The sequence below is a fragment of the Desulfoluna spongiiphila genome (genome assembly GCF_900101345.1).
In the GTDB taxonomy this organism is placed as follows: Bacteria; Desulfobacterota; Desulfobacteria; order Desulfobacterales; family Desulfolunaceae; genus Desulfoluna; species Desulfoluna spongiiphila.
In genome coordinates this window covers 1-115343 of the sequence record NZ_FMUX01000006.1, presented here as the reverse complement: position 1 = coordinate 115343, position 115343 = coordinate 1, and the positions used below count along the sequence as shown (strand labels likewise).

The following is a 115343-nucleotide window of genomic DNA, read 5'->3' as shown; positions in this document are numbered from 1 at the left end:
AAGAGGTTAAGCAGCACCTGGCGCAGATGGCCCAGGTCCATGCAAACCGTAAGGCCCTCCACCACGAGCACCTCCACCCCGACGTGGTGCCCATGGCGAGAATCCTGCTCCAGAAGGGCCACGGTCTCTTCCACAACCGAGGACACAAGGATGGGTACCGGGCTTCCCGCTCCGGGCCTGGCAAAAAGAAGAAACTCCGTCACCAGGCCCGACAGCCGCGCGGTCTCGCGCACAGCAATCCCCATGAGCTTTTCATGGTGGGGCTCCCACCCGGTCTCTCCTTTGAGCATCTGGATGGAACCGGACAGGGAAGCCAGGGGGTTTTTGATCTCATGGGCCAAACCGGCCGCCATCTCGCCGATGACGGCCATCTTCTCCACCCGTTTGACCTGCTCTTCCATCACCGCCAGATCCGCCCTGGCCCGCACCTCCTGCTCTGCGATGTACCCACTCACAAGGCAGGTCACAAGGCAGGCAAGAAACAGCACCGACGTCCTGTAAAAGACAACCTGACCGGTGAGCTCTTCAGCAAAGGGGCTGAACTCAAACCCCGGAGGCGTGATAAACCCGTAGTACTGAAAGTCCACCAGGGCTCCGAAGGCAATGCAGGCGATGCCGGCGGTGAGGTATCCGCCCACCCTGCCCAGGATGATGGTGCCGCAAATAATGACAATGGGATAAAGAAAAAGGAAGGGGCTGTAGAGAAGCCCGGTGAGGTAGGCAATGGCGGAGACAACAAGAACATCCCCGAAAACCTGAACGCCCCCGAAGGCCTCCTCATGCTTGAACCAGCGAAAGGCCCCCAGATACAACAGGTTCACGAGAAAAACAAACCCCGCCACCACATAAAGGGAGGTGAGGGGTTCGACAAAAAACGAGAGGTGCTCCCCGGCGCGGTAGACCAGGGTCGCCCCGAGGGTGAGCATGGCAAACAGGGACCGACTGAGCATCAGCCAGCGAAGCTTCCGAACAAACTCGGCGCCGCCCGCGCGGACCGATTGCCCCTTGGGCTCCGGCGGCTTCCCTCCGACGCCGACGTTTCCCCCCACCGGCTGCCTGGACATCAGCCCACAACGCTGGCCAGTTTAAAGATGGGAAGGTACATGGCAATCACCAGCCCCCCGATGACCGTCCCCAGAAAAACCAGCATGAACGGCTCAATGAGAGAGGTGAGGTTTTCCACGGCCTGATCCACTTCATCGTCGTAGAAATCCGCGATCTTTTCCAGCATGGTATCAAGGGCCCCGGTGGACTCCCCCACCGCGATCATGGAGCACACCATGGAAGGAAAAATCCCGCTCTCGATGAGGGGATCGGCCATGGTGCGGCCTTCTGAGATCCCGGCACGCACCTCGTAGATGGACTCTTCAATGACCACGTTGCCCGCGGTCTTGGCCACGATATCCAGGGCGTCCAGAATGGCAACCCCTGAATTGAGCATAGTCCCCATGGTGCGGGTAAACTTGGAGACCGCCACCTTGCGAATCAGGATCCCGAACACGGGCACCTTTAAAAAGGTTCGGTCAAGAACCCGCCGCCCTTTCACCGTCTTGCCGAACTGCTTGTAGGCGATGACCGCAAGGATGATCCCGCCCAGGATATAGAGGATTTTCCCGCGGACAAATTCGCTCATGTTGATGACAACCTGGGTGGGCAGGGGCAGGGCTGCCCCAAAATCTGAAAACATCGCACTAAAGGAGGGGATAACAAATACCAGGATCACGCCCACCACGATGACGGCGATGACCATGGTGACGATGGGGTAGGTCATGGCGCCTTTTACCTGGCGCTTGAGCTTCATCATCTTTTCCATGTAGTTGGACAGGCGCCTCAGGATGATATCAAGGATACCCCCTGCTTCTCCGGCCGCCACCATGTTGACAAACAGGTCGTCAAAAAGCTTCGGGTGCTTCTTAAGGGCCGCTGCAAAGGTCTGCCCCCCTTCCACATCCCCTTTGACCTCCTTGATCACCTTTTTAAAGGTGGGGTTCTCCTGTTGATTCAACAGGATCTCAAGGCACTGAATAATGGGAAGCCCCGCATCAATCATGGTGGAAAACTGCCGTGCAAAGACAATAATATCGTTTTCCATCACGTTGGGCTGAAGGAAGGTGATGTTCTCCAGGAGATCTTTGGGCTTCTGCTTGACCTTGGTCGGCGCTATGCGCATGCGTGTGAGGTTTGAACGGACCGCCTCTTCACTGCGGGCTTCCATTTCCCCTTTACGGGTTTCGTTTTTTCTGTTCTTCCCTTCCCAGAGATAAACAGGCATCGTCAACCTCCTACAAAAACTGGAGAGCGGGTTGGCATCATCATGTCCGGATGGGGACACGTTTGAAACGTCGAAACGACCTTGCGGTTGAGCGGACAGGGCAGGGTGCATCGCAGACAAGACCCTGCCATGCACCCGCAATTCCTGAGACACAAATTCAGGAAACAAAAACGCGGTTATGAATTCATTAATTGTTTTTACCCATTTTATCAATCAATTTCTGATTTGTCGCTGTTTTACAAGGGTTTGTAAAACATTCCCCGGGCCTGGGATTCCTGCTGGATTCGGCCGGAGCCCATGAGCGCTTCCAGTGCGTCGTCCACCAGCCCCCGGGGGACCGCCAGACTTTCCGCCAGATCCTCGGCCGTGCAGGGGCGCCTCTGCACCATCCCCAAAATCCGTGACGCCACGTCCGCGTCGCTTACTCCGGTTTCAGGCCGGTTGGTATACGCCCCGATAACCTCACCGGAACCCAATGCAGCCGTGATGGCCTCCAAACGGGCTTTATCCGCGGGCTTGACCCAGGACTCGGCCCCGGGGCGATCCAGGGTGTTCACCTGGACGCGGTGCGGAGCGATACGTTTCACCACCTCGGCAATCCGTGCCACCTCAAGATCGTCGTCGTTGAGCCCGGGCACAATGAACACCTCGATCCACAACTCACCGGAAAATTCCTGCCGGAACTGCATGAGGCCCTGGGCCATGGCCTCGGGGTCAAGGGAGGGGTGGGGACGGTTGAGGGCCCTGAACACCCCGTTACCCGATGCGTCAAAGGAGGCAATGACAAGGTCCGTTCGGGCCGCGTCGCGCCTCACATCCTTCCGGTCAAAAAGAGTACCGTTGGTGAGCAGCACCACGCGAACCCCGGGACAGCGTGATTTGATATGGTCGGCAATCTCACCCAGGTCCTCATGGAGAGTCGGCTCGCCTGCCCCGGAAAACGTCACCGCATCCGGGGGCTCATGGGTATCGAGGTACCGATCGATTTCCGCCATCACCGCCTCTTTCGGCACCAGGGCGGAGCGCTTGACCGTCAACTGCGTGGTGGCCCCGCTTTCACAATACACGCAGTTAAGGGAACAGGTCTTCGAAGGCACGAGGTCCACCCCCAGGGAAAGGCCGAGACGTCGGGAGGGTACGGGGCCAAAAAGATAGGTATACGGTTCTTCTGTCATGGAACGTCCTCACTTCCAGAAATAGTCTAAAAAGGGCCTCCGGTGCCCGGCAGCAGCCTTGACCTGACGGGGGCACTTGGTTATATCATGCTCATGCGCGTCGCGCCCCGCGAAGCTAAACAAATTTTTCACGCGATTTCAAGGCCGCCGATCAAACAACAGGGGGTGGCAACGCACAACGGCCCAGTAAAGGGCAAGTGCATTCTTACACACCCGGGGACAAGACGCAAAAATGATCATCGGGCAGGACCTGGCCACCGTCCGCCCCGGAGGCCTTCCTGCCTCAGCCGACATGACAACGGTGTCTTTTCGGTTCATTTCCCGGCCACCACAGACGTTCAGAAGGGGAGCCCGTGCCCGAAACCAACCCACCCAGCCGCGACGGCCTGACCGTCATCACCACCCACATCAACGCCGATTTTGACGGCATCTCCTCGGTGCTGGCCGCCCACAAGCTCTACCCCGGTTCCGTGGTGGTCCTGCCCAACGCCGGGGAGAAAAAAAACCTGAAAAACTTTTTCATCAGCTCCCTGCTCTACCTCTTCAACATGAAGCGAAGCACCGACATCGCCGGCAAACGGGTCAGCCGGGTGGTCCTCGTGGACACCCGGGATCTTTCCCGGCTGGGTGAGGTGGCCGCCATCATCACCGAGCAGACCCCTGAGATCCACATCTACGATCACCACCCGGACCAGCCCGGGTCCATGAAGGGGACCCTTGAAGTGATCCGTCCCGCAGGGGCCACCGCAAGCATCCTGACCTCCCTCATGCAGGAACGGGGCACCGAGCTCTCCAGGGAAGAGGCCACCATCGTCTGCCTGGGGATCTACGAGGACACCGGCTCCTTCACCTACGCCTCCACCACCCCGGAGGATTTTCAGGCCGCGGCCTGGCTCGTCTCACTGGGCGCCAACCTCGACATCGTCTCCAGCCTCATCGCAAAGGAGCTGGACCCGGCCCAGGTGGCCCTCATCAACGAGATGCTGAACCGGTCTGAGCGCCGGATGGTAAACGGGGTGGAGGTCACCCTGGTCTCCCTGGCCCTGGAAGAGTACGTCCCGGACCTGGCCACCCTGGTCCAGAAAATGATGCGCATGGAGAGCCTGGGAGTCCTGTTCGTCCTGGCCGGTATGGGCAACCGCATTCACGTGGTGGCCCGAAGCTGCCTGCCCGAGGTGGACTGCGGGGCCATCCTGGCTGACCTCGGGGGGGGCGGTCACCCCTTTGCCGCCTCCGCGTCCATCCGCAACATGCCCCTGGCCCAGGTGGAAGAAAAACTCGGCGCCCTCCTCGCCGCCCGCGTCAAACCCATCCGCACGGCCCGTCACCTCATGAGCGCCCCGGTCATCACCACGGCCCCGCTTTTGCCCCTGTCCGAGGCGTCACGGCTGCTCACCCGATACAGCATCAACGCCCTGGTGGTCACCACCTTTGACGACGAAAACGAACAGCTCCTGGGCTACATCACCCGCCAGGTCATTGAACGGGCCCTTTCCCACAACCTGGGTGCCTGCCCCGTCCAGGACTTCATGTTCTCCTCCGTGGCCACGGCCAGCCCGGACACCGACTTCAACACCCTGGTGGACCGCATCATCGGCGACAAACAGCGGCTCCTGCCCATTGTGGAAAATGACCGCGTGGTGGGGGTGGTCACCCGCACCGACCTTCTCAACCTCCTGGTCTACAGCAAGGAGCACGCCCGGCCCGAAGGCAGCGAGGTCAGCGCCCAGCCCCATTACCCGAAACAAAAACCCGTGGTCTCCCTCATGCGGGAGCGCCTCACCAAAGAGATGCTGGATCTCCTCGAGAAGATCGGACGCGTGGCCCACGGCATGGGCTTCGGGGTCTTTGTGGTGGGCGGGTTTGTGCGAGACCTGCTCCTGCGCCGGGAAAACGACGACATCGACATTGTCATCGAAGGCGACGGCATCACCTTTGCCAAGGCCTTTGCCGAGATGATGGGGGCCCGCATCAACACCTACACCAAATTCGGCACATCGGTGATCATCTTCCCCAACGGGTTCAAGGTGGACGTGGCCACCGCCCGCATGGAGTATTACCCCTTCCCGGCTGCCCTGCCCGAGGTGGAGACCAGCTCCATCAAACTCGACCTGTACCGCCGGGATTTCACCATCAACACCCTGGCCATCCGGCTGGACCCCGACGGGTTCGGCACCCTCACTGATTTTTTCAACGGCCAGCGGGACATCAAGGAAAAGCGCATCCGGATCCTGCACAACTTAAGCTTTGTGGAGGACCCCACCCGGGTTTTCCGGGCCATCAAGTTTGAGCAGCGCTTCGGCTTTACCATCGGCAAGGTGACCCGGGAGATGATCAAAAACGCCATCCACCTGGACGTGTTCCGGGAGCTGGGGGGGCTAAGGGTCTTCAACGAATTCAGGCAGATCCTGGAAGAAGAGAACCCTGTCCCGGCCATCCTGCGCATTTTCGACCTGGGCCTCATGGAGATCATCCATCCGGGCATCACCAGGCACAACGAGCTCATCGATCAGCTGGACGAAGCCAAAAAAGTCCTGGCCTGGCACGACCTCATGTACACCGACGAGCCCATTGAGCGCTGGGTCATCTACTTTTTGACCCTTTTGGCCCCCTGCGACCGGGAGGTCTCCGAGGTGGTGGCAAGGCGCCTCATGCTCCCCCCGAAACACCGCAAACTCCTTACGGAGGAACGGTTCCACGCCCGGGGAGCCTACATATGGCTTACCCACGGCCTGCCGGCCGCAAACAGCGACCTGCACCGGCAGCTCTCCCCCTTGAGAACCGAGTTGCTCCTGTACGTCATGGCCATCTCAAAGGACGAGGCCATTAAAAAAGCCATCTCCCATTACATGAGCCAGCTTCGTCACATCACCCTGTCCATAAAGGGCCGTGACCTCAAAACCCTGGGCCTCAAGCCCGGCCCCAGGTACAGCCAGATCCTTGCCGACACCCTGGCAGCCAAACTCGACGGGAAGCTCAAGGACAGGGACGACGAACTGGCCTTTGCCGCCGGTTACCTCGAAGGGTAACCCAAGGCGATTCACGTTTGATCTTTCGCCTTTTTTCCGGCATAGAGAAGGGGGCACGCGGTGGGCCTGCCCCGCCCAGATAAAAGAGAGACCATGCGACCTCACCAGCAAGGCCGCTTTATTGACTGCATTGATATCAGGTTTTCCGCACCCCTTGCGGGACCGCCCTTAAGGATGAACGCGATGAAAGAGACCGTACTGACAGGGATACAAACCTCCGGAACACCCCACCTCGGCAACTACGTCGGGGCCATCCGACCCGCCATCGAGGCGAGCCGCAGAACCGATGCCCGCTCCTTCTATTTTCTGGCGGACTACCACTCCATCATCAGCTCCCACGACCCGGCCAGGCTCAGGCAGTCCAGCATGGAAGTGGCGGCCGCATGGCTTGCCATGGGGCTGGACACCGACAACGCCGTGTTTTATCGTCAGTCGGACATCCCGGAAATCCCCGAGCTCACCTGGGTCCTTACCTGCATGACGGCCAAAGGGCTCATGAACCGTGCCCACTCCTACAAGGCAAAGGTCCAGGTCAACGAAGAAAACCGCACCGGCGATCCGGACAAAGGGATCACCATGGGGCTCTTCAGCTACCCCATCCTCATGGCCGCCGATATCCTTATGTTCAAGGCCCACAAAATTCCCGTTGGAAAAGACCAGATCCAGCACATTGAGATGGCCCGGGACATCGCCGCCCGCTTCAACCACCACTACGGTGATCACTTTGTGCTGCCTGAAGCCATGATCGATGACTCCGTGGCCGTTCTCTCAGGCCTCGACGGACGCAAAATGAGCAAGAGCTACAACAACACCATTCCCCTTTTTCTGCCGGAGAAAAAACTCCGTAAGCTCATCATGAAAATCAAGACCAACTCCCTGGAACCCGGCGAGCCCAAGGCAACTGAAGGGTGCACCCTCTTTGAAATCTTCCGGGCCTTTGCCACCGAAGCCGAAGTCGCTGATGTGAAAAAGCGCTATGAAGCGGGCATTGCCTGGGGCGAAATGAAGCAGTTCCTCTTTGAATACCTCAACGAGATCCTCTCCCCCTTCCGGGACACCTACGACCGGCTCATCGCCAACCCCGGAGACATCGAAGCCGAACTCATCAAGGGCAGGGACCGGGCGCGGGAATTCAGCGTCCCCTTCCTCAAAGAGATCCGGGAAGCCGTGGGATTCACCCCCCTGGGATAACCCGTAAAGGGAAATGGTCACCATGAACCGACTCTTCGGCACCCGTTACGCCGTCAAACTCGATGTCTTTGAGGGCCCCATGGACCTTCTGGTCCACCTGGTCATCAAAAACGATATGGATATCTTGGATATCCCCATCGCCATCATCACAGAGCAGTACATGGCCTACCTGGAGATGCTCCAAAGCCTGGATATCGAATTTGCCGGCGATTTTCTCCTCATGGCGTCCACCCTCACCCACATCAAATCGCGCATGCTCCTTCCCCCGTCCGGGGGGGAGGAGGATGAAGACCCGCGCATGGAGATTGCCCGGCCCCTCCTTGAATACCTGCGTATGAAGCGCGCCTCCGAGTGGCTGGGAGACCGGGAAATGCTCGGTACCGCAACCTTTGTCCGCCAGGAGCGTGAACCCGCGCCGGAAGCACCAGCAGGGGAAGACCGCCCCATGGAGGCCGACCTCATGGACCTGGTCAACGCCTTCAGGGAGCTCATGGCAGGGCGCTACCGGGACCACGCCGTGGATTTCTCCACGGAAAAGCTCAGCGTCCGCCAGCGCATTGAAGAGGTTGCCCAGCGGCTCGCCAGAAAAGGGTCCATCCTTTTTACCGACCTTTTTCACCCCAAAGAGTCCAAGGCCGAGCTGGTGGTCACCTTCCTCGCCATCCTGGAGATGGCCAAGCAGGGTCGCCTGCGGATCATGCAGCACGTCCAGAGCGGAATCATCCGCATTTTTGCCCCCATGCCGGGCTCCCCGGCCCACGAGGAGACCGCCCTCCATGCCCCAGCCCACCCTTAAACAGATTGTCGAAGGGCTTCTCTTCTCGGCACCCCACCCCCTTTCCACGGAGAAACTGCGCCGCCTTGTGCCGGAAACCGAAAAAGAGGGGGTCACTGCAACGGTGCGGGAGCTCATGGACGAGTATGCCGCCCGCGACGGCGGCATCCACCTTGTCCGCGTGGCCGGAGGCTACCAGTTCCGCACCGCGGCTCACCTGGCTCCCTGGACCACAAAACTTCACCAGGCCCCGTCCCTGAAGCTCTCCCGGGCCGCCCTGGAGACCCTTGCCGTCATCGCCTATCGGCAGCCGGTAATCCGAAGCGAGGTGGAATACTTACGGGGTGTCGACTCCGGCGGGATTATCCGCAGCCTTCTGGACATGCGGCTGATCCGGGTGGCCGGACGCAAGGAGATCCCCGGGCGTCCCCTCATCTACGCCACCACCCGTCATTTTCTCGAGCTCTTCGGCCTCAACAGCGTGGACGACCTGCCCTCCCCTGAAGAACTCGGCGCCCTGGATGCCCCTGCTGCCAATGAACCCGGCCAGGACAAAGACCCTGTCTCCTGACCGCCCCCCCACACACTCCATTTATCAAAACTTACAATAACAGTTATTATTCAGTTTCAGTACAGGCTCCCTCCCGAGAGAACCCGTTTCCAAAGTTTTCATTGACAGAACTTCCTCCGTCAACATAATCTTTTAGTCCCGTCAGACGTCCATTCACCGGGATTGTTTCTGCTCAGCACGCCACAGTGTCGAGCAGAAAAGGTTCCCCATGGGGTTACGCCGCCCCTGACCACGTCGCGGAGCCCACATTGCACTGGGCAGAGACATCAGACACAAACAAACGTGGCACATACTCTCTTGACATTCGGGTTAAAAAACATATGAGACTATCCAGCAAAAGCAGATATGCCGTCAGAGTACTTCTTGAACTCGCCCGCCATAAGGAGGGCGACCCCATTCAGGTGGGCGTTATTTCAAGGCTTCAGGACATCCCCGTAAAATTCCTGGAGCAGATTATTCGTGATCTCAAAAAAGACGGGTACATCACCAGCTTTCGAGGCCCCAAGGGAGGCTACAAGCTCATGGCAGACCCCGCAGCCATCACCTTCGGTGAGATTGTCCGAAAGTTCGAAGGGGAGAGCGATCTCGTGGAGTGCGTCACAGACCCCGAAGGGTGCAAGCTCTCCGACGAGTGCAGGGTCCGCAACGTCTGGGCCGATGCCACGCGCAACCTCTACGAATCCCTTGATGCCATCACCATCGCAAGCCTTCTGGAGACATCCGGGGGCAACCTCAATGACGCATGTGATACCTCCCATTTCAAGCGTGAAGAGTTTTATTAAACACCTTCCTCGCTCCTTCCCGACCAGAACCGTCCATGGCAGACCATGGACAGAACAAAAAAAACCCGGCCAAAACCGGGTTTTTTTGTCATGTTCAAGTAAGTCAGGGCGTGGCCCTCGGAAAACTCACCCCGCCGAGGGCTCAGGGTGTGCATAAAAATTCTGAATCCGTTTCAACTCGTCGTACACATCAAAAAAGATACCCACCAGCTCCGGATCAAACTGCCCCCCCTTTCTCGTTGCGAATGTAAGCCAGCAAAGATGACAAAAGTAAAAAATGCCGGCACCGAAGCGCCGACATGTTTAAGCCATCTTAAAACACGACGTGTTCACATCTCATCGGCAGGTTCGGGCATCAGAACTTGTAGCCCTTGTTGTCCGGGTCAAAATCATCGCTGCTGAGCCCCACATTCAGCTGAAGATCCCTGTAGTGGTATACCTCGTAGAGGTTGTCGTTCCAGTCGTAATTTTCAATTTTCACGAGGAGCTCCGTGTCCGCGTCGTAATAGCTGACGGAACGGCGGCAGTAGTAGTCCGGAATCACCAGGGCTTGCCCCGCCTTGATATCTTTCGGTGTGTCCACGCCTTTGTTCACCGAAAGGATCACGTACATGTCCTGATGGTATTCCGCCGCAATATCCCAGAGAGTCTCTCCTTCTCTCACCGTGTGGGTCACCCCCTTCACGGTCTCCGGGAAAAAAGCCTCCATGACCACCACGTCGCGGCCGTCCAGCGTTTGGCTGCCCCGATCAAACACCCGAACATCCCCTTGTTTGAGCCCTTTTTCCAGGTCGCGGAGGACCACCTCCGTGGTAAAACCTATACCAGCATGAAAAATCGGGTGATGCTGGCCCTCCATGGCCATCTTACCTGCGGGGTCGACATTGACCGTGACCAGCCCCAAAAATCCACCCTTATGGGCCTTGAGGCGATCCTCATTTTCACCTTTGACATAAAGGGCCTCCTGGCCCTTGTTGACTTTCCCGATCCATCGCATGTACACCCGGCCCGGCTCGGCGTACTTGAACAGAATCTGCTCTTCCGGGGCCAGGGTCCCCTCGAACCGTTCCCGCTTGACCAGAACCGCCGTGTAATCCGAAAGGGAGCGACTCGTCTCAAGGGATCGCTTTGCCCGTTCCAGAGGGTCTTCCACCCTGACGTCGGCACACAGCCCCCCCTTAAAAAAGAAAAGGGCCGCCAGAAAAACTGCAGCCCCACCCCACCCTGAACCGATTCCTGTGTCTCTTTTCATCCCGTCCTCCCTGTGATGGCACGTAACACCATGGCAATATGATGCGCTCCGACGGAGCACCAGCAAATCGTATGTTCACATTACGTAACATTATTTACAGACAGATTGCAACAGGTCCTGCACCGCCATAAAACACCTGAAAAACGGATAAAGCCCGTAGATCTCAGACGTCAGCTATACGGCGCCCAGATGATCTTTCACCAGGGCATTCACAGCAGAGGCATTAAATACAGGGGCCATGTGGTCCCCTGGGACACTCACCACCCGCACCTGTTTCAGGTGATCCCGCAAAATAGCCGAGATGGCGGTGGTGAGCTCCGGACTGTGCCGTCCGGTGGCCAGACACACGGGACACGCAATCTGCCGGTAGTCCGAAAGGGTCAGGGAGGTGGAGACCGTGGTGCGATAATCCAGGAGCATCTTGCCCACCCCCGTTGAAAGGGCCTTCCGGGCACCGGCCGGGAGCAGGCGAAAACCGTCCGTCCCTGTGAGGTGGTCGAAAAATTCCCGGGCGGCCCCTGCATCATCGCCAGCCCCATGGAGCACCTCGATGCGCTCAATGAGGGCCTTGCCGTCGTCATGAAGGGGGTGATCCGCCTCCCCTAGCACATGGTTGCTCATGGGTTCAAACAGCACAAGGCTCTTCACGGCCTCGGGAAACAGGACGGCATAACACAGGGCCACGGCTCCGCCGTAGGAGTGCCCCACCAGGTGGCAGGGACCTTGTGCCTTCAAATGATCGTACATCAACCCATGGACCCTTTCGGCTTCTGCCTCCATGGAGTGGGTTTCCGGGTCCTCGGGAAAAGGTGCCTCCCCATACCCCGTCAGGTCCACGGCAACAGGACGGTGCGTCGGTGTCAACTCATCAAAAAGACGGCGCCACTGGCGACGGGTGTTCATGGACCCGTGGAGAAGCACCACAGGGGTTCCGTGCCCATCGACATCGTGAGGGACAATGTGAAGCATCCGGCCTCCCAAGCTCAGGGTAAAAGAGTGAAATCGGCAGAAAAGCAGCCTCCGGCAGCCCTGCCGGGGACTAAACGTTTAAAAAGTTTAATAAACAGGTTTAAAAAAGCAGATTCAAGGTAATCTAAATCGCATTCGCAGCCTGCTTTCGCAGGTGGCACACCTCGCCCCCGAAGTTATTCCGGTTAGAGTCAAGCGAATCCCCAATGCCCTTCATCGTGTTTCCAGAAGAATGAAATAGGCCTCTCCTGCAAAAACGGTTACAACATGTCACACATCACGCGAATGCCCCGAGAACGCATGCATGACGACAGCCTCCATGCATTCGCCATAGGGTTTCAAGGTGCCCCCACCTTGCCGCCGGAGGCATGCTTTTGACTTTTTCCCTGAGCCCTTTGTGGCTCTGTGGCTCACCCAGCATTAGCCACAAAGAATTGTTTTCATGGCCAATTCACCCAGTTATAAAATCTTTTCATCCGCCGCAAAGGCCTCTTCGGCGTCGGTTTCACAATCCCGTGTCCGCCCGTCCTTTCGCGCGGCTGCCTGCTCGTCGTACCACTCCCCTGCGATGATGAGGGACATCACCTCGTTGGTGCCCGTCCAGATGGAGGCGAGCCGCAGGTCCCGGACAATTTTTTCCACGGGATAAATGGTGGTGTACCCGATGCCCCCCATCACCTGCATGGACTTTTCCGCCACGGTCTGGCAGGCCTCGGTGACAAATTTTTTGGACTCGGAGACCATGCGACGGATGCGGGCCGGTTCCACGGCCTCGTCCACGGCCCGGCAGGTGGCGTAAATCATGCTTCGACTGGCATCCAGGAGCATGGCGGCTTCGGCCACCTGAAAGCTCACGCCCTGGTAGCGGTTGATGGTCTTTCCGAAGGCCCGTCGTTTGGTGGTGTAGGCCGTGGCCACCTCAAGGGCGGGACGCGCGGCCCCGATGGTCATGGCAGCGGTCCCCAGGCGCTCTGGGATCATCATGGTGTTGAACACGGCAAACGCGCCGTTGAGGTGCCCCACAATGTTCTCTTTGGGGACCCTGACCCGGTCAAACACGATGCGTGCGGCACCGCCCCCCCGGCAGCCCATGAGCCCGTAGAGATACTCCACCGTCACCCCGGGCCCGCGATCCACGATAAAACAGGTAAGGGACTTGTGGGGCTTTGCCTCTTCGTCGGTGCGAGCGTAGACCAGAAAATAATCAGCCCCTTCCCCCCCGACGATAAAACGCTTCTGGCCACTGATGAGAAAATGATCGCCCTTGTCCTCCGCCGTGGTGTTGGTACCGAAAAAATCGGAGCCGCCCCGGGGCTCGGTGAGGCACTCGGCAGCAAAAAGCTCCCCTTTGAGGAGAGGTTTTACGTATTTTTCCTTCTGGGCGTCGGTGCCGTGCAGGATGATGGCATCGCACACCAGCTCCGCCCCCACCCCGAAGGTGCAGGCCATGATGTACCCCAGCACCCCCACCTCTTCCATCACCATGGCCGTGGTCACCCAGTCCAACCCCCGACCGCCCCATGCCCTGGGATAGCGGCACCCCATGAGATTACGCCGTCCCGCCTCCTGGAGAAACTCTTTGGGAAACTGCACCTTGTCGTTGTCCATGTCGATGAGCAGCTGCCTGGGCACCGCCTTGACAAACTCCCGCACCTCGTCCCTTAACGCCAGCGCCTCCGGGCTCAACAGGTAATCGAACATTGCCCCTCCCTTTGGATTGATTTCTTCGTTACCAACCAACCTGAACAGCTGTAGGATTGAAGCCTCCGGCGTCCCTGCCGGGGGCTAATTGTTTAAAAAGTTTAACAAACAGGTTTTAAAGCGCTCACTTCATCTCTTCAGCTCCTGCAAGCGAAGCTCCAGGGCATCTTTCATGGCCCTGATATCCTTTTCCATAAGATCCAGCTCCCGCTTGCGATCCTTGACCTCCTCGATCTTGAGCTCCGCATAGGCCAGGCTCTTTTCAATCTGCCCCACTTCATTGACCTCAGTGGTGGCAAGGCCAATGATCTCCGCGATCTCTTCCAGGGAACACCCAAACCGTTTGCCCCTTAAAATAAGCTTCAGGCGGGCCCTGTCCTTGGCTGTGTAGACTCGCTGGTTCCCCGGCGTACGGGAAGGGGAGATCAGCCCTTTTTCTTCGTAGTACCGAATGGTTGACGGGCTGAGCTCCAGACTTGAAGCCAGCTCCGATATGGTATATTGCCTGCGTTCCGATGCCATGTTCACCTCTCTTTAAAGTTAACTTTAAGTTAGCGAGACACCCCGCCATTGTCAAGGGATGTTTACCGCAGTAAACAGCGACCCGCGCCATCCTCTCAACCCCACTGCCTGTCAGGGCCCCACGGTTACCAACAGGGTTGCCGTTCCTGCCCACCTCGCAACGGACCGATGGAAAAAATGGACTGCACTCTCTTCCCCCACAGGTTTCACATTTTTGAAAGAGTGTGCCATAATGCCGCACACCAGAACCATCAGAAGCTCTCTATCGCTTCCGATCCAACCCGCAGGGCTTGCCTGCGTTACAGGAGACTTTCATGAGCATCAACCGATTTATGGACGAGGTTATTTCACGGGGAGCGGAAGCGGTTTTGCCCCACAACCTGGATGAAGAGTGGCTTGAGTGCCTCTTTATTGCAGCAAAGAATTTTCTCGCCATCGCGGTACGGGAAGAGGAGTTTGAAGAGGAGCCCTTCGGAGATGAAAACTCCATGATGCTCCTTTCTGCAGTCACCGAGTTGACCCAGGCCCAGAAAAGCTATGTGCCGGGCGAAACCGATGAGCAGGTGGACGAGGGCCTCTTTTTTGAGCATCTCTCCTGCTACTCGCTGTCTATTCTCTTTGAAGCCATCCGCCAGCAAAGCGAATTCACTTTTGACCTTCCGAGCACGGACTCCATCTTTGACAGGGACCGCCTCTACGCCATTGAGCAGGAGACACCGGTGATCACCGAAATCCTGAACGAGTTGGTCCTTGGAGAAAAAACCGAAGAGTCCACCCCTCCCGAAGACGCCTGATCCACCCGAACCGGCCAATAAAAAAGGGGAGCAGGCACGCGGCCTGCTCCCCTTTCTTTCGTGTTGTGTATCGCCCCGGATCAGCTGCGTCCGCGCCGTCCCATGGCCTGGCACTCGGCCAGGTAATTCTGCACCCGAATAAAGGGCGCGTAACGGGCGTCCTCCTCCTTGATATGGTCGGGCAGCCACGAAGCGACATAGGCCGTTGCATCGTCGGACACCTTTGCAGGGTCTTCGGAAAAAAGGCGACGAAACCCCATGAGCTTTTTGATGAACCGCTTGTGCTCGCGTTTGTGCTGGTTCAATTCGGGGTACTGCTTGCCCACCAGGATCCGCTCCTCCTCATTGAAGTGCATCCGGGCAAATTCCATGATGTCGGCAAGGGCTTCGCCAATGTTCTCGAAATCCTCTTCTTTCTTCCGTTTCACGGCGGCAAGCTCCTGGAGCTTTGCCGCTATCTCCATAAGGCGCTGATTGCGCTCGTCAATCAATGGAATATCTATTTTGCAGGAATCATCCCAAGCCAGTCCTTCCATAGGGTACCTGTCTCCTTTGCACCGATCAGTTTATGTGTGTGATATGTGGATCGGACGATCTGCCCGCAGCGTCTCCGCCGGGTCAGGTGCGGTATCATTCGTACGATTGTGTTTATGACGATCTGGTTACTGTTTAGGATATATAGCATCGAAATTGCGGGGGGGACAACCCATTTTCACAGCCCCGTTTCGAAGGTGTGTCCGGTAAGCGTCGCCGCCCCTTGCGATCACCTCTTCCAGAAAAGAGATCTGTGCTGAAATCTGGTCGGTATAGACGTTCCGATCCATCCCCCGGTAGGCCCTGAAATGCGTCTGAAAATGATCCAGTACACTCTTGCCGCCCTCGTCCACCAGCTCCTCAAGGGCTTTGCGGCAAAAGGCAGGAGAGTTTGCCACCAGATTTTTTTCTCCGAAAAAAGCCTCTTTGTCGGCGTCCCTCAGCTCCTGGGCAAGGAGCAGGATCTTCTCCCCGTACCGACCGTCTGCCATCTGCCCTGCAAGATCCGCCGCCTTCAGGAGCCCTCCCAGGTACCGCCGGGTGTCCGAGCGAAATGCGATGGTGCGGACATCGGCGTCAAGCTCCGTGCAGGCCAAAAGGCTCCGTGCAAACCCACAGGCTCCGTCGTCCCATCCACGCCCGGCAAGATAGGTCCCGAGCATCTCCATGCCACGCGGAACATGCACCTTGGTGAGCTCCGCCCCTGTGGTTTCGGGGTCCCCGACCCTTCGGATCAACCCCGCGTCATGGAACAAAGCCGCCACCAGGCAAAGAAGCCCCTCCTCGGCCGTGACGTGTTGTCCGTCCAGCACCGCCCCGTGGAGAAGACGGGCCATGGCCAGGGTCACCGTGACCACGTGGGTAAGGTTGTGGTAGGGGGTGTCGCAGGGATGGTACCCCGACCACAGGCCGCGGTAAAGGTTCCTCACATCCCCCCAGGCTTCCTCCAGAAAGGTCCCGTCCCCTTTGGGCCACGTCAGTCTGTAAAGCGCACGCACCTCGTTGCGAGCAGCCCCATGGGATGGCATGGTGACCAGATCCACTGTCATGGTGTGAGTCTCCCGTTCCTCGGCTGGATGCCTTTCACCTTTTCGAGCAGGCGCCCGGCATTTTCAACCCCCTCACCTGCCTTGAGGTGGGCCGGGTTCAATTCAAGGCTCTTCTGCCACTCGGAAATGGCACCGGTGAGATTTTCCTGCAGAAAGAGGCGAACCCCCTTGCGGTAATGGGTCTCTGCCTTCACGTTCAGGGCCCGGGTCAACCGCAGCAACAGCTCCCCTTTCCCGGGAAAGTCCGCGTCCACGGTTCCCAGCATGTCACGTGAGGCCATGAAAGCCCCCGTGTCATACAGCAGGGTCGCTTCGGCAAGCTTTCGTGTGTTGCTGCGCAGCCTCTCCTCGTCCCGATGCTGCTGCTGAATGGAGAGGATCTCTTGGATCCGGGGCTTTTCATTTTTATAATAGGCATCCACCCGGCGATACATGACCAGAGATTCGCCATAACGCCCCTTCTGAAACAGGGCTTCGGCCAGGTTGTGGGCGGCGGTGTTCTTCAGGTACAAGGCCTCCTGGTCCCCCGGGGCATAGCTGAGGATCTCTTCGGACACGGCCAGAAGTGGTTCCCAGGCCCCTGCCCTGTAATCCTTGCGCGCCCTTGAAATGGAGCGGCCGTAGCTGAACTGGGCGGCCACCAGAGAGGCTTCCACCCCGGGGAGCCAGAGCAAGGTGCCCTCCGTCAGGTCCCGGCTGTAAAGGGTCTCCACCAGGGAATCCAGCCGTACGTTTTTATACACCCGGCCGGCAATGTCGGCGGCGGACTCACCGCCCTGAACGGTGCAGGGTATCACCAGGCGCCGGGCAAGGGTCCCCCGAAGTTGCCCTTTGGCCCCTTTGTGTCCCGGCTCCATGCGCAAGACCATTAAAAGGTGCCGAATCCCTTCGGCTTCATCGCCGGCTGCAAGGGCCGCATCCGCTGCCGCGAGCTCGGCACCGATCTGCTCCTGCCGAAGGGCCTGAAGGGCCGAAAGCTTCTCCCGGGAGATCGCTGCGGAGGCCTCCCAGTACCGAATTGCGCCCACAATATCCCCACGGGACTCCAGGGCAAGGGCCCGCGTCTGCAGGGCATCGGGAAAGGGCACCTCGGCCCGGGGCCCCATGGGAACCGTGCAGCCTGCCAGAACCAACAGGCAGGCCGCCACCCCTAACACACGTCTCTTGCTCACCATGAGAGCGCCGCCTCCCTGAAGGTGTCAAGGTACCGGTCCAAAGGGACCTCGGCCCCACGGCCCCCTGCATCCATGCGCACCACGCTTAAATTGTCACAGAAAAAAGGGTTGCCCTCCTCCCCGGATATAAAAATTCCCTTCATCCCCAGGGAGACCATCACCGAGGCCATGACACTGTTGCCCACCCCGTCCGGGTATGCGGCAAACCGCACGGGCCCCGGGACGTTGCCGGCCAGAAGCCCGTGGGACGTGGTAATCGTCTCCTTGACCCGGAGGGTATAGCCCACCAGGGTCTCTTTAGAAGCCGGGGCTGTAAGCCCCTGCCCTCCTGGCGGAAGCAACGCGGGCTCCATTGCGTCCCCGGAAAGGCGCGCCACCTCCTCCCATGTCAGGGCGCCTTCGGTACCCACCGTCGAAGGTTCTATGAAAAGAAGACCGGTGAGCCCCAGATCAGAACTCCGTTCCCAAAAGGCTCTGAATCCCTCGGCATGGTACACCTCAAAGGCAAGGAGAACGGCCCCGCTGGAGACCGATCGCTCCATGCGGATAAAGCCAAGGAATTCGTCCGGGGAAAGGAGGGAATGCCCCAGGGATTGAAGCTGGAGAAGATCGGCCCTGAGGCGGGCCTCCAAGGCTTCGAAATCGGCCCCGCCAACCCACCGATACGTCAGGACAGGCACCACCTGATATCCCCCCGCCCGGATTCCCAGCTCATAGGCAGGCGTCGCCGGAACAAGCAAAGGGGTGTTTGCAGGGGTAAGGGCGGGAGGGTTAAGGGCTTCGATGGCAGGCAGCCCTGCGGGGCCGCCCCCGAAGTCTGATGCCACCGTGTCGAGGCTCTGCCCTGCTGAGGGCTGCACCACCACATACTCCCCGGCGCTGTGATGCCATGGGCGCTCCACACAGGAGCTTCCCGCCACAAGGAACACCAGCAGAAAAAAACAAAACCGCATGTCGGATTTAATGCCCATAATCCCGAATCCCCGTCACCCGATACACCTCCACCAGGCCGGAACGGCCCTTGACCTTCTGCGGCACCAGGGACTCCACTTCCAGCATGTCCCTGTGCCTCTCCATGACGCTGCTTCCCACAACAATCTCACCGCCCTCGGCAAGGGCGTTGATGTAGGCGGCGACATTGACCGTGTCCCCGATGACCGTGTACTCCATCTTTGCCTGGGAGCCGATGCTGCCCGCCACCACCACCCCGCTCTTGATGCTGATCCCCACCCGGGAGAGAAGGGGGTTCCGGCCCGACTCCCCGGCCTGCCGAAACGCCTGCTGCATCTCAACAGCAGCCCGGACACACCGTTCCGAATGGTTCTCGTAATTTACCGGCACGCCGAAGACAGCCAGCACCGCATCGCCGATGAACTTGTCCACATACCCGCCATGCTTGAGAATGATGGAGGTGGCGATTTCAAAGTAGTTGTTGAGCTCCTCCACCAGGGTCTCCGGGGCCCGGGTCTCGGTGTAGGCGGTGAACCCCCGGATGTCGGCAAAAAGGACCGTGGCCTGGTTTTTGCGCCCCTTGAGCCAGGTGGTTTCCGGGTTTCTCATGATCAGCTCCAACACGTCGGACCCCACGTATTTGCCGAAGGATTCCCGCATCATGGTCTGCTTGAAGAGCTCTTTGCCCATGCGGTTAAAGGCCGTGGCCAGACGCCCGAGTTCATCGTTTCTCCGGCTGTCCACCCGGTGGCTGTAGTTGCCCTTGGCAAACTCCTGGGTGGCCACCACAAGGCTGGAGATGGGCTTGGAAAAACGACGGCCGAACAAAACCGCCACCACCAGACCGATAAGGCTGATGATCATCGTACTGATCACGAGAAAGGCCCGCTCATCCAGGAAAAGCTGGTCGATGAAATCGATGGAGAGCCCCACGTGCACCTCGCCGAGGCGCTTCTCCTTGAAAATGATGGGCACGCTCATGTTCAGGACCGGCCCGACACCACCGGCGTCATGGGTAAAATAGGTCACCTCGCCCCGGGACTCCACCTGGCCGGTGGGGGGATAGCGCACCATGGTGTTGCCAATTTGTGACGGGTCGGTATGGGCCTTGATCACCTCGTTGGTATCCACGATGAGGGCGTAGAGGTGGCCGTCCACCCCTTCGGCGTTTTGGATCAGGGCATTCAGGGACAGGATGTTGTCTTCAAGGAGGGGGATCTTGGCGTTGCTGCCGAAGTAGCCGAGGCTCACCATGCCCAGCTTCACCGCGTGGTTGTAGAGCTTCTCCTTCTGGCGTTCCAGGATCACATAACTCAAGAGCCCGACGGTTAGAAGCATCACCACGGTCATGGTCACCGAGAGCTGCAACCAGATGGGCACCCGTGGGGCCGGCACATCCTCGGTGAGGGAATCGCCGATGCGCCTGATCAGCCCGCGGATGTTGTCGGACAGGGAGGTGACATGGATGCGGTAATGCTCGTTGACCGCAGAGACGATCTCCTCCTCCGTGGCATAGGAGAGTTCCACAATCACCTTGCCCAGGGGGACGGCAACCCCTTGCTGAAACAACCGGTCTCTCTGTACATCCAGGGCGGTCTCCAGCTCCGTGCGCGTGATCACTTCCCGGGTGGTCAACACCTCTCCGATGATCATATCATCGCGATTGCGCCGGGAAAAAAAATGGCTGGTCAACTTGCCCCATGAGCGAAGGGTCTTCAACATAAGGGTGGGCTCCGTCGTCCATCTTAAATTGGATAAAAACGCAACTCGGCGTTCACGTTCATGAGGCCGTCACTGAATAATAAACCGAATAGTAATACGATACCTCTTTGCGGTGCAAGGGCTAAGGAACAGGGATCATGCGACCCCGCCACCCTTTTTCCCTTCGGCATGCCGGGCCTCCAGCATGGCCAGAAGGCGGCCGTGGATCCCTTCAAAGCCACCGTTTGACATCACCATCAGAAGATCCCCTTTCCGAGCGTTGGCCCGGCAAAAATCAACAATGCCTCCGGCATCGGGAAAAAGGTGCGCGTCCTTGCCTGAGGCCCCGAGGGCCTTTACCAGCGCATCGGAAGAGAATCGTTCCCCTTCGGGAACCTTCTCCGGTTGGGGCGGGGTGCGCACGCACACAAGATCCGCCGCATCAAAGGCCGTGGCATAGGCAGCCTGGAACACATCGCGCATGCTGGAGTTGGTGCGGGGCTCAAAGATGGCCACGAGCCGCCGGTCCGGGTAAAAGGAACGCACCGCAGCCAAGGTACTGGCCACGGCCGTGGGGTGATGGGCAAAATCGTCCACCACCAGAATGCCCCCTTCTTCCCCCCGAATCTCCTGACGGCGCCTGACCCCCTTGAAGGAGGCAAGGGCGTCTGCCACCACGTGCCGATCCAGGCCCAGACGGTGACAGGCCGCGATGACGGCCACGGCGTTTTCCACGTTGTGGCCCCCGGGCATGGGCAGGGCATACTCCCCGTAAAGTTCCCCTTTGTGAAAGAGGCGAAAGCAGGTGGCCGGTGCCGTGTCCTTCAGAATCTCCGGACGCCAGAGGGATTCCCCCTTGAACCCGTAGGTCAGGACCTCACAGGGGGCTTCAGCCGTCACCCGGGCCACGTTTGAGCCAGGCCCGGCCACCACGGCGGCCTCGGGCCTGTGGCGGCCCATGAACCTCTGGAACGAGCCCATGACATCGCCAAGGTCGTCATAGATATCGGCGTGGTCGAACTCCACGCTGGTGAGGATCGTCACCTCGGGATCGTAGTGCATAAACTTGGGGCCCTTGTCAAAAAACGCGGTGTCGTACTCGTCCCCTTCCACCACCAGGAACTCGCCTTGGCCCACCTTGCAGTTGCGGGAAAAATTCTGGAGCACGCCCCCGATCATGAAGCTGGGGTCCTTGCCCGCATGATTCAGCACCCAGGCCATCATGGACGAGGTCGTGGTCTTGCCGTGGGTCCCGGCCACCACCACCGTACGCTTCCCCCGACCGAAAAAACCGGCCACGGCCTCGGGAAACGAGCAGTAAGGCAGGCCCCGTTCACCCAAAGCCAGTGCCTCCGGGTTGTCCTTGCGGATGGCGTTGCCCACCACCACCAGGTCGGCATCCCCTAAGTGCTCGGCCTTGTACCCCTCGAGCAGGGTAATCCCGTTGTCGGCGAGCAGGTCGCTCATGGGCGGGTAGATGCCGTTATCGGAACCGCTCACCTCAAGGCCAATCTCCTTGAGCATCAGGGCCAGGGCCCCCATGCCCGTGCCGCACACGGCAATGAGGTGCACGCGCCGTACCCCTTGGGGGATTGTATTCAACGAGGACTTCAGGTGATGTGGGGGTGTCTTCTGCATCATATCTCCAGGTTCGCGAATGCCCAGGGCTTGGCCCGGTAATTTTTATTTTTTGAATTGTAACTATTCAGCTCTTAAAAAGCGGCCTCCGGCGGCAAGGTGTGCCACCTTGAAAGCAGGTAGCGGATGCGTTTTGCCCCTCGTTCCTCGGGTCAAATCACATCCGCCTTTCAAACAAACGTCGGCCTTGATTATCGTTTGACCATCGGCCTATTTATATCACCCCACGAACCCCCTTGTCCCCCTGGAGTGCGGCACGGGTAACGACGGGCTAAAAAGCCGCACCGGAGTGCGGCGCTCCGTTTCGGTCGATCTTTCTCGTTTTTTTGAGAGTTCCGACACAAACTTCATCCAAAAAGAACCATGAAGGCCTGTTTGTAAAACGTTTGCATGATGTCTGCCTCCATGCATTCGCCATAGGGTTTCAAGGTGCCCCCACCTTGCCGCCGGAGGCATGCTTTTGGTTTTTTCCTTGCCTAACCGGCCAGCTCGGCCAGCACCTTGGTGGCTGTGGCGATGGTGGTATCAATGTCCTCATCGGTATGGGCGGCCGAGACAAAGGCTGCTTCGAACTGGGAGGGCGCAAGGTAGATGCCCTCTTCGAGCATGCGGTTGTAGTAGGCACTGAAGAGTTCAAGGTCCGAGGTCTTGGCGTCCTCGAAGTTGGCCACGGGACCTGCGGTGAAATAAAGGCCGAACATGGAACCCGCGGTGTCGGCGGTGCAGGGGACGCCCGCTTTGTCGGCGGCTCCTTTAAGGCCGTTGACCAGGCGGGTGGTTTTTGCGGAGAGGGCCTCGTAGAAGCCGGGCTCCCGGATGGCCTTTAAGGTCTCGATGCCTGCGGCCATGGCCAGGGGGTTGCCGGACAGGGTCCCGGCCTGGTAGACGGGACCGCTGGGGGCGATGTGAGCCATGATGTCGGCCCGGCCGCCGTAGGCGCCCACGGGGAGGCCTCCGCCGATAATCTTGCCCATGGTGGTCAAATCAGGGGTGATGCCGTACAGGGACTGGGCGCCGCCCAGGGCCACGCGGAAACCGGTCATAACCTCGTCCACGATGAGCAGGGCCCCGTGCTTTTCGGTCTCTTCCCTTAAGACCTTGAGAAAATCGTTCTTGGGCTTGATAAAGCCCATGTTGCCCGCGATGGGCTCCACGATGATACAGGCCACCTTGTCGCCCATGGAGGTCATCACCTCACGCACCTTGTCGATGTCGTTATAGGGAATGGAGAGGGTATGCTTAATGGTGTCCTCGGGCACGCCGGGGCTGCCCGCGATGTTGTAGGTAGCCACGCCGGAACCGGCGGCCACGAGAAAAGAGTCGGCGTGGCCGTGGTAGCAGCCGTCGAACTTGATGACCACGTCCCGGCCGGTAAAGCCCCGGGCAAGGCGGATGGCGCTCATGGTGGCCTCGGTGCCGGAGTTCACCATGCGCACCACGTCCACGGATGCCACGGTGTCGATGACCAGCTCTGCCAGGTCGATCTCCAGCTCGGTGGGGGCGCCGAAGCTGGTCCCTTTTTCGATGGCGTCTCTCAGGACGGCGTTCACCCGCTCCGGTGCATGGCCCAGGATCATGGGGCCCCAGGAGCCCACGTAGTCGAGATACCCGTTGCCGTCGGCATCATACACCCGGGCGCCCTTGGCGCGTTCAATAAAAAGGGGATCCCGTCCCACGGACTTGCAGGCCCTTACGGGGCTGTTCACACCACCGGGAATCACGGTCTGTGCCCGGTCAAAAAGCGCTTTTGATGTTGTATCCATACGCGTTCAAAGCTCCTTGTGTTATGATGCGATGGCAAAAATCAGTGCCCTGACTTTTTCAATGGGCCATCATGGAAACCAACTATGGGGTTAGAGCCACAGGCAAGAGGACGCCCGGCTCGTGCTTAAAAATAGACTCTCTTGACTTACCATCAACGGATTAAAATGCAACAGCCATTTTCAAATCGTGGTGGGACCGGCAAGGATACACCAGGAACGTGACATCATGAGCCAGATCAAAGCCGCCAAAGCCTTCGCAAAAATGCTCACCTACACCCTGGGGGTGGACCCGTATGAGTTCGGCCTCGTCCCCGACGAAGAGGGGTACGTCAAAATCAAGGAGTTCCTCAAGGCCGTCACCGAAGAAGAGGGGTGGCGCCACATCCGGGAAGGCCACATCAAAGAGGTATGCCTCACCGTCACCCCCTGCCCCGTGGAGGTATCGGAGAAAAAAATCCGCGCCGTGGACCGAAGCCGCCTGGCCCTGCCCCGTTACGAGGCCGAAATCCCCGGAGAGCTTTACGCCGCCATCCGAAGCAGGGCCTGGCCCAGGGTCCACGCACGGGGCATCGCCCCCACGGACGAGTCCCTGATCCGCCTGGCAACGGACAAGGCCTTTGCCAAACGACTCGGCAAGCGCATCGACCCGTCCCCTGTCATCCTCACCGTCCATGTCCCCATGGCCGAAGACGACGGCATTGTCTTCCAGAAAGCCGCCAATCATCTCTACCTGGCCCACGAACTCCCGGCCAAAGCCCTCTCCGGCCCGGGCCTCCCCAAACCCGACGAACCAAAAAAACAGGCCGCCAAAAAGAAACCCAAGCCCCAGGCTCAGCCCGCCCCGGGAAGCGTCCTCCTCGACACCGACGACCTGCCCGCCAACCCCCACAAACGAAAGAACGGCAAAAAAGACAAAGAGAGCTGGAAAGAGAACAAGAAACGATTTCGGAGGGAAAAGGGCCGGCTCGGCGACGAGGGCTGACGCGTGCATCTATGACGCTAATAACGGAAAAAGCCATGCCTCCGGCGGCGAGGTGAGCCACCTCGAAAGCAGGTTGCCAATGCGCTTTCCCCCTCGTTCCTCGGGGAAAATCACATTCGCCTTTGGTTTTGATTGGCCTGAATCAGTTTTTTAAAAGCCTGTTTGTCAAACTTTTTAAAAGTTTAGCCCCCGGCAGGGCCGCCGGAGGCATCTTTCACCGACCTGGGAAGCGAAGGTCGGGAGCATTCGCGACCCTGGGGTGCAGGGGATTTACTCCCTGCTTTAAGGCGTATTCTCCGCCTGAAAGGCTTGAAGCATCTTGCCGGTGGAGGCAAAGGGGGTGGAGCGTTCAAAGCGTTCCAGTTTAAGGGCCCCGGCCTCGCAGGCAAAGGTGCAGACACCGCAGCCGATGCACGCCTTGGGATCGGCCACGGCTTTTCCGGTGTCCTCATCCAGGGAAAGAGCCCCGAAAAAGCAGCGTTCCAGGCACTGGCCGCACATGACGCAGTCGTCGGTTGCCCTGGGCACAAAGTTGGAGGGAGAGATGGATTCGGGGTTGTCCCAGCGGGTCCGCCCCCTCACCTGGGAGCAGCAGCACTCGCAGCAGAGGCAGATGGTGGAGCTCTCTTTTTCCACGTTCTCGGTGTTGGGAACCAGCCCTAAACGAATCATCTCATCCATATAAGAAAGGGCCTGCTCCCGGGTCACGCGCTTTCCAAGGCCGATGCTCTCAAAATGAAGGGCGGTAAAGCCGATCATGATGCAGCTGCCGATGGGAAATTTATCCCGGCACTCCCGGTCTCCGGCCTTTTCCGCCCGGGTCCGGCAGGGGCAGGGCACCAGCACGAAGTCCTCCGTGGACAGGCTCGCAACAAAGCTGTGGGCCTCCTCCGAGGTCATGACCTTTTCTCCGCAGCGAATGGCCTCTTCCACGGGGATGGTTCTGAACACGGGGCTTCCCGCTTCGCTGGTTTCGTAGTAGCGGCCGTAGCCCTTGTCGATGAAAAAATCGCGATAAAGGGTGATGGCCTTCAGATCGTCTTCCCTTAAGTCGCTGTAAAAATGGTGGAGGTTCAAGAGAACGGGGATGGGAGGAAGGCAGAACATGGTCCCCATGCCCACCAGGGCGTTCTTTTTATGAGCCGAGTCTATGCGACGCCCCACCTCCTCCACGGAAAGGCCGGTGGCTTCGGCCACCTGCTCAAAGGTGACAAAGGCGGGGAGCACGTCCAGGTGCCGGACCACCTCCGCCTCTTCCGGGGTGTACACAAGCTTGAGGTATTCAAGAAACGAAGGGGTGAACTCGCCCTCGACCCGGGGAACCCTCATGGGATTCCGATTCATCCTCTCTGCAATGGTGATGTATGCATCCTTGCCCATGGAACCGCCTCCTTAGCATGGTTTATTCTGGAATGCACCGGCCCTTTGCTTAAGGGCGTTGCGGCACGACGCCACCAACGGTCCCACATCATACGTGAAAAATCAATACTTCACATGTAAAGCAGTCACCACCCAGGCCCGACTTGTGATATAACGGCCCAAGCCCGGCCACATACCCCCCTGCAACCTTCACGAGACTGGAATTCGCCATGAACCGACACACCCCGCTCATCGTACTGATGCTCCTTTTATTCACCGGCTGCGCCAACGGGCTCTTTTACCACCCTGACAACCGGCTCTACCAGACCCCGGACACCCCTTACGAAGAGGTCTCCTTTAAAAGCCTTGACGGCACCCGCCTGACGGGCTGGTTCATTGCCTCACCTGTAGCTAAGCCCTTGGGCACGGTCATTCATTTCCACGGCAACGCGGCCAACATCTCCAACCATTACGGCTTTGTCGAGTGGCTCCCCGACGCAGGGTTCAACCTCTTCCTCTTTGATTACAGGGGATACGGAGACTCCGAGGGCAAACCCGGAAGGCAGGGTGTGTTTGAGGACTCCGTGGCCGCCCTGAGGTACGTGGCCTCCCGGCGGGATGTGGACCCGTCCCGTCTCATCGCCTTTGGCCAGAGCCTGGGCGGTGCCAATGCCGTGGCCGCTGCGGCCGCGACCCCGGATGTCCCTTTAAAAGGGGTAATCGTAGACAGCTCGTTTTTTTCCTACCGGTCCATCGTCCGCGATAAAATCGATCTCATCCCCGTCATCAGGTGGCTGAAATGGCCCCTCTCCTTTGTCATGGCCACCAACGGCCACAGCCCCGGGCCTGTCATTGAACGCCTATCCCCTACCCCGGTGCTCATCATCCACGGCACCCGGGACCGGGTGATTCCTTACGACCACGGGCGTCGCCTGTATGACGCCGCCGGCTACCCCAAAACCATGTGGACTGTCAAAGGCGGGGTCCACACAGATGCCCTCATGACATGGCGAGACATCTACAGGAAAAAGCTTGCCGAGACGTTGCGAAATCTCGCAGGAGGAAAGCCAGCCCTTGAATAAATCTTTTTTTTTACATATATTGTCGTCGTAGCTTTACTCCCCCCTTGCCGCAAACCATTATAAACGTATTTTACTTGCGGCACGTTCACCTACCATTTCATTTCAGGAGAGAACCATGAAAAAGTGCATTATCACGTTGGGTATTCTGTTTATGTTGGTCGGTACCACTTACGGCAAAACTGTATCTGAAGATTGCGGATGTGGCCTTGGCAGGGTAGCAATCGGAGAAAAAGAAGGACTGGGCTGGAACCTTCTGGGCACCTTTCTGAACGGGCTTTGCGGCAACCAGACCTTCGGCATGTCATCCGGCACCCTGGAGTGCGGCGAAACCACGAAATTCGCCATCAATGAGCGCATCAACACCTTTGTAGCGGGCAACATGGACAGCCTTGCCATGGACATCGCCTCGGGTGGGGGCGAGTCCCTTAGCGCCCTTGCCGAAATCGCCCAGGTCGACCCTGCCCTCAGGGAGCCCCTGGCCTCTGAGCTCCAGGCCAGTTTCGATGCCATCTACCCCGACGCCGACGTCAGCTACACCCATGTCGCCAACGCCCTTCGTGAGGTGTTTGCACGCATTTGATCGGTAAGATCACGACGCACAACACGCACCGAGACGAAAAAACCCCCGGCGTTCCCGCCGGGGGCCCTCCCCCATCAAACACATCACATATGGCATGACCCGTGGGCCATGGTCAGCCCGCCGGTGCGTCCAGGGCCCGGCGCACCTGGTCCGCAAGTTCCCCCATGCTCACCGGTTTTTTCACAATGCCAAGCACCCCCAGCCCTTTGGAGGTGCGCTCCTGGGCGGCATCTTTCAGGCCAGTGCAGAGAAGGACCGGCAACGGCCATCCCATGTCGCGCACCCTTGCCACAAGCTGAAGACCCGTCATCCGGGGCATGGTCATATCAGTGAGCATCAGCTGCACCGACTCCGGATCCGCGGAGATAATTTCAAGGGCTTCCCGGCCGCTTGACGCCACCGACACCCGGTATCCAAGTCGCTCAAGCATCATCTGCTCCACCATGCACACCTCCTCTTCATCATCCACCACAAGGATGTGCTCATGGCCCACGGGCACAGGGGCCGTAACCGATACGCTCTCTTCGATGCAGGCCGTCTCCATGCAGGGGAGATGCACGGTGAAGGTCGTCCCCACCCCGAGGGTGCTGTCCACGTCAATCTCACCCCCGTGGTTCTCCACGATCCCGTGCACAACGGCCAATCCCAGGCCGGTGCCTTTTTCTTTGGGCTTGGTGGTAAAATACGGATCGAAAATACAATCCATGACACTGGGGTCGATCCCGCCGCCGGTATCCCGGATGGTGAGGCTGACACCGCACGACCCGTCGGGGCCCGCCTTGTCTCCCGGTGCCAGCTTCACCCAGATGCAGCCGCTCCTGCCCTCCATGGCGTGGTAGGCATTGGTCACCAGGTTCATCACCACCTGATGAATCTGGGTGGCATCCCCCATCACCGGCAGGATCTCTCCGGTGATATCCACCCGCAGGTCGATGGTTGCGGGCAGGCTGGCCCGGACCAGTTCCAGCACCTCGGTGAGGACCTCGGGGATCATCACGGGCTCGAAGACCTGGTCCCCCTTACGACTGAAGGCAAGGATCTGGTTCACAAGTTTTTTCGCCCGCAGGGAGCTTGCATGGATCTTGTTCAGGTAACGGCCGTGGGGGCTTGAGGCAGCCGTCTCCTCCTGCATCATCTGCACATACCCCATGATGGGAAACAGAATATTATTGAAATCATGGGCGATGCCACCTGCCAGGGTGCCGATGGCCTCCATCTTCTGGGACCGGATCAGGCTGATCTCCATGGCCTTCTTTTCCTGTTCGTTCTCCAGGCGCTCCATCTCGTTGGCAATGCCCTTGGCAAGGATGGCCACCACCTCCTGGGTCCGCTTGGGGATGGAAAACCGGGACTTAGACAGGGCGCACATGACCCCGATAATCTTTCCGTTGTGATCCCTCAATGGAAACCCCAGGTACCCTTCCGCCCCCACCTGCCGGAGCATGGTGTTGGCCGGGAACCGGTCCCGCACCCCCTCGGGATAGATGCAGACCCCTTCGTTCATGGACTCGAAACAGGGGGTCCCCAGCAGGTGATAGGTCATGGACTCCTTCATGTATCCGTCCTGCACCATGGCCAGGGTATGGACCATGTTGCCCTCCCTGATCTCCCCGATGATGGCGGTGTCGCACCCCAGAAAGGCGCAGAGCTGGCGAACCGCCCCGTCGAAAAAGTCCTGTTCCACGCGTCCTGCCAGGGTCTCCACCAGGGCTTTCATGGCGGTGTCCTCTTGCTTGGCGTCGGTGATGTCCGTTGCCATGCCGGCAATCTTGGAATCCAGGTCACCGGCTTCTTCGATGCTGAAGCCCCGAAACCGGATCCACCTCAGCCGTCCCTTGACGTCCCGCATGCGAAACTCGATGGCCTCCATCCCCTCCTGGCCGGACTGCAGTCGGACCAGGTAGGCAAAAAAAGATTCCCGGTCGTCCTCATGGATGGCTTCCCGGATAAGGGAGGGATTCCGACGCACCTTGGATGGAGACAGCCCGAGGACCTGTTCCACGGCAGGGCTGATCTCCTGGATCTCCCGGGTCGCCATGGACCCCACGCAGAACACCTCCTCCATGTGCCGGGTCAACCGGCGAAAGCGCAGCTCGCTTTGGGCCACCTGTTCGTCGGCGCGTCGCCTGTGAAAGGCGATGACGGCAAGGACACATGCCAGGAAAGAGATCCCCCCGATCCCCCCCAGGGCGATGCGGGTATAAAATCCGTAGGGGCCGCCCCATGGGGCGACATCCTGATAGCGGTCCACCCCGCTGGGAATGAGGGAAAGGGACATGCCCCTTGCTTTCATGGCCTCGGGGTCCACGACAAAACGATGGGGACTGTCCGCCTCCACGGGGACCTCAAAGGGCGGCGTGCCCGACAGGATCTCAAGGGCCATCTCCGCGGCCCGATGGCCCTGATCAAAATGGCTGATCAGCTTGCCGCCGATAACGCCCTGCCCCATGCCGTGGTACCAGAGATGGTACAGGGGAGAGGCCAGGTTTTCCGTGATCAGGGACAGGGCACGGCCAAAATCGATGCGATGTCCGGTCCTGTCCACAAAGGCCGACAGCAGCAGCACCGCATCCCGGTTACCGAAGGTTTGAAGCACCTCTGCCAGCTCTTCGAAACTCAGGTTTTCAAGGGAAAGCACAGAAAACTGAATGGATTTAAAACCCCGGGCCGCGGCATGGAAATGGTCCAGCACGCCCTTAACACTCACGGTGTTGTCGGAGATGGCGACGATGCGACGCACGTCCGGTTGCAACCGGGTCATCAGGGTAAGGGTCTCGGAGAGGGAGACCGACTCCACCACCCCCGTCACCAGAGGGTTCTCGTTTTGCTCCAAGGCAAGGCGCCGGTTGTTCACCCCGAAAAAAACAATGGGAATGTGCTTAAACAGGCCTTCCTGGTGGGCCAGAACGTAATGCAGGGCGTTATCGTCACCGGCCAGGATCAGGTCGTAGGCAGGAAGGCGGGAGAGCTTATAGGTAAGAAGGTTGTGAAAATGCGCCTGGATTTCAGGGGGATCGAATCGCTTTGTGTCAATGCATTCGATATCAAGGTGAACAGATCGGGGATCCAAAACGGAACGGATGCCTTCCACCTGCCTGAAAAAGGTCGGGTACCCCGGATGGTACGAGCTGAGGAACAGCACATTTTTGCCCCCCTGAACCGGCTTGCCGGCCCAGGCGGAAGGCACCTGCAACACCATGCACAGGCATCCTGCCGCAAGAAACACAAACGCGGCCTTCACCCACCCATGCAAACAGAAACACCCCCTTGAGGGCCCTGGATATGTCCTCACGCTACTCCCCCCAGCCAGCGGTCATTTTCCGGCCCGTAATCCCCCGGCCTCGGCCGGGATGCCGCCGTACGCATCTAAACACCTGCACATGATATCGTCCCGCCGCTGCGGTTTCTTTATTTTTTCATACCGCCCCGCACCCCGTGGCCCCGGCCAGCTGACACGGCCCGGGGCGAACCCATAGGGGTACATCCCCGGTTTACAGCACAAAAAAGACTACTTGCGTCTCTTTTTCTTCTTCCGGTTCTTTTCAAAGGCTTCCTGCTCGGCAATGAGCTCTTCGGCAGACAGTTCGTTGGAAAAGTGAAGGGTCGCTGCGTAATCGGTCTTTCCAACGCGCAGCACCTCGATCTCTTTGCCGAGGAACCCCTGGATCTCTTCCAGGCGGTCTTTCTCCTCTTTGCTGCAAAAGGACAAGGCCACCCCTTTGTTCATGCCGCGGCCCGTACGGCCCACCCGATGGACGTAGTTTTCCGCCACCTCGGGCAGATCGTAGTTGATCACCACGGTGACGTCCGGGATATCAATGCCCCGGGCACTCACATCGGTGGCGATGAGCATCCGGCAGGCCCCCTCCTTGAACGCCTTCATGGCTTCAAGGCGCTGGCCCTGGTCCTTCTCCCCGTGGATGGAGAGAGCTTCGATGCCCACACGGGCCATGGCCTTGGCCACCCGCTCGGCTCGCACCCGGGTGCGCACAAAAACCACCATTTTGCTCTCGGGGTTGTCCCGGACATAACGCTCCAGAAAAAACCGTTTGTCATCCATCTCCACAAACATCACGGCATGGGAGACATTTTTTGAGACAGGGTCCTCGGGGGACAGCTGGATGCGGATGGCGGAACTTTTCACCTGGGAGAAGGCCAGCTTTTTGATTTTTTCATTGATGGTGGCCGAGAAGAAAAGGGTCTGGTGCTTTCGGGTGATCTTCTTTTTTACAAAGCGGATGTCGTCGATGAAGCCCAGGTCCAGCATGCGGTCGGCCTCGTCCAGCACCAGGGTGTCGATGCGGTCCAGGCCGATGTACCCCTGGCTGATCAGATCGAACATCCGTCCGGGCGTGGCCACCAGCACATCAATACCGCCCTGGAGCTTTTTAATCTGGGCATCCTGCTCCACCCCGCCGTACAGGGCGAAGGTCTTTACCTTGGTGTGGCGGGAAAGGCTTTCGAACACCTCTCCGATCTGGGCGGCAAGCTCCCGTGTGGGCACCATGACGATACAGCGGATGCCGTAGGAGCGCTTGCTGCTCTTCCCACGCTGGATCCTGTCGATGAGGGGAATGGCAAAGGCGGCCGTCTTTCCCGTGCCTGTCTGGGCGATGGCCAGCACATCTTCCCCCTTCTGGATGGAGGGGATCGCCTTGAACTGGATGTCCGTCGGCCGTTTGAACCCGAGCTGGGCCAGGTTCTTTTTGATGTCGGCGGATATATAATATTGATCGAATTTCATTCGGTTTCCTTCGCGTCATGGTGGTCATGGGCAGCAACGCCCCCACGGCCACGGAATTCTTGGTATCCCGGGCATGTCGGGGTTCGGGCGGACAATACGCCCCGTTAGCGATGCCTGCGGCATGTGGCACGTGGGGGTTTTCCTGGCTTTCCCTTTCAACTAAGGGCGCGTTTCGGTTTTTGCCAAGGCCTAACCCACTTGTTTTTTGCCGTTTCGGTTCATCCACTTACATGCGAATCATGAAAATAGCAACACCCGATCCTGCAGGGGTCAGCCCCTACCCCACGGCCCGGGAACATTGTTTTATCTCTCTTGATAGCGACTAGTATTTGTGTTAATGAGTACCGGGACAGTCTGAAGCCACGTTTCGAGAGGTCTTTACCCTTTTAAAGCCCACGTCGAAACACCACGAAACGCATCGGATATAAGGTAGACAAACACCGCCCGATGCTTGGAAGCCCCACACCCAATAAACCGGAAGAGACCAGTGAGATGAAAAAAGTAGGAATCATTCGTTGTCGACAGACAGAAGATATGTGCCCCGGCACCACGGATTTCAGGATCGCCTCCCAGGGAACCCTTGCCTTTGAAGAGACAGGCCCCGTAGAGATTATAGGGTTTGTCAGCTGCGGAGGCTGCCCCGGAAAGCGGGCCATCGCCCGGGCCAAGCTGATGGTGGACCGAGGCGCCGAGGCCATTGTCTTTACCTCGTGCATCTCAAAGGGCAACCCCATCGGGTACCCCTGCCCCCATTATGCCAACATGCGGGACGCCATCATCAAAAAGATCGGACCGGACGTCAAGATCATCGAGTACACCCATTAAGGGCCGGAAGCCATGCCCGTCACCCGACATGGCCCCGAAGGCCCCCGGCAAGATGCCGGGGGCTTTTTTTCTCAGCCTACACTTTAAAGCGCCCCACCAGGTCGGACACCTCCATGGCAAGCCCGGAAAGGGCCTCGGCACTGTTGCTCACCCGGGCGCTGCTGGACGACGTCTCCCCTGAGATCCGGTTTATCTGGGAGATCTCATCAGCGATACTGTGTGACACCAGGGAACTCTGGGCCACGTTTTCGTTGACCTCCTGAATCCCCGTGGAAGCCTGGGCAACGTTCCCGGCGATCTCCTGGGTGGTGACGGCCTGCTCCTTGACGGCTTCGGCGATGGTGGTGACGATGCCGTTGACGTTGTCGATGACCCGGGTGATCTGGCTGATCTCCCCTGCGGTCTCGGACGTGGAATTCTGGATCCCTTCGATGTGGCTGCGGATCTCCTGGGTCGCCCCGGCGGTTTGGCTGGCCAGGTCCTTGATCTCATTGGCCACCACCGCAAAACCGCGACCGGCCTCCCCGGCCCGGGCCGCTTCGATGGTGGCATTAAGGGACAACAGGTTGATCTTCGCTGAAATCTCCGTGATCACCTCGGTGACGTGACTGATCTCCTGGGCCGCGGTCCCCAGGGTGTCCATCTTACCGGCCGCGCTGTGGGCCTGGCTTACCGCTTCGCGGGTGATGCTGTGGGACTTATCGGAGTGATCCGAAATCTCGGAGATGGTCACCGTCATCTCCTCGGCCGCCGAGGCCACCATGTTCATGTTGGCAGAGGCCTGCTCGGTTGCCGCGGCGATGGACTGCATGGTGGCGCTCATCTCTTCCGATGAGGCCGAAGCCGTACCGGATTTGGTGGAGACCTCGTCGGCTCCTTCGCTCATCACGTGGGAGATCTGGGCAAGCTCGGTGGAGGAGCTGTTTAATTTTTCCGCGCTTTCAGACACCAGCCGGATGATCTCCTGCACCTTGTTGATAAAGGTGTTGAACCAGTGGGAGAGCTCGGCAAGTTCGTCGCGCCCCTTGACCTTGAGGCGTACCGTCAGGTCCCCTTCTCCGTCGGCAATATCCTTCATGCCCGCGGCAATATCGTTGATGGGTCGCGTGATGGAGCGGGCAATCAAAAACCCCACACAAACGATGGCGGCGATGCCGAACAACACCACGACACCGATGAGGGTCTTGAGCTGGCGAACGGAGGCAAAGGCCTCATGCCCGTCAATCTTGGAAATCATAATCCAGTCCAGGCCGTCGATGCCCAGCTTTCCGTAGGAGACCAGCTGCTGTTCCCCTTTGTATGTGTAGGTCCCTGCCCCACTCTCCTGGGCAGAGGCGTCGTCCAGACAGGCGAAAAAGGCTTGGTCACCGGCTTTGCCTGTCCGGGTGTCTGTTCGGAACACCGCCCCCTCCCTTGTGCGGGTGACGAGAAAGGATTCCCCGGTCTCCCCCATGCCCTCACGTCTTGTGGCGATGCTGTTGAGCTGGCCGTTGTCCAGCTTCAGGGCCACAAGCCCTGTGACCCGTGCCTCCTGGGTCATGTTGTCCACAACGGAAATGGGGGCAAGGATAAAGGCGATGGGTTGGTTGTCCGCCGGGGCATACGGCATAAAGTCCGTGGTGGCAACCCCTTCGAGCCCCTGGGAAAAAACCTGTCCGAGATGAGTCTCGGACAAGGGGCCCTCCAGCACGGACTTGCCGAGATCCGGAGCCTTCCGGGCCGAGTAGACAATGCGGCCGTTTGCCTGGATCAGCAACAGGTCATTGTACCCGTACTCCGTAACGGCAAGCTTCATGGACTCCCCGTAGCGGGTATCGTAGAAGTCGTAGCCCTCCATGTTGACGGTCCCGTCCTCGTCAAAGAGCATGGGGAACCGGTTGAGGGCTTCGGACAGGGCATAGTTCTTGGACAATACAGAGATATCGCCGAGGCAGCGGGTGTAGTACTCACGGACCTGGGCTTTTTTTATCTCCTGGACAATTTTCAATTTTTCAAAGGATTGCTCAGAAAGGGATTCACTTGACTTAAAAACGGAAACGGAACCGATCACGGCCAGGGGCACGATACCGACCATCAAAAAGGTAATGAGTATCTTGGTCCCAATCTTCAGTCTGTCCAAAATCATCCTGCATGTCCTTTCACTGCGTGGGCCCTTTCCCGGCGGTAGAACCGGATCGGGCCCTGTGAGTCCCCATGTTGCCCGGCGCATGCCCCCCGAAAGGAACGTCCGTAGCCATTCCTTTCGTCATACGCCCTGGGCCAGAAGGTTGAAATACCAGCCGAACACCACCGATAAAAACACGTTGGGCCCGGTAAAACGCAACCATGCCACCCCGCGGCACGTCCCCTTGGAACGCCACCTGACAGCAGGGGCATGGCGTGTTTTTCCGTCAGCCTTATAGTGATCAACAACAGTGACTACGTCTTTGTTGATTTTTACACACGCTATCAATGGTTCATTGCCATTGATGATACCCCATGAGCTCCTTATGTCAATGCTTACAAAGAAAGGCAAAAGAAAATTCAGCTGGTCACATTTAAGGAAAGAAATTGGGGAAAGGAGAATTCCTAATCACGGCAGGAAGCCCCCGGCGGGGTGCCGGGGGCTTTTTTTCATGGGGAAAAAATCAGAGGCGTTCCATGACGGCCTGGGTGAAATCCGTGGTGCCGTGGGTGCCGCCCAGGTCGCAGGTGGTGCGGTCCCCCTCTTCGATGACGGCGGTAACGGCCCGGCGAATGGCCTCGGCCTTGTCCTGCATGCCCAGGTACTCCAGCATCTGGATGGAGGCAAGGATCACGGAGGTGGGGTTGGCCAGATTCTTTCCGGCAATGTCCGGGGCACTGCCGTGAACGGCTTCGAAGAGGGCCGCGTTGTCGCCGATGTTGGCCCCGGGAGCCATGCCCAGTCCGCCGACGAGGCCTGCACACAGGTCGGAAATGATGTCCCCGAACAGGTTCGTGGTGACGATGACGTCAAACTCTTCCGGATTCATGACCAGCTTCATGCAGGTGGCGTCCACGATCATCTCGGCGGTCTCAATGTCCGGGTACGCCGCGCTGATTTCCCGGGCCACGTCCAGGAACAGGCCGGAGGTGGATTTCAGGATGTTTGCCTTGTGGACGATGGTGACCTTTTTGCGGTTCTCTTTTCGCGCCAGCTCATAAGCAAAGCGGACAATGCGCTCTGCCCCCTCCCGGGTCACGAGGCTCATGGCCTCGGCCGTGCACCCGTCTTCGGACACGGTCTGGCCCAGCCCGGAGTACATGCCCTGGGTGTTTTCCCGCACGGTGATGATGTCGATGTTTTCGTAGCGCGCCTGGGTCCCCTTAAAGGAGATCACCGGGCGCAGGTTGGCGTAGAGATTGAACCGCTTGCGAAGGGAGACGTTGATGGAGGTAAACCCTTTGCCGATGGGTGTTGTCAGCGGCCCTTTCAGGGTGACGCCGTTTTTTTCGATAAGATCCAGGGTGCGCTGGGGCAGGAGCTCGCCGTGTTTTTCCAGGGCGGCAAGGCCCGCGTCTGCGAACTCGTACTCAAAATCGCATCCGGCCTTGTCCAGAATCTGAAGGGCTGAATCGATGATATCGGGACCGATCCCGTCTCCGGGGATCACGGTAATTTTACGCTGTGCCATGAATGTTCCTTTCTTGATGCCCCCCTTTGCGGGGCGGCGTATGGGCAATGACGAATTCGCAAATACTCGTAAAACGTCATATAAACAATAAAATCAAATCGGGCGAGACTCTTTTACAGGAGATACCCTTCGATCTCAAGGCCCCGCAGCAGAAAACAAACACACCCGCCTCACATCGAGGCAAAAAGAGAAATCCGTCCCAGGGTCATTTTGCCATCATACACCCCATGGGCCCGATTTAAAACACGAGGCTTTTTCATTATTCTTTCAATGGGTTTCACCCCGACGCCCCACCCCCTGCCCCCTTTTTCATTCCATACTTGTCGAATGGAGTATCTTATGGTAATCCTCTTTCATTACCGCACACATTTCCCCATAAACGGGTAACGCCCTGAAAACATGGTGATATCACATCATTCATCCATGTCGTCGAATGGGGCAGCACCACGGGAGACCTGGCTGGGTCTTATGTAGCGATCACAAATTAAACAGCGTTTTCGACAGAAATCTTATTTCACAGTCACAAACACATACTCACCCAGAACAAAAGAGAAAATGCATGACACATAACGGCACACTCTCAGACAACACGGGCGAAGGCTTTGCCTCCCTGCCCTTAACACCGGGACAGATTTTCTACAGGATCCCCTACCTCTTCCTCCAGAAGGCCAAAGATCGCGTCCAGGACGCCTGGGAATCCGTGGCCCCGGTCATCGACACCTTGAAAAAAGAGGCGCGCCACCACGACATTAAAGGCGAGGAGGCGGCCTCCTTTACCTGCGAAGACGGCTCCCGCGTGGAGATCAGCACCACCGTCTCCGACCTCTGGATCAAGGCCGAGGCAGCCGACCCGGCCCCTGCGTCCCCGTTTCAGAAAATCGACACCCTCATCAAGGGACTGAAAAAGCCGGCCTACAAATACATCTGCGAAAAAACCAGGGTCCTGGCCTTCCCCCTGGTCTCCGGCACCTGGGGCGACACCGTCAAAGGGTTCATCGGCCTGGACGCCGGTTCCATCTCCATCAACATCGCCTTTGTCGATGAGGCCGGCGTGGTCTTTGAAACCGACTACACCCTCACCGAAGGGGACGTCATCAACAACATCAAAAAAGCATTTTCCCGCCTTTCGGCAAAGCTCCCCGCCAACATCGACATCCTGGGCTCCGGCGTCACCGGCAGCGGCCATGAGATCTCTTCTGCCCTTCTGGGCGCCGATGTCTACGAGACCGAACTGGATGCCCACGCCGAAGCCACCCTCCACCTGCTCCCCGACACCCAGGTCATCTTCGATATCGGCGGCCAGGATTCCAAGGTGATGTACATCGAAGACGGTGAGTTGGAAGAAGCGGGCATGAACAAAAAATGCGGCGCCGGCACCGGTTCCTTTCTGGATGCCCAGGCAGACCGCCTCGGTATTCCCATTGAAAAATTCGGGGAGACGGGCCTCAAGGCCAAAAAGCCCTACAGCTTCTCCAGCATGTGCACGGTCTTCGTGGGCCGGGACCTCATCGCCGAACAGGCCAAGGGCAACACCAAGGAGAACATCATCGCAGGGCTTCACCGCTCCCTTGCCATGAACTTCTACGCCACCCTCGGCATCAACAAGAAGCACCTGAAAACCCCCATCGCCTTCCAGGGAGGCGTGGCCTCCAACATCGGGGTAAAAAAATCCCTGGAGGACCTCCTCTGCGAGGCCCGGGGCGAAAAGTTAGAGCTCTACGTGCCCATGCACCACAAGGTCATGGGCGCCATCGGCATGGCCCTGTTTGCCCGGGACGAAGTGGAAGAAAGGGGGTCTTTCCGGGGTATTGAGACCATCCAGGGGATCACCTCCGAGTTCACCGAATGCACCCGCGCCCAGGAGCTGGGCTGCAACAAGACCATGCTCTGCGACCTGGTTCACCTGTCCAGGGGCGGGGAGGTGGTTCAAACCCTCTACGCCTGCGACGCCTACGCAGCCACCCCCATGGCCCCATCGGCCGAAAGGTCCGCCCAGTGAAAAAAATAGGATGGTTCTGCACATACACCCCCCTGGAGATTCTCCACGCGGCCGGTGCCCTTCCCGTGGGCATCAAATCCGATTCCGGTGCCGAGCATGAGGACGTGGTCCTGGGAGACTCCATCTGCTCCTACGTCCGCTCCAGCATGGGGGGCGCCCTCACCGGGGCCTACGACGCCCTCTCCGGTGTGGTCATCGCCCACTCCTGCGAGTGCATGCGGCGCCTGGCCGACGGCTGGCTCTACCGCCAGGACGAGATCAAGCCCGCCATGCTTCACCTCCTGGACGTACCCAAGGTGGTCACCAACGCCAGCGTCACCTTTTTTGCAGGGGGCCTGCGGCGCATGAAAGAGGATGTGGAGGCCCACGCGGGTCCCGTCACCGAGGAGGCCTTACGGGCCTCCATGGCCCTCTTCAACAAAACCCGGGACCTCTTCCGCACCGTGGACGCCATGAGAAAAGAGGAGGCCACGGCCGTCACCGGTCGTGAGGTGGAAGCCCTCATCACCGCCTCCTGGGACATGCCCAGGGAGGAACTCAACGACCGTCTGGAAGCTTTCATCGCCGAAAAAAAAGGCCAGACCGGCGACAAGGATGCCCCGCGCATCATGGTCATCGGCGGTCCGGGCAACGGGTCCCTCATCAAAACCATCGAGGCCACGGGCGGCGTGTCCGTTGTGGAGCACATGTGCACCGGCCTCAGGGCCTTCACCGGTGAGGCCGTCCCCCACGAAGACCCCTACCGGGAGCTCGCGAGCATCTACCTCTCCGGTACTCCCTGCCCCCGCATGCTCGGGGACAAGTCCCGGGAAGCCATCGACGAGATCCAGAGCCTTATCAAAGAGTACCGGGTGGACGGAGTCCTCTACTACTCCATGAAATTCTGCGCCAACATGCAGATGCAGTGGGCCCTTTTAAAAAACGACATCCCCGTGGACGTGCCCATGAAGGTCCTCGAAGGCGACATCAGCTCCGAGATCAACGAACGTGAGGTGCAGTCATTTATCAAGAGACTCAAAAAACGACGAAAGAGAAACCGATGAACCGAGCGGAGATGATACAAGAGAACACGGAGCAGCGAAAAATTCAGGTAAAAAACCTGCTCCGCGTCAACGGCCTGGAGGGAATCGAGCCCGGGGATGCCGTGAAGATGGCCTTTCCCAAGGCCTTTGACACCCTCTCCCCGTCCGCCAAGCGGGGGTACCTCAACACCGAGCAGTTTTTTAACGCCTACAACCTCGAGACCAACGGGGAGTTCGCCTACCACCCCGTGGCCTGGCGAAGCCTTTTTGTGCCCACTGAGATCATGTACGCCATGGGGCTGCTCCCCTTTACCACGGAGATGGTGGCCTCTCAGCTCGCCATGACCGGCGCGGCGCGGGAACGCATCGAAACCGCCGAGGCCCACAACTTTTCCGGGGACCTCTGCTCCTTTATGAAAACCGTTGCAGGGGGCGTCATCGAGGACATCTTCCCCACACCGGATGTGCTCATCACCTCCACCCACCTGTGCGACCCCTCGGCCAAATACGCCGAGCTGGCCGCCCACAAATACAAACGCCCGGAGTTTATCCTGGACATCCCCTACGGCCTCTACGACCTGGCCGCGAGTACGGACGAAAAGGACATCAAACGGGTGGAAGAGGGCGTTACCTACGTCTACGAACAGCTCCTTGAAATGGTGGCCTTCGTCACGGAGCACACCGGCCTCACCCTGGAGGAGGACACCCTCCGCCAGGTCATCCGGTGGACCAACGAAGCCCGCACCTGGCTCAACGAAGGCAACGACGTGGTTCTCCAGCAGCGCACCTCGGCGAAAAAAGGGGTCCGTGAGCTGGACTACGCCGCCAACCTCATGCAGACCTGGGGTACCGAGCGCATCGTGGACGTCTACAAGTCCCGCTGCAAGGAGTACAAGGGAAGCACGGCACCGGGTGAAGACGACAGCCGCCCCCGTATCGCCTGGTTCCACCTGCGGCCCTACTTCAAGACGCCTCTCATGACCTACCTGGACGAGCGCATCGACATCTCCGCCTCCCAGGTCAACTACGCCTTCTGGGAGCCCCTGGACCCGGCGGACCCCATCCGCTCCATTGCCCGGCGAACGGTCCTGCACCCGGCCTTCTCCTCGGTGACGGCCAGAACGGGCATCGCCATCGACGAGATCCCAGAGGACACTGAAGGCATCATCGCCTACTACCCGAAGTCGTGCCGGCACTTCCACGGTGGCTCCATCATGGAAAACGAGATGTTCAAAAAAGCGGGCATCCCCATCCTCACCATCGACGGAGACTGCATCGACGACCGCGGGGAAGATTTTCCCATCGTCAAGACCCGCGTGGACCGCTTCCTGAAATCCATCAAGAAGCACCCCCGCAGCAAGCGATAGCACGGTTCAAAAACGGCCTCCGGCGCCCCTGCCGGAGGCCAACATTTCGAGTTTTCGCCGTCGTTATTCCAGTTAAACTCAAGTGACTCCCAAAGCCCCTTCATCGTGTTTCCAGTAAAATGAAATAGGCCTCTCCCGCAAAAACGGTTGCATAATGACGACCTCCATGCATTCGCCATAGGGTTTCAAAGTGCCCCCACCTTGCCGCCGGAGGCCTGCTTTTTCCACCCACGTTCACCATAGAAGGCGCTTTTGGCCTTTTCCCCTGCACCCTACATCCCTACCCTTGCTTGACATTTTCGGGATCGGTCCCATCTTGTGGTGAAACCGCACGACTGCGGGTTACTTTCACGGATTTAATGGAGACTGTCCCCATGGTGTTACGTCTTTTTCTCTTGTTTACCCTGATCCCTGTCATCGAGCTGTGGCTCCTTATCAAGATCGGATCGTTCATGGGGCCCTTTGCCGCCATTGCCCTGGTCATCGGCACCGGCATTGCCGGGGCTTCCTTGGCCAAGATCCAGGGACTCCAGACCGTTCTCAAGATCAGGGAATGCATGGACCAGGGGATCATGCCCACGGAAGAGCTCATCGACGCCCTGATGATCCTCATTGCAGGGATCGTCCTTGTGACCCCGGGCCTTCTCACCGACTTCGCCGGGATCCTCCTTCTCATCCCCGCCTCCAGGGCCCGCATCAAGGCCTGGGCCAGGGACGCCTTCAACCGGCGCATCGACAACGGAAACATCCGCATCCACCGCAACTTCTGACCCTTTTTTGCGCCCCGGGCTCCCTGTGACAGGGGGCCCGCACACCCCATGGGAGTTCAGCGATGAACCGTAGCCCATGCATGCTGGGCCTTTTTTTAGGAACCCTTCTTTTTGCCGCCGGATGCCACGGCACCGGACGCGCATCCATGGAACCGCCACGTTACACCATCCTCTCCCCCGACGGGACCCGGGTGAGCCAAGACGTTCTTATGGACGAAGCGGCCCGGGCCGACGTGGTTCTGGTGGGAGAGACCCACGACAACCCTTCGGCCCACCACCTGGAATATGCCCTCTTAAAACGTCTCCTTGAAAAACGGGCCGAGGAAAAGTCCCCGCCCGGGGTGACCCTCTCCTTTGAGATGCTGGCCCGGGACCTCCAGGGCGTCACCGACGAATACCTCTCGGGCCTCATCACCGAGATGCATTTCATGGCCGCCTCCCGGCCCTGGGGCAACTATGTCCGCGCCTACCGACAAACCCTCAATCTGGCCAAAGAGAAGGGGGCTCCTGTCATTGCGGCCAACGCCCCGAGGCGCTACGTGAATCTGGTGGCCCGCAAGGGAAAAGAGGCTCTTGAACAACTCAGCCCCGAGGCCAAAACCTGGATCGCCCCCCTGCCCTATGAAGAAGCGTCACCTGCCTACCGCACCAAGCTGGCGGCCCTTGAGCGGCAGATCCTGCACGCATCCCAAAAAGACAATCCCCACGGCACAAAGGCCCCGGGCTCGCCCCCATCCACCATAAACACCGACGCCCAGGCCCTCTGGGACGCCACCATGGCCTGGTCCATTGCCGAGGCCCTGACGCACTACCCGGACAACTCCGTCATGCACATATCCGGTATCTTCCACTGCGAGGGCGGTCTTGGCATTCCCGAGCACCTGGCCCGCTACGCACCCTCGGCCACAATCCTCATCATCACCATCCGGCCCCCCGGCCATGACGACCCCATCCCCGCCTTTTCCTCGGATCGTCCCATCCCGGAGTACCTTGTGATCACAGAATAAAAAAAGCCCGCCATCCGACTCCTGCGGACAACGGGCTTTTTTTTATTGTACCGGCCCCCCTTCCGGGGGAAAAGGACGATCTATTTCCCCCTGCCGCCCCGGTCATCAAGGTATTCCCTGGACCACGCATTGAGGTCTTTTAAGATGGGGCTGAGCTTCCGGCCGATATCGGTGAGGGAGTATTCCACCACGGGCGGAACCTCCGGGTATATTTTCCTGCTGACGAGCCCGTTTTTCTCCAAGGCCCTCAGCTGCTGGGTCAGCATCTTCTGGGTTGCCGACGGCATGATCTTCCTGAGCTCTCCGAATCGCTTGGTCCCTTCGGTTGCCAGGGTCCAGACAATCAGCGGGACCCACTTTCCGGAGAGGAGCTCGAAGGCCACCTCCACCTCATTGACGTAGGAACTGCAACTTACTTTATGGGTCCTGTCTTCCGGCATTATGCGCCTCCTGCCTTCCGTTTCTTCGATGTGATCTATCGTACCACATTTTTCTTGTCATCATGTCATTGCCCAATCAGGCCGCAAAGGCCCCTGTCCGAGGCCACTGCACCACACGCATCCCGTGCCATAACACGAAATTGAACCAAACCGAAAGATAGTTCCCTTTTGGGAACCACGTCTCCAAAAGCATACTGAAACACGAAAAAGTGCCTACTTTACAGGGAATCCTTAAAAAGGTTTAGTGCCTCTCGTCGGGCAAAAGAGTGCCCCGTCAAGCAATCAGAGACACCCTTTCAATTAAGGAAAAAAACATGACCACTTTTATTGTCCCCAAAGACATATTCCACGGCCTGGGCTCCCTTGAAAACCTGAAAAACCTCGAAGGCACCAAAGCCGTCATCGTCACCGGCGGCAGCTCTGTCCGAAAAAACGGGGCCCTTGAAAAAACACGAACCTTTCTCACGGAAGCGGGTATCACACCTGCCGTATTTTCCGGTGTTGAAGCCGATCCGTCCATCGAAACGGTGCTGAAAGGCGCCGCCTTCTTCACCGAAGAGCAACCCGACATCATTGTCGGCCTGGGTGGGTGCTCCGCCATTGATGCCGCCAAGGCCATGTGGGTGTATTATGAGTACCCGGACTCCAAGCTGGAAGAACTGGCTGCACCCTTTGGTGTCAAAAAAATGCGCAACAAGGCCACATTTGTTGCCATTCCCTCCACAAGCGGCACGGGAACGGAAATCACGGGCCTTTCCGTGATCACGGACACCGACAAAGGGGTGAAGTACCCCCTCGTGTCCCACGAGCTGACCCCGGATGTGGCCATCATCGATGGCGAACTCTGCGCCAGCATGCCCAAGAGCGTCACCGCAAACACCGGTCTCGATGCCCTGAGCCACGGTGTGGAAGCGTACGTCTCCAACATTGCTGACCGTTACAACGACCCCTTGGCCAAGGAATCCATCAACCTTGTGTTCAAGAACCTTGCCAGGGCCGTGGCAGAGCCCGGGGACCTGGAGACCCGCCAGGCCATGCACGACGCCTCCTGCCTGGCAGGCATGGCTTTTACCAACGTCTGGCTGGGCATTGTCCACGCCATGTCCCATCAGGTGGGCGGCACCTTCGGGGTCGCCCACGGTTGCGGCAATGCCATCCTCATGCCCAACGTCATCCGCTTCAACGCCAAGGTCACCGACAAATACGGGGACCTGGCAGCCTTGCTCGGAAAATCCACGGCCGAGGAGTTCGCCCGGGAGGTCGCCGGATTGACCGCATCCGTCGGCGTGGCCGGTTCCTTTAAAGAGTGTGGCATCGATGAGGAAAAGTGGAACGCAAAACTGGATTCCATGACCGAACATGCCCTGAAGGATCCCTGCACCCTCTTCAACCCCAGAAAACCTACCTTTGACGAAATCAAGGCAATCTACCAGGCGTGCTACGACGGAACAGCCATCGTTTTCTAAATCCGAAACTGACTTCTGATCCTGTTGATTCAGGGCCAACGCATTTAAAAATTCAGTTGCCTCCGGCGGGTCGCTTTTTGAAAAAAGCTCCGCAAAAACTTTCCGGTTGACTGTCCGTTATGTTGAAACACTCGGCTCGCCAGAGGCTTTGATCCGGGCCTGGTCATTCGTAAGACCTGTTTGTCAAACTTTTTAAACGGTTGGCCGCCGGAGGCAACGTCTAAATGCGTTTGACCTGAGCTCTGGGGCCTTGAATATGGGTGTGATTGTTTATTTCAGAGTGGAAGAAAGCGGAATTTGGGGCCGAACCACACAAAAGGCCCGGTAGGTTTGGCCAGACCTGTACTCGAGCGAAATGATACCACCCCAAGTCATCATTCACCGGCAACCCCCTCTGCCGGAGACCGGGTCTCCCCCCCTGTTCATGGTGATCCCGAAGACGAATCCAGGCAACCGAGGACAGCGGCCAGCCATTGATATTGCACGCTTACCCGCCGGGGAGTATAGTTTTGGTATAAACGACAAAAATTCGGCTTGACATTTGATGCAGTGGGTATACCTTTGGCTAATGCCCGGATGATCCCCCAAAGACCATCAACCCGGTTGAAACGGCTGCAAAACGGCCATCCGGGCTCGATGCATTCGCCCTTCCGCAGCGCGCTGCGGAGTTTGACTCCGGGAGGCCCCGTCGCAGGGGTCCCCTTGAGAGCTTGCCGCCTTTTTCGGCGCCACAACATGTGGAGATCCATCCGTTGACAACCCCGATCATTCAATCATTGCTGGACACCGACCTGTACAAACTCACCATGATGCAGGGCGTTCTTCATCAGTTTCCCTGGGCGGAAGTGGAGTATGAATTCCGCTGCCGGAATTTAGGCATCGACTTTGCCCCCGTCATAGACGGAATAGACCGAGAACTGGACCACATCTGCAGCCTTCGCTTCACCGATGAAGAGCTCGACTTCCTTCAGAGCCTTCGCTTTATCAAGCGTGATTTCATCGAATTCCTCCGTCTCTTTCAGCTCAAGCGCGATTTCATCACCTCGGAAATGGAAGGGGACGATTATGTCCTGAGGATCAAGGGACCCTGGCTCCACACCATCTTGTATGAGGTGCCGGTCCTTGCCATCATCAACGAACTGTATTTCCGCAACCACCACCCGGACGCCGACCTCTCCGAGGGGCTCTCAAGGCTCCAGGCCAAGATCGACCTTGTCAAATCCGAAAACAGCAAGGGCATGGCCCTGAAGTTCTCAGATTTCGGCACGCGCCGCCGTTTTTCCAGGCAGTGGCACGAGACCATTGTCAAAACCCTGAAAGAGGCCATCCCAGACAACTTCATGGGTACCAGCAACGTCTACTTCGCCTGGAAATACGATCTCACACCCGTGGGGACCATGGCCCACGAGTGGCTCATGGCCTGCCAGGCCCTGGGGCCCCGGCTCGTGGACAGCCAGAAATTCGCCCTGGAGCACTGGGCCCAGGAGTACCGGGGAGACCTGGGCATCGCCCTCTCCGATGTGGCCGGTTTCAAGGCCTTCCTCAAAGATTTCGACATGTACTTTGCCAAACTCTTCGACGGATGCCGCCACGACAGCGGCGACCCCATCGCCTGGGGGGAGGATCTCATCACCCACTACCAGAGCCTGCGCATCGAGGCTGCCTCCAAGGTGGGGGTCTTCAGCGACGGCCTGAGTTTTCCCAGGGCCATTGAAATCGCCCGTCACTTCAAGGACCGCCTCATCACCTACTTCGGCATCGGCACCAACCTCACCAACGACGTGGTGGGCGAGCCCCTTCAGATCGTCATCAAGATGACCCGCTGCCAGGACACACCCGTGGCCAAGCTCTCCGACTCTCCGGGCAAGCAGATGTGCGACGACCAGGGCTACCTGGATTACATGAAGCGGGTGTTTGGAAAGAGCTGACGCAAACCGGGGGCCCGGCCCCCGGCCTCGGCCCTTTTATGTGCACAAAAAACGGCATGAGGAGACAAGACATGAAACGTATCCTGTTGATCATCGACCCCCAGAACTCATTTTGCGACCCCACCGGGGAGTTGTTTGTGGAAGGGGCGAGCCGGGACATGGAGCGCCTCACCGATTTTATCGAAATGAACGGCGACGCGTTCTCCCGCGTGGTGGTGACCTTAGACTCCCACAACCGCATGCACATTGCCCACCCCGCATGGTGGGCGGACCGCTCCGGCAACCCGCCGGCCCCCTTTACGGCCATCACCGCAGACGAGGTGCAAAGCGGGCACTGGCGGGCCTCCAACCCCGAGGACCAACCATGGAGCCAGACTTACATGGAGGCCTGCGGCACCCATGTGATCTGGCCTCCCCACTGCCTTTTGGGCACCTGGGGCCATGGGGTGTACCACCCCCTGGACACCATCTTGAGCAGGTGGGCCAACCGGCACACCGACCTTGTGATGCTCCCCAAGGGCGCCTCGCGGTACACGGAGCACTTCTCCATCTTCCAGCCCAAGGTGATGCGGGAGGGGGACCCCGCCTCCGTGTTCCACCGGTCCCTTCTGGACGATCTCTCTGGGTTCGATGAGATCTATGTCGCCGGAGAAGCCTCTTCCCACTGCGTGGCCGACAGCGTCCGGGACCTGGTCTCCGCCCGCCCCGTTCTGGCTGAACGTGTGGTCCTCTTAACCGACGCCATGAGCCCGGTTGCGGGTTTTGAACACTTAAGCGACGCTTTTTTCACCGATATGGCAACGGCCGGTGTTCGCACCGCCACCACCACCGAGGATATTGACTAAACGCATGAACCATAAGGACGAAATCATCAGGCTGGGCATCGATGTCCACGGGGTGGCCGACACCTTCCCCGATTTTTTTTCCAGATTGAGCCGGGAACTGGTGGCCCACGGGCATGAAGTGCATGTCATCACAGGAACCGAGCACACCCGCTCCCTGGAGCACTATCTCAAGGATCAGCTGGGGCTTGCCTGGACCCACCTCTTTTCCGTGACCACCCACCACAAAAAGGGGGGCACCGAGGTCACCTATATCGACGGCAACCCATACATGGACAACCGTATCTGGAATCGCTCCAAGGCAGAGTACTGCAGGCGAAACGGCATCCAGCTGCACATTGACGACTCCGATGTCTACGGCAAATATTTTTCTACGCCCTACGCCCGCATGGTGGACAGCCTCGCCCACGAAGAGGACCTTCTCCCCCTGTCAAAGGGAGGGGAATGGCACGCCACAAAGGCCGGGAGCGAGCCGAGCATCTACAGCGCCAAAACCACCTGCCCCCTGCCAACGGTCTCGGTGGAGATGGTCCTTGCCGCCTTTTCCGAAGGAGAAATACAGGTCCTGCTGCCCCCCAAACCGGGGCGCCCCGAGCTGCGGGCCCTTCCCTTCCTCCCCTTTACCCCGTCAGAGGGCGGAGACCTTGAGGTGTGCGCCACACGCATCCTCAACACCATGACCGGCCTGACACAGACCTGGATGGAGCAGCTCAAGACCTACGACGAGGCCCGCCATCTGGTCACCAGCTACTTTGCCCTGGTCCCTGAAAAAGCCGTGTCCCACCGAAAAGGGGACTGGTTCCCCTTGCGAAAACTCATCAACGGCAACACCCCGCCCATGTCTCCGTTCCATCGGGGGGTCCTCTTCGACTTCCACGAACGACTCAAGGGCAAAATCTCTTACACCCCCATCGCCTTTGCCCTCCTTGACGAACGGTTCACCTGGACGGAGCTTCGGTGCATTTACGAAGCGGTGCTGGAAAAACCCATCGATCCGGCAAACTTCAGAAAAATGATCCGAACCCACTACACCATCGAAAGCCTCAAGGAAAAAAAGGTCAAAGCCACGGCAGGAAGGCCCCCTGAGCTCCTCACCTATGGTGGCACCCGCGACGTCTACTAAAATACGGGTGACTACTCCGCATAGGCCTCCGGCGGGTCGCTTTATTGAAAAAAAGCTCCGCAAAAAACGTTCCTGATGCACCTGTGCTTCGTCTTGATCGCCCTGAAGGGCGAGCGAGACGAAGCACGGGTGTAAAAAAGTCGACATTGTTTCGGAGGATCCTGGAAAAGTTTGCTTTCTGAAACTCTGATGCCTTGAATATGGATGCACCCGACTCGTGAAATATCCGGGCTAACTCAATCCTGTATGTTGTAAGGTCAAATGAGCAGATTAAGCTCTGTGGGGATAAAAAAATGGAGGTCTTACCGAAGGGAACGCCAAGGGGGGTGCGCCCGAGGCGCAGGGGTATGCTGTGGTGGAAAGGCCGTGCAGCGAAGATCGCCAAGGGTATAAGGCTCCGGGCCGCACCGCAGCAGGACAGATGGGGGTAAGCATACGGAACCGGCCGCTGCATTCATCGTACCGGCACACCTGAAGCAACAGGGAACATGAAAAATTTTTCTTCTTTAGCAGCTTATTAGCATTCCCATGGGATCTGCCATTGGATTGCATATCCCATGGGCTGCCATGCTTTTCATGCCGTCAACGTACCACGAGATTAATTCACTGTCTCATATTCGTAGCTTGCTTTGACTTTTTTCAAGTTACGGAAATACTCTTTAGAACCCATGCGAAGCTTATCACTGCTTCGAGCCCTGTACTCCGTATTGGCTTTGATGAAGCATTTCTTGCATGCTGCCCGTAGCCCGTCTTTCCCACCTTTCTGCCGATAATACTCACTAATCGGCTTCTCCTCACCACACTTTGAACACAATTTTGTCGTCACCATTTCCAACCTCTTTCCTTCTACTTTCATTCCAACAACCCTAACCAAAAAACGGATATTACTAAATCACGAGATGACTGTACAGGTTTTTTTAACTTCCGGTAAAAAAAACGCCCATTAGAATGATCAGTATAAAGAAACACTTCAAAGAAACGACATAGCATTCACCCCCCCGCACACCGGATAACTACCATCCAAAACAAGACCCAACCCCCCGTCCTTCAAGCATTTCCATTGTCCTGTCCCATTGCGAGCCCGGAGTGAACAATTGGGAATGTCACCTTGGCGAAGGCAACAAAAAAGCCCTTTCACTGTTTCCAGTGAAAGGGCTTCTGATATCCCCCATGAGGGATTGAATTTTATGAAATATTTTCTATTACAAAGAGCGGAGAAGTAATAACTCCTCGTGCCAGATATCGCTGTCGGGTGTCTCAAGGACCATGGGGATTTCTTCGAACCGTGCATCGTTCATGATATAGCGAAACACCTCCAGCCCCAACATCCCCTTGCCCAGAGAAGCATGACGGTCAACCCTCTTGCCCAGCTCCGGCTTGGAATCGTTCAGGTGCATGCCCATAAGGCTCGAAAACCCCACCACCTCGTCAAAACGGGCAAAGGTGTCGTCGCAGGCCTCGGCCGTCCTTAAATCGTACCCGGAGGTAAAGGCGTGGCAGGTGTCGAGACACACCCCCACCCGCTCTTTGTCCTCCACCCCGTCGATGATGTCCCGCAGGTGCTCGAACCGGTACCCCAGGTTGGTTCCCTGCCCCGCGGTGTTCTCAATGACGGCGCAGACCCCGGGCACCTCTTTGTGGGCGAGGTTGATGGACTCGGCAATGCGTGCGATGCAGGCCGCTTCATCCATTTTCTTCAAGTGACTGCCGGGATGAAAATTCAACCGGTCCAGCCCCAGCTGGCGCACCCTGGCCATCTCATCCACAAAGGCATCCCGGGACTTGGCAAGGGCCTCGGCCTCCGGGTGCCCCAGGTTAATCAGGTAGCTGTCGTGGGGCAGGATGTGCCCCGGCAGGTAACCGTGTTCTTCGCAGTTGGCCTTAAAGGCGGCGATGCTCTTTTCCGTCAGGGGCTTGGCTTTCCACTGCCGCTGGTTCTTCGTAAACACGGCAAAGGCCGTGGCCCCGATGGCCGCAGCGTTCAACGGCGCGTTCTCCACGCCCCCTGCCGCACTCACGTGGGCTCCGATTCGTTTCATGGGTATATGACCTCCGATGGCCCTGCTCAAACGAGCAACGCTATATGATTTTGGTTAGGATGACCGCAAAACACGGCCAGTCACGATCTATACATGGACAGCCCCAGGCAAAGCCGTCTCTCCACCGCGCACCGTTCAAAAAGGCCTCCGGTGGCCCTGCCGGGGTTAAACTTTTAAAAAAATTTAACAAACAGGTTTTAGAATATAGATCAAAGGCGAATGTGATTTTCCCTGAGGAACGAAGGGGAAAACGCATTCGCAACCTGCTTTCAAGGTGGCACACCTCGCCACCGGAGGCATGCTTTTGACTTTTTACTTTTCACACAGAAGACACACTTTTTTTCCCCAGCTGTCCGCAACCGGCAACGAGGTCGCGCCCTTTGGAAGCGCGGATTCGCACGTAGGCCCCCTCGTGCACGAGAAGATCACGAAAGCGTTCCACGGCCTTTTGGCAGGTGGAGGGGAAAGGGGCCCCGGGGCCTGCATTGAAGCCGATGAGGTTGTAACGCACGGCAAGGGGGGAGAGGACCGCCACCAGGGCCCGGGCGTCTTCCGGGCTGTCGTTGACCCCTTCGATGACGATGTACTCGGCAAAGAGCGCCCCCTTTCGGGCAAAGGGATAACGGGACAGGGTCTCCACCAGGCTCTTGAGGGGTGTTTTGCGGTTCACCGGCATGAGACGGGAGCGGATCTCATCGGTTGCCCCGTTGACCGAAACGGCCAGATTGACCGCTGAAATGGGTGAGGCCCCCAGTTTTTCAATGCCTTCGGCGCTCCCCACCGTGGAGACGGTGATGCGCCTCAAGGGAATATCAAAACCCCGCTGGTCGCTCATGACACCGATGGCCTCGGACACGGCGCCAAAATTGTCCAGGGGCTCTCCCATGCCCATGAAGACGATGTTCCGAATGGGATACGAGAGCTTGTGGCGCGCCGCATAAAGCTGGTCCAGAATCTCCATGGGCGTCAGGTCCCGAACGAACCCCATCTTGGCAGTGGTGCAGAAGAGGCAGCCCCTTTTGCATCCCACCTGGGAGGAGACGCACAGGGTGTAATGGTTCAACATGGGAAGCACCACGGACTCCACCTCGTGACCGTCGAGGAGGCGGGTGGTAAATTTCACCACGCCGTCGGCCTCTTTAACGGTGACCAGACGGGGGTCCGGAAACACCAGGGCCTGTTTGACGGCTACGCCCAGCCCCTCCCGCTCCGGAAGGCGCGTCAGGGCGGAAACGTCCACAGCCCCGGACCGAACGGCCATGGAATATAGCTCCGCCGATGCATACCGGTCCAGCCCCAGGCGCGCCACCATGGCCTCTCGAAAACTATCGTACCCCAGGGCAAAAGGGTTGACCCCCTCGGAGGCCTTGTCTTGCAGGCGTTCCATCATAACCCTTCCAGCCCCTCACCCCGTTTGACCAGGGCCTTCAGATCATCCACGGTATGTTCCAGGGTGCCGCAGATATGGGCCAGTCGCTCCACAAAGGGATCTGCCTCTCCCAGGGCCTGAACCGACTCAGCGAGGCTCTCATGGAACAGAGCCTTTCTCTCCTCCACCCTTTTTAAAAGGGCCTTTCTCACGGCATGGCGTTTGCGCTCTCCGTCGATGAGCTCCCCCAACCGCTGGATGGAAAACTCCACCAGGGCGTCCCGGGGGGCACCGAACTGGCGCGAGGCCAGCTCCAGTGCATCCAGGGTCCGGCGGCTGATGACAAAGGTTTTTTGAACCCTGGGGACCTCTTTCATGGCATCGGCGGATAAACGCCCGGCAATGGCGTTTAAGGTCTCCACGTCCTCCACCAGATGGTCGAAGAGGGATTTCTGCTTGATGCCGAAGTGTTCGGCCACCACGGCCATGGACTCAATGGCCCGTGATGAGATGCGGAAAGTGGCCCGCACCGACTGCTTGCCCATGAGATCCCGCAGGGACGCTCCGCCGGGATGTGCCATCCTGTTTAATGGATCGTTCTTTTTATTCATATGACCTCCTGCCCTTTCTATACCAAAAATCAGCGCATCCGTCATTCTCATTACTTTTATTTTATTTTTTATTTTGATAATGACAAAAAAATATCATATTCTTTTGTTGACACAAATCAGATCATGACTATTTTTGTTTCAAACGAAAGAAACACCAAGAACGAACAACATGACATGCACAACACATCATAATGGAGGACACACCATGGAACTTGTCAGATTCAACCCCTTTGCAACCGCCCCTTCCGTCAACAGCCGCCTCAACCGTATGTTTGATGATTTTTTCTCCGACTCAGGGCGCCTTCTCTCCAACACGGCCAAAAACTGGAGCCCCGAGGTGGACATCTATGAAGAGGACGGCAAGGTGGTCGTCAAAGCCGACCTTCCCGGCATCGAGAAAAAAGACATCACCATCAGCGTGGAAGACGGCATCCTTACCCTGAAAGGTGAGCGCAAGGCCGAAGAGACGAGCGACGACAAAACCGTCTACCGCCGCGAGCGCTTCTACGGGAGCTTCGAAAGGGCGTTCCGCCTCTCCCCCAAAACCGACCCGGACACCATCGAGGCGGAGTTTAAAAACGGGGTGCTGCACATCACGATTCCCAGGGCCGTCCAGCCCGCCGGAAAAGAGATCACCATCCAGTAACCCAAGGGCGAAGGCCCACAGGTTCCACCTCCCAGGCGGGTGCCCCACGGGGCACTCGCCGCCTCCCGCGCAACCTGTGCCGACCCCATGCCAGGCAAGACACACGGCGCCATCCCCCACAAACCGGCGCCATTTGACACGTTCACTCGCAGAACGCAAAAAACCGGGCCTCCCGCAAGGGAGAACCCGGTTTTTTGTTGGGTAAAGCCTGCCTTCTATGGTTAAAGCGCATGGAAAAGTCTGCCTCCGGCGGCGAGGTGAGCCACCTCGAAAGCAGGTTGCGAATGCGCTTTCCCCTTCGTTCCTCAGGGAAAATCACATTCGCTATCGATTTTGACTTGCCTGAGCCTGTTTATTAAACTTTTTGTAACTATTCAGATTGCCTCCGGCGGGTCGCTTTTTTGAAAAAAAGCTCCGAAAAAAACTTTTCTAATGCACCCGCGCTTCGTTTTGATCGCCCTGAAGGGCGATCAAAACGAAGCGCGGGTGCGAAAAAGTGGAAATTATTTCGGCGGAGCCTGGAAAGACTTGCTTAAGACCTGTTTGTCAAACTTTTTAAAAGTTTGGCCCCCGGCAGGGCCGCCGGAGGCACAAGCTGAATCGTTACGCGGCTGTTTTATTTTTTTTCGGCTTTTTCGGTTTTTTCGGGCGCACCGTCACCTGCCGGGTGAGGGGGACTTTACATGTGGGGACAAAACCGGGCTCTACGTCTCTCTCCAGGGTCTGGCGGATCAGGCCCTCAATCGCCGCAAGGAGTGTCACCTCATCGGCACTGACAAGGGAGATGCCCATCCCTTGCAACCCGGCCCGACCCGTACGTCCGATGCGGTGGATATAGTTCTCGGGAACTTTTGGCAGATCGAAATTGACCACCTGGGGCAGCTCCCTGATATCGAGGCCGCGCGCGGCAAGGTCTGTGGCGATAAGAATCCGGACCTTTTTTGCCTTAAAGTCGACAAGGGCTCGGCTACGCTGCCCCTGGCTCTTGTCTCCATGAATGGCAACAGCCGAAAGACCGTCACCGCCCAACTCCCGAACCAGGCGGTCGGCCCCCTTTTTCGTACGGACAAAGACCAGCACCTGCTTCCAATCGTTATGGCGAACCAGGTGGCTGAGAAGCGCTCTCTTCTTGCCTTTGTCAACTTCATACGCCCACTGTTTGACGCTCTCCGCAGGGGCGTTTCGTGGGCTTACCTCTATCTGCACCGGTGTGCTGAGCAACGCGTCGCCCAACAAACGGATCTCGTCGGAAAAGGTGGCCGAGAAAAGGAGGGTCTGGCGCCCCTTCGGCAGCAGAGCGATAATCTTTTGGATATCCTTGGCAAACCCCATGTCGAGCATGCGATCTGCCTCATCAATCACCAGGGCCTCAACCTGCGAAAACTTCACGGCGTTCTTGCTGAAAAGATCCAGCAAACGCCCCGGCGTCGCCACCAGCACATCGGCACCCCTGCGCAGCTTCATCATCTGTGGGTTGATCTTCACTCCGCCGTAAACAACGCCTGAGGTAAGCGAAAGGTGCCTGCCATACTTGGCAATATCCACGGCCACCTGCACAGCCAGCTCACGGGTGGGCGTCAGCACCAGGCCACGGATGTGATTGGCTCTCACCCCGGGGCCGGTGGCGAGGCGCTGCAGCAGCGGCAACGTATAACTGGCCGTCTTGCCCGTTCCGGTTTGTGCTGCGGCCATGACATCCCTGCCGGATAAAATAGCGGGAATCGCCTCGGCCTGAATGGGAAAAGGAGCGGAATACCCCTCGTCGTCGATGGCACGACACAAGGGGGCAAAGAGTCCAAGGGAAGCAAATGACATGGGGCTTGTTTCTCGATAAAGGGGTTGATCGCCTTGATCTGCAGAACAAGATCCCTGCATATCAAAAGGAGAAAGTGATCGATTTTGAGCGCCACTATACCAGCCCCTGAAGCAGACTCAAGCAGATATCGGAAAGCGTGCTTGCCATGGTAAACAATCACCCCACCACCTCAAAATCGTCGAACTCACCCCCATAGGCCGTCGTGGTCACCCTCACCGCTTCAACTCGCGCCATGGGAGGGCCCATCCGGCACCAGGCCATGAACGCATCCACGGCGGCGGACTCGCCTTCGGCCAGGGCTTTCACCGTGCCGTCGGAAACATTGCGGACCCAGCCGGTGACCCCCAAACGCCTGGCCTCGGCCACGGTGTGATAGCGGAAGGCCACACCCTGGACCACCCCGCTGATCTTCAATGTCACACGTTTCATTCGTACCATGGGACCTCCATAGATCAAAAAAAGGGCTAAGGGCTAAGGGCTAAGGGCTAAGGGCTAAGGGCTAAGGGAAAATAGTCCGGGGCTTGGCTCTGTCAATAGGCAAGGATGGCTGCGGTCATGCGGATGGCTGAAATCAGGGTCTCTTCACCGTCTGTGACGCGCACGTCCCAGACGTGGTTGCGTCGGCCCAGATGAAAGGGCCTGCAGGTGCCGTACACCCAGCCCTCTTTGGCGCTTCGGATATGGCTGGCGCTGATCTCGGTGCCCACCACGCCGTGGGTATTCAGGTCCACACACAGGGCCGAGGCGATGCTGGCCAAGGATTCGCCCAGCACGCAGGTGGCGCCGCCGTGGAGCAACCCGGCAGGCTGCCTTGTTCGCTCGTCCACGGGCATGCGGCCTTTAAGCCAGTCATCGCCCATGGCCACCAGTTCAATCCCCAGGTGATGAAGCATGGCCACCTCCACAACGGGTTTCACCTCCTCAAGTGTCACTGCCTGATGCCAGATATGCATGGTCTCTCCCGATTTCGAATGAATTGGTGTGGCTGAAATCCCCTTGACACCCGCCTTGCGATTGGTAATAAAGGTCTGTTGCGGTTTTCCATCATGAATCGGTTTTCCTTTTTTTTCAACCATTAATGGGGATTCCGCCCTGCAACATGCCGGCCGGGTACCGGTGAGTCTTCGCCTTTCAGGAACCTGGTGCACCAAGGATTTCACGAGACAATGAGTCAGAGAATATGAGTCAGGACACGATTTACTCAAAAAAACTGCCCACGGTGCCACCCTTCGAATTCAACGAAAATGTGGCAGGGGTCTTTAACGACATGATCCACCGCTCCGTGCCCCTTTACCGGGAGACGGTCAGGCGCCAGGCCCAGCTTGCCGCCCGTTTTTACAAGGAGGGAACGGCGGTCATCGACCTGGGGTGCTCCAACGGCAACTTCGGCATGCGCCTGCTGCACGAAATGGGCAAGCGCCCCTTGCGCGTGGTGGCCGTGGACAACTCCGCCCCCATGCTCGAAATCTTTCAGGAGCGCCTGGACAACCACCCGGCAGGGGACCGCATCGAGCTGATCCGGACCAACATCCAGGACCTGGCCATGGAACCCGCCTCGGTGGTGGTACTGAACCTTACCCTGCAGTTTCTCCCCGTTGCCGAGCGGGACGCCCTCATCGCCCGGGCCCACGAGGCCCTGATCCCCGGCGGAATCCTGCTCATCACCGAAAAGGTGATCCACGAAGAGAAGGAACTCACGGACCTCCAGCAGGAATTCTACTACCGGTTCAAAGGGGAAAACGGCTACTCCAACCTCGAGATCAGCCAGAAGCGCGATGCCCTGGAAAACGTGCTGATTCCCGAAACAGTGGAAACCCATACGGCGCGTTTCAACGCCGCCGGATTCACCAAGGTGGACATCTGGCAGAAGTGGTTCCACTTCACCAGCTTTATCTGCTTGAAAGACGAGAAAGAGACGTAAGATGGACGCGCTGCTGCAAGACCTGACACGATTGAATTTAGAACCTGCACGGGAGGGGCTCACCGCCCTCATCGAGGAAAAAATGGCCCTGACCGGCCGCGACTTCGGCAATGAAAAAAAATTCCGGGACATCGTTGAGGGCCTGCCCGATATGTTCGGGGACGGCATCGACATTGCGGGCCGACGGGTCAGCGTGCTCCCCGGGGACGATCACGATCCGGCGGACATCGCCGCCCTCCTCCAGGGGCTCCGGGACCTGAAGCCTTGGCGCAAAGGTCCCTATGGCCTTTTCGGCATCGACATCGACACCGAATGGAACTCCGATGTCAAATGGGACCGCCTGGCACCCCACATCGCCCCCCTTGAAAGTCGCCGCGTGCTGGATATCGGGGCAAGCTCCGGATATTACATGTTCCGCATGGCCGAAGGCCAGCCCGAGATGGTCCTGGGCATCGACCCCCAGATCCTCTTCTACTTCCAGTACCTGACCCTCCAGAAATACCTGCAGATCCCGGGCCTCTACTTCATCCCCGCCAAGATGGAGGAGCTGCCCCCCCTGGGTCGGTACTTCGACACCATCTTCTGCATGGGGGTCATCTACCATCGCAAGTCCCCCATCGATACCCTCAAGGAAATCCACGACTGCATGCGCCCCGGAGGCGAGCTGGTCATGGAGACCCTCATCATCGAAGGGGACTCGGAAACGGCCCTGTTCCCCGTGGACCGCTACGCAAAAATGCGAAACGTCTTTTTCATTCCCACGGTTCCCTGCCTTGCCAACTGGCTGAGGCGGGCCGGGTTCACCAACATCCGCTGCGTGGACGTCTCCCCCACCACCCTTGCCGAACAGCGGAAAACAGACTGGGTCAACACTGAATCCCTGGAGATGTTCCTGGATCCCAACGACCCCACTAAAACCGTGGAAGGCTACCCCGCCCCGGTACGGGCCGTTGTACTTGCAGATGCAGGGTAACGGGACATGCCTCCGGCGGGCAGGGGATAAATCCCCTGCACCCCAGGTTTGCGAATGCTCCACCCCTCGTCCCTCGGGTTGCCACATTCGCTGACGGGAGCCAAGCTTTTGCCTTTATTTCACAACATGAAGGTTTGATAAACGATCTGAATCAGTCACCGGTGTCGTGGCACCTCAGACCACGGTCTATGTCACCAGCGAATGTGATCACCCTGAAAAACGAAGGGTGGGAACATTCGCAACCAGCTTTTAAGGCGGCACACCTTGCCGCCGGAGGCATTTTTTTGACGAACACAGGAGCCCCTATGGCCACAGCAGAAAAACAGGACGTGACCCTTAAAACCATGTGTGAAAACCTGGCGGCCTTTGCCGTGGACCGGGAGGACATCAAGCAGCTCCTGGCCACCCTGCCCGAAAACGATGACGTCAAAACCGTCACCGTGGAATACGAGCTCCAGCTCCTCAAAATCATCAGCGCGGGATGGGCCATCAGCGTCTACATGGATGGCAAAAAAGAAAAAGAATCCCTGGCAGAGCACTTCTGGCTCATCATCCGGGAATTCTCAAAAAACCTCTCCGAGACCCTGCACCTCACCACCGGGGCCGACGTGGACTACTTTGAGACCCTTAAAAAACGTCTCAACACGTACCTGGCCGCAATGGAAAAAACCGGGTCCGGCGAAGCGACCCAGGCCGTGGGCCCCGAATTCGCCCGCCTCTGCGGCAGCCCGGACAACGCCTTTGTGACCTTGAACGGCGCCCGCATCTTCCATCTTACCGTCACCGCCGTGCAGGAGTACGTGGGGTCGGTAAAGATTGTGACCGAATCGGCCTGACCGCCCCGCTCCCCTTTTCATCGTATTGGCGCTCCCCACACCGTTGGGGAGCTCACCGATGCGCCATGCTCTATTGGCCTGTGTCTTATGACCTATGACCTGCCTTATCCCTATCATCTAATTTTCCGAGGTATTATGTACGCCCGAGACCACGACCACCTCCTTGACCTGATGCGCGAAAACCCGGACGCCACCCCGTCCACCTTTTTAGGGGACAGCTCGTATGCCTCCTGGCTTTACGACCACAGCGATATCCGGCGCCTGAAATCCGCCATGCAGGGAGACCCCGACCCCGAAGCCCTGGAGCGGTGGGACCTCTCCCCCGGTCTATGGCGGGAACAGGTGGCCATGGCCCTTTCGGCCCTTACGCGAAAACGATAAGAACGCGGGATGGCGGGGCTGCCGCCCCGGCAAAACCCTTGACCCGGGCGGAGAGGTTTGACACAGTGCCCCAGGTCCGGCAAGGCTCCGGCCCGCCATACCACCGGTTCCTTCAGGTACCGACAGACGGCTGGGCAGCAGCATATGCCTGGCGTAATCCTGAAACAAAGATCATCCATCCGCAGCATAGAGACGAAAGAGAGACAAGATGTCGGCAGTAAGTCAAAAAATCGGAGCCTACTTTGTGGCCATGGCCGCCATGATGTGGGGGTTTGACGCGGTGGTGCTCACACCCCGCCTGTACAACCTGGACGTGGCCTACGTGGTCTTCATGCTCCACGCCCTGCCCTTCGCCGTCATGCAGCCCATCCTCTTCCGGGAATACGCCTGGTTGCGCAAAATGCGCCCCAGCGACCTCACCTTTCTCTTTCTCGTGGCCCTGTTCGGCGGGGCCATCGGCACCCTGGCCATTGTCAAGGCCCTCTTTCTGGTGGAATTCAAGCACCTCACCGTGGTGGCCCTGCTGCAGAAACTGCAGCCCGTCTTTGCCATTCTCCTGGCCCGGGTTGTGCTGAAGGAGCGTTTCAGCAGGCATTTTTTTCTCTGGAGCCTCGTGGCCATCATGGGCGGGTACTTTCTCACCTTCGAATTCCACGTCCCCACCCTGGCCCACAACGGCAAAATGCTGCCAGCCTCCCTGTTCGCCCTTTTGGCGGCCTTCTCCTTCGGCAGCGCCACGGTGTTCGGAAAACGGATCCTGGGGCTCCTTCCGTTTCAGACCGCCCTTTTTTTCCGATACGGCCTCACCACGCTGATCATGCTGATGATGGTCCTTTCAACAGGCGCCCTCTCCCAGATCGCCGTCACCACCCAGACCAACTGGCTCTTTTTCTGCATCATCGGCCTGACCACCGGAAGCGGGGCCATCCTGCTTTACTATTTCGGCCTTCGGCACATCTCCGCCGGCGTGGCCACCATCTGTGAGCTCCTCTTCCCCATCTCCAGCATCCTCTTCGACTACATCTTCAACGGCAACATCCTCTCCCCCATCCAGTGGGTAAGCGCCACGGCCATGCTGTTTGCCATTTACCGCATCGGTACGGCTCCCCCTGCCAAAACTCGCCCCACCCCGGCCTGAGCAAAGACTCCCTGCCCGGACCGTTCATGGGAAATTGCAACAATCTCACCCTTCGGGCGATCCAAGTACGCCCAATGTCTGCGTTATCAGAGCGCTGAGATAAAGCTCTGCACCTGAAGCTCTGATACCGTGAATGGGAAAGCGCTCCACAGGACCGCCTGAACCGTTGCATCCAAAGTGCGATAACCGCGACAGGCGTACTGTTTATTCAAACTGAATATCCTCGCAAAACCACAACCCTACTTACTACCTTTCCTCTCACCCACACCAAAAACAAACCCACCCAAAAATAAGTATTCAGCTATACCCGTGCCTCGCCGATATACACCACAGCGCACGGTAAAGGGCCGGCATATTCCATTTAAAATAGATTGATATAACAGGATGAATTTTGTTTTTCAGGGCTTTTCACCCTTATTCCGGAACCCCGGACACAATCAATCACCGGCTCGCCAATAACTCAAAAACAAAAAGTTAAAGACCCCAAACAGCACGCGGGTGTTTCGTTCAAGGAGAGATTCATTTATGCTGAAAAATATCAAGCTTGGGCCCAAACTTATCTCCATTTTTCTGCTGGTGGGCGTCATCCCCCTTCTCATCGTAACCTACGTTCTGACCGAACGATCAAGCACCGCCCTTTCAAGCCAGGCCTTCGGCCAGCTCACCAGCCTGCGGTCCGTCAAAAAGAAGCAGGTGGACTCCTACTGGACGGAAAAGCAAAACCACATGCAGACGCTGCTGGGTGTGGTGGACACCAATTACCAGGCAGCCCTTGGCAAGCTCAACAGCATCCAAGAGTTAAAATGCGCCTGGATTGAGTCGTATTTCAAAGGCGTCAACGAAGATATCGCCATCTTATCCACCAGCAATGACATCAGCCGGGCCCTTTTCAGCTTCATCTCCTACGGCATGAACCAGGGCGTGGATCCCCAGGCAGCGTTTCCCGTGGACAGCCGGGCCTACCAATCCATCCGAAACCGCGTGGCCGCCCCCCTTACCGAGTTCTCCCGCCACCGGGGGTACAGCGACCTTTTTCTCATCGATGCCCAAAACGGTCACGTTCTTTTCTCCGTGGAAAACGAGCCGGACCTGGGCACCAGCCTCCTCACTGGCCCCCACCGGGACGAGGGGCTCTCCCGGCTCTACCGCCAGGTGATAAAAAGCGAAAAGCCATCCATCAGCGACTTTGCCCCCTACACGCCCAGCAACGGGGCCCAGACCGCGTTCATGGGCGCCCCCATCCGCAACGCAGACGGGGACATCGCAGGGGTCGTGGCCCTTCAGATTCCCCACGGCGCCATCAACGCCATCGTGCAGAAACAAAGCGGCATGGGCAACACCGGAGAGACCTACCTCGTGGGCCGCAAAGGTGATGAGACATCCTTTCGCAGCGACATGCTCACCATGGGAGACGGGGCGTATGTCATCGGCGCCCCCATCGACACCCCGTACATCCGCTCAATCATGGAGGGACAAAGCGAACGCAACATCTACACCGATTCCAACGGCAACCTCGTCATGGTGGCGGCTGACCCCTTGAGTATCCCCGGCCTGACATGGGGATGCATCACCAAGATCAATCTGGAGGAGGCCATCACCCCAAGGACCGAGGAGGGCAATGACGACTTTTACGCCCGTTTCACAAAGGAGTACGGATATTATGACCTCTTTCTCATCCACCCGAAGGGCCACATCTTTTACTCTGTGACCCATGAAGCCGATTTTGACACCAACATCCTTACGGGCCCCTATGCGGACAGCGGCCTGGGACGCCTGACCCGGAAAGTCATTGATGAAAGCCGGTTCGCCATGGAGGATTTTTCGCCCTATGCCCCCAGCAACAACGAACCCGCCGGCTTCATCGCCCAGCCCGTGGTCCACGACGGCAAGGTGGAGATGGTGGTGGCCCTCCAGCTCTCCATCGACCGCCTCAACAGCATCATGCAGCAAAAAGAGGGGCTGGGACAAAGCGGCGAGACCTACCTGGTGGGCCGGGACTACCTCATGCGATCCGACTCCCGCCTGGCACCCGAGACCCACTCTGTCAAAGCATCCTTCGAAAACCCCATCCAGGGCCGCGTCAAAACCGAAGCGGTTACCCAGGCCCTCTCCGGGAACTCGGATACCCGCATCATTGAGGATTACAACGGCAACCCGGTCCTGTCCGCCTGGACCCCGGTATCCTTAGGGGACATCACCTGGACCATCATCGCGGAGATGGACGAATCCGAAGCCCTTGCAGCCGTCACCGGCATGAAACGCATGGCCCTTCTCATCGCAGCCGTGGCCACGGGCCTGGTCGTCCTGGCGGGCACCCTGCTGGCTCGCTCCATTGCGCGCCCCGTGGCTGGTGCCGCCTCCTATGCCGAGACCCTTGCGGCAGGCGACTTCAGCACCGCTTTGGAGATCGACAGAAACGACGAGGTCGGCCATCTCATCCAGGGTCTCAACGGCACCTCCGAGTCTCTCCGGACGATGATCGGACAGGTCATCGACGGTGTGGGCGTCCTCCAGACCACCGCCACAACCCTTGCTGAGATCTCGGATGAAACCACACGGGATGCGGCCAGCACCAACGACAAATCCTCCACCGTTGCCGGGGCCGCCGAAGAGCTCAGCACCAGCCTCTCCCAGGTGGCCGCCGCCATGGAGCAGTCCACGGCCAACATCGGCTCTGTTGCCACGGCAACGGAGCAACTCAACAGCACCATCACCGAAGTGGCCAGGCGATCGGAAGAGGCCCGGTCCACTTCCGACGACGCCGTTGCCAGGGCCAAAAGCTCTTCTGTGCGCATCGGCGATCTTGCCACCGCCGCCGACAACATCAGCCAGGTTACCGATGTCATCGCTGAGATCTCCGAGCAGATCAACCTGCTGGCCCTCAACGCCACCATTGAGGCGGCCCGGGCAGGGGAATCCGGCAAGGGGTTTGCCGTGGTGGCCAACGAGATCAAGGACCTGGCAAGCCAGACCGCAGGGGCCACCCAGCAGATCAAAGAGCGCATCGACGAAGTCCAGGGGTCGTCCTCGGCCACCATCGCAGAGATCCAAGGGGTCACCCGGGTCATCGAAACGATCCATGAAACCGTGGGATCCATTGCCACGGCCATTGAAGAACAATCCATCGCCACCGGGGAAATCGCTGAAAACATCAACCAGGCCTCCCAGGGAATCGATGAGGTGAACGAAGGAATTGCAGGTTCCTCCCAGGCCGCCGAGGAGATCACCCGGGACATCGCGGGCGTCCATTCCGCGGCGGGCAACATCGACGCGGGCAGCCGAACGACACGGAAGCGCGTCTCCGACCTGGAGACCCTCACCGCTGAACTCACCCGCATGACCGCGCCCTTTAAAATCAGTTGATCCCCCTTCTGTGCTCCCCCGGCTGCCGTAAGGGCTGGGGGGCACACCTTTTTTCCACCCCGCCGGGCAACAAATCCCTTTACGTTCCGGGAGGATGCCCGCAGCCCGCCCCTATTTTTTCATTCCACTGTTCCGGCCCAGATGGTAAGAGTTGAAGAAAACCGCCCACACACCCCCGGAAAAGGAGAGAGCCATGCCCCGCGACCCCCTCAAGCACGCCGTGTTCGAGGCCATCGACGCTGAAAAAGAGACCATCATCGCACTGGGAGAGAGCCTCTATGCCCGACCGGAACTGGGCTACAGGGAGCATTTTGCCACGGAACAGGTGGCGGAACTCTTCACAGGGCTCGGCTTTGACGTGGAAAAAAACATCGCCGTCACCGGTGTTGCGGCGCGCCCGACACGTGTTTCCCCCGGCCCCGTAGTTTCTGTGCTGGGAGAGCTCGATGCCATCGTCTGCCCCGAACACCCCGACGCCGACCCCGATACCGGGGCCGTCCACGCCTGCGGCCACCACATCCAGGTGGCGGCCATGGCAGGGGTGGCCCTGGGCCTTTCCGCCGCAGGGGCCTTTGATCACCTTGACGGCACCGTCAACTTCATGGCCGTCCCCGCAGAAGAGTTCGTGGAGATGGCCTTCCGGGCCCGCCTGAAGCAGGAGGGAAAAATCACCTGGTACGGAGGCAAACAGGAGCTCATTGCCAAAGGATTTTTCGACACCACCGATATCGCCATGATGGCCCATGCCCTGGACCTGGGCCCCGGACCTGCCGCGGTCATCGGAGCCACGGGCAACGGGTTCATCGGCAAGGAGATCCGGTTCACGGGCAAAGAAGCCCACGCGGGTGCCGCCCCCCATGACGGGGTCAATGCCCTCAACGCCGCCATGCTGGCCATGATGAACATCCACGCCCAGCGGGAGACCTTCCGGGACGAGGACCACATCCGCGTCCACCCCATCCTCACCAAGGGAGGCGATGCCGTCAACGTCGTCCCCGCCGACGTGCGCATGGAGAGCTTTGTCAGGGGCCGCACCATCCAGGGCATGCAGGACGCTTCAAAAAAAGTGGACCGGGCCATCCAGGCCGGTGCCATGGCCGTGGGGGCCTCATCCACCATCCACAGCATGCCAGGCTACCTGCCCCTTCTCACGGTCCCCGAACTCGACGCCCTCTTTAAAGAAAACGCCCTGCCGTTCTGCGGGCCCCGCGTCATCGAAGGGGCCGAGTTCGCAGGCTCCTTTGACATGGGGGACCTCTCCCACCTCATCCCCTGCCTCCACCCCTTCACCGGAGGGGTCACAGGCAACATCCACACCCGGGAGTTCAGCGTCTCCGACCCGGAAGCCGCCTACCTCTTCCCCGCCAAAGCCCTGGCCGGCACCCTCATCGACCTGCTCCGGGACGGCGCAAAAAAGGGAAAAGCCATCATCGACGGCTTTTCCCCACGGTTGACCAAGGCGCAGTACCTGGGTTTTCTGGAAACGACACTGGAAACACGAACGGTGGATCAAGACCCCTTATGACGAAAAATCGTAACGATTTTGCCTATGCCTCCGGCGGCCCTTCCGGGGGCTAAACTTTTAAAAAATTCAGCAAATATGTTCCAAAAAATGCGCTTGAATGAATGCCTTTTTAAAGGCGGATGTGGTTTGCCCCGAGGAACGAATGGACAAAGCGCATCTGCTACCTGCTTTATAGGTGGCACACCTTGCCGCCGGAGGCTTTTTTGGGAGCTGAGTCGTTACTAAATATCTTTCCTTATACTTTCTACCACTATATATCGTTGTGCTGATTTGTCTAAAAACCGAAACTCATAAGCAGGCTTACTGGGTAAAAGATAGCAAAGGCTGAACAAGTAAAAATATGAATACACACCAAAAGACCCTCCTGGACGAATACATACCGCTTATTATTCCGAGCATTGAAATTTCCATAGACACGGAAGAGGGTGTGGGGCTTTCATACAGCCATTTTGAATGGTGCCGAACACAAGACGTTGAGAGAGACTCGGACTACATGCAGGTCTTCGGGGAGGGGGAAACCCTTGAGTTCACGGGGTACGCAGGAGGATCCGAGGTGGACCTGGAACCCTACCTGAAAGGCAGGACCTTCAGGCTGCCCGAAGTCAGCTTTGCCTTTGGGGACAAAACCCTTGTGGTATCCGAGGCAGCCATGTCGGTACTCACCCTTTCCAGAAAAATGGGCACGACCAAAGGGACTGCCGTGTTGGCGGACCCCACAGGCAAGACGCACCCGGGTTACCACTATATCTCATTTTGCAAACCGCTTCCTGTTGACCGCGCAATCAAGCGGTTTGAAAAAATGCCTGAATCCGAGAGGCCCTTTATCTATCTTGAACTCAAAGAGTTCGATGAAATGGTCATGGTCCATAAATCAGTCTGCAAAAAATGGAGCGACCTCGGCATCGACTGTTTTTTAAGCGATGTTCCCGACGCATATCACAACCTGAAATACCTCTGCTCTGATGAGTTCTCCTTTACCAGCCATGAGATGTGGTTTGACTCCCTGGATGACTGGCAGGAAAACAACTTCGACTACAGCAGCTTTTAAGGACCACAGCCATGGACGCCCACGAATATTCAAAAAAATTCGCAGACGGGGGAGTTGCTCGAAACGAAAAAACAGCAGACGCGGCGACGTACCTTGAGATGCTTTCCACGCGGGAACCCGGCACGGTCATTGCCGATCTCAACACCCTTGAGGCCTGTGTCGGGATGATTACCGGGCTGGACATCGACTCCGGTGATGCAGGGCTTTTCAAAGCCATGGGAACCTACCTGAAAACGTCCCCGGCCTTTCAAAGCGCCGATTACCTGGAGGATTACTTTGATCTTGATTTTGAATCCGCTGATCCAGCGTTTCAGGTTGACTACACAGGCTGCTATACCTTTGTTCCTGTGTCCATGCTGCCGGACGCACTTGCCGGTGAGCGTCACTGCGCCTTCACTCTGGCCCGGTTCTACTTTGAACACGTTTACACCAAAACCTTTCTTCGCCCCAACCTCAAAGGGATCTGCCTCCCGGAGCTGAAACTCAGCTCCGTGACGTTTAACGAATCCAGGATGACGGGGTCTGTTTTCTGTGGAGCGGTATTCAGCGACTGCCACTTTGATTCGGTCAGGCTCAATGAATCAACCCTTACGGACTGCACATTTACCGGCTGCCGTTTTGACAACGTTGACTTAAGCGACTGCCCCATGGGCGGAGCAACCTATAACAGCTGCACCTTCACAGGGGGATCCTTCAGGGACACCTGCCTTGAGGGGGTCACCTTTACCGATTGCAGGTTTGTCGCAACAGAGATGTGCGGCACGGATTTCGGAGCCACCGACCTGGGCGGCTGCCTGTTCGATACCTGCTGGGTTTCATATGCCCGCATGGACCGGGTTCAGGGCCTCACCCAACACCGGTTGGACACCTTTTTCGGGGACGACTCGACCATCGTGCCCACGCAGCTCAAGCGCCCCTCCTTCTGGCCCCGCCAGGGGGATATCACCACCTGGAAACGCTGGATAGACACAGGCGAAGTGATCGAGTCCACCGCATCCGTTTCATATGAGTAAAGGACTCCAGACAGGCCACGTGTGTCTTACCTCAAAAAGCCTTCTCTGGTTAAAGCCGGATGAACAACAGGGGCAAGAGGGCTCAGAGTAAAAACCAAAAAGGTGCCTCCGGCGGCAAGGTGTGCCACCTTGAAAGCAGGTTGCGTATGCGTTTTGTCCCTCGTTCCTCGGGCCAAATCACATACGCCTTTGGTTTGACGTAAAACCGTGATGCTGTTTAAAGCCTGTTTATCAAACTTTTCAAAAGTTTGGCCCCCGGCAGGGCCGCCGGAGGCTTCTTGAACTTGGCTGCCTCCGGCGGCGAGGTGTGCCACCTTGAGAGCAGGTTGCGAATACGTTTTTTGCGTGAGCCCCTACACCTTGAACCGCCCGACAATGCTGTTGACCTGTGCGGCCATCTCCCGAAGCTGTTCCGCATGGGAGCTCAGACGGGCGTTGGAGTCGGCGATGTCTCCGGCTTCCCTGTTGATCTGGGAAATGTCCTCCGTGATGGTCCGGGAGACGGACGAGCTCTGGGCCACATTCTCATTGATGGCGGCAATCCCCTGGGAGACAAAGGAGATATTGTTGGCGATGTCCTTTGTAGCCGTTGACTGTTCGTCCACCGACAGGGTGATTGTCGCCACGATCTCGTTGACGCGCTTGATGATCTGGGCAATCTGATCGATTTCCCCTGCGGTTTCCGATGTCGTGCCCTGCATGGTTTCGATCTGTTTTTTTATGCCCTCCGTGGCCTCGGCGGTCTGCCCGGCGAGCTCTTTGATCTCGTTGGCCACCACGGCAAACCCCTTTCCGGCCTCACCGGCTCGGGCCGCCTCTATGGTGGCGTTGAGGGCAAGGAGGTTGGTCTGCTCCGAAATTTCTGAAATGGTTTCCGTTACCTGCCCGATCTCCTGGGCGGCCGCCCGCAAATCCTCCATTTTTTCAGACGCGTTTTTCGACTGCAGCACCGCCTCATCGGAAATCCCCCTGGCTTTACCTGTGTTCTCAACGATCTCATGGATGGTCACGCTCATCTCTTCTGCGGCGGATGCCACCATGGACGTATTGGATGAGGACTCTTCAATGGCCACGACGATATTGGTGAGGTTCTCGCTCATGTCGCTTGCGGCAACCGACAGGGCATCGGCACGACCTGCCGTATTGTCCGCGCCGGAGGCGAGCTCGCTTGAAATCTCAATCAAGGTGTCTGACGAGTGGTCGACCTTTGTGCTGTTGGCCCCGATATCGGTGATGATGAGCTGAAGTTTTTCCATGAACAGGTTAAACCACCTGGCCATCTCACCCACTTCGTCTTTGCTGTCCACCATCAGGCGCATGGTCAGGTCGCCCTCCCCTTCGGCAATATCCCGGAGGCCTGCAACAACCTGCCGGACCGGCTTAGAGATGGAGTTAGTGACAAGAAAAATCACCGTGCCGATGAGCACGATGGTTGCTAGCGTCAACCCGAGCAGCACATTTCTCAAGGTATATATCCTGGCGTGCAGCTCGCCTTCGTCGATCACCGTTGCGATGGTCCACCCCGTGGTCGGCACCTTGGAAAAGAAGGCAATTTTTTTCTCGCCGTTGTCCGTGAAATCATAGATGCCGGAGCTGTGGCCCTTCATATACGCATCAAGCCCGCCAACACGCCCATCGTCAACCTCACTGAGCTTTTTCTTCATGACAAGGGAGGCATCCGGGTGGACGATGACGGTGCCGTCCTGGGCCAGCACAATCCCGTAGCTTTTCCCCGTCAGTCCCAACGCCTTGATGGTCTCAGACACAAAGTTCAACTGGATCCCCGCCCCCACAAGCCCCTGCGGAGCGCCCTTATCGTCCGTGATGGGTGCCACCATAAAAATCGTGGCTTTGCCCGTTGTTTTGGAGACCAGGGGCGGTGTGACCAGGGCCGGCCCCCCTGCCATCAGGGATTTAAAATATCCCCTGCTCGATACATTGCCGACAAAACTGGTGAGGGAGTGGTCCTCTTTGCTCTCCTGAATGGTATGGTACACGCCCTTGCTGTTCGCCGAGTAGATATCCGAATAGTCGTTCGGGTAGGCTTTCTTCAGATAGACATACCGATTGCGGTTCAAGGCATCGATCTCATCAAAACCCTTGTTGATGTTTTTTGCCTGGGGTGTCTGGGCAATGGACTCGGTCTCCAGAAGGTGCGTTTTAATCCACACATCCACCACCGTTGATTTTTCCGATACGGTTTTAAGGATATTGTCGGACAGGTCCACCCGTATCACATTGCTCATATAGATATAGGTTGTCCCCCCGAAAAGAAGCAGGCACAATAAAACGATGGGAAGAACAGCAAAACTGATCTTTTTGTTGAGTGTCGCATTGATCATGGCTCATTTACCTTTCATAAAGTCTCAGGTGCCCGCATTTTGGCGTAAACGACCCGGCAAAAAAAAACATACAGCCCAACCGGACCATTTTTCTCTTCGCCGCTTATCAGCACGCAAAAAAACAACGTCCTGTGGATATGTCCAAAGACCGTGCCATTGTGCGCTTTTTTTTGGCTAATGAGTAAAATCAGCCCTGTGTCTCCTCCAACAGCCAAGCAAACCCAAACACACGGCAGCGCCTGCTAACGAGCAAATACGGCTTTCACATGCGACAAGGGGGACTGCTGCAGATGCAGCACGGCATCACAAAACAATAAAAACGGAATAAATAACTTTTAATTCAGAAGAGATAAGCAGTTGATGCAAAAATGCATAGGGGATGCACCAGGGCATCACAAACAAGAGTCGAGCAAGGCGAGAAAAGCAATCAATATAACTACCGCGCAAGGAACATAAATAACAGAAAGGCTGGGGCCCAAAACTTTGACAGGAGCAATTTACCGCAGTGCTTTAACCCTCGGAACTCGGGTCACAGCGACATTCTTACGGAACTTGGACATTTATTTTTTGCGTAAGCATAGCCATGGAAAGCGGACCTGAATGGTGACGCCCCAACACACAAAAGCCGCATCCCCTTTTCGGGAGTGCGGCTTTTGTGTTGCAGAACAAGGCCCATGCCTTGCTGCTCAAAACGGATGGATCAAAGCATGAAAAGGCTTACCGGTCATCGGATGCTGCGGCGACCTGTTTTAAAAGACTGTCGGGAATATCCCACCCTTCGGGGCTGTCCTGGACCTTCCAGCGCCTGTGGAACCACCACCACTGGTTGGGCGCCTGCCGGATCCAGTCTTCGGCGATGCGGTTCAGGCGCTCGGTGTTGTGGCGTATGTTGAGGTCTTCATCCTCATACGGCGTCTCCAGTTCAAAGGCCGGAGAGACCCTGACATGGTGATGCCCTGCTTTGGCCTTGCGGTTGATCACCGCAGGGATGATGGTGGCTCCGGTTTCAAAGGCAAACCGTGCCGGGGCCGGTGTGGTTGCAGCCAGTTGCCCGAAAAAATCACACACGATGGAGCGATGCTGCGCAAGGTGCTGGTCGATGACCAGGGTAACGATTTTGTTTTCAGCCAGCAGCTCCTTGATGTAATTCTTGGTCCCTTTGCGGTTGATGATGATGACACCGGTGTTCTTCCGCACGCTTGAAATGAACTTTTCTGCGGATTTGCTCATCTCTTTGACCACCACCGCAATGGGCGCGCCCCTCATGGCCATGGAGCATCCCCCCAAGTCCACGTTGTCGATGTGCGTGGCAACCAGAAGAACCCCCTTGCCGCGGGCAAGGGCGGCATCCACATGCTCCCAGCCGTCGATCTGCACCAGTTTTTTGTTCTCGGCAACGGTCATATGGGGGATGCGGAGGATCTCCATGATATACATGGCAAAATTCGAGAACAGCTCCCGGATGATGATCCGCTGCTCCCGTTTGGTCAGGTCCCTTCCCATGGCACGGTTGATGTTGTGCAGGGCCTCTTTTCTTCGAATGGGAATAACATGGAACCAGATCCACCCGAAGGCACGGCCAAAGGCCATGGCAACGGACAATGGCAGGAATGACACGAATCGACTGAACAAATTTAACATGTGGTGTGCCTTTGTTTTAAATTTTCATCTTTAGCTGTTGCGTTCCCGCGGGCGCGGCCCGGACAGGACTCTTAAAAAAACAGGGGTATGGCCCCCTTGGCTACAGCTCGGCCAGGAGCATGCGAATGTGGTCCTTTTCGGCCCCGGCCACCGTATAAAAGATCTCGGCCCCCTCACCGTCCATGCTGTCGGCCAGGCCGCGATACATCTCATAGGCCGCAACCTCCACCTCCAGGGCCACCTCAAACAGGGCCCGCCACCCCAGTTCCCCTTCTTTCATGAGCTCAAACAAACGATTCAAGCTTTCCCCGCCCTCGGCAAGGGAACCGGGCAGGGTATTCACCAGGGTGATACAATCCGGTGCATGGGGATCCAGGCGCTTGAGGTAGGCATGGATCAGGTTCATGTGGGCAATCTCCACGGCGGCCAGTTTTCTCACCAGCCCCACGGGCCCGTCGGACCCCATGAGCTTTTCCAGCCGCTGGTAAAAACGCCAGGCCCCCTTTTCCAGATCCATGGCCGTCATGAGCATCCGCGGCAGGTCTCCGCTTTGACGGATCACCCGAATCTTTGGCCGCCCGTAGGCAAGGCGCCCCATGTAGGCATCAAGCCCCCCCATGAGGTTATAGACCTCGCCCTCCGGTGAAAAGTTCGCCTCGTAGATCAGCGCCACCGCCAGGGACTTGGCCCCACGCTCGCAGACAAAGACCGTGGTGCGTTTCGGGTCCAGCTCCGCTCCCCGCTCATTGATCGCAAGGGCCGGGATACACACCGAGCCGGGCATGTGCTCCTGCTCAAAATCATCCGCATGGCGCACATCCACCAGGGTCACGTCCCCTTCCCGGTGCCGATCCAGAAATGCATCCAACTCCTCGGGCCATAGCTGCTTCATCGTCTTTTCCTCAGGTATGCAGATCGCCTCCATAAAAATGAGGCCACAAAAAAACAATAAATTTACATCGTATCACTTGTTTTTTCAATGCACCCGTTAAAAAAACAATATTCCTTATTGCGCACCATGCTCACAGGTAATCCGGAACCGCCTCTGGATGGGCGGTGAGAAAGATCCCCCGCCGACGAACACACACCGGGGAATCCTCACAGCCCATTCCAAGTAAAACGGCGACACCGTATCTACACCCTTACAGAGCTTGTGACAATGCCCTTCCTTACATGCACCAGCTTTGGTGACCGGCCAGGTTTAAAGAGGCCTCCGGCAGCCCTGTCGGGAGCTAAACACTTAAAAAGTTTAATAAACAGGCTTAAAAAAAGGGTCAGTTTAATCTGAATCAATAGCGAATGTGATTTTCCCTGAGGAACGAAGGGAAAAGCGCATTCGCAACCTGCTTTCAAGGTGGCACACCTTGCCGCCGGAGGCATTGCTTTTGTTTTTTCCTGAGCCCCATTGACCCTCTGGTTCATCCGGCTTTGACCATAGAAGGCAGGCTTTTCTTCTGTGATTCCGACCCACCAAACCCCAGATGCTGAAAACTCAGATAAACTGGGTCATGAGCTGGGTGATTACCTCATCCACGTTCTGGGGCGTGATGGCGTACTGCCTGCAGGTCGCCTCCACCTGTTTCATATGGGCCGAGCCCTTCATGCCCCCGATGCCGTGGAACAGCCCCAGCCGTCGCCCCACCTGATAATGCATCTTCTCCACAGGGTCCATGGCAAGGAAGGCGCGAATCTTTCCGCACATGGCCTCGCGGTCCTCGGGAAAGCACCCCTCCACATCCTGGAACAGGTTCAGGATATGATCGCTTGCAAGGCTGCTGGTGATATCTCCCAAAGACTCCAGAAAAAGAAGGATCTCCTCGGCGGCTTCCACATCGGTGATCTTTTCAAAGCGCCCCTCTTTCCAGTCGGTAAAGAGCTCGGTGTGGCCGGGTATGGCCAGGGTCCGCAGCCGGATAAAATCCGGGTTGATCTGCGTCAGGGCATCGGCGGTCTCCAGGGCGTGGTCCCGGGACCACCGCCTGCCGCCCAGGCCGGGCATCACGTACTCGGAGAGTTCCATACCGGCTCGTTTCACCTTCTGGCCACCTTTGATGTGCATGGCTTTGGTGGAGCCTTTTTTCACCATCTTCAGCACGGCATCGGAGCCGGACTCCATGCCGATGTGAATCCGGTTCAGACCTGCTTCGGCCATGCGGGCCAGGTGCTCATCGCTGATCCGGGCCACGGTGTGGGACCGGGCATAGGAGGTGATCCGATACGCCCAGGGAAAGACAGACCGCATGTACTCAAGGACCCGGATCAGGTCCTCGGGCTTCACGATCAGGCTGTTGGCATCCTGGAGAAACACCGAGGTCATCCGTCCCCGGGCCCAGTTAACCGCGGCCTGGAAGGCATAGATCTCATTGCCCGCCACCGATGCCTGGACCGCTTCGATATCGGAGCGTGTCACCCGGCCGTTTTTCTCGATCACCCCATGTAGAGGGATCGCGTACTTTGCCACGGCGTCGATATCCCGGATCACATCCGCCACCGGCCTCAGGGAGAACGACTCTCCCTTGTACACCGGGCAGAAGGTGCATCGATTCCACGGGCAATTTCTCGACACCCGAATCAAAAGGCTCGCCGCCTCACTGGGAGGCCGGATGGGCCCCTGCTCAAATCCTTCGTACTCACAGGCTGTCTTCATCGTATCCTCGCTTTTCAGTCCAGAGTCGTCGTCAATATACCAAGGTAGACATCCCTGAGAAGAATGCAATGCGAAACGCTCAGATTTGCGCTGACCTCCGTTGATGTCGCCGGATACCGAGGCCCAAGGGGTAAGGGGGGGGGCTGGGTGTCGTCCCCATGGGTGACTCTATTTCCCATATTATGGTTATTAATTTAAACTATTGCATAATGTGGTATTGTATGTTTAAACAGACATCACCTGAAAATGTACACCGTCCCGGCTCCAACCAAGTCAACAGGTCGCCGACGGATGGGCGTTTCAGCCCCGCACAAAAAACACCGTTCAGTGAATGAACGCCAACACCGCGGAGCAACGCACAACTCGTGGGTTTCCAGGTACCCAGTCACACTGTGAACAGGCAATCCAAACCCAATCATTATCATTATGGAGAGTCACAATGTCTGATTTTACACCCATCACCGAAGCACTTATCGCCGGAGACATGGACACCCTCACCGGTCTGGTCAAGGCAGCCCTTGATCAGGGAACCTCCGCCAGCGACATCCTGAGCCAGGGCCTCATCAAGGGCATGGGCATCGTGGGAGAACGGATGGAAACCGGCGAGATGTTCATTCCGGAGGTCCTGATGTCGGCCCACTGCATGGGAACAGCCGTGGAGACCTTGAGTCCCCTGCTTGCCGAAGGAGAAGCCTCCTCGGCCGGCCGCGTGGTCATCGGAACCGTCAAGGGCGACCTCCACGACATCGGAAAAAACCTTGTGGTGATGATGATGGAGAGTGTGGGCTTTGAAGTGACCGACCTGGGGGTCGATGTGGACACGGACACCTTTTTAAAGGCCATCGAAGAGCACAAGCCCCAGATTGTAGGACTCTCGGCCCTTTTGACCACCACCATGCCCATGATGCGCGATACCGTGGAAAAAATCAGCGAAACCGTCGACCGAAGCGCCCTGAAAATCATGGTGGGCGGGGCCCCCGTGGACCAGGCCTTTGCCGATGAAATCGGCGCCGATGCCTACGCTTCGGATGCAGGTTCCGCCAGCAAGCTGGCCAAAGCCCTCCTCAACTGATCGGACGTTCGGGCCCCTTCACCTAAGGAAACCTGTACCAAGGAGAGACCATGTTTACCGTCATCGGAGAACGCATCAACACCACCCTTAAAAAGGTCAAGGCAGCCACGGCCGACCGTGACGCCGACTACATTCGTGAGGATGTAAAAAAACAGGAAGCGGCGGGCGCCACCTACATCGACGTCAACGCAGGGGCACGCATCGGCCATGAAGAAGAGGACATGAAATGGCTCCTGTCCGTGGTCCGGGAGGTCACCGACCTCCCCTTGTGCCTGGACAGCCCGGATCCGGCCATCCTGGAAATGGCCTACGGCATGGTAGACAGGCCCCCGCTCATCAACTCCATCAGCCTTGAAAAAGACCGGTTTGATCCCATGATCCGTTTTCTCAAAGGCAAGGAGTGCCGCATCATCGCCCTGTGTATGGACGACTCCGGCATGCCGAAAACCGTGGAGGATATTTTTTCACGGGCCAAAACACTGGTGGAAGAGCTCGAAGCCATCGGGGTCAAACGGGACGACATCTTCATCGACCCCTTGATCCAGCCCATGAGCGTGGCTGCGGAAAACGGCACCATGGCCATGGATGCGGTGGAGAAGATCATGACGGAACTCAAAGGTGTCCACACCACCGGCGGGCTCTCCAATATCTCCTACGGGCTGCCCCAGCGCAAGGTGGTCAACCGTATCTTCCTGGCCATGATGATGGTCCGCGGGTTCGATTCCGCCATCATGGACCCCCTGGACAAAGAGATCATGGCGGTGCTTACCACCGCCTCCATGCTCCAGGGCCATGACACCTTCTGCATGAACTACCTCAAGGCCGTGCGGGCAGGTGACATCGTCGCCTGATCCGCCCCGCCGAAGGGCCTGTGCCGGGCATGGGTCCTTCGGTGGTTCCCGCCCCATTGCCGCGGACACCCCCCTCACACTGACACGCCCCGGACTTTGCGTTCCGTACAAGGCTCGTTTTGACAAACAACCGGGGCCTGACATATGATCGCCCTTGGTAGGTCATTGCCCCGGGATACCGGGCGATACCATGGTTTGAATCAAATGATCGGGTACCCATGACGGACACACACGCCAAATCTCGCACATTAAAACTCATCTGGCCCCTCCTGCTTCTGGTGGTCATCATCGTGGTGGTAACCGGTGGGGCGGCAATCCACCTCTCCCGGTTTTATCACACCCCCCAGGGAGACCCGGACTTCACGATCATCTACACCATCAGCCGGGGGCAGAGCTTTAACACCACCGCACGCCAGCTGACACAGGCCGGTCTCTGCACCTCGGAAACAAAGCTGCGGTTCGTGGCCACCCTGTTGGGCCTTGACAAAAAAATCAAGGCCGGGGAGTACCGCCTGTCAGGGTCCATGACCCCCGAGGCGATCCTCACCGTTCTCACCAGCGGCAGGGTACACCTCCGCAGGATAACCATCCCGGAAGGCTACACGGTCAGGCAAATAGCTGAGGTGGTGGAAAAAAGCGGCCTGGGAAAAGCGGGTCACATCACGGACCTCTGCTTTTCCGAACCCTTTATCCGCCGGATGGACCTGCCTGATGGCGCCCCGTCCCTTGAAGGATACCTCTTCCCGGAAACCTATTTGTTTGAAAAGGCCACCACCGAAGAGGCCATCCTCACCGCCATGGTCGAGCGCTTCAAGGCCGTGTTTACCCAAGAGCTGCAACAGGACGGCAACGCCTTGGGGCTCACCCCCAACCAGGTGGTGACCCTTGCCTCCATCATCGAAAAAGAGACCGGTGCGCCCTTTGAGCGTCCCGTCATCTCCTCGGTCTTCCACAACCGCCTGAAAAAACGGATGCGCCTGGAGACCGACCCCACCGTCATCTACGGAATCAAAAACTTCAACGGCAACATCACCCGAAAAGATCTCCGGCGAAGGACCCCTTACAACACCTATGTGATCAAGGGGCTTCCCCCCGGTCCCATCGCAAGCCCGGGCCTTGCCGCCCTTACGGCCGCCGTTCGGCCCGACGACACCCCTTACCTCTACTTTGTCTCAAAGAAAGACGGCTCCCATCACTTCTCGCGCAACCTGAGAGAACACAACAAAGCCGTCCGTAAGTACCAGTTGAGACGGTAGGGCCAACCGAAGAAGAGAGATATGCCAGAACTTTCAGACATGACACTGGACGAACAGGTGGGCCAGCGGCTTCTCGTGGGCTTTGACGGCACCAACCTCACCGACGACCTGAAATACCTCATCGGCACCCTCAAGGTCGGCGGGGTGATTCTCTTTGCCCCGAACATCGAATCCCCGGCCCAGGTGGCCTCCCTGTGCGCTGACATGCAGGCCTACGCCGCAGACTGCGGCCTCCCGCCCCTGTTCATCTCCGTGGACCAGGAAGGGGGACCGGTGGCGCGCATGAAAGAGCCCCTTACCCTCTTTCCCGAAGGCACTCCAGCTTTAAAGACCCGTGAGGCGGCCAGGCATTTCGGCAGCACAACGGGAAAGGAACTCTTTGAGGTGGGATACAACATGGACATGGCCCCGGTGCTGGACGTTCAGCCCGAGGGGTTTTCCGGCATCATGGAAAAACGTGTCTTCCCCGGCTCACCACAGGAGGTGGGCGACTTAGGGGTCGAAGTCATGGAGACCCTGGAAGCGGAAGGGGTCCTTGCCGTGGTCAAGCACTTCCCGGGCATCGGACGCACCACCCTGGACTCCCACCTCACCCTGCCGGTCCTTGACACCCCCTTTACCGAGCTGGCCCGAACCGACCTCGTGCCCTTTGAGATCGCCTTTGGCGCAGGGGCCTCGGCCGTGATGCTCTCCCACATCAAGTACACCGACATCGATGCCCAATGGCCCGCCAGTCTCTCCCCAGAGGTGGTCAAAGGGGTCTTGAGGGGCCGCATGGGCTTCAACGGCGTGGTCATGACCGATGACCTCGACATGAAGGCCATCACCTGCGACATGGACACCGCCGCCCGCCAGATCTTCACCTCAGACGTGGACATCGCCCTGATCTGCCACCGAAGCGACCGCTACGAAACCCTGGCCGAAACCCTTAAAGCCATGGCCACACGGTTCCCCGGCGCCAACGCCCTTGCCCTGGGGCGCATCCTGGCCCTGAAGAAAAAAATGGCTGCACTGGCGGCCACCTGATGGCTGGCCTGGCCTATCGCCTCACCAAAGGCTACCTGACCTGGATCTCTCCGGCCACCCCCCGGGCCGTGAGGCTGAGAAACGCTCTGTGCTTTCTGCTCCTCATCGCCTGGGCTCCCTTTGGTGTCGCGGTTCTCTTTCTCTTTGACGCGCCGGGCTCTGAGTCCGACCCCATCGCCTGGATCATGGCCGGTTTTGTCTGGCTCTACCCCTTGCTCTTTCTCATCTCCCTGCCCCTCACCTGGCTGGCCCTGCGCGCCCAACATATCCACCGGGCCGCCAAACGCGCCACCCTCCCCCTGTGGTACGCCAAGGCCATGGTCATGACCGGCGTGGGATTCTACCTGGCCTTGAACAAATAGGCTCGCCAATGCGCCACCCCTTGCGTCTTGCGTTCAAGATGCCTCCGGCGGCCCTGCCGGGGCTAAACTTTTGGAAAATTTAGCGGACAGATTTTAAAGACATAATTCAAATTTACGTCAACGCAAATACGGATGTGATTTGACCCGAGGAACGAGGGGCAAAGCGCATTCGTAACCAGCTTTCAAGGTGGCACACCTTGCCGCCGGAGGCATTCTTTTTTGCTTTGATTTTTCCCTGCCCCCTCCCCCGAACGTGTAATGACCCCAAATCACCTCACGGAAAATTGTTGCCCCGCAGCATGGACTCCATCTTGAACTTCCACCAGCGGTAGGCTCCCCAGTCTCCGTACTGGGTCTCCAGAAACGACGGGATATCAGTCACCCCGTGGACGGCCTTCATGTACCCTCTTACCACCGAATCCACCGGGATCTCGCCATAGAAGCCAAGAAGGGTCATGAGGTGGATCCGGGCGTACTCCCCGAACCCCTTCAGGGCAGAGATCCGTTCTCTGGCTTCGGCCTGCCTCAGCGTGCCACCCGACAGGAGGGCTTCAAACCCGGGGGTTGCCACGAAATAATGTGCCAGGGCCTTGAGGTATGCTCCCCGGTAGCCCACGGGGGCAAGGGATTTAATCTCCTCAGCGCTGTAGCGGTTCACCTCGGCCGGGGAGGGGAAAGGGCACCTGCCCGACGGGGCCGGACCGGTAAAAGAATCACTGCAGATCTTTTCGGCCATCTTCCGGGTCAGGGCCCAGGAGCAGTTGGTTGTCAGCAGGGTCTTGACGGCGTTTTCCCAGACTGTGGGTGCGATAAGAAGCCGCCCGGCCCCTTCGGTAACCAGGTTTGCGTAGGCCTCTGAGGTCTGTTCGGCCAGGTGTTTTATGGCGGTCGTCTCCCTGTCCAGGGCCAGCATGGTGGTCAGGGCCCTTTTCACCGCGGCCCGTTCTTCCTCGGCGAGGGGACCGTCCCCCGTCACCTCAACGGCAAGGGTGTCCCCTGCCTGGGAAATCAGAAGGTCCACGGGCCGGGCCCCGGTATGAAGGACATACGTAAGCACGCAGGAGCCCTCCTCCCAGTGAAAGGGTCGGAGCTGGCGCCAGCCGTGGGTGAGGCAGAGGGTTTCAAGGAGGTAGTCTGTCGGGCAGTTCAGGTGCAGGGTCGTGGTGGTCATGGGCCTCCGAACAATGGGGTTAAGGGGCAGGGCCCCGGTTACGTCAAAACCGGTGCATCAAAGCAGACAATGCCGCCCGGGGCAAGCCCCTCAATGGCATCCAGGGAGACACTGGGCAGCCTGTGCATTCCACCGATTGATTTGCCAGGAAAACTATGATGTAAATGGTAACATAAAGCACCATCAAAGAAGACCGCACTGAAATCGCCCAAGCGGGTCGCAACACGCCAACCGGGCCACCGTGAGGACCGCCGGAGCCCTCGTTAAAGGGGATTTTCGTTATGGGTCAGACACATTCTCTTCACACCTTTGTCCACCGCACCCTGGTTATTCGCCTTGTGGCCTTGGGGGTCGGGCTCTCCCTGCTCATGGGCGCAGGGGTCCTTCTCGTGGAGCGGGACCGGGTCAGCCGGGAAGCCATTGCCGTGGCCGTGGATCGCCTCGCCCTTTTCTCCCGGCTCAACGAAGCCCTCCTGGCCGATCCTGACCAGCTGGATGCCGACGCCCTGCACCATGCCGCCCTTGACTTCAGGGCCACCCGAAGCCCGATACAGTCCGGGGCCTTTGCCTTCATCGGCATTTACGACCTGAAAGGTGCCAGGGTCATCGATTTTTACGATGAAACCCACGACAGCCTGAGCGCCGTCAAGGCAGCCCAGCAATCCTCATCCCTGCTGACACCCGACAGGGGGTCCCCCCGCTACGAAATTGTCCGCATCGCCGGTCGCCCCTACCTGCGGAGCGCCCTTCCCCTGTCCAACAGCAGCGGCCAGACCGTGGGGATCATCAACGGCTTTTTCGCCTTCTCCCCGGAGACCATCAAGGCCTTTCGCATGCGCGGACTCAGGGCCATGGCAGGTTCCATGCTCATAGTCCTTCTCACCACGGCCATGGTCTACCCGGTGATTTTAAAACTGGCCAAGCGCATCACCCGGTTTTCCGTTCGGCTCTTGGAAGCCAACCTCGATACCCTGGAGACCCTGGGCAGCGCCATTGCCCAGCGGGACAGTGACACAAACGCACACAACTACCGGGTCACCCTGTACGCGGCCCGCCTGGGCGAAGAGCTGGGCCTTCCCGCCCGGACCATGCGCACCCTCATCAAAGGAGCCTTTCTCCATGATGTCGGAAAAATCGGCATTCCGGATGAGGTTCTCCTGAAACCCGGCAAACTCGACGACGCCGAATACGAGATCATGAAGACCCATGTGGATCACGGATGCGATATCATTGAGCGCTCGACCTGGCTCCGCGACGCCCTGGAGGTGATCCGATCCCACCATGAAAAGGTGACGGGCAAGGGCTACCCCATGGGCCTTACAGGAGACGGCATTCCCATCACGGCCCGGGTTTTTGCCATTGCCGACGTGTTTGACGCCCTGACCTCCAAGCGGCCCTACAAGACAGCCTGGTCCTTTGACGAGGCCATGGAGATCCTCGAAGAAGGACGGGGCACCCACTTTGACCCTCAGCTCCTCGACACCTTCGGCCGCATTGCCAAACCCCTTTACGATCAATTTGGAGGCAAGGAGAAGATCTTTCGAGACGAACTCGACGAGATCCTCACCACCTATTTTCATGAAGGCATGGACAGCCTGGAATATTGACAGAACTGGAGACACACATGAAATGCCCGAAATGCACCACCACGGAATTGAAACAGACTGGATTCAACGCACCTTATGTTTGCGAAGCCTGCGGCGGCATGTGGCTTCTGCCGGGCAGCCGCACCGAGATACCCGGCATGACCGTGGAATCCGATGAAGAGGCCCCGGCAACAGACAACCCCGACAGCAAAACCGGCCTGTGCCCGTCCGGTCACGGCATCATGATCCGGGCAAGAATTGATCTCGACGAGCCCTTCTTCCTGGAAAAATGCACGGCCTGCGGCGGAATCTGGTTTGACAAAGGGGAGTGGCAGCGTATCGCCGAGACCAACCTCGCCGACAACCTCAGCGTCATCTGGTCCGCCTCCTGGCAGAGAAAACAGAGCCAAGAAAAAAACCGGGAGAGCTTCCTTGCCATGAACCGAAGCCTTCTGGGCGACCCCGTCTTCACGGCCCTCATGGACCTGGCCGACACCCTGAAAAGCCATCCGGAAAAAGACCGTGCCCTGGCCTTGCTGCAGCGGGAAATCATCCAGCCTTAATACAGCCCCGGTGCGGGGTGCCGTTTTTTTACGCGGCACCCTGCACCAGGGTATCCTCAATCACGATCTCAACGGCATCCACCGGGCAGACCGTATAGCAATCCCCACAGACATCGCATCGTGAAGGGTCGATGACGCATGACTCCCCGTCCCGGCCGATGGCCTTAAACGAGCACGCCTCCAGGCAGGCCCCGCAGCCGATGCACGCCTCGGTGATGCGCATGCCCTGGAACGGCACCTTCTGCCCCCCGAAACAAAACCGGGTACGCTCCAGTTTGTGGGAACGGTGCGCCATCTCAAAATCAAAATCATACGCCTCCCCCCAGGCCCGGTGCAGGCAAAAAGTCGTCATGGCCGGGTACCGCTCAATATCCTTGACCCCCAGCGTAAACATCTCGTTTTGCCCTGCCTTTGCCTTGAGCGTCTCAAAGGGTATTTCCCTGACCTCCCCTGTGGCGCGGATGGTATACCCGGGCTCGAAAATGGGCATGCCCTCATCGTCGTGTCGGATGCGGGTCGTGGGGTACATGCCGCAGATGGACACCATCCCCGTTTCATTCAGCTGCTTGTAAAAGGCCTTGGTGACCATGGTCCTGAAGTACAGGCCGTCGTCGTCAAAGGCAAACAGATGGGCGATCCGTGTCTGGGGGATGCCCTTGTCCACGGTGGCAAACACAAGGCTGCCGATCTGGTCGAACTTTCCATATATATCTGCGATATTCATCTTCATACATCCTTCTTAATACTAAGGGTTTTTGGTGTAACCGGGACCTTTTTCCCGGGGTATATCCTGACAAAAAACGGTCAATACAAAGCAATAGGGTGTTATCGACGACACCGTCCCAAAAGGCCGACAGCCCGTCGGGTGCACTCTGTGCACCGTGTCCGGGTCACCCAAGGTTTCGATTTTACCGAGGCGTTCGGGGCATGACAGGCTTTGATTTTGGTGCACGGAGTGCACCCTACGAATCGGCTGTTTGCAGGTCACGACCCAAAAGATGATCAGAGCCCGCCTAGCCAAGACCGCCGCCTATCGAAATAATCCCAAAACCAAAAACAGCAGAAAGCTGATCGTGCCACCGGTGAGGGCAAAGGGAATCTGGGCCCTGACATGATCCATCCCTCCCACCCCCGCCACCTTGGCCGACAAAATGGTGGTATCGGAGATGGGGGAGCAATGATCGCCAAAGACGGCTCCGGATCCGCAGGCCCCCAGGACCAGGGGAATATTGACGTCCATGGCTGCGGCCAGCGGGATGGAGATGGGCACAAGGATGGAGAGGGTCCCGCCCCCCGTTCCGCTCATAAAGGAGATCAGGGCCCCGCCGACAAACACCATGGCCGGTACAAGGGCCGGGTGAACGTGGTGCCCGAACCCGGCCAGGTACGCCCCGGTCCCCAACTGGTTCAGCAGGTTGCTCAAGGCAAAGGAGAGGGTGAGGACCAGGGCGATCTCAAGGTAGGAGGCCATCCCCTGGATGCACCATGCAATATATCCCTGGGTATCCACGACGCCCCGGACCGTATAAAAGACCCCGGTCACCGCCAGCGTCAGCAGAATGCCCGTAAAAATGGAGGTGGAGCCGTCACCTGTGAGGACCATGAGACCAAAGACACCGGCGATAAAAAGCCCCAGGGGCAGCAACATGTTCACGGCCCCCGACGCCGGAACGCCCTGGGATCTTTCGGGGTGGGACTCGGCCTCTGTTTGCCGGGCGACCGCCCCTTTCGAAACCACCTCTTTTCTGCCGACAATCGCAAGACCTGCAATCACAATGGAAACCATGGAGTACACCTGAAACGGCACGGCCTGAAGCACCAGGGTAAAGGGGTCACCGGATATCACCCCGCCGGAGACCTGGACCCCGATCAACGCGGCAAGAAAAGCGCCCGCCCCGGTGGCCGGAGACAAAAACGCAACGGATGCGGACGTGGAATCGATGATGTAGGACAACTTTTCCCGGTTCCCTTTGTGGGCGTCGAAAAGGGGACGTATGGCCACTCCCCGGACCACAATGGAGACGGTGGTGTCCACAAACAGAACCATGCCGAGCAGGTAGGCGAGCACCTCCGCCCCCAGAATGCTTTTGACCGCCCTTTGTTTCACCGTCAAAAGCCGCACAAAGCCCTTCACCCCTCCGGACTGCTCGATGACGTGGACCAGGGAGCCTGTCATCAGAACGAATAGAATCGCCTTTGCGCACCAGCTGTTTTCAAACACAGCCGCGATGCCGTTGATTCCGGCAAAGAGCGTGCCCTGGGCGGAGTCAAGGAGGATCCCCCCGGCAAACACCCCGGCAAAAAGGGCCAGGATGATGTTGCGGGAATAAAAGGTCAGAAGCAGGGTGAGGGTCACCGGTGCCAGGGAAACAATGCCAGGGTTCATGCGTGTCACCTATTCGTGTTGCCATGGGGCTATTGGCCTGAAGCAACAACCTTAAAGTTTGATATCAAACTAATTGATCAAAAAAAAGCTCCCGCACGTTTTCACGGGAGCATCCCCACGCTCTTTAGGAAAAATTGCCGTGGATCCGTTCCAGAAGCCGGACAACCTGCTCTTTTTCCTCCTGGGAGAACCCCCTGAAGGTGGTGGACATCAGCTTGGCCGATACGTACTCGAAGTCCGGCTTCAGCTCTTCCCCTTCCCGGGTGAGTGCGATAAGCGTCACGCGGCTGTCGGAGGGGTCTTTCCGTTTTTCCACATACCCGAGCTTGATAAGCTTATTGACCAAGGCGGTTATCGTGGACTTGTCCCGTCCCACCCTCTCGGCCAGCTCTTTCATGGAAAGGGGAGAGCTCCTGAAAAGGTTGACAAGGATTCCGCCGTGGGAGGGGGCAAGCCCCTCGATACCCAGTTCTTTGAGCTTCCACAGGATGAATGCGTTCGATTTCTCCCTGGTCTTGCCGATCAGGGCGATGATGTGGTCCGTTTTCACGCGTCCCTCCTTTGCATTGGATTGATGGGCTGCAACTTAGTTGGATATCAAACTTATGTCAAGACATTTTCGCCACCACCATGCCGGGCCCATGGAGCCACAGAGGACGCATCGCCGAATTGGCTCGCCAAAGCATTGCCTCCGAATTCCGGCAAGAGCCCGCCCGGGATACCGGCCAACGCAGCCACCCTGAATAATTTCGACGTAGTGCCCCGATCCAGCGCTTGCCCCTCGTTTTATAAAAAAAGCCCCCGCTGAGCCATGTTCAACGGAGGCTTTTTTATGGAACAGTATTTGACCAGCGATACCGCCGGGCAAAACGAATGCTTCGGACTAGCCGAGGACCTTGATCAGCTCCACGGTGAAGCACAAGGTGGCGTGGGGACCGATGGCATCCCCTGCGCCCTGGGCGCCGTAGCCGATGGATGCGGGAATCACCAGCTCGTATTTTGCCCCTTCCTTCATAAGCTGGAGGGCTTCCTGCCAGCCTTCGATGACACCGTTGACGGGGAAGGTCGCGGGCTGCTCACGCTTGTAGGAGCTGTCAAAGATAGAGCCGTCAAGGAGGCGTCCTTCGTAATGAACCGTTACCTGGTCCTTGGCGCTGGGGGACTTGCCGGTGCCCTCTTCCACCACGGTGTACTGGAGACCGGACTCGGTGACCACAACACCCTCTTTTTTGGCGTTTTCACCGAGAAAGGTTCGGCCTTCGGCACGGTTTTTCTCACCGATCTCGCCCTGGGCTTTCTGGGCCTCTTCCTGGAGCATCTGCTGGAAAGCCATCATCACCTGCTGCATCTCACCGGCAGGCATGGTGGGCTGCTCGCCTCTCATGGCGGCCTTGAAGGAGTCGCAAAAGATCTCCGGGTCAATGTCGAAGCCTTTGCGCTTGAAGTCACCGCCGATGCTCTGGGCAAGGATATAGCTCACTTTCTTGAAATCTACGACCATGGGTCTACCACCTTACTGTTTGTCATTAGGTTGCGGCCGAATCCTCCGACCGATGTATCGGGACCACACACAACCGCATCCGAAGAAAAAGCCCTTCGCCACCCGTTTTCAGGAAAGCGGCCACCCGTTCCGGGACACCATGCTGCATGTTGAACACATAAAAAGGGCTGAGATTGCTTTTTCGGCAACCTCAGCCTTTCCGTCGACTTTATCACACGTTTTTTCAGAAACCAAGATCGGCGTTGATGAGGATGACCTTCACACGGCCCTTGGGAAAGGACTTTTCGGTGATGGTCCAGGTGTTGCAGATCCGGGCCGGGCTTTTGCAGTCCTGGCAGACACCGGTCTTGGCGCAGGGGGTTTTCATGTCCAGGCGCATGGCGTTCACCGGGGCCACGTAGTTCTTGATCCGGTCCATGGCGGACTCCAGGTCGGGAACGATCTTGTTGCGCCCCACAAGAATGATGACCTCTTTGGGTCCGAAGGTCAGGGCGGCGATGCGGTTGCCGATCATGTCCAGATTGACAAGGTAGCCGTCTTCGGCAATGGCGTTTGTGCCCGTCACAAACATATCGGACAGCAGGGACTGCCTGCGGCGCTCAACAACCTCTTCCGGGGTGAGGTTTTTCTTGTCGTAGGTGTCCAGGACCTCCAGGTCGTCCCGATTTTTCAGCATCTCGTAAACACCGGTCTCCACGTGGGTAAGGGAGCCTCCCCAGGAGATGCTTTTGCAATCGGATTTGGCAAGGATCTCCTCTTCCACGATGGTTTTCGCATCTTCGGGGGCATCGGCAATAAACACCGTGAAATTGTTGGACTCAAGGCGTTCTTTCACGGATTCCAGCCGCAGCTTCCAGTAGGTATCGACGGGGTTTTTCATGGGTATCTCCTTTCAGTTTTCGGTGTCGGTGGCTCATCGCAAGGCGGGCTCCCCGTGCTGTTTATGCGTTCAGGGAACATCCCATTGCTATCAGGGAGACGCTCCCCCTGCAAGGGGAAGCCGAAGGTCTTTGCGCATACCGTCATATAACATGCGATTCTTTTATCTATCATTGATTGGTTGCGAGACCATTTTTACCACAACCTAAAAAGTGCTTGACCTCGTTTCAAGCCGTTGGGTAAGTATAGTTTCTTATGCTTTCGGCGCGGTTCACAGCAGTTTCAAGGGCCCAAAAGCATATCCGGTGTAATGGCAGTACCCTGGGTTCGGCAATGGCCGAGACCCGCAGAAGGTGAGGAGTGTGTTATGAGTAAGGACGTGAGGCGATATTCTGTGGAGGTGGCGGTATGACCCGTGATGCAAACCGCCCGTTACGTATCTGTATGATCAGTTACCGCAGCAATCCCCATTGCGGCGGCCAGGGTGTCTATGTGAGGAACCTCGCAAGGGCCCTCACCGATCTGGGCCACCATGTGGAAGTGGTGGCCGGGCCTCCGGACCCCCTCCTGGATTCTGCCGCCAAGCTCACCATGCTGGACTGCCTTGACCTGTACAATGCGGAAAACCCCTTCAGGACCCCCACCGTCCGGGAGCTGAAGAACCCCATTAACCTTCTGGAGTGGCTGAGCATCTCCACCATGGGCTACCCGGAACCCGAAACCTTCGGGTACAGGGCCTACAGCCACCTTAAAAACCGCGTCCACGAATTTGACATTATCCACGACAACCAGAGCCTCTCATACGGTCTCTGGGCCCTGAGCCGCCTGGTTCCCACCGTGGCAACCATCCACCACCCCATCACCCGGGACCGCCAGATCGCGGTACGCAGTGTACGAAGTTTCTGGAAAAAGGTGAAACACCTCCGGTGGTACTCCTTCATCGGCATGCAGAAACGGGTGGTCAGAAGGCTTCCCAAATTCATCACCGTCTCGGAGTTCTCCAAGACCGACATCCACGCCGAATTCGATGTCCCGGCAGAGCGGTTCCACGTGGTGCCCAACGGCATCAACACCGAACTCTTCTACCCCCTGCCCCACATCGAGCGGGAGCCGAACCGGCTCATCGTCACCAACAGCGCGGACCAGCCCCTCAAAGGACTCTACTACCTCCTTCAGGCCGTGCACGCCATCAGCAAGCAGCGGGAGATCCGCCTCACCGTCATCGGCACCCCCAAGGAGGGAGGCGGCATTGAAAAGCTGGTGAAAAAGCTGGACCTCGGCCACATCATCGACTTTACGGGCCGGGTCTCCAACGAGGAGTTCCGGGAGCATTACGCCAAGGCGTCCATCGCCGTGGTCCCTTCTGTCTACGAAGGGTTCGGCCTGCCCGTGGGCGAGGCCATGGCCAGCGGTATCCCGGTAATCAGCACCACGGGCGGTGCCCTGCCCGAGGTGGCAGGCGACGCGGCCATGATGGTTCCACCCGAAAACCCGGAGGCCCTTGCAGAGGCCATCTGCGAGCTGCTGGACAACCCCGAAAAGGCAAAAGAGCTGGGCGAGGCAGGCTACAAGCGCGTTCAGGAACAGTTTACATGGAAAAACGCCGCCGAGCAGACCGTGGCAGCATACAGGGAGGCCATCCGTGATCACCGTAAAATTTAACATACTGGACGTCAAACCCGGCTACCGAATCCTGGACATCGGCTGCGGCCCGGGTCGCCACATCAGCGCCGCCTACGAACACGAAAAGGTCACGGCCATCGGCGCCGACCTCTCCCACGAGGACCTGCAGCAGGGAGTCAAAAGACTCCAGTTCCACGACCACCTGGGCGCCCACAAAGGGGGTTCCTGGGCCTTTACCATGGCCGACATCACCAACCTCCCCTTTGCAGACGACAGCTTCGACATCGTCCTCTGCTCGGAGGTGATGGAACACATCCCCACCGATGATGTGGCCGCCAAAGAGATCCTGAGGGTCTTGAAGCCCGGCCACAACCTGGTGGTGACCGTCCCCCGATTCTGGCCCGAAAAGATCTGCTGGCTCCTCTCCGACGAGTACTTCAACGCCAACATGGGCCATGTGCGCATCTACAAGAAAAAGCCCCTGGTAAAGCTCATCGAAAAGCAGGGCGCCACCTACTGGAACGCCCACCACGCCCACAGCATCCACGCCCCCTACTGGTGGCTGAAATGCCTCGTGGGGCCCACCCGCACCGACCACTGGGCCGTCAACCTGTACAAACGCTTTCTGGAGTGGGACATCCTCTCCCAGCCCAAACTCACCAAGTTCATGGACAGGCTCCTGAACCCGGTCATGGGCAAGAGCCTGGTGCTCTACTTCACCAAGGACAAATAAGGGCCGACGAAAAAATAAAAACTATAGGTAACTGTTCAGCTCAAAAAAACAGCCTCCGGCGGCAAGGTGTGCCACCTTGAAAGCAGGTTGCGGATGCGTTTTGCCCCTCGTTCCTCGGGTCAAATCACATCCGCCTTTAAAGTAAAATTCACTCAAGAAGAGTTTTAAAACCTGTTTATTCAGCTTTTCTGAAGCTTACCGGAGGCATAAGCTGAATAGTTACAACCATAGATAAGAAAACACAAAGGGCGTGATTCATGGGAATCACGCCCTTTTTTTATGCCCGTAATCTTGACTGTGTTTACCCCAACTCCAGGGAGGTCAGGCCGTAAATACCTGAAAGGGGCAGGGACGGCGGATCGCCGGAGTACATGCGCACGGTCTTTTTGACGGGCTCCAGACCGAAGGCTTCGGCCAGCTCCATGGCGTTGGGGTTGGCATCGGGGATGTCCATATAGACGGGGCCTTCGCCGCCGTAGGCTTTCAGGGCAGTGTAGAGCCTGTGGGCATGGGCGGGGTTCAGGGCGAAAAGGGGCCCGATACGAAAGCCATCCCATGCCTGGCGCAGAACGCCGTATCCGGCAAGGTGACCGTCCTGGAGAATCCCCAGGGCAATGACGCCGGGCCGGGTGATCCAGGAGGCGAGGAAGGCCTCGCGATTGGAGAAGAAAAAGGTGGTATCAAAGGCCACGACGCGATCAAAGGGAATATCGGTGAGGGGAAGCAGGTAGGGATCGGCCTGGAGCACGCCCCCGGCCCCGCCGCGATAGCGGATTACATGGTGGGCGGTTTGAAAGCCCATTTTCTGGTACTTGGCCTCACAGGAGGTGGCGGTGTTCAGGCCTATGGTGCAATCCTGAAGGGTATCCATGCCCTGGCGCCACACCACCCGCCCCACGCCCATGCCCCGGCAATCCGGCCGGACCAGGTAAAAGCCAAGGAACCCCACCCGCGTCGCATACCGCACGGAGGAGAGTATCGCCACCGGCTCGCCGTCCACTTCGGCGATCCAGAATCCTTCGGGATCACATGCGTAAAAGCACGTCCCGTCGTGAATTCCCGGGTTCCATCCTTCCTGGCCCGCCCATGAAATAGCAATGCCCAGGTCTTCCTGATCCATCCGGCGTATGGTTGCCTGTTCCTGCGTCATCATGCTCCCTCCGCTCTCATCAACGAACCCGCATACCCACCAGGTCCGTTCCATGCTCGAAGCGGCGTGAAAACAGCCACGCTTCCATTGCCTTTCAGTCTATCTCATTTCACCGCAGATGATCAATCGCATTATACAAAACGCTTGAACAGCGGGACTCCCGAAGAAACTCCAGGGAGCCGACGAAAATCAATGTATACCCGAGGAGCTCCACCCCTTCTTCCGCCGCATTTTTCACCACCGCCAGGTACCCGTCCCCCATGATGGCTCTCCAGAGGACCTGTCTCCCGAAAATGCGGGAAAACACAAACACGGTGATAAACCCTCCGGCCATAAGCCCGAAGCTCGGCCGCCCTGAAAAGTCATGGAGGGCGGCCTTCAGGGCGTCCCGATCTTGAAACGCACGGACAATGGCCAGGGCCCCTGTTAAAAGCACAAGCACCTGCCAGGCACCGTCGAAAAGGTACCGGTCCAGACAAAAATCAAACTCGCGAATGCCAGCGATGGCTGCCGCCCCCACCAGAAGCGTGGTGACCGGGGCCTTGGAGGTGTCCTGGCGGCCTGCCGCCCAGGTGCACACCATGGTAAAAAAAAGGGCCATGACCTGGAGAGACTCCAGCACGGAGTCCTCGCCAAAAAGGTAACTGGGCAGTGTGTGAAGGGCTTCCCAGGTAATACAAAGGGCCATGGATCCTGCGATGAAGGCATAAAAGAAATAGCAGGCGGCGGTGCCTGCAATGGATTTAAAAGACGTGTTGGGTTCCATACCGAAAGACTCACAATCATCAGGATTATCCTGGTTTGCCACAACGCACCGCCAGAGGGAACGAGGCATCACAGGACGTAAAAACAGGGAGGGGGCCCGAATGGCTCCCCCTCCCTGCACACCAAGGAGACTTACCTTCCGAAAGGGTGTTCATGCCTTCCGAAATCTGGTGACGGGGCCCAAAACGCAGCCCCGCCAAAATCAATTGTTCTTCAAAGGGCCGACCCCTTACATCACCACAGGCTTTCCCGTTGCGTAATCCAGCACGGCCAGGGCATCCATGTAGGCGTAAAGGGCCTGGTAGTAGTTGGAATCGGCGCTGGTGAGGTAACTGCGGGCGTCAATGACGTCGGTGGACGTGGCCACCTGCTGATCGTACTGAACCCGGGTGATCCGCCAGTTCTCCCGGGCCTGGGCCCGGGATTTTTCTGCGGTGGTGATGTTCTTTAGTGCCACGGAACGATCCAGCAGAGCGTTTTGCACATCCTGGCGCACCGCGGCCTCGGCATCGGCCAGGGAGGCCTCCACCGACCTTCTGAGGTGGGCCTGTTCGGCGGCTCCCGCCCCGGTCTTGCCCCAGTTCCACAGGGTCCACGAGGCCTGAAGGGTCACGCTGGCCGAATCCGTATGGGTAAACTCGTTCTCATCGGCAAAGGGAGCGTCCCCGCTTTTGGCGTAGCGCCCCACCAGGTCCACCCTGGGGTAATACCCGCTCTTGGCCGCCGTCTCCCCCACGGAGGCCTGCCGGATCCCCAGGCGCAGGAGGGCCACCAGCGGCCTGCGCATAACGGCAAGGATTTCGAGTTCCTCACTGCTCTGGGCCCAGACCGGGGGGGCATGCATGTCGGCAAGGTCAAGGGGCCCGGACGGGTCCCGGTGAAGAAGCCGGTTGATGGCGATGCGGGCCTTCTCGGTCTCCGATTCGGCCAGGTTCCGATTCTGGATGGCCTCAGCCAGGGCCACCTCGGCCTTCAGCAAATCATTTAACGGAATCAGACCCTGGTCGTGGTTTAGCACAGCCACGCGTCTGTGGGATGTGAGGGAGATCACCTCGTCTTCCGCCACGGCCAGGAGCCGCTTGGCCAAAAGCAGGCGATGGCATGCCTGCCGCACGTTGAGGCTCAACTGCTGAAGGGTCTCTAAGCGATTCAGCTCTTCGGAGTCCACCCCGAGCCGTGCCAGCTCATGGGCTGATTTCAAGGAGTACCCTGCAAACAGGGGCTGGACCACCTGGACATCCCAACCGGACTCCTCCTTGTAACCCGCGGGGTAAGTACCCAGGGCGCTTTTCTGTACGGGTTCCCGGTTGTGGTTCGTCCAGTAATACCCGGCGGAAAGGGTGGGCAACCGATCGGCCCGGGCACCGGTGAGGACCTCCCGGGAAGCGGCCAGTTCGGCGTCGGCACCGGCAACGGCCGGGTTGCTGCGCAGGGCCTCGGCCACGGCCTCCTCAATGGTCACCCGCTCCGTGGCCCCGGCCCGTGCGCCCAAACACAGCACAGCACACACCGCGGCAACAACACCCCATGCAACCTGACGTTTCATCATCATGATGCCACCTCCCCCGGCATCTCGTCGGTCCGGATTTTGAAAAATAACGTGTAGAGCACCGGAATCACCACCAGGGTAAGCACCGTTGCAAAGGCCAGCCCCACCATGATGGTCACCGCCATGGAGACGAACATCACATCAAAGATCAGGGGGATCATACCGAAAATCGTGGTAACGGAAGCCATCATCACCGGTCGCATGCGGTTCACCGAGGCTTCTTTGACGGCGGCCAGGGGGTCTTTGCCGCCCCGGATGTCCTCATCGATAAGGTCGATGAGCACCACGGCGTTTTTGATCATCATGCCGATGAGGCTGTAAGCCCCCAGCACGGCAAGGAACCCGAAGGGCTGCCCGAAGATCAGCAGCCCCGCTGCCATGCCCACCAGGGCAAGGGGCAGGATAGTAATGATCATCAGGGGCTGGCGGATCCCGTTGAACAGCCCCACCAGGATCATCACCATGGCCACGAGGCTCACAGGCAGGAAGGCGTTGAGTCCTTCGTTGCTCTCCGTGGAAAGCTCGTACTCCCCTTCCCACTCCCGGGTGTACCCGGCGGGCAAGGGAATGGCCTCCACCCGGGGCCGGATCTTCTGAAGCAGGGTATCGGAGGTCATGGTACCCGCAGGGTCACACTGAGCACGGATCACGCGGCGGCGGTTGTACCTGCGGATAACGGGATCTTCCCAGAAAAAGTCGCTGCCCTCGGTGACCTGGGCCACGGGAACCCCGGCGTCTGAGATACCCCAGACGGGCAAGGCCGAAAAATCGGTCTGATCCGGAGAGGAATACACCACCTTCACCGGGATGAGTTCGTCATGCTCCCGGTAGCTGGTCACGGTCACCCCATCGGTTCCCCCCAGGAGGTCCCGGGCAAGATCCGTTCGTTCCACCCCGGCGCGCCGCCCCTTGTTCTGGGCATAAAGGGCTTCCCAGACCAGGGACCGCTCCCGCCAGTCGTCGGTGATGTTAATGGCGTTGGGGGTGTCTGCCATCACCGCACGGGCCTGCTCGGCAAGCGAGCGCAGCACCGCAGGGTCGGGCCCGGTAAATCGTGCCTCCACGCGGTAATCCGCCTTGGGCCCGCTGATGTACTTGGTGATGTGGGGCTCGCCTCCGGGAAGGTTGATAGCAAACCACTCCGCCAGCTCGTCCATCATCGCGCTGATCTTTCGGTAATCGTCCACGTTGATGATAAGCTGACCGTAGTTGGCCATCTTGGGTTCGGGGTTGACGGCGTTCATGAACCGGGGGGGACCCTGGCCCACGCAGGTGGCCACACCGGTGACGCCCTCCATGTTCAGCACAAAGGATTCGGCGATTTTAAGGTCCTCGGACACCATGTCGATGCGTGAGCCTTCAGGCCGCCGGTAGTCCACCACAAACTGGGCGGTGTCGGCATCGGCGAAGAACCGCTTCTCCACCATCCCCATGCCGGCCCCTGCAAGGACCAGCAGCCCCACCATCAGGCCCAGGGTAACCAGGCGATGGCGAAGGGCCTTGTTCAGAAGCCGCTTATACAGACGATACGGGGCTCCGGCATGGAGATCCTCGCCCCCTTTTCCTTCGGGAACCGTTAAAAACCGGTAGCAGAACACCGGAGTCTGGGACATGGCAAGGAGCCAGCTGAACATCAGGGCAATGGCCACCACCTGAAAGAGGCTGGCACAGAACTCCCCGGTGTTGGTGGGAGCCATGTAGTTGGGGAAAAAGGCCAGACAGGCGATGACCGTGGCGCCTAAAAGAGGCACGGCACTCTGTCGGGTGGGCTCGGCAATGGCGTCGAGGCGCGTCATCCCCTTTTGAAGGTTCACCAGCCCGGCGTCGGCCACCACGATGGCGTTGTCCACGATCATGCCCATCACAAGAATGAGGGCGGCCAGGGAGATCTTCTGTACGTCGATGCCCCAGACCAGCATCACCAGAAAGGTTCCCATGATGGACAGGACCAGGTTGGCGGCGATGATCAGCCCGCTTCGCAGCCCCATGGTCACGAGGAGCACCCCGATGACAATGGCCACGGACTCGGCCAGGTTAATCATAAACCCCTTGATCTTATCTTTGACAAAGTCGGACTGGTAGTAAACCTTGTTGAGCTCAATGCCCACGGGAAGGCCCGCCATGAGCTCCCCCAGACGCGCGTTCACGGCCTCGCCCATGGTCACCACGTTGGCTCCGTCCGCAGCCGAGGCGGCAATGCCGATGGCTGCTTTTCCGTTGAACCGCATCATGGGCTCGGCCGGATCCAGATACTCCCGGGTAATGGTGGCCAGGTCTTTCAACAGCACCTGCTCGTCCCCCTCACCCTGGATCACCAGCGCCCCGATCTCATCCACCGAGGCAAAGGCCCCAGACGGCTGGATCCGCACCCGGAGGCTTCCCACGTCCATGGCACCTGCCGGGGCCATGGTGTTCTGGGCTTGAAGCATGGACGCAATGCGAGTCGGCGAGATACCCAGGGAAGCGCACTTGGCCCGGGAGACATCCACGGTCACCACCTCCGGCTGGATCCCGTAAAAGGTGATGCGCTCCACATCGGGCACCAGCATGAGCTCGCGGCGGATGTAATCGGCGTACTCCTTGAGCTCGGCCAGGGAGTACCCGTCGGCGGACAGAGCCATGAACAGCCCGTACACATCCCCGTAGTCGTCCATCACCTCCGAGGGCAGGGCGCCGTCGGGAAGCTGGCTCTGGACGGCCGTCACCTTGCGCCTCAACATGTCCCAGAGCTGCTGGAGATCGTCGGATCGGATCCACTCATTTAAATCCACGTAGACCAGGGAGAGACCGGCGCGGGATTCCGATCGCACCTTGTACACTTCATCGGTGCCCTGCACCGCCTCCTCAATAGGCCGGGTCACCTGCTGCTCCACCTCATGGGGAGAGGCCCCGGGGTACACCGTCATGACCATGGCCGTTTTCACGGTGAAAACCGGATCTTCAAGCTTGCCCAGGCGAAAATAGCCCCAGATGCCCCCCAGAAGCAGGAGCACCATGGCAAAGATCACGGTGGTCTGATTACGCAACGAAAAATCGGGCAACGTCATCCCTTCTTTCCTTTTTTTAGATCAAAGCGTGCCTCCGGCGGTTTCGCCGGGGGCCAAACTTTTGAAAAGTTTGACACACTGTGTTTAAGTATCGTGATTACAGATTCATTTGTGTTGCGTTTCCCCATGAAATGTCCGGGTTACAATTCACCGCCCACATTGGTGGGGCTCGCCTCCGGCATCACCTTCACCTTGCGCCCGTTTGTAAGTCCCCGGGCCCCTGCTGCGATCACCTGCATCCCCTCTTCAAGGGGGCCGTCGATACGTAGCCCCGACACACTGGCGCCAAGCAGCTCCACCGTGACCTGCCGTGCCGCCATCTCCTTTTCATCCACCACCCAGACAAAGGTGCCCTCCTGCACGGTGTTGACCACCGCGGTCTCCGGCACGCAAAACCCCACCTCACGATTCAGGGCGGTGAGGGTTACCTCCGAGGCCATGCCCGGCCTGATACGGTGGTCCCGGTTGCCGTCAAGGGTAAGGTAAAGGGGGTAGGATCGGTTGGAAGGGTTGGGATTTTTGGAGAGTTCCTTCACCGTTGCAGCCAGGGTCTCACCGGGCAGAGCATCGAAGCGACAGACGATGGCCCCGATCTGCCGGACAATGGGGAGCATCCCCTCGGGGATGGATACCTCCACCTCCATGTGGTCGAGGTCCACGAGGGAAATCACGGGTTGCCCCTGGGCCACCGTCTCATGGTTGTCGATGAATTTTTCATGGACATACCCGTCAAAGGGGGCGATGAGGACCGTGTCGTCCAGGCTGTTCTTCGCCTCTTCCAGGCGTTTTTCTGCCGCATCCACGCTGGCCTTGGCCACTTCATAGGTGGCGATGATGCTGTCAAAGGTGGCCTGGGCCGCAGCGCTCTCCGCGCTCAAGGTCTTGTAGCGCTTGTACTGAAGCGCCGCCTCTTTCAGCTGGGCCCTGGACACGGCCAGATTGGCGGACAGGGTGGCAACGGCCACTTCAAAATCCCGTGGGTCGATGCGGGCCACAACCTCTCCCTTGCGGACTTTTTCACCGCGGTCCACGGCAAGGGCCACCACTGGGCCCCCCACACGAAAAGAGAGCTCCACATCCCGCAGGGAGCGTACCGCCCCGGGAAACCGCCATGAGGCGTTCTCACCGGACCTGCTCAGCGTTACCGCCTTGATGGGGCGAATCAATGCGTTCTCCTTCATCCTGTTGGCCTCGCTCTCCGAGCATCCGGTCAGGGCCAAGGCCAAAAGCAGCACCATCATAGGCAGCACCGCTGCCCGTATGTTTATCTTTCCTCGTCGTTTCATCATTCCATCATTCCTGTATTTTGTTGTGAAGGGGCTCTGCATGGTTGACCCGCCCCCCGGGAAAGGAAGGGCTGACGCCCGTTGTCCGTCAGCCTTTTGCCTGCCAGAACGAGACGTGCACGTGCCCCAGGTCCTCAAGGGCCCAGACCAGCAGGTCCCGTTGGGTTGCTATGGCTTCGGGGTCCTGCACCTGGGACCATTCGATGGCTACGGCCCAGTCGTTTTCAATTCGCTCGTTCCGATAAAGCCTGCAGGCATGTCCGGCCACCCTGCAAAATGTGCTGAACAGGGCAGAGACCTTGTGATCGCTGCCCAGCTCCGTCAACCTCACCGTGATCTCTTCCCTGCAATCCATAGGTCGTCTCCATCTCCCCGGGCGAACGAACCGGTCCGCCGCTCATCTTTATTTTTTTGGTTGAACGTCCGGGGAAGCGCCCCTCCCGGCTACGCTGTCGACCGCCCTGAAAATGGGGGGGGGGATCATTGCAGTCGAAGCATGGCCTCAGGAGTCGGCGCGTCCCCGGACTCGCCACCGGATGTCGCCCGTGGGCGATCAGGGGATTGTTTCCAAGCCTTCCCCTTCCGGCATGGTTACCCCCTTCTTTTGCCAAAACCATGCCATGATTTTTTTATGTATATTTTCAGACTATTGCTAAAGCCACAAACCACAAAATGTCATATGCAACATTTTAACATGTTGCATATGACACCTTTCTTCGATACATATCTTATATGGCACTTCTTCAGCGAGCCTCCCCTGCGGGTGCACGTCACGGCGGCTATCCCAACGCCGCCAAGGGCTGAAGACCACCTGTTACCCATCTGGAGAGAGCCCATGCCCCGAACCGACGACATCAGTTTTTTTCACCAGGGCACCCTGGCCATCTGCGGCAGCATCGACATCGGCGAAGCCCTTGATGAATGCTTAGGCTTCCTGCAACGCTACATGCCGGCCGAAAACATCACAATGGACTACCTGGACCCCTCCATCCCCGGCATCTGTTCCGTGGCCCAGGCGGGCTTTCCCATGATGTCCCCGGGGACCGTGGTGGAGATCACGGAACGCGAGGTGGCCTTCATCGAATCCCAATTGAGCCAGACCTCCCTGAGCAACCGACCTGCCGACAATCCGGTGGCCCAGCGGGTGGCAGAACACATGGGCATCACGTCCGTCTTCTCCTCTGCCGTGCTTCACCTCATGACCAAAAACCAGCGCCTGGGGGTGGTGGCGGTGAGTGCCCTGAAGGAGAGCCAGTTCACGGAAGAGCACGCCCGGCTCCTCTCCCTGCTCCACGACCCCTTTGCCGTGGCCATGAGCAACGCCTTGAGGTACCAGGAGGTGCTTCGCCTCCAGGAGATGCTCAAAGACGACAACCGGTTTTTAACCAGTGAACTCCACCGCATGAGCGGAGACACCATCATCGGGGAACATTTCGGACTGCAGGATGTGATGGAAAAAGTGCGGCAGGTGGCACCCCTGGACAGCCAGGTGCTTCTGCTTGGGGAAACGGGGGTGGGAAAAGAGGTCATCGCCAACGCGATTCACTACAACTCGTCCAGGGCAAGGGGCCCCATTATCAAGGTCAACTGCGGGGCCATCCCGGAGAGCCTGCTGGACAGCGAGCTTTTCGGTCATGAAAAAGGAGCCTTTACGGGTGCCCTTTCACGGAAACGGGGACGGTTTGAGCGGGCCCATGGGGGGACCCTTTTTTTAGATGAGATCGGCGAGCTGCCCCACGCCGCCCAGGTAAGGCTGCTGAGGGTGCTTCAGACCAAAGAGTTTGAACGGGTGGGGGGAACCGAACAGATCACGGCGGATGTGCGGATCATCGCCGCCACCCACCGAGAGCTGGAGGCCATGGTCAAAGCGAACACCTTCAGGAAAGACCTCTGGTTCAGGCTCAACGTCTTTCCGCTGACCATCCCTCCGCTGCGGGAAAGGAAAGCCGACATTCCGGCCCTTGTGAACCACTTCATCGAAAAAAAGAGCCGCGAGATGAAGCTGCCCTACCTCCCGGTGCCTGCCCCCGGCGCCCTGGAAAGGCTTCAGCGGTATCACTGGCCAGGCAACGTCCGGGAGCTTGAAAACATTGTGGAGCGGGAGATCATCCGCAACTATTCCGGAGACCGGGACACCCCGCTGCAGTTTGCCGAGGTGGCAGCGCCCGAGGCCCTCACCCACGAGCCCGTTGCAGCGTCTCTTGAAGGGCCCGTCACCCTGGATGCGGTGATCAGCAGGCACCTGACCCGGATGATGGAGCAGACCGGCGGAAAAATCCAAGGGGACGTCGGGGCCGCCGCCCTGCTGGGCATCCACCCCAGCACCCTGCGCCACAGGCTGCGAAAACTGGGGATCCCCTTCGGGCGGGGTGCATCCTGAAAAAAACAGTCCACCCCGATCGGCAAAAAAAAAGCGAATGCGATGTGACCCGAGGACCAAGGGGCAAAACGCATTCGCAATCAGTTTTCAAGGTGGCACACTTGCAGACTTACGCGTCGGCCCGCATCAGGGCCAGGGTGGTATCCAGCATGCGGTTGGCGTATCCCCACTCGTTGTCGAACCAGGCCAGGACGCTCACCGTGTGACCGGAGACGCGGGTCTGGGTGCCGTCCACCACGGACGAACGGGGGTCGTGGTTGTAGTCGCAGGAGACCAGGGGCACCTCGGTGTAGCCCAGGATGCCGTTCATGCCGTTGTGGGCTGCTTTGTAGAGAGCCTCGTTCACGGCTTCGGCATCGGTCTTTTCGCGCACCTGGGCGGTGAGCTGCATGGCCGACACGTTCAAGGTCGGCACCCGCAGGGCAAGGGCCTCAAAGCGCCCCTCAAGATGGGGCAGGATGCGGTCCAGTCCCTTTGCAAGCCCTGTGTTCACAGGGATGATGGAGTGGCTGGAGCTTCTGGTCTTGCGAAGATCCTGATCGTGGTAGGCATCGATAACCGGCTGATCGTTCATCATGGAGTGCACGGTGGTGATGACCCCGCTCTCGATGCCGAAGGACTCGTCAAGGGTCTTGATCACCGGCACAATGCAGTTGGTGGTGCACGAGGCGTTGGAGACCACGGTGTGCTCTTTTTTCAGGGTGTCGTGGTTGGTGCCGTACACGATGGTGGCATCCACATCCGGCTCGGCGGGGCAGGAGTAGACCACCTTTTTCGCCCCGGCCTCGATGTGCTTTTCAGCCATGGAACGCCGGGTGAAACACCCGGTGCACTCCAGGACCACATCCACCCCCAGTTTGTCCCAGGCCAAACGGGAAAGCTCTTTCTGGTAGGTGACTGCAATGGGGTCCCCATTAACCATCAGGGTGTGCCCCACGCAGGAAACATCCCCGTCAAACCGTCCGTGGGTGGAATCGTACTTCGTCAGGTGGGCGATGGACTCGATGTCGGAAAGCTCATTGATCCCCACGATCACCAGGTCGTCCCGGTGACTCGACTCGTAAAGGGCCCGCAAAATACACCGCCCGATACGACCATATCCGTTGATTGCAACTCTGTATGTCATGAAAACCAATCCATAAAGACCGCTTGCACGCAGCGCCTTCCGAAAGCCCCCTTCCGGGCGCACGGGCACAAGCCGTTTTTTTTCTTCCGCCACCCCTGATGCCGGCTGTTGTGATCCATTCCTTAAGCGGGACGACCGCCCCCATTTCAAAAAACAGGCGGACGCCTTGACAGTTCCGGTTCCCAGCCCGTTCTTCTTGTCACTGCCGGGCCGGAAAGGGCTGTACTATACCAAAGTCCCGACCTCAAGTGTAGCGATATATCCCAGGGCCGGAGCGCCCCGCACGCCGTCATCCTTCCATGGCTCCTGCGACCACCGCCATAAGGTCGGCATGGGTATAGGGTTTTACGATGGCCGCGCAGAATCCGTGGGCCTTGTAATCGGCCATGACCGGGTCGTTGGAGTACCCGCTGGAGACCACCACCCGGGCATCGGGGTCCCATTGCCGGATCAGACCCGCGGCTTCCAGCCCCCCCATGGCCCCGGCCACCGTCAGGTCCGTGATCACCACGTCCACGGGCTCAGGTCCGCCGTGGCGCTCCCTGTAGACGGCCACCGCCTCATCACCGCTGGCCGTGAGCAGCACCTCATAGCCCATGGAGAGAAGCAAGCCCTCCACCACGTCCCGCACCATCTCCTCATCGTCCATCACCAGGATCCGGCCCTGCCCCTGCACCCGGAGCTCGGGCTGCACCTCAAGGGGTTCGGGAAGCGGCTCCTCCGATGCGGGAAGGTAGAGGGTGAAACAGGTCCCCCGGCCGGGGGTCGACGTCACCCGGATGTGGCCGTCGTGCTTGTAGACAATGGAATGGGTGGTGGCAAGGCCCAGGCCGCTGCCGGTCTTCTTGGTGGTAAAAAAGGGATCGAACACCCGGTCCACGATCTCTTCAGGGATGCCGGGTCCTTCATCGCAGAAGGTGAGTTTCACATACCGGTCGCCCTTGAGGGGGAGGTAGCCCACACGCGTGGCGTCGATGAAGTGATTCTCGGCGGTGATGGTGATCACCCCGCCCCGGGGCATGGCCTGCACCGCGTTGAGAATCAGGTTCTGCGCCACCTGGCTGATCTGTCCGGAGTCGATCTCCGCAGGCCAGAGGTCTTCGGCAAAACGGGTCTCACAGCGCACCCGGCTTCCCCGGAGCACAAACCCCGCCGATTCCCGCACCACATCCACCACCGAGGCGACCCGGATAACCGGAGCGCCCCCCTTGGAAAAGGTCAAAAGCTGCTGGGTCAGGTCCTTGGCCCGCTCACAGGCCTTCAGCACATCCGTCAGGAGCCTGTGGACCTCGGAGTTCTCCAGGCTGCGGGTTCGTGCAAGGCTCACCCCGCCCAGTACCGCCGTGAGAATATTATTGAAATCGTGGGCGATCCCCCCGGCAAGCACCCCGACGGACTCGAGCTTCCGGGCCTTGAGCAGCTCCTCTTCCATGCGGTTCTCGTCCGTCACGTCCCGAAACACGAGGACCACCCCCACGATGGCGCTGGTACGGTCCATGATGGGCGCCCCGCTGTCGGCGATGCAGCGTTCGGTACCGTCTTTTGCAATGAGTGCCGTATGGTTTGCCAGGGTGATGATGTTGCCCGTTGCCAGGACTTTTTCCACCGGGTTTTCGCAGGGCTTGCGCGTCTTCTCGTTGATGATGCGAAACACGTCGGCCATGGGTTTTCCGGCGGCCTCGGCCTGGGTCCAGCCCGTGAGCTTTTCGGCGATCTTGTTCATCAGGACCACCCGGCCGGACACGTCGCTTGTGATAACCCCGTCCCCGATACTCCGCAAGGTCACGGCAAGGCGCTCTTTCTCCTGGGAAAGCTTCTCCTCGGCCTCTTTCCTGGCGCTGATATCCCGTCCCACGGAAACCACGCAATCCTGATCCGTAAAGCGAGCCACTTTAAGGGACACCTCCACCCAGAAAACAGACCCGTCCTTTCGACGGCCCTCCCACTGGGCCACCTGGGGGAACCCCTTTGCCACCTTCTGAAAAAGAACCATCGCCTTTTCTCCGGTGGAGTCACCCTGGCCTGATAGCAGGGTCTCAAACCCGGCGCCGAGGATCTCGTCGCGGCTATAGCCCAGCATGGCAAGGCCGGGCCTGTTGATGTCCACAACACCGCCTGTCCCGGCATCATGGAGGAGAATGGCGTCGTTGGGGGTATTGAAAATCTCCCGATAGCGCCGCTCACTTTCCCGGAACGCCCGCTCGGCCTGGAGCCTCTCATCGATCTGACGGCTCAGGATATCATTGGCCTTGGAGAGCTCTTCCGTACGTCTTGCCACCTTTCGCTTCAGACTCCAGCTCCACAGCAGAAAAAGCAGGGCCACCGCCACCAGCGGTCCCCCCACCATGGCCATGTGTGCGAGGAGTTCCAGGCCGCTGAACCCCTCGGACCTGTAGGCGCCGAACCATTTATCATGGATTTCGTCGTAGCGGCCCGATGCCTTGATGAGGCTGAGCCCCTCGTTGAGCAGGGAGAGAACCCGGTGGTCCCCTTTTCTCACGGCAAAGCAATAGTCCTGCTGCAAGACCGGAGGCCCCACGGGTTTGATGGCATCAAGCCCCTCGGCCTTGAGGATCATGAGCCCCTGTACCCGGGAGAGCAGGGCGGCATCCCCCTCCCCAGCAGCAAGGGACTTGAGCACCTCGTGCATGTTCTCCCGCAGCACGATCTGAACCGGTTCGGCCTGCTGAAGCAGGTAATCGTGGCCGATGTCCCCGTCCTGGACAATCACCCGCCTGCCCCGGATCTCTCCCAAAGAACCGACGGGGCTTCCTTCGGGCACAAATACGGCATAGGACGCCACGTTATGTGGCATGCTGAAGGCAAAGTTTCTCTGGCGCTCAGGGCTCTTGAACATCCCCATGAGCACATCGACCTCACCGGCCTTGAGGGCGCTGCGGGCCTCGTTCCACGGCATAAGCCTCAGGCTCGTCAGAATGCCCATTTCCCGGGCCACGGCCCGGGTGATATCCACGTCAAAACCGGTGGGTGTTCCATGCTCGTCAAGGTATTCGTAAGGAGGGTAGCTGTTGTCTCCCCCGAACACCAGGTAGACGGTCTCCTTACCCCACCCGTCCCCCGGCAGGAGCACCCCCGTAGACATCACCGCGATCACAAACCCCACCACACAGATCCGGAAGCAAGAACCCAGCACCGCGCCCCCCTGTTTTGTATTTCACCATGCAAGGCATGGCCGTCACGTCATCGACACACAGAGCACCCAAGGCCCCGCCCGCACAATTCGGAACAGCCTCCATACGGCCTCGGGCACCCCAAGACATCCGGAGGAACAAATAGAATGTTTATGCTTTGGTGTACTGATCGCACGATTGAGGAAAAAACTGAAGGATTTTAACCAGAAAATATCATTCCAGCGCCATCGCCCTGTACTCCGCGAGCACAGAGGAATGCTCACGACACAAGCGGTTTTTCCGGCACATCGTCTCCGCCACGGGCGGCAGCCCCTTTGCTCCCGCAGCAGACAGGGGCTTCCCCCCAGGGAAAGGGCAGCAGGCAAAGCCCCCCGAAAAGAACCAGCGCAAGCACCAGTGCACAGACCAGCGTGCCGTGCAGGGCCTCTCCGAACACCCCGCCCCCAAGGGGCAGCATGACGAGGACGCCCCCGTAAGCAAGGCGGCCCAACAGGCTCTGGAGGGAAAAGTAGGTGCTTCGCTCATGACGCCCGAGCAGGGGGGCGAGTTCGCTGTTCACCAAAGGCGTGGACACGGCACGGGAGGCGGTGCGCCCCACAAGCATCAGAGCCACCAGCGGATGCACCACAAGGGCCATGGCCCCGATGAGCACCACCTGGAGCAGGGCACAGGCCAGAAGGGTCCGTCTCACCACACAGCGATGGCGGATCCGCCCGGCAAACCGGGTCATCCAGGCCCCCACCACCATGGTCAGGGCCAGGTGGACGCCGGAAAGGGAGGGGGCAATGGAATCTCCGGCCTCCATCCATGCCAGCGTCCGTTCAAGGTAGGGCTGGTAAAATTCATACGGAATATGGAGCAAAACCGTCATGGCAAGGGCGTAGAAGGTAAAAAAACGGAGCCGAGTGCCCCAGGCTTTCCGCAGGACCCCGCGAAGCTGAGATCCGAAGGGCCCGGCCACCTGACCAGCCCGCCCTTCGGGCTCTACCATGGAGCACACAACCCCCAGGGAAATAACCGCGGCAGCACACGACACACCATACACCCACCTCAGGTCCCCCGTAGCCAAAAGCCCTCCCAGGAGCGCCGAGACGCCCCCGGCCAGAAAACTGTACCGCAGGGCATGCCCCTCCCGGGCGGCATACTCAGCCTCACGGTTCAGGCCTTTCAGGCTCTCGTAGTGAAGGGCCGTGTCCGTGCCCGAGGCCGAGGCAAAGCCTGCGGCCAGAAAAAGCTGGGCTGCGGCAAACTGCCAAAACGTGTGTCCGGTGAAAAAAAGAAGGTAGGCAAAACCCAGGCAGGCCGATGAAACGATCAGGGTCCGCCTTCGACCGAAACGGTCGGAAAGATAGCCTGAAGGGACCTCGGCTGCGGCCACCGCCACATAATAGACCGCCTCCAGGTGAAGGGCCTCGGAAAGGCTCAGCACCGAAGTAAAGTAGAGAAAAAAAACAGGGCCCCAGAAATAGCAGTCCCGAAAAAAAAGATACCAGGGGTATCGGGTGGTGTTCGCCGTCAAGGCATCGATTCGTTCCGACATATCGGTCTCACAGGTATTTCGATATTTCAGCCAGTTCTTTTTTGATATCGGCCGCAGAACGTTCCATCAGGGCGTGCTCGTCCAGGCAGTGGTCGATATGATCACGCACCAGGGCCTGCTTGGCGTTGCCCACGGCTTTGTAAACCGCCTGGAGCTGCCGGGCCACCTCGATGCAGGGCGCCTCCCCTTCGATCATGGCAACCACCTTTGCCAGGTGACCGCCTGCCCTTCTCAGCCGCTTGGCGATCTCATCATGGTGTTTGTGCGTTGGTGTGTCAGCCATTTCCATCCTCCTGTCATGGTTCGCGGGCATCATAACCCATCCCCGGGGTGGGGTTACACACACAACTATCTATTTTGAAAACTTTTTGCAACACGTCAATTTAAATTATCGCCATACGTTCCCCGCAGGGCAACAGAAAAACCGATGTTCACAGGAAAAGCCTTTCGTTCTTCGGATCAAAAAGGGTACAATACCAAGTAAAATATCAAGCTGTGACAAGACGATACAACCGATATCATGGCATCCGCCCGGACAAAACGGCTTCGCCACACTCCAAAGCGCCAAACGGCAGACCGGGCTCAAGGCACACCTTTTGTATTTCCTGCAGGAACATACTTTACATTTTCAGGATCACCCTCTCCCTCAAACGCAAGGGTGCCCTCTTCCTATTCACCCTTGCTCTCCCCGCGCCCCTTCCTGAAACAACAAGCCCGCCCACAGGAGGCTTCCATGAACCCACGCTTTGCTTTTATCCTTGCGGCCCTTGCCTTTGTTGCCCTGACCGGTTGCAGCTCCAGCTCCGACTCAACCTCCTCGTCAGGATTCGGAGACCTCACCGTCAACCTCACCGATGCCCCTTCTCCGGACTACAAAGCCGTCTACATCAGCGTCAACCAGGTGGAGGTGAACCGATCCGCCACAGACGAGAACGGGTGGCAGGTGGTGGACATCGTCAACGAAACCATCAACCTTTTGGATTTAACCGGGGGCATCCTGAAATCCCTGGGCACCCGGGAGATGCCTGCCGGAGAGTACAATCAGGTGCGCCTGGTCCTGGCCAGCGCCCCGGATGGTGAAAACAACATCCTCGGCACGGTACACCCCTTTGCCAACTACGCCGTTGAACTCGACGACTCCATTCATGAACTCAAGATCCCCAGTGAGGACAGCAACGGCGTCACGCGGGCAAAACAATTCATCATCGACACCAATGCCAACGTCGTACTGATCCTGGATTTTGATGTGATGAAGTCGGTGGTTCAAGGGGGCGATACCGGGCAATGGTTCTTGAAATCGGTGATTGAGGTGCTGGACACCCGTGAGATTGCCGGCATCACCGGCTCCGTCACCGACTCCCCCACCCCGGGCACGGCCCAGCAGGGCACCCGGGTGTCCGTACAGACCTACGACGGCTTCGCCATCGACCCCAAAGACAGAGTTATCAACCATGCATCCACCCTCACCGATGCGGCAGGCTCTTATATTCTCAGGGTCCCGGAAAGCACGTACAACCTCGTCGTTTACAAAGACGGGTTCAACTCCTCCTGCCGCCGGGTCACGCCCCTGACCGGCAACACCCTCATCGAAGATTTTGCCCTGACCTCGGTAACGGCAAGGGGCACCTTGAGGGTCAGGGTAAACGGCATCAGCCAGGACGAAGAATCCGTAACGGTGAGCGTACGCAGGGACACCCTCTGCGGAACCGGCACCTTGATTTTTGTTGAACTGATTTCCGAATCCTATGCCGCCGACGGTGATTACGATATTCTGCTGCCCCTCAACACCTACACGGTGGTGGCCTACGGAGACACCCTCTCCCGAACCTTGAGCGATACCCGGGAGATCACATCGGGAGGCATCAAAATTTTCGAAATAAACCTGTAGACCCCTTGCGTTCTCACCCCTTCAGCTCCCGCTCCAGCTCCTCAAGGAACGACTGCATAAAGGCATGGCGACGCCCTGCTTCCTTCCGGGCCGCCCCGGTGTGAAGGGTTTCTTTGAGGGTCAGGAGCTTTACAAAAAAATGGTCCACGGCGTAGGCCCGATCGTCCAGCGCCCTTTGCCTGCCGAAGGGATCCTCCGGGTGAAACATGGCCGACTCCATGGCCCCGCCGGTTAAAAAGCAGCGGGCAATGCCCAGCGCCCCGATGGCGTCCAGCCGGTCGGCATCCTGAACCACCCGGGCCTCCAGTGTCTCCGGAGATTTCCCCAGACTGAAGCTGTGGGCATGGATGGCGTGGTGCACGGCGGCCAGTGTGTCGCCGGAAACCCCGAGTCCCTTTAAAAACACCACGGCCTCATCCGCCGCCAGACGAGACGCAAAAGCCCTGTCCGGAGAGTCCTTGGGCACGCTCACGCAATCATGCAACCACGCCGCAGGCACCACCACGGAAAGATCCGCACCTTCGGCCTCCCCGATGCGCCGGGCAAGGGCCACCACCCGCTTCACATGCCCCAGATCATGGGCCCCGTCCTGAACGGTCCGCCCTTTAAGAAACGCTTCACACGCTTTTTCCATCATCTCCTCCAAAAAATCTCCAGGGTTCCTATCGGTATACAAGGCCGCAGCACGCCCTGGCGTCATTCAACCGCATGTTGCCTCCGGCGGCAAGGTGGGGCACCTTGAAACCCTATGGCGAATGCATGGAGGTAGTCGTTATACATGCGTTCTCAGGGCATTCGCGTCACGTGTGACATTGGACCACCGTCTCTGCGGGAGAGACCCATTTCATTCTTCAAAAAACAACGATGCGAGGCTTTCCAGATTCTTTTGACTTTGGTCGGAACAACACCGACAGCCAACCTTTTGAAAAGTTTGACAAACAGATTATCAAAGCACATCCTCTGCCCCCTGTCATTCGGACAAAAGGCATTGGGGTTGTCCTAACCCCGTAGGGTGCATTTTATGCACCATGATTAACAGAGCGACGGCATCCATACTCAAAACACCCTGACGATATGCAAGGCTCTGCCTTGCCAATGGGCCAAGCCGTACCGTGGATTGCTCATGCCGCACATTCCGACGACATCCACCCTGGAGGCAGAGCCTCTATGGAGCATTCCCGAGCGGAGACTGGGAACGAGCAAACGTCGGCCTTGATCATCGCCTGGGCCATCGTCGTATTGACATCACCCCCTGAGCACCCATGTCACCCTTGGAGCGCCGCACTCCTGTGCGGTACGGGTAACGACGGACTAAAAAGCCGCACCGGAGTGCGGCGCTCCGTTTCGGTCGAGCTTTCTCGGTTTTTTTGAAGGTCACGGGCCAAACGTCATTCAACACGAACTATAAAGGCCTGTTTGTTAAACCCGTCTTTATAAGACCAGAATAAAATCAGACAAAGGTTTAGCCCCGGCAGGGCCCCGGAGGCATAAGCTGAATAGTTACCAAAAGTCTATCAAGCAGACCACAAAGGCACACCCCACCGCCCCTGCCCTTCTGATATCAGTCATCACCCCGTAGGATGCATTTTATGCATCATGATTAACAGAGCGACGGCTTCCATACTCAAAACACCCTGACGATATGTAACATTCCGGTTCTGGTGCATGGAATGCACCCTACGAATCACAAGCCCCCCCCCCCGGTGTCGCATCGCATACCCCCAACAAAAAACCCGCGACTCAGCATGAGTCGCGGGTTTATTTTTTTCATATGGCGTCAGGGTGCCCCTGACTTAGCCGAGGTACTCGAACAAGGAGCTCAGGGCCTCGTCCAGGTGTTCCGGCTTGGAGCCGCCGGCCTGGGCCATGTCGGGACGCCCGCCACCGCCGCCGCCTACAATGGCTGCGGCTTTCTTGACGATGTCACCGGCCTTGTAGGTTTTGGTGAGGTCCTTGGTAACCAGGGCCAGGAGCAGGGCTTTGCCGCTGGACTCGGTACCCAGAAGGACCACGCCGGAACCGATCTTGTCGCGGAACCGGTCAGCCAGCTCGCGGAGCTGGGCCGGGTTTTCCACGGAGACCTTCTTGGCCACGGCACGGACCCCGTTCACCTCTTTGATGTCGTCGTCGAGGCTTTCGGCGGCTTTGCCTGCCATCTGCATCTTCAGCTGCTTGAGCTCTTTTTCAAGGGCCTTGTTGTCGGCCAGGAGTTTCTCCAAACGCTCGGAGAGATTCTCGGGGGTGGCTTTCACCATGGCCGCGGCTTCGCCGAGGGTGTTTACACTGCTCTGAATGCTGGCCACAGCCGAAGCGCCGGTGAGGGCTTCGATACGCCGCACGCCCGAGGCGATGCCGGAATCCGACAGGATTCGGAAGGCCCCGATGTCGCCGGAGGCCGCCGTGTGGGTGCCGCCGCAGAACTCCTTGGAGAAGTCCCCCATGGAAACCACGCGGACCCGGTCCCCGTACTTTTCGTCAAACAGGGCCGTGGCGCCGGTCTTCATGGCCTCTTCGGCGTCCATCTCCTCGACGCCCACGGGCACGTTCATGCGGATGTGATCGTTGACGCAAGCCTCGATGGCATCGAGGGTGGCCCGATCCACATGGGCAAAGTGGGTAAAGTCAAACCGAAGACGATCCGGCCCCACCAGGGAGCCTGCCTGCTTGACGTGGTCCCCGAGCACCGACCGAAGGGCGGCGTGGAGGATGTGGGTGGCGCTGTGGTTCAAGGCGGTGGCGGCGCGTTTCTCGCCGTCCACGGCAAGGGTGGCGGTGAGGCCGGCCTTGACCGCTCCGCTCTCCACACGGCACTTGTGGATAAAAAGACCTGTGGGATCCTTGATGGTATCAAGGACGGTGAGCTGAAAGCCATCCCCTGAGATGGTCCCGCAATCGCCCATCTGGCCCCCGGACTCGCCGTAGAAGGGAGTGGCCTCGACCACCACCTCCACGTCGGTGCCCGCAGCCGGAGCGTCCACCTCTTCGCCGTCCACGGCCACCACCAGGATCTTGGATTCGCCGGTCAGGCCTTCGTACCCGGTGAACTCGGTCTTTACGCCTGCTGCCGAGAGCTTACGGAAAGCCTCCCCGCTTCGGGTAAAGGTGACGCTGCTGCGGGATTTTTCCCGCTGGGCTTCCATGGCCTTGTCAAACCCTTCCAGGTCCAGGACGATGGACTCGTCGGAGATCACGTCACGGATGATGTCCACGGGAAAGCCGTAGGTGTCGTACAGCCGGAAAATGACCTCGCCGGAGAGGACCTTGGTATCGGAATCGGCCACCTCTTCCAGGGCCTCTTCAAGGAGCTTCAGCCCGTGGTCCAGGGTCACCGAGAAGCTCTCCTCCTCGTTTCGGATCACGTTGGTGATAAAGGCTTCGCTCTCCTTGAGCTCGGGATAGGCGTCGGCCATCATGTCCATGACCACGCGGCTGGTGGTGTGGAGGAAAGGCTCGGTGAGCCCGATAAATCGACCGTACCGGATGGCGCGGCGCATGATGCGACGAAGCACGTACCCGCGGCCTTCGTTGGACGGCATGACCCCGTCGTTGATGAGAAAGCTGGCGGCACGGCTGTGGTCTGCGATCACCTTCATGGCGATGGCGGTGTCGTTGCAGTCCGTCATCTTCTTGCCGGAGAGCTCTTCCACCTTGCCGATGATGGGGGTAAACAGATCGGTGTCGTAGTTGGTATCGGCGTTCTGCATGATACTGGTGATTCGCTCAAGGCCCATGCCGGTATCGATGCAGGGGTTGGGAAGGGGGGTAAGGGTCCCCTCTTCGTCCCGCTCGTACTGCATGAACACGAGGTTCCAGATCTCCAGGTACCGGTCGCAGTCACAGCCCACGGCGCAGTTGGGGTTGTCGCAGCCGAAACGCTCGCCACGGTCGATGTGAATCTCGGTGCAGGGGCCGCAGGGGCCGGTGTCGCCCATGGCCCAGAAGTTGTCGGCTTCGCCCAGGCGCACGATGCGGTCTTCGGGCACGCCGATCTTCTTGTGCCAGATCTCAAAGGCCTCGTCGTCATCTAAGTAAATGGAGACCCAGAGTTTGTCCACGGGAAGCTTGTACCCGTTGGTGAGAAGGTCCCAGGCAAAGGTGATGGCCTGCTCCTTGAAGTAGTCGCCAAAGGAAAAGTTCCCGAGCATTTCAAAGAAGGTGTGGTGGCGAGCCGTGTACCCGACGTTTTCCAGGTCGTTGTGCTTGCCCCCGGCGCGAACGCACTTCTGGCTCGTCACGGCGGTTGTGTACTCCCTCTTTTCTTCACCGATGAAGGTACGTTTGAACTGAACCATACCCGCGTTGGTGAAAAGAAGGGTGGGATCGTCCGACGGGACCAGGGACGAGCTCCTGACGTTCCGGTGGTTGTGCTTCTTAAAGTAGTCGATAAAGAGTTTTCGCGCTTCGCTGCCTTTCATCACCTTGCTCCATGGGAGGGCCCTGGGCCCCGGGTTGGACCGTTACGGTCCCTTGGTAAATGGTCAAATACGACGCTCTCGAAAAAAGCCGCAGCCCGGCACCATCGTCATCGGCGATGATGGTTTCCCCTGGAAACACAGCCTGCCGGTGTTGTGTGCTCGATGTTTTCGAGGCCACCAAAGATATACATACAAAGAAACAGCAAAAGGGCCTGCGCCTCATCAGGCGCAGCGCCCTTTTGTCAGTCTATCAAATGAGCCTTGTCAGAACCAGCCTATTATGCGCCGGCCTCCGCCTCTTCTGCGGGGGTCTCCGCAATGCCGAGGGCCTCTTTTACCTTGCCCAGCACCTCGTTGTACAGCTCGGTGTTCTCGCCAAAGAACTTCTTGGCATTTTCACGGCCCTGGCCCACACGCTCTCCGTTGTAGGAGTACCAGGCACCGCTCTTCTCGATAATGCCTGCTTCCACGCCGATATCAATGAGCTCACCGGTCTTGGAGATGCCCACCCCGTACATGAGATCGAACTCCGCCTCTTTGAAGGGAGGTGCCATCTTGTTCTTCACCACCTTCACGCGGGTTCGGTTGCCCATGACCTCTGTGCCGTCCTTGATGGCGGAAGATCGCCGGATCTCCATGCGCACGGAGGAGTAAAATTTCAGGGCGTTGCCGCCGGTGGTGGTCTCGGGGTTGCCGAAGACAACGCCGATCTTCATACGGATCTGGTTGATGAAGATCACCGTGGTGTTGGTCCTGCCGATGGTGGCGGTGAGCTTGCGAAGGGCCTGGCTCATCAGACGGGCCTGGAGGCCCATGTGGGCGTCGCCCATCTCCCCTTCGATTTCGGCGCGGGGCACCAGGGCCGCCACAGAGTCGACCACAAGCACATCCACGGCACCGCTTCGCACCAGCATGTCGGCAATCTCAAGGGCCTGCTCGCCGGTATCGGGCTGGGACACGAGCAGCTCATCACAGTTGACCCCCAGCTTCTGGGCGTACACGACGTCCAGGGCGTGCTCGGCATCGATGAACGCTGCAATCCCGCCGCGTTTCTGGGCTTCTGCCACAATGTGAAGGGTCAGGGTGGTCTTACCGGATGATTCGGGGCCGTAGATCTCGATGACGCGCCCTTTGGGAACGCCCCCCACACCCAGGGCCTTGTCCAGGGCGATGGAACCGGTGGGAATGACGGGGACTGCCGCCACTTCCCGGTTCCCAAGCTTCATGATGGCCCCTTTCCCGAACTGGCGTTCAATCTGACTCATGGCCGTTTCAACGGCCTTATCCCTGTCAAAGGACGTGCCCATGCGCTCCTCCTTGGTCCGCTTTTCGGTTTCTTTAAAAAAGCCGAAAGCCTAAGATGTAATATCTATCTTGATTTACTTGATTTTTTATACAATTTGACTGGAAAAATATTTTCCGGATTTCTATCGATATATCACTCTTTGATCCATTATGCGAGCCCTGAAATCAGCCACCGCTCCTTCCGGCAGATCCCGGAAAAAAATACGGCTACGCGGCGCAGCCCAACGTCCGGAGCCAAAGGCCCCAGCCCTTCCACCACAAGGCCATAGCCCCATTCCGGCCCACGCCCCCGGTCTCCATGGCTGCCGAACACCCCGTACCAAACCCCGGAGATTTGCTGTTGATAAAATAACACCCCTGATATAAATTTATGGAATTAAAGATCTTTACCCACGATTCAAGAATAAAACACTGCCGTCCGTACCGCACCACCGCCTGACCGAACAATCCCAAACCGTTCACCTTAAAAAAATAAAGGGGAGTCTCAAAAAATGAACATAAAGCTTGTGGCCTGCGCCATCGCAACGTTTGTTTCAGTGACACTCATGGGCTGTCAACCGGCAAGCCAGGGAAGCAAAACCTACAAGCCGGGCCAGGCCCAACAGGCCATGTCCGTATATTATGGAACGGTGTTGAATGTGGCCGATGTGCAGATCCAGCATGAAGAGACCGGCGGTGGGGCCGTAGGAGGTGCCGTGGTCGGGGGTATTATCGGCTCCACCATCGGCGGAGGCAGCGGAAGCACCCTGGCCACCACCGCAGGGGCCCTGGGCGGAGCAGCAGCGGGAAGCGCCGCAGAGCAGTCACGGGCCAAGCGCCCGGGGGTTGAAATCGAGCTTGAACTCGATGACGGCCGCATCATGGTGGTTGTCCAGGAAAAGGACGACGACTACCTCGTGGGCGACAGGGTCCGCCTCATCGAAAGCCCGGACGGAACAATGCGTGTCCGCCAGTAAGATTAAGAGACGGTACGACAATAAAACAGACAAAAACGATGCCTCCGGCGGCAAGGTGAGCCACCTTGAAAGCTGGTTGCCGCCGCGCTTTAGTCCTGGTTCCTCGGGTTAAAGCGCGGCGGCATTTTTCTTAGAGTTTGTGTGTTTCTTCTTGCGCGAGACCTAATCCACCTGTCATTTCCGCTTTATCATTTCCTATCACGCAAAAATCTCATCAGAACTTTTGGTTCAATTTTCCGGATTCACGAAAACGCCACGGGTGACGGTCGGCGTCCACCAAAGCCCAACATGATTACTTGCTACCAAAAACGGTGCGGGAGCCGCACCCTACCCGTCACACCCGGTGGAAAAATGAATTTTATCAGACGAGTAGAGGCGGACCCTTTCCTTAAAATTATGTCCCATGTCAAGATGCGATACCATTCCTTGTCTTGTCCCATGTCAAGACGCGACCCCATTCCTTCTATAATCTCTGCAGAACGTTTAGCACTCAGACATGCCTCAAGATGGTAAATCGAAAACCACGTCTTAGGCCACGCGATGAGATCAACTCTTGCAATTATGGATTTCGGAGAGTAATAACTTAATCCTAATGATGGTAAATAGTTGATTCCCTCGTGGCTAAGCAGGCTCAGGAGAGCGCATCCCCCCCTTGGCAGATGGGATCAGCCCCATACGTGGCACCTTTATAAGAAATTAAATCAATACACGATAATCATTATTGGCATCAACCAACAAACCAAAATATCAGAAGTGCAGATTTAACTCCAATTCCTGGCCCGGTAATTCCCCGGTTTATTCCAAACACCAAGCACTAATATTACTTCTACATCTTTCGAGTAGAGTAGCCGTGTGAAAATTCACTACAGATGACAGCTTTACTATCAATCAGCCTCATGTTAATCGGTGTCTTCCTTGCCATTATCATTTTTGACATGACTATCCATAAGTCCAACAATTTTAGAGACAAAATATATCTTTTTTTTAGTTCAAAAATCACCGACAATACAGCCAGTGCGCATTTTCTATTTGCAACAACCACCTTTGCCGTAGGTGTCAGTTACTTTATCGGAAAACCAACTTTTACAATGCACAAGGGGTTCCCAATCCATTCATACACCAATGGTTTTTTATGGTTATTCATAGGGTTACATCTTATTGCTAAAATCACTGTTGTCCAAAATAGGATTTGACCGGAAGTAAACCGGTGAGAATTTGAAAAGATGCTCCTTATAAGGCATGGTTAAGTTTGCAAACAAAGACCTCGCCAAACAAGGAGCATATCAATGGTACGTCATTCCAGCCTTTTCAGTCAAATCGTAGGTTTTTTTGACCGTAACCAGTTTGCCCGTATAGTCTCCGAGCACGACGCAGAAAGAAACTCGAAGGGCTTCAAGTGCTGGGATCATTTTGTTTCCATGCTTTTTTGCCAAATAGCCCAAGCAAAAAGC

General features: G+C 58.2%; 92 protein-coding genes (1 of these 92 running past the window's edge). 42 read left to right on the top strand and 50 right to left on the bottom strand.

Annotation, left to right across the window (positions count from 1 at the left end; genetic code table 11):
• The 3 genes from BLQ12_RS10105 to BLQ12_RS10095 all read right to left on the bottom strand — a co-directional run.
• A protein-coding gene (locus BLQ12_RS10105; protein ID WP_092210530.1) for a two-component system sensor histidine kinase NtrB crosses the window boundary here: on the bottom strand, positions 1–1064 show its 5' portion. 322 nt of this gene lie to the left of the window's left edge; the window shows 1064 of its 1386 coding nt (coding positions 1–1064); the start codon lies at positions 1062–1064; its stop codon lies beyond the left edge, outside the window.
• Positions 1064–2272 carry a type II secretion system F family protein gene (locus BLQ12_RS10100; RefSeq protein WP_092210529.1) on the bottom strand — a complete coding sequence of 403 codons (1209 nt, stop codon included), beginning with the start codon at positions 2270–2272 and terminating at the stop codon, positions 1064–1066. The genes BLQ12_RS10105 and BLQ12_RS10100 overlap by 1 nt, the downstream gene beginning before the upstream one ends.
• A 236-nt stretch (positions 2273–2508) precedes the next feature.
• Positions 2509–3447 (bottom strand): radical SAM protein, encoded by a 939-nt coding sequence (locus BLQ12_RS10095; RefSeq protein ID WP_092210528.1) that lies wholly within the window; start codon positions 3445–3447, stop codon positions 2509–2511.
• Positions 3448–3800: 353 nt separating this feature from the next.
• Between BLQ12_RS10095 and BLQ12_RS10090 the strand changes: the two genes are divergently transcribed.
• The 5 genes from BLQ12_RS10090 (at position 3801) to BLQ12_RS10070 (ending at position 9795) form a co-directional block, all read left to right on the top strand.
• Complete coding sequence (locus tag BLQ12_RS10090) at positions 3801–6476, top strand: CBS domain-containing protein (RefSeq protein ID WP_092210527.1); 2676 nt, start codon at positions 3801–3803, stop codon at positions 6474–6476.
• A gap of 183 nt (positions 6477–6659) precedes the next feature.
• Entirely contained in the window at positions 6660–7667 is a 1008-nt protein-coding gene (gene trpS, locus BLQ12_RS10085) for a tryptophan--tRNA ligase (protein WP_217640282.1), read from the top strand.
• A 22-nt stretch (positions 7668–7689) separates the two neighbouring features.
• Entirely contained in the window at positions 7690–8463 is a 774-nt protein-coding gene (locus tag BLQ12_RS10080) for a segregation and condensation protein A (protein WP_092210654.1), read from the top strand.
• Entirely contained in the window at positions 8444–9013 is a 570-nt protein-coding gene (gene scpB, locus BLQ12_RS10075) for an SMC-Scp complex subunit ScpB (RefSeq protein WP_092210526.1), read from the top strand. The genes BLQ12_RS10080 and scpB overlap by 20 nt, the downstream gene beginning before the upstream one ends.
• Before the next feature lie 320 nt (positions 9014–9333).
• Complete coding sequence (locus BLQ12_RS10070; protein ID WP_139163932.1) at positions 9334–9795, top strand: RrF2 family transcriptional regulator; 462 nt, start codon at positions 9334–9336, stop codon at positions 9793–9795.
• Positions 9796–10150: 355 nt separating this feature from the next.
• Here BLQ12_RS10070 and BLQ12_RS10065 read toward each other — a convergent pair whose 3' ends face one another.
• The 4 genes from BLQ12_RS10065 to BLQ12_RS10050 form a co-directional block, all read right to left on the bottom strand.
• A complete protein-coding gene (locus BLQ12_RS10065; RefSeq protein WP_092210524.1) occupies positions 10151–11047 on the bottom strand; it encodes a DUF1571 domain-containing protein in 897 nt (298 codons plus the stop codon).
• Positions 11048–11221: 174 nt separating this feature from the next.
• Positions 11222–12016 (bottom strand): alpha/beta fold hydrolase, encoded by a 795-nt coding sequence (locus BLQ12_RS10060; protein WP_092210523.1) that lies wholly within the window; start codon positions 12014–12016, stop codon positions 11222–11224.
• Positions 12017–12475: 459 nt separating this feature from the next.
• Complete coding sequence (locus BLQ12_RS10055; RefSeq protein WP_092210522.1) at positions 12476–13717, bottom strand: acyl-CoA dehydrogenase family protein; 1242 nt, start codon at positions 13715–13717, stop codon at positions 12476–12478.
• Positions 13718–13846: 129 nt separating this feature from the next.
• A complete protein-coding gene (locus BLQ12_RS10050; RefSeq protein WP_092210521.1) occupies positions 13847–14239 on the bottom strand; it encodes a MerR family transcriptional regulator in 393 nt (130 codons plus the stop codon).
• 314 nt (positions 14240–14553) lie between these two features.
• Here BLQ12_RS10050 and BLQ12_RS10045 point away from each other — a divergent pair, with 314 nt between their 5' ends.
• Entirely contained in the window at positions 14554–15033 is a 480-nt protein-coding gene (locus tag BLQ12_RS10045; protein WP_092210520.1) for a hypothetical protein, read from the top strand.
• A gap of 80 nt (positions 15034–15113) precedes the next feature.
• Here the strand turns inward: BLQ12_RS10045 and BLQ12_RS10040 are convergent, their stop codons facing one another.
• From BLQ12_RS10040 to hemL, 7 genes are all read right to left on the bottom strand, one after another.
• Positions 15114–15569 carry a bacteriohemerythrin gene (locus tag BLQ12_RS10040; protein ID WP_092210519.1) on the bottom strand — a complete coding sequence of 152 codons (456 nt, stop codon included), beginning with the start codon at positions 15567–15569 and terminating at the stop codon, positions 15114–15116.
• A 126-nt stretch (positions 15570–15695) separates the two neighbouring features.
• On the bottom strand, positions 15696–16616 hold the full coding sequence (locus tag BLQ12_RS10035; RefSeq protein WP_092210518.1) for an HD domain-containing protein: 921 nt from the start codon (positions 16614–16616) through the stop codon (positions 15696–15698).
• Entirely contained in the window at positions 16613–17791 is a 1179-nt protein-coding gene (locus tag BLQ12_RS10030) for a hypothetical protein (RefSeq protein ID WP_092210517.1), read from the bottom strand. The genes BLQ12_RS10035 and BLQ12_RS10030 overlap by 4 nt, the downstream gene beginning before the upstream one ends.
• The gene (locus tag BLQ12_RS10025; protein ID WP_092210516.1) at positions 17785–18762 is read right to left on the bottom strand and encodes a hypothetical protein; all 978 of its coding nucleotides are present in this window, start codon (positions 18760–18762) and stop codon (positions 17785–17787) included. The genes BLQ12_RS10030 and BLQ12_RS10025 overlap by 7 nt, the downstream gene beginning before the upstream one ends.
• The gene (locus BLQ12_RS10020) at positions 18752–20464 is read right to left on the bottom strand and encodes an adenylate/guanylate cyclase domain-containing protein (RefSeq protein ID WP_092210515.1); all 1713 of its coding nucleotides are present in this window, start codon (positions 20462–20464) and stop codon (positions 18752–18754) included. Before BLQ12_RS10020 ends, BLQ12_RS10025 begins: the two co-directional genes overlap by 11 nt.
• Before the next feature lie 135 nt (positions 20465–20599).
• Positions 20600–22084, bottom strand: a complete 1485-nt coding sequence (locus BLQ12_RS10015) for a UDP-N-acetylmuramate--L-alanine ligase (RefSeq protein ID WP_302846767.1) — start codon at positions 22082–22084, stop codon at positions 20600–20602.
• Between the two features lie 473 nt (positions 22085–22557).
• Positions 22558–23844 carry a glutamate-1-semialdehyde 2,1-aminomutase gene (hemL, locus tag BLQ12_RS10010; protein WP_092210513.1) on the bottom strand — a complete coding sequence of 429 codons (1287 nt, stop codon included), beginning with the start codon at positions 23842–23844 and terminating at the stop codon, positions 22558–22560.
• Positions 23845–24070: 226 nt separating this feature from the next.
• Here hemL and BLQ12_RS10005 point away from each other — a divergent pair, with 226 nt between their 5' ends.
• Positions 24071–24826, top strand: coding sequence for an RNA 2'-phosphotransferase (locus tag BLQ12_RS10005; RefSeq protein ID WP_092210512.1), 756 nt, complete (start codon positions 24071–24073; stop codon positions 24824–24826).
• Positions 24827–25108: 282 nt separating this feature from the next.
• Here the strand turns inward: BLQ12_RS10005 and BLQ12_RS10000 are convergent, their stop codons facing one another.
• Positions 25109–26206 carry an ATP-binding protein gene (locus BLQ12_RS10000; protein ID WP_092210511.1) on the bottom strand — a complete coding sequence of 366 codons (1098 nt, stop codon included), beginning with the start codon at positions 26204–26206 and terminating at the stop codon, positions 25109–25111.
• A 209-nt stretch (positions 26207–26415) separates the two neighbouring features.
• Here BLQ12_RS10000 and BLQ12_RS09995 point away from each other — a divergent pair, with 209 nt between their 5' ends.
• Both BLQ12_RS09995 and BLQ12_RS09990 read left to right on the top strand, forming a co-directional pair.
• Entirely contained in the window at positions 26416–27267 is an 852-nt protein-coding gene (locus BLQ12_RS09995) for an alpha/beta hydrolase (RefSeq protein WP_092210510.1), read from the top strand.
• Between the two features lie 115 nt (positions 27268–27382).
• A complete protein-coding gene (locus BLQ12_RS09990) occupies positions 27383–27847 on the top strand; it encodes a DUF3015 family protein (protein ID WP_092210509.1) in 465 nt (154 codons plus the stop codon).
• A 112-nt stretch (positions 27848–27959) separates the two neighbouring features.
• Here the strand turns inward: BLQ12_RS09990 and BLQ12_RS09985 are convergent, their stop codons facing one another.
• Entirely contained in the window at positions 27960–31046 is a 3087-nt protein-coding gene (locus tag BLQ12_RS09985) for an ABC transporter substrate binding protein (RefSeq protein WP_139163931.1), read from the bottom strand.
• Positions 31047–31355: 309 nt separating this feature from the next.
• Entirely contained in the window at positions 31356–32591 is a 1236-nt protein-coding gene (locus BLQ12_RS09980; protein ID WP_092210507.1) for a DEAD/DEAH box helicase, read from the bottom strand.
• Between the two features lie 492 nt (positions 32592–33083).
• Between BLQ12_RS09980 and BLQ12_RS09975 the strand changes: the two genes are divergently transcribed.
• Entirely contained in the window at positions 33084–33416 is a 333-nt protein-coding gene (locus tag BLQ12_RS09975) for a CGGC domain-containing protein (protein ID WP_092210653.1), read from the top strand.
• A 76-nt stretch (positions 33417–33492) separates the two neighbouring features.
• On the opposite strand, the gene BLQ12_RS09970 is transcribed toward BLQ12_RS09975, so the two are convergent.
• Entirely contained in the window at positions 33493–35541 is a 2049-nt protein-coding gene (locus BLQ12_RS09970; protein ID WP_175469629.1) for a methyl-accepting chemotaxis protein, read from the bottom strand.
• A 502-nt stretch (positions 35542–36043) separates the two neighbouring features.
• Positions 36044–37051: an isocitrate dehydrogenase gene (locus BLQ12_RS09965; protein WP_092210505.1), complete on the bottom strand. Its 1008-nt coding sequence runs from the start codon at positions 37049–37051 to the stop codon at positions 36044–36046.
• 559 nt (positions 37052–37610) lie between these two features.
• On the opposite strand from BLQ12_RS09965, the gene BLQ12_RS09960 reads away from it, so the two are divergent.
• The 5 genes from BLQ12_RS09960 (at position 37611) to BLQ12_RS09940 (ending at position 43216) form a co-directional block, all read left to right on the top strand.
• Positions 37611–39050, top strand: a complete 1440-nt coding sequence (locus BLQ12_RS09960; protein ID WP_175469628.1) for an acyl-CoA dehydratase activase — start codon at positions 37611–37613, stop codon at positions 39048–39050.
• Positions 39047–40093 (top strand): 2-hydroxyacyl-CoA dehydratase subunit D, encoded by a 1047-nt coding sequence (locus BLQ12_RS09955; RefSeq protein ID WP_175469627.1) that lies wholly within the window; start codon positions 39047–39049, stop codon positions 40091–40093. Before BLQ12_RS09960 ends, BLQ12_RS09955 begins: the two co-directional genes overlap by 4 nt.
• Complete coding sequence (locus tag BLQ12_RS09950) at positions 40090–41439, top strand: 2-hydroxyacyl-CoA dehydratase subunit D (RefSeq protein ID WP_092210502.1); 1350 nt, start codon at positions 40090–40092, stop codon at positions 41437–41439. Before BLQ12_RS09955 ends, BLQ12_RS09950 begins: the two co-directional genes overlap by 4 nt.
• Positions 41440–41813: 374 nt before the next feature.
• Entirely contained in the window at positions 41814–42209 is a 396-nt protein-coding gene (locus tag BLQ12_RS09945) for an FxsA family protein (RefSeq protein WP_092210501.1), read from the top strand.
• Positions 42210–42271: 62 nt separating this feature from the next.
• On the top strand, positions 42272–43216 hold the full coding sequence (locus BLQ12_RS09940) for a ChaN family lipoprotein (protein WP_092210500.1): 945 nt from the start codon (positions 42272–42274) through the stop codon (positions 43214–43216).
• 80 nt (positions 43217–43296) lie between these two features.
• Here BLQ12_RS09940 and BLQ12_RS09935 read toward each other — a convergent pair whose 3' ends face one another.
• Positions 43297–43656: a winged helix-turn-helix transcriptional regulator gene (locus BLQ12_RS09935; RefSeq protein WP_092210499.1), complete on the bottom strand. Its 360-nt coding sequence runs from the start codon at positions 43654–43656 to the stop codon at positions 43297–43299.
• A 314-nt stretch (positions 43657–43970) separates the two neighbouring features.
• Here BLQ12_RS09935 and BLQ12_RS09930 point away from each other — a divergent pair, with 314 nt between their 5' ends.
• The 4 genes from BLQ12_RS09930 to BLQ12_RS09915 all read left to right on the top strand — a co-directional run bounded on the left by BLQ12_RS09930 (position 43971) and on the right by BLQ12_RS09915 (position 49015).
• Complete coding sequence (locus BLQ12_RS09930) at positions 43971–45122, top strand: iron-containing alcohol dehydrogenase (protein WP_092210498.1); 1152 nt, start codon at positions 43971–43973, stop codon at positions 45120–45122.
• Positions 45123–45874: 752 nt separating this feature from the next.
• Complete coding sequence (gene pncB / locus BLQ12_RS09925) at positions 45875–47050, top strand: nicotinate phosphoribosyltransferase (RefSeq protein WP_254782034.1); 1176 nt, start codon at positions 45875–45877, stop codon at positions 47048–47050.
• Between the two features lie 71 nt (positions 47051–47121).
• Complete coding sequence (locus tag BLQ12_RS09920; RefSeq protein ID WP_092210497.1) at positions 47122–47895, top strand: cysteine hydrolase family protein; 774 nt, start codon at positions 47122–47124, stop codon at positions 47893–47895.
• A gap of 4 nt (positions 47896–47899) precedes the next feature.
• A complete protein-coding gene (locus BLQ12_RS09915) occupies positions 47900–49015 on the top strand; it encodes an NUDIX hydrolase (RefSeq protein ID WP_092210496.1) in 1116 nt (371 codons plus the stop codon).
• Positions 49016–49613: 598 nt separating this feature from the next.
• Here BLQ12_RS09915 and BLQ12_RS09910 read toward each other — a convergent pair.
• From BLQ12_RS09910 to BLQ12_RS09895, 4 genes are all read right to left on the bottom strand, one after another.
• Entirely contained in the window at positions 49614–49871 is a 258-nt protein-coding gene (locus BLQ12_RS09910) for a hypothetical protein (protein WP_139163930.1), read from the bottom strand.
• A 346-nt stretch (positions 49872–50217) separates the two neighbouring features.
• The gene (nfo, locus tag BLQ12_RS09905; protein WP_092210494.1) at positions 50218–51054 is read right to left on the bottom strand and encodes a deoxyribonuclease IV; all 837 of its coding nucleotides are present in this window, start codon (positions 51052–51054) and stop codon (positions 50218–50220) included.
• Positions 51055–51373: 319 nt separating this feature from the next.
• The gene (rlmN, locus tag BLQ12_RS09900; RefSeq protein WP_092210493.1) at positions 51374–52444 is read right to left on the bottom strand and encodes a 23S rRNA (adenine(2503)-C(2))-methyltransferase RlmN; all 1071 of its coding nucleotides are present in this window, start codon (positions 52442–52444) and stop codon (positions 51374–51376) included.
• On the bottom strand, positions 52441–53034 hold the full coding sequence (locus BLQ12_RS09895) for a hypothetical protein (RefSeq protein ID WP_092210492.1): 594 nt from the start codon (positions 53032–53034) through the stop codon (positions 52441–52443). The genes rlmN and BLQ12_RS09895 overlap by 4 nt, the downstream gene beginning before the upstream one ends.
• 205 nt (positions 53035–53239) lie before the next feature.
• Here BLQ12_RS09895 and BLQ12_RS09890 point away from each other — a divergent pair, with 205 nt between their 5' ends.
• On the top strand, positions 53240–53680 hold the full coding sequence (locus BLQ12_RS09890; protein ID WP_175469626.1) for an Hsp20/alpha crystallin family protein: 441 nt from the start codon (positions 53240–53242) through the stop codon (positions 53678–53680).
• Positions 53681–54283: 603 nt separating this feature from the next.
• Here BLQ12_RS09890 and BLQ12_RS09885 read toward each other — a convergent pair.
• The 3 genes from BLQ12_RS09885 to BLQ12_RS09875 form a co-directional block, all read right to left on the bottom strand.
• Entirely contained in the window at positions 54284–55495 is a 1212-nt protein-coding gene (locus tag BLQ12_RS09885; RefSeq protein WP_092210490.1) for a DEAD/DEAH box helicase, read from the bottom strand.
• Positions 55496–55652: 157 nt separating this feature from the next.
• The gene (locus BLQ12_RS09880; protein ID WP_217640281.1) at positions 55653–55934 is read right to left on the bottom strand and encodes an acylphosphatase; all 282 of its coding nucleotides are present in this window, start codon (positions 55932–55934) and stop codon (positions 55653–55655) included.
• Positions 55935–56026: 92 nt separating this feature from the next.
• Positions 56027–56449, bottom strand: a complete 423-nt coding sequence (locus BLQ12_RS09875; RefSeq protein WP_092210488.1) for a hotdog fold thioesterase — start codon at positions 56447–56449, stop codon at positions 56027–56029.
• A 227-nt stretch (positions 56450–56676) separates the two neighbouring features.
• Here BLQ12_RS09875 and cmoA point away from each other — a divergent pair, with 227 nt between their 5' ends.
• From cmoA to BLQ12_RS09830, 9 genes are all read left to right on the top strand, one after another.
• Complete coding sequence (cmoA, locus tag BLQ12_RS09870) at positions 56677–57417, top strand: carboxy-S-adenosyl-L-methionine synthase CmoA (protein WP_092210487.1); 741 nt, start codon at positions 56677–56679, stop codon at positions 57415–57417.
• Position 57418: 1 nt separating this feature from the next.
• Positions 57419–58390: a tRNA 5-methoxyuridine(34)/uridine 5-oxyacetic acid(34) synthase CmoB gene (cmoB, locus tag BLQ12_RS09865; protein WP_092210486.1), complete on the top strand. Its 972-nt coding sequence runs from the start codon at positions 57419–57421 to the stop codon at positions 58388–58390.
• 305 nt (positions 58391–58695) lie between these two features.
• The gene (locus tag BLQ12_RS09860) at positions 58696–59226 is read left to right on the top strand and encodes a hypothetical protein (protein ID WP_092210485.1); all 531 of its coding nucleotides are present in this window, start codon (positions 58696–58698) and stop codon (positions 59224–59226) included.
• Between the two features lie 135 nt (positions 59227–59361).
• A complete protein-coding gene (locus BLQ12_RS09855; RefSeq protein ID WP_092210484.1) occupies positions 59362–59607 on the top strand; it encodes a hypothetical protein in 246 nt (81 codons plus the stop codon).
• A 208-nt stretch (positions 59608–59815) separates the two neighbouring features.
• Positions 59816–60745 (top strand): DMT family transporter, encoded by a 930-nt coding sequence (locus tag BLQ12_RS09850; RefSeq protein ID WP_092210483.1) that lies wholly within the window; start codon positions 59816–59818, stop codon positions 60743–60745.
• A 525-nt stretch (positions 60746–61270) separates the two neighbouring features.
• A complete protein-coding gene (locus BLQ12_RS09845; protein ID WP_092210482.1) occupies positions 61271–64108 on the top strand; it encodes a methyl-accepting chemotaxis protein in 2838 nt (945 codons plus the stop codon).
• Between the two features lie 193 nt (positions 64109–64301).
• Positions 64302–65633 carry an amidohydrolase gene (locus BLQ12_RS09840; protein WP_092210481.1) on the top strand — a complete coding sequence of 444 codons (1332 nt, stop codon included), beginning with the start codon at positions 64302–64304 and terminating at the stop codon, positions 65631–65633.
• A 340-nt stretch (positions 65634–65973) separates the two neighbouring features.
• On the top strand, positions 65974–66681 hold the full coding sequence (locus BLQ12_RS09835) for a hypothetical protein (protein ID WP_139163929.1): 708 nt from the start codon (positions 65974–65976) through the stop codon (positions 66679–66681).
• 11 nt (positions 66682–66692) lie between these two features.
• Complete coding sequence (locus tag BLQ12_RS09830; RefSeq protein ID WP_092210479.1) at positions 66693–67694, top strand: pentapeptide repeat-containing protein; 1002 nt, start codon at positions 66693–66695, stop codon at positions 67692–67694.
• A 353-nt stretch (positions 67695–68047) separates the two neighbouring features.
• On the opposite strand, the gene BLQ12_RS09825 is transcribed toward BLQ12_RS09830, so the two are convergent.
• From BLQ12_RS09825 to BLQ12_RS09810, 4 genes are all read right to left on the bottom strand, one after another.
• Entirely contained in the window at positions 68048–70036 is a 1989-nt protein-coding gene (locus BLQ12_RS09825; RefSeq protein ID WP_092210478.1) for a methyl-accepting chemotaxis protein, read from the bottom strand.
• A 717-nt stretch (positions 70037–70753) separates the two neighbouring features.
• A complete protein-coding gene (locus tag BLQ12_RS09820) occupies positions 70754–71677 on the bottom strand; it encodes a lysophospholipid acyltransferase family protein (RefSeq protein ID WP_092210477.1) in 924 nt (307 codons plus the stop codon).
• Between the two features lie 100 nt (positions 71678–71777).
• Positions 71778–72569, bottom strand: coding sequence for a rhodanese-like domain-containing protein (locus BLQ12_RS09815; RefSeq protein WP_175469625.1), 792 nt, complete (start codon positions 72567–72569; stop codon positions 71778–71780).
• A gap of 600 nt (positions 72570–73169) precedes the next feature.
• On the bottom strand, positions 73170–74324 hold the full coding sequence (locus tag BLQ12_RS09810; RefSeq protein WP_092210475.1) for a radical SAM protein: 1155 nt from the start codon (positions 74322–74324) through the stop codon (positions 73170–73172).
• A 439-nt stretch (positions 74325–74763) separates the two neighbouring features.
• On the opposite strand from BLQ12_RS09810, the gene BLQ12_RS09805 reads away from it, so the two are divergent.
• The 5 genes from BLQ12_RS09805 (at position 74764) to BLQ12_RS09785 (ending at position 78891) form a co-directional block, all read left to right on the top strand.
• Complete coding sequence (locus BLQ12_RS09805; RefSeq protein ID WP_092210474.1) at positions 74764–75396, top strand: corrinoid protein; 633 nt, start codon at positions 74764–74766, stop codon at positions 75394–75396.
• Between the two features lie 50 nt (positions 75397–75446).
• The gene (locus BLQ12_RS09800; RefSeq protein ID WP_092210473.1) at positions 75447–76247 is read left to right on the top strand and encodes a dihydropteroate synthase; all 801 of its coding nucleotides are present in this window, start codon (positions 75447–75449) and stop codon (positions 76245–76247) included.
• A gap of 218 nt (positions 76248–76465) precedes the next feature.
• Positions 76466–77503 (top strand): endolytic transglycosylase MltG, encoded by a 1038-nt coding sequence (mltG, locus tag BLQ12_RS09795; protein ID WP_092210472.1) that lies wholly within the window; start codon positions 76466–76468, stop codon positions 77501–77503.
• Between the two features lie 21 nt (positions 77504–77524).
• Positions 77525–78529 (top strand): glycoside hydrolase family 3 N-terminal domain-containing protein, encoded by a 1005-nt coding sequence (locus BLQ12_RS09790; protein WP_254782033.1) that lies wholly within the window; start codon positions 77525–77527, stop codon positions 78527–78529.
• Positions 78529–78891 carry a hypothetical protein gene (locus tag BLQ12_RS09785; RefSeq protein ID WP_092210471.1) on the top strand — a complete coding sequence of 121 codons (363 nt, stop codon included), beginning with the start codon at positions 78529–78531 and terminating at the stop codon, positions 78889–78891. Before BLQ12_RS09790 ends, BLQ12_RS09785 begins: the two co-directional genes overlap by 1 nt.
• 274 nt (positions 78892–79165) lie before the next feature.
• Here BLQ12_RS09785 and BLQ12_RS09780 read toward each other — a convergent pair whose 3' ends face one another.
• Positions 79166–80062, bottom strand: a complete 897-nt coding sequence (locus BLQ12_RS09780; RefSeq protein WP_092210470.1) for a DNA glycosylase family protein — start codon at positions 80060–80062, stop codon at positions 79166–79168.
• A gap of 281 nt (positions 80063–80343) precedes the next feature.
• Between BLQ12_RS09780 and BLQ12_RS09775 the strand changes: the two genes are divergently transcribed.
• Positions 80344–81669 (top strand): HD-GYP domain-containing protein, encoded by a 1326-nt coding sequence (locus BLQ12_RS09775; protein WP_092210469.1) that lies wholly within the window; start codon positions 80344–80346, stop codon positions 81667–81669.
• A 17-nt stretch (positions 81670–81686) separates the two neighbouring features.
• The gene (locus tag BLQ12_RS09770) at positions 81687–82211 is read left to right on the top strand and encodes a TFIIB-type zinc ribbon-containing protein (protein ID WP_092210468.1); all 525 of its coding nucleotides are present in this window, start codon (positions 81687–81689) and stop codon (positions 82209–82211) included.
• 28 nt (positions 82212–82239) lie between these two features.
• Here the strand turns inward: BLQ12_RS09770 and BLQ12_RS09765 are convergent, their stop codons facing one another.
• The 5 genes from BLQ12_RS09765 to BLQ12_RS09745 form a co-directional block, all read right to left on the bottom strand.
• On the bottom strand, positions 82240–82935 hold the full coding sequence (locus BLQ12_RS09765) for a 4Fe-4S binding protein (RefSeq protein WP_092210467.1): 696 nt from the start codon (positions 82933–82935) through the stop codon (positions 82240–82242).
• Positions 82936–83241: 306 nt separating this feature from the next.
• Positions 83242–84597: a Na+/H+ antiporter NhaC family protein gene (locus BLQ12_RS09760; protein WP_092210466.1), complete on the bottom strand. Its 1356-nt coding sequence runs from the start codon at positions 84595–84597 to the stop codon at positions 83242–83244.
• Positions 84598–84721: 124 nt separating this feature from the next.
• Positions 84722–85147, bottom strand: a complete 426-nt coding sequence (locus BLQ12_RS09755; protein WP_092210465.1) for a MarR family winged helix-turn-helix transcriptional regulator — start codon at positions 85145–85147, stop codon at positions 84722–84724.
• Positions 85148–85480: 333 nt separating this feature from the next.
• Positions 85481–86098, bottom strand: a complete 618-nt coding sequence (gene bamJ, locus BLQ12_RS09750) for a BamJ family beta-barrel-assembly machinery protein (RefSeq protein WP_092210464.1) — start codon at positions 86096–86098, stop codon at positions 85481–85483.
• Positions 86099–86321: 223 nt separating this feature from the next.
• A complete protein-coding gene (locus BLQ12_RS09745; RefSeq protein ID WP_092210463.1) occupies positions 86322–86978 on the bottom strand; it encodes a lactate utilization protein in 657 nt (218 codons plus the stop codon).
• Between the two features lie 407 nt (positions 86979–87385).
• On the opposite strand from BLQ12_RS09745, the gene BLQ12_RS09740 reads away from it, so the two are divergent.
• Positions 87386–88639 (top strand): glycosyltransferase family 4 protein, encoded by a 1254-nt coding sequence (locus BLQ12_RS09740; RefSeq protein WP_092210462.1) that lies wholly within the window; start codon positions 87386–87388, stop codon positions 88637–88639.
• A complete protein-coding gene (locus BLQ12_RS09735) occupies positions 88620–89333 on the top strand; it encodes a class I SAM-dependent methyltransferase (RefSeq protein WP_092210461.1) in 714 nt (237 codons plus the stop codon). The genes BLQ12_RS09740 and BLQ12_RS09735 overlap by 20 nt, the downstream gene beginning before the upstream one ends.
• Before the next feature lie 301 nt (positions 89334–89634).
• Here the strand turns inward: BLQ12_RS09735 and BLQ12_RS09730 are convergent, their stop codons facing one another.
• The 6 genes from BLQ12_RS09730 to BLQ12_RS09705 all read right to left on the bottom strand — a co-directional run bounded on the left by BLQ12_RS09730 (position 89635) and on the right by BLQ12_RS09705 (position 97485).
• On the bottom strand, positions 89635–90486 hold the full coding sequence (locus BLQ12_RS09730) for a GNAT family N-acetyltransferase (RefSeq protein ID WP_175469624.1): 852 nt from the start codon (positions 90484–90486) through the stop codon (positions 89635–89637).
• Between the two features lie 106 nt (positions 90487–90592).
• Positions 90593–91249 (bottom strand): hypothetical protein, encoded by a 657-nt coding sequence (locus BLQ12_RS09725; protein WP_092210459.1) that lies wholly within the window; start codon positions 91247–91249, stop codon positions 90593–90595.
• 228 nt (positions 91250–91477) lie between these two features.
• On the bottom strand, positions 91478–92800 hold the full coding sequence (locus BLQ12_RS09720) for a TolC family protein (RefSeq protein ID WP_092210458.1): 1323 nt from the start codon (positions 92798–92800) through the stop codon (positions 91478–91480).
• Positions 92797–95844: an efflux RND transporter permease subunit gene (locus BLQ12_RS09715; protein WP_092210457.1), complete on the bottom strand. Its 3048-nt coding sequence runs from the start codon at positions 95842–95844 to the stop codon at positions 92797–92799. The genes BLQ12_RS09720 and BLQ12_RS09715 overlap by 4 nt, the downstream gene beginning before the upstream one ends.
• 140 nt (positions 95845–95984) lie before the next feature.
• The gene (locus tag BLQ12_RS09710; RefSeq protein WP_175469623.1) at positions 95985–97133 is read right to left on the bottom strand and encodes an efflux RND transporter periplasmic adaptor subunit; all 1149 of its coding nucleotides are present in this window, start codon (positions 97131–97133) and stop codon (positions 95985–95987) included.
• 85 nt (positions 97134–97218) lie between these two features.
• Entirely contained in the window at positions 97219–97485 is a 267-nt protein-coding gene (locus BLQ12_RS09705) for a hypothetical protein (protein WP_092210455.1), read from the bottom strand.
• 480 nt (positions 97486–97965) lie between these two features.
• On the opposite strand from BLQ12_RS09705, the gene BLQ12_RS09700 reads away from it, so the two are divergent.
• Positions 97966–99510 (top strand): sigma-54 interaction domain-containing protein, encoded by a 1545-nt coding sequence (locus BLQ12_RS09700; RefSeq protein WP_092210454.1) that lies wholly within the window; start codon positions 97966–97968, stop codon positions 99508–99510.
• A 109-nt stretch (positions 99511–99619) separates the two neighbouring features.
• On the opposite strand, the gene gap is transcribed toward BLQ12_RS09700, so the two are convergent.
• From gap to BLQ12_RS09680, 4 genes are all read right to left on the bottom strand, one after another.
• Positions 99620–100636, bottom strand: a complete 1017-nt coding sequence (gene gap, locus BLQ12_RS09695; protein ID WP_092210650.1) for a type I glyceraldehyde-3-phosphate dehydrogenase — start codon at positions 100634–100636, stop codon at positions 99620–99622.
• 289 nt (positions 100637–100925) lie between these two features.
• Positions 100926–103790: a PAS domain S-box protein gene (locus tag BLQ12_RS09690; protein WP_092210453.1), complete on the bottom strand. Its 2865-nt coding sequence runs from the start codon at positions 103788–103790 to the stop codon at positions 100926–100928.
• A 257-nt stretch (positions 103791–104047) separates the two neighbouring features.
• Positions 104048–105328 (bottom strand): MFS transporter, encoded by a 1281-nt coding sequence (locus BLQ12_RS09685; protein WP_092210452.1) that lies wholly within the window; start codon positions 105326–105328, stop codon positions 104048–104050.
• A gap of 7 nt (positions 105329–105335) precedes the next feature.
• Positions 105336–105611, bottom strand: coding sequence for a metal-sensing transcriptional repressor (locus BLQ12_RS09680; RefSeq protein WP_092210451.1), 276 nt, complete (start codon positions 105609–105611; stop codon positions 105336–105338).
• Between the two features lie 450 nt (positions 105612–106061).
• Between BLQ12_RS09680 and BLQ12_RS09675 the strand changes: the two genes are divergently transcribed.
• Positions 106062–107216 carry a DUF4382 domain-containing protein gene (locus tag BLQ12_RS09675; RefSeq protein WP_175469622.1) on the top strand — a complete coding sequence of 385 codons (1155 nt, stop codon included), beginning with the start codon at positions 106062–106064 and terminating at the stop codon, positions 107214–107216.
• Between the two features lie 13 nt (positions 107217–107229).
• Here the strand turns inward: BLQ12_RS09675 and BLQ12_RS09670 are convergent, their stop codons facing one another.
• From BLQ12_RS09670 to recA, 3 genes are all read right to left on the bottom strand, one after another.
• Positions 107230–107850, bottom strand: a complete 621-nt coding sequence (locus tag BLQ12_RS09670; protein WP_175469621.1) for an HD domain-containing protein — start codon at positions 107848–107850, stop codon at positions 107230–107232.
• A gap of 1159 nt (positions 107851–109009) precedes the next feature.
• The gene (gene alaS, locus BLQ12_RS09665; protein ID WP_092210449.1) at positions 109010–111631 is read right to left on the bottom strand and encodes an alanine--tRNA ligase; all 2622 of its coding nucleotides are present in this window, start codon (positions 111629–111631) and stop codon (positions 109010–109012) included.
• Positions 111632–111909: 278 nt separating this feature from the next.
• The gene (recA, locus tag BLQ12_RS09660; protein ID WP_092210448.1) at positions 111910–112938 is read right to left on the bottom strand and encodes a recombinase RecA; all 1029 of its coding nucleotides are present in this window, start codon (positions 112936–112938) and stop codon (positions 111910–111912) included.
• Positions 112939–113427: 489 nt separating this feature from the next.
• On the opposite strand from recA, the gene BLQ12_RS09650 reads away from it, so the two are divergent.
• Both BLQ12_RS09650 and BLQ12_RS09640 read left to right on the top strand, forming a co-directional pair.
• On the top strand, positions 113428–113892 hold the full coding sequence (locus BLQ12_RS09650; protein ID WP_092210446.1) for a glycine zipper 2TM domain-containing protein: 465 nt from the start codon (positions 113428–113430) through the stop codon (positions 113890–113892).
• Positions 113893–115178: 1286 nt separating this feature from the next.
• The coding region (locus BLQ12_RS09640) for a DUF4372 domain-containing protein (RefSeq protein WP_139163927.1) at positions 115179–115343 on the top strand (165 nt) is incomplete at its 3' end.

What these genes read in the sequence shown, in the direction of transcription:
- BLQ12_RS10100 (WP_092210529.1), bottom strand. Translation starts at nt 2,272, where the DNA reads ATGCCTGTTTATCTCTGGGAAGGGAAGAACAGAAAAAACGAAACCCGT.
- BLQ12_RS10095 (WP_092210528.1), bottom strand. Translation starts at nt 3,447, where the DNA reads ATGACAGAAGAACCGTATACCTATCTTTTTGGCCCCGTACCCTCCCGA.
- trpS (WP_217640282.1), top strand. Translation starts at nt 6,660, where the DNA reads ATGAAAGAGACCGTACTGACAGGGATACAAACCTCCGGAACACCCCAC.
- BLQ12_RS10080 (WP_092210654.1), top strand. Translation starts at nt 7,690, where the DNA reads ATGAACCGACTCTTCGGCACCCGTTACGCCGTCAAACTCGATGTCTTT.
- scpB (WP_092210526.1), top strand. Translation starts at nt 8,444, where the DNA reads ATGCCCCAGCCCACCCTTAAACAGATTGTCGAAGGGCTTCTCTTCTCG.
- BLQ12_RS10070 (WP_139163932.1), top strand. Translation starts at nt 9,334, where the DNA reads ATGAGACTATCCAGCAAAAGCAGATATGCCGTCAGAGTACTTCTTGAA.
- BLQ12_RS10065 (WP_092210524.1), bottom strand. Translation starts at nt 11,047, where the DNA reads ATGAAAAGAGACACAGGAATCGGTTCAGGGTGGGGTGGGGCTGCAGTT.
- BLQ12_RS10060 (WP_092210523.1), bottom strand. Translation starts at nt 12,016, where the DNA reads ATGCTTCACATTGTCCCTCACGATGTCGATGGGCACGGAACCCCTGTG.
- BLQ12_RS10055 (WP_092210522.1), bottom strand. Translation starts at nt 13,717, where the DNA reads ATGTTCGATTACCTGTTGAGCCCGGAGGCGCTGGCGTTAAGGGACGAG.
- BLQ12_RS10050 (WP_092210521.1), bottom strand. Translation starts at nt 14,239, where the DNA reads ATGGCATCGGAACGCAGGCAATATACCATATCGGAGCTGGCTTCAAGT.
- BLQ12_RS10045 (WP_092210520.1), top strand. Translation starts at nt 14,554, where the DNA reads ATGAGCATCAACCGATTTATGGACGAGGTTATTTCACGGGGAGCGGAA.
- BLQ12_RS10040 (WP_092210519.1), bottom strand. Translation starts at nt 15,569, where the DNA reads ATGGAAGGACTGGCTTGGGATGATTCCTGCAAAATAGATATTCCATTG.
- BLQ12_RS10035 (WP_092210518.1), bottom strand. Translation starts at nt 16,616, where the DNA reads ATGACAGTGGATCTGGTCACCATGCCATCCCATGGGGCTGCTCGCAAC.
- BLQ12_RS10030 (WP_092210517.1), bottom strand. Translation starts at nt 17,791, where the DNA reads ATGGTGAGCAAGAGACGTGTGTTAGGGGTGGCGGCCTGCCTGTTGGTT.
- BLQ12_RS10025 (WP_092210516.1), bottom strand. Translation starts at nt 18,762, where the DNA reads ATGGGCATTAAATCCGACATGCGGTTTTGTTTTTTTCTGCTGGTGTTC.
- BLQ12_RS10020 (WP_092210515.1), bottom strand. Translation starts at nt 20,464, where the DNA reads ATGTTGAAGACCCTTCGCTCATGGGGCAAGTTGACCAGCCATTTTTTT.
- BLQ12_RS10015 (WP_302846767.1), bottom strand. Translation starts at nt 22,084, where the DNA reads ATGATGCAGAAGACACCCCCACATCACCTGAAGTCCTCGTTGAATACA.
- hemL (WP_092210513.1), bottom strand. Translation starts at nt 23,844, where the DNA reads ATGGATACAACATCAAAAGCGCTTTTTGACCGGGCACAGACCGTGATT.
- BLQ12_RS10005 (WP_092210512.1), top strand. Translation starts at nt 24,071, where the DNA reads ATGAGCCAGATCAAAGCCGCCAAAGCCTTCGCAAAAATGCTCACCTAC.
- BLQ12_RS10000 (WP_092210511.1), bottom strand. Translation starts at nt 26,206, where the DNA reads ATGGGCAAGGATGCATACATCACCATTGCAGAGAGGATGAATCGGAAT.
- BLQ12_RS09995 (WP_092210510.1), top strand. Translation starts at nt 26,416, where the DNA reads ATGAACCGACACACCCCGCTCATCGTACTGATGCTCCTTTTATTCACC.
- BLQ12_RS09990 (WP_092210509.1), top strand. Translation starts at nt 27,383, where the DNA reads ATGAAAAAGTGCATTATCACGTTGGGTATTCTGTTTATGTTGGTCGGT.
- BLQ12_RS09985 (WP_139163931.1), bottom strand. Translation starts at nt 31,046, where the DNA reads ATGGTGTTGCAGGTGCCTTCCGCCTGGGCCGGCAAGCCGGTTCAGGGG.
- BLQ12_RS09980 (WP_092210507.1), bottom strand. Translation starts at nt 32,591, where the DNA reads ATGAAATTCGATCAATATTATATATCCGCCGACATCAAAAAGAACCTG.
- BLQ12_RS09975 (WP_092210653.1), top strand. Translation starts at nt 33,084, where the DNA reads ATGAAAAAAGTAGGAATCATTCGTTGTCGACAGACAGAAGATATGTGC.
- BLQ12_RS09970 (WP_175469629.1), bottom strand. Translation starts at nt 35,541, where the DNA reads ATGATTTTGGACAGACTGAAGATTGGGACCAAGATACTCATTACCTTT.
- BLQ12_RS09965 (WP_092210505.1), bottom strand. Translation starts at nt 37,051, where the DNA reads ATGGCACAGCGTAAAATTACCGTGATCCCCGGAGACGGGATCGGTCCC.
- BLQ12_RS09960 (WP_175469628.1), top strand. Translation starts at nt 37,611, where the DNA reads ATGACACATAACGGCACACTCTCAGACAACACGGGCGAAGGCTTTGCC.
- BLQ12_RS09950 (WP_092210502.1), top strand. Translation starts at nt 40,090, where the DNA reads ATGAACCGAGCGGAGATGATACAAGAGAACACGGAGCAGCGAAAAATT.
- BLQ12_RS09945 (WP_092210501.1), top strand. Translation starts at nt 41,814, where the DNA reads ATGGTGTTACGTCTTTTTCTCTTGTTTACCCTGATCCCTGTCATCGAG.
- BLQ12_RS09940 (WP_092210500.1), top strand. Translation starts at nt 42,272, where the DNA reads ATGAACCGTAGCCCATGCATGCTGGGCCTTTTTTTAGGAACCCTTCTT.
- BLQ12_RS09935 (WP_092210499.1), bottom strand. Translation starts at nt 43,656, where the DNA reads ATGCCGGAAGACAGGACCCATAAAGTAAGTTGCAGTTCCTACGTCAAT.
- BLQ12_RS09930 (WP_092210498.1), top strand. Translation starts at nt 43,971, where the DNA reads ATGACCACTTTTATTGTCCCCAAAGACATATTCCACGGCCTGGGCTCC.
- BLQ12_RS09920 (WP_092210497.1), top strand. Translation starts at nt 47,122, where the DNA reads ATGAAACGTATCCTGTTGATCATCGACCCCCAGAACTCATTTTGCGAC.
- BLQ12_RS09915 (WP_092210496.1), top strand. Translation starts at nt 47,900, where the DNA reads ATGAACCATAAGGACGAAATCATCAGGCTGGGCATCGATGTCCACGGG.
- BLQ12_RS09910 (WP_139163930.1), bottom strand. Translation starts at nt 49,871, where the DNA reads ATGAAAGTAGAAGGAAAGAGGTTGGAAATGGTGACGACAAAATTGTGT.
- nfo (WP_092210494.1), bottom strand. Translation starts at nt 51,054, where the DNA reads ATGAAACGAATCGGAGCCCACGTGAGTGCGGCAGGGGGCGTGGAGAAC.
- rlmN (WP_092210493.1), bottom strand. Translation starts at nt 52,444, where the DNA reads ATGATGGAACGCCTGCAAGACAAGGCCTCCGAGGGGGTCAACCCTTTT.
- BLQ12_RS09895 (WP_092210492.1), bottom strand. Translation starts at nt 53,034, where the DNA reads ATGAATAAAAAGAACGATCCATTAAACAGGATGGCACATCCCGGCGGA.
- BLQ12_RS09890 (WP_175469626.1), top strand. Translation starts at nt 53,240, where the DNA reads ATGGAACTTGTCAGATTCAACCCCTTTGCAACCGCCCCTTCCGTCAAC.
- BLQ12_RS09885 (WP_092210490.1), bottom strand. Translation starts at nt 55,495, where the DNA reads ATGTCATTTGCTTCCCTTGGACTCTTTGCCCCCTTGTGTCGTGCCATC.
- BLQ12_RS09880 (WP_217640281.1), bottom strand. Translation starts at nt 55,934, where the DNA reads ATGGTACGAATGAAACGTGTGACATTGAAGATCAGCGGGGTGGTCCAG.
- BLQ12_RS09875 (WP_092210488.1), bottom strand. Translation starts at nt 56,449, where the DNA reads ATGCATATCTGGCATCAGGCAGTGACACTTGAGGAGGTGAAACCCGTT.
- cmoA (WP_092210487.1), top strand. Translation starts at nt 56,677, where the DNA reads ATGAGTCAGGACACGATTTACTCAAAAAAACTGCCCACGGTGCCACCC.
- cmoB (WP_092210486.1), top strand. Translation starts at nt 57,419, where the DNA reads ATGGACGCGCTGCTGCAAGACCTGACACGATTGAATTTAGAACCTGCA.
- BLQ12_RS09860 (WP_092210485.1), top strand. Translation starts at nt 58,696, where the DNA reads ATGGCCACAGCAGAAAAACAGGACGTGACCCTTAAAACCATGTGTGAA.
- BLQ12_RS09855 (WP_092210484.1), top strand. Translation starts at nt 59,362, where the DNA reads ATGTACGCCCGAGACCACGACCACCTCCTTGACCTGATGCGCGAAAAC.
- BLQ12_RS09850 (WP_092210483.1), top strand. Translation starts at nt 59,816, where the DNA reads ATGTCGGCAGTAAGTCAAAAAATCGGAGCCTACTTTGTGGCCATGGCC.
- BLQ12_RS09845 (WP_092210482.1), top strand. Translation starts at nt 61,271, where the DNA reads ATGCTGAAAAATATCAAGCTTGGGCCCAAACTTATCTCCATTTTTCTG.
- BLQ12_RS09840 (WP_092210481.1), top strand. Translation starts at nt 64,302, where the DNA reads ATGCCCCGCGACCCCCTCAAGCACGCCGTGTTCGAGGCCATCGACGCT.
- BLQ12_RS09835 (WP_139163929.1), top strand. Translation starts at nt 65,974, where the DNA reads ATGAATACACACCAAAAGACCCTCCTGGACGAATACATACCGCTTATT.
- BLQ12_RS09830 (WP_092210479.1), top strand. Translation starts at nt 66,693, where the DNA reads ATGGACGCCCACGAATATTCAAAAAAATTCGCAGACGGGGGAGTTGCT.
- BLQ12_RS09825 (WP_092210478.1), bottom strand. Translation starts at nt 70,036, where the DNA reads ATGATCAATGCGACACTCAACAAAAAGATCAGTTTTGCTGTTCTTCCC.
- BLQ12_RS09820 (WP_092210477.1), bottom strand. Translation starts at nt 71,677, where the DNA reads ATGTTAAATTTGTTCAGTCGATTCGTGTCATTCCTGCCATTGTCCGTT.
- BLQ12_RS09815 (WP_175469625.1), bottom strand. Translation starts at nt 72,569, where the DNA reads ATGAAGCAGCTATGGCCCGAGGAGTTGGATGCATTTCTGGATCGGCAC.
- BLQ12_RS09810 (WP_092210475.1), bottom strand. Translation starts at nt 74,324, where the DNA reads ATGAAGACAGCCTGTGAGTACGAAGGATTTGAGCAGGGGCCCATCCGG.
- BLQ12_RS09805 (WP_092210474.1), top strand. Translation starts at nt 74,764, where the DNA reads ATGTCTGATTTTACACCCATCACCGAAGCACTTATCGCCGGAGACATG.
- BLQ12_RS09800 (WP_092210473.1), top strand. Translation starts at nt 75,447, where the DNA reads ATGTTTACCGTCATCGGAGAACGCATCAACACCACCCTTAAAAAGGTC.
- mltG (WP_092210472.1), top strand. Translation starts at nt 76,466, where the DNA reads ATGACGGACACACACGCCAAATCTCGCACATTAAAACTCATCTGGCCC.
- BLQ12_RS09790 (WP_254782033.1), top strand. Translation starts at nt 77,525, where the DNA reads ATGCCAGAACTTTCAGACATGACACTGGACGAACAGGTGGGCCAGCGG.
- BLQ12_RS09785 (WP_092210471.1), top strand. Translation starts at nt 78,529, where the DNA reads ATGGCTGGCCTGGCCTATCGCCTCACCAAAGGCTACCTGACCTGGATC.
- BLQ12_RS09780 (WP_092210470.1), bottom strand. Translation starts at nt 80,062, where the DNA reads ATGACCACCACGACCCTGCACCTGAACTGCCCGACAGACTACCTCCTT.
- BLQ12_RS09775 (WP_092210469.1), top strand. Translation starts at nt 80,344, where the DNA reads ATGGGTCAGACACATTCTCTTCACACCTTTGTCCACCGCACCCTGGTT.
- BLQ12_RS09770 (WP_092210468.1), top strand. Translation starts at nt 81,687, where the DNA reads ATGAAATGCCCGAAATGCACCACCACGGAATTGAAACAGACTGGATTC.
- BLQ12_RS09765 (WP_092210467.1), bottom strand. Translation starts at nt 82,935, where the DNA reads ATGAATATCGCAGATATATATGGAAAGTTCGACCAGATCGGCAGCCTT.
- BLQ12_RS09760 (WP_092210466.1), bottom strand. Translation starts at nt 84,597, where the DNA reads ATGAACCCTGGCATTGTTTCCCTGGCACCGGTGACCCTCACCCTGCTT.
- bamJ (WP_092210464.1), bottom strand. Translation starts at nt 86,098, where the DNA reads ATGGTCGTAGATTTCAAGAAAGTGAGCTATATCCTTGCCCAGAGCATC.
- BLQ12_RS09745 (WP_092210463.1), bottom strand. Translation starts at nt 86,978, where the DNA reads ATGAAAAACCCCGTCGATACCTACTGGAAGCTGCGGCTGGAATCCGTG.
- BLQ12_RS09740 (WP_092210462.1), top strand. Translation starts at nt 87,386, where the DNA reads ATGACCCGTGATGCAAACCGCCCGTTACGTATCTGTATGATCAGTTAC.
- BLQ12_RS09730 (WP_175469624.1), bottom strand. Translation starts at nt 90,486, where the DNA reads ATGATGACGCAGGAACAGGCAACCATACGCCGGATGGATCAGGAAGAC.
- BLQ12_RS09725 (WP_092210459.1), bottom strand. Translation starts at nt 91,249, where the DNA reads ATGGAACCCAACACGTCTTTTAAATCCATTGCAGGCACCGCCGCCTGC.
- BLQ12_RS09720 (WP_092210458.1), bottom strand. Translation starts at nt 92,800, where the DNA reads ATGATGATGAAACGTCAGGTTGCATGGGGTGTTGTTGCCGCGGTGTGT.
- BLQ12_RS09715 (WP_092210457.1), bottom strand. Translation starts at nt 95,844, where the DNA reads ATGACGTTGCCCGATTTTTCGTTGCGTAATCAGACCACCGTGATCTTT.
- BLQ12_RS09710 (WP_175469623.1), bottom strand. Translation starts at nt 97,133, where the DNA reads ATGATGAAACGACGAGGAAAGATAAACATACGGGCAGCGGTGCTGCCT.
- BLQ12_RS09705 (WP_092210455.1), bottom strand. Translation starts at nt 97,485, where the DNA reads ATGGATTGCAGGGAAGAGATCACGGTGAGGTTGACGGAGCTGGGCAGC.
- BLQ12_RS09700 (WP_092210454.1), top strand. Translation starts at nt 97,966, where the DNA reads ATGCCCCGAACCGACGACATCAGTTTTTTTCACCAGGGCACCCTGGCC.
- gap (WP_092210650.1), bottom strand. Translation starts at nt 100,636, where the DNA reads ATGACATACAGAGTTGCAATCAACGGATATGGTCGTATCGGGCGGTGT.
- BLQ12_RS09685 (WP_092210452.1), bottom strand. Translation starts at nt 105,328, where the DNA reads ATGTCGGAACGAATCGATGCCTTGACGGCGAACACCACCCGATACCCC.
- BLQ12_RS09680 (WP_092210451.1), bottom strand. Translation starts at nt 105,611, where the DNA reads ATGGCTGACACACCAACGCACAAACACCATGATGAGATCGCCAAGCGG.
- BLQ12_RS09675 (WP_175469622.1), top strand. Translation starts at nt 106,062, where the DNA reads ATGAACCCACGCTTTGCTTTTATCCTTGCGGCCCTTGCCTTTGTTGCC.
- BLQ12_RS09670 (WP_175469621.1), bottom strand. Translation starts at nt 107,850, where the DNA reads ATGGAAAAAGCGTGTGAAGCGTTTCTTAAAGGGCGGACCGTTCAGGAC.
- alaS (WP_092210449.1), bottom strand. Translation starts at nt 111,631, where the DNA reads ATGAAAGGCAGCGAAGCGCGAAAACTCTTTATCGACTACTTTAAGAAG.
- recA (WP_092210448.1), bottom strand. Translation starts at nt 112,938, where the DNA reads ATGGGCACGTCCTTTGACAGGGATAAGGCCGTTGAAACGGCCATGAGT.
- BLQ12_RS09650 (WP_092210446.1), top strand. Translation starts at nt 113,428, where the DNA reads ATGAACATAAAGCTTGTGGCCTGCGCCATCGCAACGTTTGTTTCAGTG.